This window comes from Dongia sp., assembly GCF_041909655.1.
GTDB lineage: Bacteria > Pseudomonadota > Alphaproteobacteria > Dongiales > Dongiaceae > Dongia.
In genome coordinates this window covers 48,562-163,904 of sequence record NZ_JAYRDA010000005.1, presented here as the reverse complement: position 1 = coordinate 163,904, position 115,343 = coordinate 48,562, and the positions used below count along the sequence as shown (strand labels likewise).

Annotated in this window: 106 protein-coding genes (1 of these 106 running past the window's edge); 33 read left to right on the top strand and 73 right to left on the bottom strand. The window is 60.9% G+C overall.

Annotation, left to right across the window (positions count from 1 at the left end; all coding sequences use genetic code 11):
- Positions 1–1,682, top strand: partial view of an adenosylcobalamin-dependent ribonucleoside-diphosphate reductase gene (locus ACE3PR_RS11910; RefSeq protein ID WP_374372033.1) — the 3' portion only. The gene continues 700 nt to the left of window position 1, outside the view; only the last 1,682 of its 2,382 coding nucleotides appear in the window; its start codon lies off the left edge, out of view; the stop codon is at positions 1,680–1,682.
- An 8-nt stretch (positions 1,683–1,690) separates the two neighbouring features.
- On the opposite strand, the gene ACE3PR_RS11905 is transcribed toward ACE3PR_RS11910, so the two are convergent.
- The gene (locus ACE3PR_RS11905) at positions 1,691–2,698 is read right to left on the bottom strand and encodes a serine hydrolase domain-containing protein (RefSeq protein WP_374372031.1); all 1,008 of its coding nucleotides are present in this window, start codon (positions 2,696–2,698) and stop codon (positions 1,691–1,693) included.
- A gap of 9 nt (positions 2,699–2,707) precedes the next feature.
- The gene (locus tag ACE3PR_RS11900) at positions 2,708–3,541 is read right to left on the bottom strand and encodes a GyrI-like domain-containing protein (RefSeq protein WP_374372028.1); all 834 of its coding nucleotides are present in this window, start codon (positions 3,539–3,541) and stop codon (positions 2,708–2,710) included.
- Between the two features lie 149 nt (positions 3,542–3,690).
- Between ACE3PR_RS11900 and ACE3PR_RS11895 the strand changes: the two genes are divergently transcribed.
- A complete protein-coding gene (locus ACE3PR_RS11895) occupies positions 3,691–4,167 on the top strand; it encodes a DUF1203 domain-containing protein (protein WP_374372026.1) in 477 nt (158 codons plus the stop codon).
- Positions 4,168–4,171: 4 nt separating this feature from the next.
- Here ACE3PR_RS11895 and ACE3PR_RS11890 read toward each other — a convergent pair whose 3' ends face one another.
- Complete coding sequence (locus tag ACE3PR_RS11890) at positions 4,172–5,062, bottom strand: C13 family peptidase (RefSeq protein WP_374372023.1); 891 nt, start codon at positions 5,060–5,062, stop codon at positions 4,172–4,174.
- Between the two features lie 7 nt (positions 5,063–5,069).
- Complete coding sequence (locus ACE3PR_RS11885) at positions 5,070–6,572, bottom strand: PLP-dependent aminotransferase family protein (protein ID WP_374372020.1); 1,503 nt, start codon at positions 6,570–6,572, stop codon at positions 5,070–5,072.
- Between the two features lie 109 nt (positions 6,573–6,681).
- On the opposite strand from ACE3PR_RS11885, the gene ACE3PR_RS11880 reads away from it, so the two are divergent.
- Positions 6,682–7,395 carry a pyridoxamine 5'-phosphate oxidase family protein gene (locus ACE3PR_RS11880; RefSeq protein WP_374372018.1) on the top strand — a complete coding sequence of 238 codons (714 nt, stop codon included), beginning with the start codon at positions 6,682–6,684 and terminating at the stop codon, positions 7,393–7,395.
- Here ACE3PR_RS11880 and ACE3PR_RS11875 read toward each other — a convergent pair whose 3' ends face one another.
- Genes ACE3PR_RS11875 through xseA form a run of 4 tightly spaced genes read right to left on the bottom strand, consistent with a single transcriptional unit; the run spans position 7,396 to position 11,329 of the window.
- Complete coding sequence (locus tag ACE3PR_RS11875) at positions 7,396–8,592, bottom strand: hypothetical protein (protein ID WP_374372015.1); 1,197 nt, start codon at positions 8,590–8,592, stop codon at positions 7,396–7,398.
- Positions 8,593–8,647: 55 nt separating this feature from the next.
- Positions 8,648–9,472, bottom strand: a complete 825-nt coding sequence (locus tag ACE3PR_RS11870) for a M23 family metallopeptidase (RefSeq protein WP_374372013.1) — start codon at positions 9,470–9,472, stop codon at positions 8,648–8,650.
- Positions 9,469–9,819 carry a hypothetical protein gene (locus ACE3PR_RS11865; protein WP_374372011.1) on the bottom strand — a complete coding sequence of 117 codons (351 nt, stop codon included), beginning with the start codon at positions 9,817–9,819 and terminating at the stop codon, positions 9,469–9,471. The genes ACE3PR_RS11870 and ACE3PR_RS11865 overlap by 4 nt, the downstream gene beginning before the upstream one ends.
- Before the next feature lies 1 nt (position 9,820).
- Positions 9,821–11,329, bottom strand: coding sequence for an exodeoxyribonuclease VII large subunit (gene xseA / locus ACE3PR_RS11860; protein WP_374372009.1), 1,509 nt, complete (start codon positions 11,327–11,329; stop codon positions 9,821–9,823).
- Between the two features lie 58 nt (positions 11,330–11,387).
- Between xseA and purD the strand changes: the two genes are divergently transcribed.
- Together purD and ACE3PR_RS11850 are read left to right on the top strand one after the other, a co-directional pair.
- Positions 11,388–12,668, top strand: coding sequence for a phosphoribosylamine--glycine ligase (purD, locus tag ACE3PR_RS11855; RefSeq protein ID WP_374372006.1), 1,281 nt, complete (start codon positions 11,388–11,390; stop codon positions 12,666–12,668).
- A gap of 18 nt (positions 12,669–12,686) precedes the next feature.
- On the top strand, positions 12,687–13,295 hold the full coding sequence (locus tag ACE3PR_RS11850; protein WP_374372004.1) for a glutathione S-transferase N-terminal domain-containing protein: 609 nt from the start codon (positions 12,687–12,689) through the stop codon (positions 13,293–13,295).
- A 7-nt stretch (positions 13,296–13,302) separates the two neighbouring features.
- On the opposite strand, the gene ACE3PR_RS11845 is transcribed toward ACE3PR_RS11850, so the two are convergent.
- The 4 genes from ACE3PR_RS11845 to ACE3PR_RS11830 all read right to left on the bottom strand — a co-directional run bounded on the left by ACE3PR_RS11845 (position 13,303) and on the right by ACE3PR_RS11830 (position 16,880).
- Positions 13,303–14,223, bottom strand: coding sequence for a DMT family transporter (locus ACE3PR_RS11845; protein WP_374372002.1), 921 nt, complete (start codon positions 14,221–14,223; stop codon positions 13,303–13,305).
- A 52-nt stretch (positions 14,224–14,275) separates the two neighbouring features.
- On the bottom strand, positions 14,276–14,764 hold the full coding sequence (locus ACE3PR_RS11840) for a hypothetical protein (protein WP_374372000.1): 489 nt from the start codon (positions 14,762–14,764) through the stop codon (positions 14,276–14,278).
- 133 nt (positions 14,765–14,897) lie between these two features.
- Positions 14,898–15,620: an acetoacetyl-CoA reductase gene (gene phbB, locus ACE3PR_RS11835; RefSeq protein ID WP_374371997.1), complete on the bottom strand. Its 723-nt coding sequence runs from the start codon at positions 15,618–15,620 to the stop codon at positions 14,898–14,900.
- 72 nt (positions 15,621–15,692) lie between these two features.
- Positions 15,693–16,880, bottom strand: coding sequence for an acetyl-CoA C-acetyltransferase (locus ACE3PR_RS11830; protein WP_374371995.1), 1,188 nt, complete (start codon positions 16,878–16,880; stop codon positions 15,693–15,695).
- A gap of 178 nt (positions 16,881–17,058) precedes the next feature.
- On the opposite strand from ACE3PR_RS11830, the gene ACE3PR_RS11825 reads away from it, so the two are divergent.
- The 3 genes from ACE3PR_RS11825 to ACE3PR_RS11815 are packed head-to-tail and all read left to right on the top strand — an operon-like array spanning position 17,059 to position 18,708.
- Positions 17,059–17,436 carry an ArsR/SmtB family transcription factor gene (locus tag ACE3PR_RS11825; protein ID WP_374371992.1) on the top strand — a complete coding sequence of 126 codons (378 nt, stop codon included), beginning with the start codon at positions 17,059–17,061 and terminating at the stop codon, positions 17,434–17,436.
- Positions 17,399–17,902, top strand: a complete 504-nt coding sequence (locus ACE3PR_RS11820) for an SRPBCC domain-containing protein (protein WP_374371990.1) — start codon at positions 17,399–17,401, stop codon at positions 17,900–17,902. The genes ACE3PR_RS11825 and ACE3PR_RS11820 overlap by 38 nt, the downstream gene beginning before the upstream one ends.
- Positions 17,903–17,916: 14 nt before the next feature.
- Complete coding sequence (locus ACE3PR_RS11815) at positions 17,917–18,708, top strand: DUF899 domain-containing protein (protein WP_374371988.1); 792 nt, start codon at positions 17,917–17,919, stop codon at positions 18,706–18,708.
- 14 nt (positions 18,709–18,722) lie between these two features.
- Here the strand turns inward: ACE3PR_RS11815 and ACE3PR_RS11810 are convergent, their stop codons facing one another.
- From ACE3PR_RS11810 to ACE3PR_RS11800, 3 genes are all read right to left on the bottom strand, one after another.
- Positions 18,723–19,478: a hypothetical protein gene (locus tag ACE3PR_RS11810; RefSeq protein ID WP_374371986.1), complete on the bottom strand. Its 756-nt coding sequence runs from the start codon at positions 19,476–19,478 to the stop codon at positions 18,723–18,725.
- Positions 19,479–19,676: 198 nt separating this feature from the next.
- Positions 19,677–20,345 carry a hypothetical protein gene (locus ACE3PR_RS11805; protein ID WP_374371983.1) on the bottom strand — a complete coding sequence of 223 codons (669 nt, stop codon included), beginning with the start codon at positions 20,343–20,345 and terminating at the stop codon, positions 19,677–19,679.
- A gap of 258 nt (positions 20,346–20,603) precedes the next feature.
- Positions 20,604–21,629 (bottom strand): aldo/keto reductase, encoded by a 1,026-nt coding sequence (locus tag ACE3PR_RS11800; RefSeq protein ID WP_374371981.1) that lies wholly within the window; start codon positions 21,627–21,629, stop codon positions 20,604–20,606.
- A gap of 215 nt (positions 21,630–21,844) precedes the next feature.
- Between ACE3PR_RS11800 and ACE3PR_RS11795 the strand changes: the two genes are divergently transcribed.
- The gene (locus ACE3PR_RS11795; protein ID WP_374371979.1) at positions 21,845–22,081 is read left to right on the top strand and encodes a hypothetical protein; all 237 of its coding nucleotides are present in this window, start codon (positions 21,845–21,847) and stop codon (positions 22,079–22,081) included.
- An 84-nt stretch (positions 22,082–22,165) separates the two neighbouring features.
- Here ACE3PR_RS11795 and ACE3PR_RS11790 read toward each other — a convergent pair whose 3' ends face one another.
- Both ACE3PR_RS11790 and ACE3PR_RS11785 read right to left on the bottom strand, forming a co-directional pair.
- On the bottom strand, positions 22,166–22,966 hold the full coding sequence (locus ACE3PR_RS11790; RefSeq protein ID WP_374371976.1) for an undecaprenyl-diphosphate phosphatase: 801 nt from the start codon (positions 22,964–22,966) through the stop codon (positions 22,166–22,168).
- A 120-nt stretch (positions 22,967–23,086) separates the two neighbouring features.
- A complete protein-coding gene (locus tag ACE3PR_RS11785; protein WP_374371974.1) occupies positions 23,087–24,403 on the bottom strand; it encodes an alpha/beta fold hydrolase in 1,317 nt (438 codons plus the stop codon).
- Positions 24,404–24,917: 514 nt separating this feature from the next.
- Between ACE3PR_RS11785 and phaR the strand changes: the two genes are divergently transcribed.
- From phaR to ACE3PR_RS11755, 6 genes are all read left to right on the top strand, one after another.
- Complete coding sequence (gene phaR, locus ACE3PR_RS11780) at positions 24,918–25,550, top strand: polyhydroxyalkanoate synthesis repressor PhaR (protein WP_374371971.1); 633 nt, start codon at positions 24,918–24,920, stop codon at positions 25,548–25,550.
- 4 nt (positions 25,551–25,554) lie between these two features.
- A complete protein-coding gene (locus tag ACE3PR_RS11775; RefSeq protein WP_374371969.1) occupies positions 25,555–26,358 on the top strand; it encodes an alpha/beta fold hydrolase in 804 nt (267 codons plus the stop codon).
- A complete protein-coding gene (locus ACE3PR_RS11770; protein WP_374371967.1) occupies positions 26,351–27,262 on the top strand; it encodes a DMT family transporter in 912 nt (303 codons plus the stop codon). Before ACE3PR_RS11775 ends, ACE3PR_RS11770 begins: the two co-directional genes overlap by 8 nt.
- The gene (locus tag ACE3PR_RS11765; RefSeq protein WP_374371965.1) at positions 27,259–27,831 is read left to right on the top strand and encodes a gamma-glutamylcyclotransferase; all 573 of its coding nucleotides are present in this window, start codon (positions 27,259–27,261) and stop codon (positions 27,829–27,831) included. The genes ACE3PR_RS11770 and ACE3PR_RS11765 overlap by 4 nt, the downstream gene beginning before the upstream one ends.
- A gap of 72 nt (positions 27,832–27,903) precedes the next feature.
- Positions 27,904–29,184 (top strand): NAD(P)/FAD-dependent oxidoreductase, encoded by a 1,281-nt coding sequence (locus ACE3PR_RS11760; RefSeq protein ID WP_374371962.1) that lies wholly within the window; start codon positions 27,904–27,906, stop codon positions 29,182–29,184.
- 20 nt (positions 29,185–29,204) lie between these two features.
- Positions 29,205–30,152 (top strand): ketopantoate reductase family protein, encoded by a 948-nt coding sequence (locus tag ACE3PR_RS11755; RefSeq protein ID WP_374371960.1) that lies wholly within the window; start codon positions 29,205–29,207, stop codon positions 30,150–30,152.
- A gap of 6 nt (positions 30,153–30,158) precedes the next feature.
- On the opposite strand, the gene topA is transcribed toward ACE3PR_RS11755, so the two are convergent.
- The 6 genes from topA to ACE3PR_RS11725 all read right to left on the bottom strand — a co-directional run bounded on the left by topA (position 30,159) and on the right by ACE3PR_RS11725 (position 38,077).
- Entirely contained in the window at positions 30,159–32,885 is a 2,727-nt protein-coding gene (gene topA / locus ACE3PR_RS11750; protein WP_374371957.1) for a type I DNA topoisomerase, read from the bottom strand.
- 57 nt (positions 32,886–32,942) lie between these two features.
- Complete coding sequence (gene dprA / locus ACE3PR_RS11745) at positions 32,943–34,088, bottom strand: DNA-processing protein DprA (RefSeq protein ID WP_374371955.1); 1,146 nt, start codon at positions 34,086–34,088, stop codon at positions 32,943–32,945.
- A 372-nt stretch (positions 34,089–34,460) separates the two neighbouring features.
- Complete coding sequence (locus tag ACE3PR_RS11740) at positions 34,461–35,120, bottom strand: hypothetical protein (protein ID WP_374371952.1); 660 nt, start codon at positions 35,118–35,120, stop codon at positions 34,461–34,463.
- A 37-nt stretch (positions 35,121–35,157) separates the two neighbouring features.
- Positions 35,158–35,784 (bottom strand): glycerol-3-phosphate 1-O-acyltransferase PlsY, encoded by a 627-nt coding sequence (gene plsY, locus ACE3PR_RS11735; RefSeq protein ID WP_374372644.1) that lies wholly within the window; start codon positions 35,782–35,784, stop codon positions 35,158–35,160.
- Positions 35,784–37,115 (bottom strand): dihydroorotase family protein, encoded by a 1,332-nt coding sequence (locus ACE3PR_RS11730; RefSeq protein ID WP_374371949.1) that lies wholly within the window; start codon positions 37,113–37,115, stop codon positions 35,784–35,786. The genes plsY and ACE3PR_RS11730 overlap by 1 nt, the downstream gene beginning before the upstream one ends.
- Positions 37,112–38,077, bottom strand: a complete 966-nt coding sequence (locus tag ACE3PR_RS11725) for an aspartate carbamoyltransferase catalytic subunit (RefSeq protein WP_374371947.1) — start codon at positions 38,075–38,077, stop codon at positions 37,112–37,114. The genes ACE3PR_RS11730 and ACE3PR_RS11725 overlap by 4 nt, the downstream gene beginning before the upstream one ends.
- A gap of 361 nt (positions 38,078–38,438) precedes the next feature.
- Here ACE3PR_RS11725 and ACE3PR_RS11720 point away from each other — a divergent pair, with 361 nt between their 5' ends.
- Entirely contained in the window at positions 38,439–40,196 is a 1,758-nt protein-coding gene (locus ACE3PR_RS11720; protein ID WP_374371945.1) for a hypothetical protein, read from the top strand.
- 14 nt (positions 40,197–40,210) lie between these two features.
- Here ACE3PR_RS11720 and ACE3PR_RS11715 read toward each other — a convergent pair whose 3' ends face one another.
- The 4 genes from ACE3PR_RS11715 to ACE3PR_RS11700 form a co-directional block, all read right to left on the bottom strand.
- A complete protein-coding gene (locus ACE3PR_RS11715) occupies positions 40,211–41,428 on the bottom strand; it encodes a CaiB/BaiF CoA transferase family protein (RefSeq protein WP_374371942.1) in 1,218 nt (405 codons plus the stop codon).
- Between the two features lie 72 nt (positions 41,429–41,500).
- Entirely contained in the window at positions 41,501–41,971 is a 471-nt protein-coding gene (gene ruvX / locus ACE3PR_RS11710) for a Holliday junction resolvase RuvX (RefSeq protein ID WP_374371939.1), read from the bottom strand.
- Between the two features lie 28 nt (positions 41,972–41,999).
- The gene (locus tag ACE3PR_RS11705; protein ID WP_374371937.1) at positions 42,000–42,548 is read right to left on the bottom strand and encodes a flavin reductase family protein; all 549 of its coding nucleotides are present in this window, start codon (positions 42,546–42,548) and stop codon (positions 42,000–42,002) included.
- Between the two features lie 112 nt (positions 42,549–42,660).
- Positions 42,661–44,103 (bottom strand): MFS transporter, encoded by a 1,443-nt coding sequence (locus ACE3PR_RS11700; protein WP_374371935.1) that lies wholly within the window; start codon positions 44,101–44,103, stop codon positions 42,661–42,663.
- A 69-nt stretch (positions 44,104–44,172) separates the two neighbouring features.
- Here ACE3PR_RS11700 and ACE3PR_RS11695 point away from each other — a divergent pair, with 69 nt between their 5' ends.
- Complete coding sequence (locus tag ACE3PR_RS11695) at positions 44,173–44,826, top strand: helix-turn-helix transcriptional regulator (protein ID WP_374371933.1); 654 nt, start codon at positions 44,173–44,175, stop codon at positions 44,824–44,826.
- Positions 44,827–44,860: 34 nt separating this feature from the next.
- Here the strand turns inward: ACE3PR_RS11695 and ACE3PR_RS11690 are convergent, their stop codons facing one another.
- From ACE3PR_RS11690 to ACE3PR_RS11675, 4 genes are all read right to left on the bottom strand, one after another.
- Positions 44,861–46,234: an aspartate aminotransferase family protein gene (locus ACE3PR_RS11690; protein ID WP_374371931.1), complete on the bottom strand. Its 1,374-nt coding sequence runs from the start codon at positions 46,232–46,234 to the stop codon at positions 44,861–44,863.
- 183 nt (positions 46,235–46,417) lie between these two features.
- A complete protein-coding gene (locus tag ACE3PR_RS11685) occupies positions 46,418–47,767 on the bottom strand; it encodes a glutamine synthetase family protein (protein WP_374371929.1) in 1,350 nt (449 codons plus the stop codon).
- 240 nt (positions 47,768–48,007) lie between these two features.
- Entirely contained in the window at positions 48,008–49,126 is a 1,119-nt protein-coding gene (gene ald / locus ACE3PR_RS11680; RefSeq protein WP_374371927.1) for an alanine dehydrogenase, read from the bottom strand.
- 67 nt (positions 49,127–49,193) lie between these two features.
- Positions 49,194–50,552: an aspartate aminotransferase family protein gene (locus ACE3PR_RS11675; RefSeq protein WP_374371924.1), complete on the bottom strand. Its 1,359-nt coding sequence runs from the start codon at positions 50,550–50,552 to the stop codon at positions 49,194–49,196.
- Between the two features lie 178 nt (positions 50,553–50,730).
- Between ACE3PR_RS11675 and ACE3PR_RS11670 the strand changes: the two genes are divergently transcribed.
- The 7 genes from ACE3PR_RS11670 to xsc all read left to right on the top strand — a co-directional run bounded on the left by ACE3PR_RS11670 (position 50,731) and on the right by xsc (position 59,449).
- The gene (locus ACE3PR_RS11670) at positions 50,731–51,294 is read left to right on the top strand and encodes a cupin domain-containing protein (RefSeq protein WP_374371922.1); all 564 of its coding nucleotides are present in this window, start codon (positions 50,731–50,733) and stop codon (positions 51,292–51,294) included.
- A 486-nt stretch (positions 51,295–51,780) separates the two neighbouring features.
- Positions 51,781–52,896: an extracellular solute-binding protein gene (locus ACE3PR_RS11665; RefSeq protein WP_374371920.1), complete on the top strand. Its 1,116-nt coding sequence runs from the start codon at positions 51,781–51,783 to the stop codon at positions 52,894–52,896.
- 144 nt (positions 52,897–53,040) lie between these two features.
- A complete protein-coding gene (locus tag ACE3PR_RS11660; protein ID WP_374371918.1) occupies positions 53,041–54,126 on the top strand; it encodes an ABC transporter ATP-binding protein in 1,086 nt (361 codons plus the stop codon).
- A complete protein-coding gene (locus ACE3PR_RS11655; protein WP_374371916.1) occupies positions 54,119–55,123 on the top strand; it encodes an ABC transporter permease in 1,005 nt (334 codons plus the stop codon). Before ACE3PR_RS11660 ends, ACE3PR_RS11655 begins: the two co-directional genes overlap by 8 nt.
- A complete protein-coding gene (locus ACE3PR_RS11650) occupies positions 55,120–55,998 on the top strand; it encodes an ABC transporter permease (protein ID WP_374371914.1) in 879 nt (292 codons plus the stop codon). Before ACE3PR_RS11655 ends, ACE3PR_RS11650 begins: the two co-directional genes overlap by 4 nt.
- A gap of 57 nt (positions 55,999–56,055) precedes the next feature.
- A complete protein-coding gene (locus tag ACE3PR_RS11645; RefSeq protein ID WP_374371912.1) occupies positions 56,056–57,531 on the top strand; it encodes a PLP-dependent aminotransferase family protein in 1,476 nt (491 codons plus the stop codon).
- Positions 57,532–57,673: 142 nt separating this feature from the next.
- Complete coding sequence (gene xsc / locus ACE3PR_RS11640) at positions 57,674–59,449, top strand: sulfoacetaldehyde acetyltransferase (protein WP_374371910.1); 1,776 nt, start codon at positions 57,674–57,676, stop codon at positions 59,447–59,449.
- A 53-nt stretch (positions 59,450–59,502) separates the two neighbouring features.
- Here the strand turns inward: xsc and ACE3PR_RS11635 are convergent, their stop codons facing one another.
- The 4 genes from ACE3PR_RS11635 to ACE3PR_RS11620 all read right to left on the bottom strand — a co-directional run bounded on the left by ACE3PR_RS11635 (position 59,503) and on the right by ACE3PR_RS11620 (position 63,001).
- Complete coding sequence (locus ACE3PR_RS11635; RefSeq protein ID WP_374371908.1) at positions 59,503–60,279, bottom strand: sulfite exporter TauE/SafE family protein; 777 nt, start codon at positions 60,277–60,279, stop codon at positions 59,503–59,505.
- 63 nt (positions 60,280–60,342) lie between these two features.
- Positions 60,343–61,689 (bottom strand): S8 family serine peptidase, encoded by a 1,347-nt coding sequence (locus tag ACE3PR_RS11630; protein ID WP_374371906.1) that lies wholly within the window; start codon positions 61,687–61,689, stop codon positions 60,343–60,345.
- A 5-nt stretch (positions 61,690–61,694) separates the two neighbouring features.
- On the bottom strand, positions 61,695–62,390 hold the full coding sequence (locus tag ACE3PR_RS11625) for a hypothetical protein (protein ID WP_374371904.1): 696 nt from the start codon (positions 62,388–62,390) through the stop codon (positions 61,695–61,697).
- Positions 62,387–63,001 carry a sigma-70 family RNA polymerase sigma factor gene (locus ACE3PR_RS11620; protein WP_374371902.1) on the bottom strand — a complete coding sequence of 205 codons (615 nt, stop codon included), beginning with the start codon at positions 62,999–63,001 and terminating at the stop codon, positions 62,387–62,389. Before ACE3PR_RS11620 ends, ACE3PR_RS11625 begins: the two co-directional genes overlap by 4 nt.
- 246 nt (positions 63,002–63,247) lie before the next feature.
- Between ACE3PR_RS11620 and corA the strand changes: the two genes are divergently transcribed.
- On the top strand, positions 63,248–64,219 hold the full coding sequence (gene corA / locus ACE3PR_RS11615; RefSeq protein WP_374371900.1) for a magnesium/cobalt transporter CorA: 972 nt from the start codon (positions 63,248–63,250) through the stop codon (positions 64,217–64,219).
- Here the strand turns inward: corA and ACE3PR_RS11610 are convergent.
- The 10 genes from ACE3PR_RS11610 to ACE3PR_RS11565 all read right to left on the bottom strand — a co-directional run bounded on the left by ACE3PR_RS11610 (position 64,216) and on the right by ACE3PR_RS11565 (position 73,168).
- Entirely contained in the window at positions 64,216–64,551 is a 336-nt protein-coding gene (locus ACE3PR_RS11610) for a DUF1491 family protein (protein WP_374371898.1), read from the bottom strand. The two genes, corA and ACE3PR_RS11610, sit on opposite strands and share 4 nt — an antisense overlap.
- Positions 64,548–66,236, bottom strand: a complete 1,689-nt coding sequence (locus tag ACE3PR_RS11605) for a thiamine pyrophosphate-binding protein (RefSeq protein WP_374371896.1) — start codon at positions 66,234–66,236, stop codon at positions 64,548–64,550. Before ACE3PR_RS11605 ends, ACE3PR_RS11610 begins: the two co-directional genes overlap by 4 nt.
- 76 nt (positions 66,237–66,312) lie before the next feature.
- The gene (locus ACE3PR_RS11600; RefSeq protein WP_374371894.1) at positions 66,313–67,725 is read right to left on the bottom strand and encodes an amidase; all 1,413 of its coding nucleotides are present in this window, start codon (positions 67,723–67,725) and stop codon (positions 66,313–66,315) included.
- 15 nt (positions 67,726–67,740) lie between these two features.
- Positions 67,741–68,541 carry a hypothetical protein gene (locus ACE3PR_RS11595; RefSeq protein ID WP_374371892.1) on the bottom strand — a complete coding sequence of 267 codons (801 nt, stop codon included), beginning with the start codon at positions 68,539–68,541 and terminating at the stop codon, positions 67,741–67,743.
- Positions 68,538–69,365: an ABC transporter permease subunit gene (locus ACE3PR_RS11590; protein ID WP_374371890.1), complete on the bottom strand. Its 828-nt coding sequence runs from the start codon at positions 69,363–69,365 to the stop codon at positions 68,538–68,540. The genes ACE3PR_RS11595 and ACE3PR_RS11590 overlap by 4 nt, the downstream gene beginning before the upstream one ends.
- Positions 69,365–70,468: an ABC transporter ATP-binding protein gene (locus ACE3PR_RS11585; protein ID WP_374371888.1), complete on the bottom strand. Its 1,104-nt coding sequence runs from the start codon at positions 70,466–70,468 to the stop codon at positions 69,365–69,367. Before ACE3PR_RS11585 ends, ACE3PR_RS11590 begins: the two co-directional genes overlap by 1 nt.
- 6 nt (positions 70,469–70,474) lie before the next feature.
- Positions 70,475–70,891, bottom strand: a complete 417-nt coding sequence (locus ACE3PR_RS11580) for a hypothetical protein (protein WP_374371886.1) — start codon at positions 70,889–70,891, stop codon at positions 70,475–70,477.
- Positions 70,842–71,300, bottom strand: a complete 459-nt coding sequence (locus ACE3PR_RS11575; RefSeq protein ID WP_374371884.1) for a GNAT family N-acetyltransferase — start codon at positions 71,298–71,300, stop codon at positions 70,842–70,844. Before ACE3PR_RS11575 ends, ACE3PR_RS11580 begins: the two co-directional genes overlap by 50 nt.
- 8 nt (positions 71,301–71,308) lie before the next feature.
- Entirely contained in the window at positions 71,309–71,794 is a 486-nt protein-coding gene (locus ACE3PR_RS11570) for a YajQ family cyclic di-GMP-binding protein (protein WP_374371882.1), read from the bottom strand.
- A gap of 42 nt (positions 71,795–71,836) precedes the next feature.
- Positions 71,837–73,168 (bottom strand): MATE family efflux transporter, encoded by a 1,332-nt coding sequence (locus tag ACE3PR_RS11565; protein ID WP_374371880.1) that lies wholly within the window; start codon positions 73,166–73,168, stop codon positions 71,837–71,839.
- A gap of 249 nt (positions 73,169–73,417) precedes the next feature.
- On the opposite strand from ACE3PR_RS11565, the gene ACE3PR_RS11560 reads away from it, so the two are divergent.
- Complete coding sequence (locus tag ACE3PR_RS11560) at positions 73,418–75,484, top strand: putative bifunctional diguanylate cyclase/phosphodiesterase (RefSeq protein ID WP_374371878.1); 2,067 nt, start codon at positions 73,418–73,420, stop codon at positions 75,482–75,484.
- Between the two features lie 26 nt (positions 75,485–75,510).
- Here ACE3PR_RS11560 and ACE3PR_RS11555 read toward each other — a convergent pair whose 3' ends face one another.
- The 6 genes from ACE3PR_RS11555 to aguB all read right to left on the bottom strand — a co-directional run bounded on the left by ACE3PR_RS11555 (position 75,511) and on the right by aguB (position 82,194).
- Positions 75,511–76,353, bottom strand: coding sequence for an ABC transporter permease subunit (locus tag ACE3PR_RS11555; RefSeq protein ID WP_374371876.1), 843 nt, complete (start codon positions 76,351–76,353; stop codon positions 75,511–75,513).
- Complete coding sequence (locus ACE3PR_RS11550; protein ID WP_374371874.1) at positions 76,350–77,297, bottom strand: ABC transporter permease subunit; 948 nt, start codon at positions 77,295–77,297, stop codon at positions 76,350–76,352. Before ACE3PR_RS11550 ends, ACE3PR_RS11555 begins: the two co-directional genes overlap by 4 nt.
- Positions 77,298–77,306: 9 nt before the next feature.
- A complete protein-coding gene (locus tag ACE3PR_RS11545; protein WP_374371872.1) occupies positions 77,307–78,452 on the bottom strand; it encodes an ABC transporter ATP-binding protein in 1,146 nt (381 codons plus the stop codon).
- 141 nt (positions 78,453–78,593) lie between these two features.
- Positions 78,594–79,715, bottom strand: a complete 1,122-nt coding sequence (locus ACE3PR_RS11540) for a polyamine ABC transporter substrate-binding protein (RefSeq protein WP_374371870.1) — start codon at positions 79,713–79,715, stop codon at positions 78,594–78,596.
- 237 nt (positions 79,716–79,952) lie between these two features.
- Entirely contained in the window at positions 79,953–81,185 is a 1,233-nt protein-coding gene (locus ACE3PR_RS11535) for a polyamine ABC transporter substrate-binding protein (RefSeq protein ID WP_374371868.1), read from the bottom strand.
- Positions 81,186–81,318: 133 nt separating this feature from the next.
- The gene (gene aguB, locus ACE3PR_RS11530) at positions 81,319–82,194 is read right to left on the bottom strand and encodes an N-carbamoylputrescine amidase (RefSeq protein WP_374371866.1); all 876 of its coding nucleotides are present in this window, start codon (positions 82,192–82,194) and stop codon (positions 81,319–81,321) included.
- 306 nt (positions 82,195–82,500) lie between these two features.
- Between aguB and ACE3PR_RS11525 the strand changes: the two genes are divergently transcribed.
- Positions 82,501–83,595: a TRAP transporter substrate-binding protein gene (locus tag ACE3PR_RS11525; protein WP_374371864.1), complete on the top strand. Its 1,095-nt coding sequence runs from the start codon at positions 82,501–82,503 to the stop codon at positions 83,593–83,595.
- Between the two features lie 68 nt (positions 83,596–83,663).
- Here ACE3PR_RS11525 and ACE3PR_RS11520 read toward each other — a convergent pair whose 3' ends face one another.
- The 11 genes from ACE3PR_RS11520 to ACE3PR_RS11470 form a co-directional block, all read right to left on the bottom strand.
- Positions 83,664–85,352, bottom strand: a complete 1,689-nt coding sequence (locus ACE3PR_RS11520) for a TRAP transporter large permease subunit (protein WP_374371862.1) — start codon at positions 85,350–85,352, stop codon at positions 83,664–83,666.
- Positions 85,349–85,948 (bottom strand): TRAP transporter small permease subunit, encoded by a 600-nt coding sequence (locus ACE3PR_RS11515; protein ID WP_374371860.1) that lies wholly within the window; start codon positions 85,946–85,948, stop codon positions 85,349–85,351. Before ACE3PR_RS11515 ends, ACE3PR_RS11520 begins: the two co-directional genes overlap by 4 nt.
- 118 nt (positions 85,949–86,066) lie before the next feature.
- A complete protein-coding gene (locus tag ACE3PR_RS11510) occupies positions 86,067–86,693 on the bottom strand; it encodes a LysE family translocator (protein WP_374371858.1) in 627 nt (208 codons plus the stop codon).
- 112 nt (positions 86,694–86,805) lie between these two features.
- Entirely contained in the window at positions 86,806–87,933 is a 1,128-nt protein-coding gene (locus ACE3PR_RS11505) for a TRAP transporter substrate-binding protein (RefSeq protein ID WP_374371856.1), read from the bottom strand.
- A gap of 130 nt (positions 87,934–88,063) precedes the next feature.
- Positions 88,064–88,816: an arginyltransferase gene (locus ACE3PR_RS11500; protein WP_374371854.1), complete on the bottom strand. Its 753-nt coding sequence runs from the start codon at positions 88,814–88,816 to the stop codon at positions 88,064–88,066.
- Positions 88,817–88,861: 45 nt separating this feature from the next.
- Positions 88,862–89,392 (bottom strand): RDD family protein, encoded by a 531-nt coding sequence (locus ACE3PR_RS11495; RefSeq protein ID WP_374371852.1) that lies wholly within the window; start codon positions 89,390–89,392, stop codon positions 88,862–88,864.
- 104 nt (positions 89,393–89,496) lie between these two features.
- Positions 89,497–90,480 carry a flagellar motor protein MotB gene (gene motB / locus ACE3PR_RS11490; RefSeq protein ID WP_374371850.1) on the bottom strand — a complete coding sequence of 328 codons (984 nt, stop codon included), beginning with the start codon at positions 90,478–90,480 and terminating at the stop codon, positions 89,497–89,499.
- Positions 90,481–90,501: 21 nt separating this feature from the next.
- Positions 90,502–91,362 (bottom strand): flagellar motor stator protein MotA, encoded by an 861-nt coding sequence (gene motA, locus ACE3PR_RS11485; RefSeq protein ID WP_374371848.1) that lies wholly within the window; start codon positions 91,360–91,362, stop codon positions 90,502–90,504.
- 126 nt (positions 91,363–91,488) lie between these two features.
- Positions 91,489–92,739, bottom strand: a complete 1,251-nt coding sequence (locus ACE3PR_RS11480) for a threonine ammonia-lyase (protein ID WP_374371846.1) — start codon at positions 92,737–92,739, stop codon at positions 91,489–91,491.
- Entirely contained in the window at positions 92,736–95,054 is a 2,319-nt protein-coding gene (locus tag ACE3PR_RS11475) for a penicillin acylase family protein (protein WP_374371844.1), read from the bottom strand. The genes ACE3PR_RS11480 and ACE3PR_RS11475 overlap by 4 nt, the downstream gene beginning before the upstream one ends.
- A 47-nt stretch (positions 95,055–95,101) precedes the next feature.
- Positions 95,102–96,271, bottom strand: a complete 1,170-nt coding sequence (locus ACE3PR_RS11470; protein WP_374371842.1) for a CaiB/BaiF CoA transferase family protein — start codon at positions 96,269–96,271, stop codon at positions 95,102–95,104.
- Positions 96,272–96,395: 124 nt separating this feature from the next.
- On the opposite strand from ACE3PR_RS11470, the gene ACE3PR_RS11465 reads away from it, so the two are divergent.
- From ACE3PR_RS11465 to blaOXA, 4 genes are all read left to right on the top strand, one after another.
- The gene (locus tag ACE3PR_RS11465) at positions 96,396–97,547 is read left to right on the top strand and encodes a type III PLP-dependent enzyme (protein ID WP_374371840.1); all 1,152 of its coding nucleotides are present in this window, start codon (positions 96,396–96,398) and stop codon (positions 97,545–97,547) included.
- 3 nt (positions 97,548–97,550) lie between these two features.
- Entirely contained in the window at positions 97,551–98,393 is an 843-nt protein-coding gene (locus ACE3PR_RS11460) for an alpha/beta fold hydrolase (RefSeq protein WP_374371837.1), read from the top strand.
- Positions 98,375–99,346: a YheT family hydrolase gene (locus ACE3PR_RS11455; RefSeq protein ID WP_374371835.1), complete on the top strand. Its 972-nt coding sequence runs from the start codon at positions 98,375–98,377 to the stop codon at positions 99,344–99,346. The genes ACE3PR_RS11460 and ACE3PR_RS11455 overlap by 19 nt, the downstream gene beginning before the upstream one ends.
- 97 nt (positions 99,347–99,443) lie before the next feature.
- The gene (gene blaOXA, locus ACE3PR_RS11450) at positions 99,444–100,253 is read left to right on the top strand and encodes a class D beta-lactamase (RefSeq protein WP_374371833.1); all 810 of its coding nucleotides are present in this window, start codon (positions 99,444–99,446) and stop codon (positions 100,251–100,253) included.
- Here the strand turns inward: blaOXA and hemB are convergent.
- From hemB to ACE3PR_RS11425, 5 genes are all read right to left on the bottom strand, one after another.
- Complete coding sequence (gene hemB, locus ACE3PR_RS11445; protein WP_374371831.1) at positions 100,250–101,290, bottom strand: porphobilinogen synthase; 1,041 nt, start codon at positions 101,288–101,290, stop codon at positions 100,250–100,252. The two genes, blaOXA and hemB, sit on opposite strands and share 4 nt — an antisense overlap.
- Before the next feature lie 82 nt (positions 101,291–101,372).
- Complete coding sequence (locus ACE3PR_RS11440; RefSeq protein ID WP_374371829.1) at positions 101,373–101,591, bottom strand: hypothetical protein; 219 nt, start codon at positions 101,589–101,591, stop codon at positions 101,373–101,375.
- Between the two features lie 19 nt (positions 101,592–101,610).
- Entirely contained in the window at positions 101,611–101,829 is a 219-nt protein-coding gene (locus ACE3PR_RS11435) for a hypothetical protein (protein WP_374371827.1), read from the bottom strand.
- Positions 101,830–101,959: 130 nt separating this feature from the next.
- The gene (locus ACE3PR_RS11430) at positions 101,960–103,273 is read right to left on the bottom strand and encodes an O-acetylhomoserine aminocarboxypropyltransferase/cysteine synthase family protein (protein WP_374371825.1); all 1,314 of its coding nucleotides are present in this window, start codon (positions 103,271–103,273) and stop codon (positions 101,960–101,962) included.
- A 22-nt stretch (positions 103,274–103,295) separates the two neighbouring features.
- On the bottom strand, positions 103,296–103,745 hold the full coding sequence (locus tag ACE3PR_RS11425; RefSeq protein ID WP_374371822.1) for an OsmC family protein: 450 nt from the start codon (positions 103,743–103,745) through the stop codon (positions 103,296–103,298).
- Between the two features lie 374 nt (positions 103,746–104,119).
- Here ACE3PR_RS11425 and ACE3PR_RS11420 point away from each other — a divergent pair, with 374 nt between their 5' ends.
- Together ACE3PR_RS11420 and ACE3PR_RS11415 are read left to right on the top strand one after the other, a co-directional pair.
- Positions 104,120–105,145 carry an enoyl-CoA hydratase/isomerase family protein gene (locus tag ACE3PR_RS11420; protein WP_374371820.1) on the top strand — a complete coding sequence of 342 codons (1,026 nt, stop codon included), beginning with the start codon at positions 104,120–104,122 and terminating at the stop codon, positions 105,143–105,145.
- 163 nt (positions 105,146–105,308) lie between these two features.
- Positions 105,309–105,764 carry a MarR family winged helix-turn-helix transcriptional regulator gene (locus ACE3PR_RS11415; protein ID WP_374371818.1) on the top strand — a complete coding sequence of 152 codons (456 nt, stop codon included), beginning with the start codon at positions 105,309–105,311 and terminating at the stop codon, positions 105,762–105,764.
- Between the two features lie 4 nt (positions 105,765–105,768).
- On the opposite strand, the gene ACE3PR_RS11410 is transcribed toward ACE3PR_RS11415, so the two are convergent.
- The 6 genes from ACE3PR_RS11410 to ACE3PR_RS11385 form a co-directional block, all read right to left on the bottom strand.
- Positions 105,769–108,432, bottom strand: a complete 2,664-nt coding sequence (locus ACE3PR_RS11410; RefSeq protein ID WP_374371816.1) for a GNAT family N-acetyltransferase — start codon at positions 108,430–108,432, stop codon at positions 105,769–105,771.
- 87 nt (positions 108,433–108,519) lie between these two features.
- The gene (glyA, locus tag ACE3PR_RS11405) at positions 108,520–109,848 is read right to left on the bottom strand and encodes a serine hydroxymethyltransferase (RefSeq protein WP_374371814.1); all 1,329 of its coding nucleotides are present in this window, start codon (positions 109,846–109,848) and stop codon (positions 108,520–108,522) included.
- A gap of 9 nt (positions 109,849–109,857) precedes the next feature.
- Complete coding sequence (gene pseI, locus ACE3PR_RS11400; protein ID WP_374371812.1) at positions 109,858–110,913, bottom strand: pseudaminic acid synthase; 1,056 nt, start codon at positions 110,911–110,913, stop codon at positions 109,858–109,860.
- A complete protein-coding gene (gene pseG, locus ACE3PR_RS11395; RefSeq protein WP_374371810.1) occupies positions 110,913–113,171 on the bottom strand; it encodes a UDP-2,4-diacetamido-2,4,6-trideoxy-beta-L-altropyranose hydrolase in 2,259 nt (752 codons plus the stop codon). The genes pseI and pseG overlap by 1 nt, the downstream gene beginning before the upstream one ends.
- 31 nt (positions 113,172–113,202) lie before the next feature.
- Positions 113,203–114,597, bottom strand: coding sequence for a surface carbohydrate biosynthesis protein (locus ACE3PR_RS11390; protein ID WP_374371808.1), 1,395 nt, complete (start codon positions 114,595–114,597; stop codon positions 113,203–113,205).
- A gap of 159 nt (positions 114,598–114,756) precedes the next feature.
- Positions 114,757–115,343, bottom strand: a 587-nt coding sequence (locus ACE3PR_RS11385; RefSeq protein WP_374371806.1) for an acyl-CoA dehydrogenase family protein, incomplete at its 5' end; no start/stop codon positions are given.

Genomic DNA, 115,343 nt, shown 5'->3' with positions numbered 1-115,343 from the left:
TGCGGGCGACCTATGCCTATGCCGAGCCCGGCGTGATCTTCATCGATCGCATCAATAAGAAAAACAATCTCCATTACTGCGAGACGATCAGTGCGACCAATCCCTGCGGCGAGCAGCCGCTGCCACCTTATGGCGCCTGCTTGCTGGGATCGATCAATCTCACCACGCTGATTGCCGACCCCTTCACCGCTCAGGCGAAGATGGATATCGCGGCACTTGACCGGTTGGTCAGAATGGCTGTGCGGATGATGGACAATACCATCGACGTCTCCAACTTCCCGCTGGAGGCGCAGCAGGCCGAGGCGAAGGCCAAGCGTCGGATCGGCCTCGGGGTGACCGGCCTGGCTGACGCCCTCATCATGTGCGAGGCGCGCTATGGCGGGCCGAAGGCTATCAAGCTGACCGAGGAATGGCTGGCGGCGATCGCCCGGGCGGCCTATCTGGCCTCGACCGATCTCGCCGCCGAGAAGGGTGCCTTCCCGCTCTTCGACCGAGACGCCTTTCTCGCCTCCGAGACGGTGAAGACCCTGGATGCCGACGTCCAGGCGGCGATTGCCAAGCATGGTATCCGCAATGCCCTGCTGACCTCGATTGCGCCCACCGGCACCATTTCGCTCTTTGCGGACAATGTCTCCTCGGGGCTGGAGCCGGTCTTCAGCTTCAAATACACCCGTCACGTCCTGATGCCGGACGGCACCCGCCAGGCCGAGGAGGTAACCGATTTTGCCTATCGGCTGTTCCACCGTCTCCACGGCGAGAACGCGCCCCTGCCGGATTACTTCGTCGACGCCCAGTCGCTTTCGCCCCACGACCATGTGGTGATGCAGGCGACGGTCCAGAAATACATCGACAGCTCGATCTCCAAGACGATCAACTGTCCGGTCGATCTTAACTTCGAGGAGTTCAAGAACGTCTATCTCGAGGCCTATGAACTGGGCTGCAAGGGCTGCACCACCTACCGGCCGAACGACGTTACCGGCTCGGTCCTCGAGGTGAAGCCCAAAGAGGCGCCAAAGCCACAGGTGGAATTGCCGCTCCTGGCCACCCGTAACAGTCAGCAATCGGATGCCGTGCGCCTAGATGGTCCCAAGCCCCAGGACGTCTATGAGGCGGGTGGCGTCGTCTACATGACTCAGCCGCTCGACCGGCCGGAAGCCCTGCCAGGTGCCACCTACAAGGTGCGCTGGCCGGAAAGCGACCACGCCATCTACATCACCATCAACGACGTGATTCAGGACGGCCGGCGCCGTCCCTTCGAAGTCTTCATCAATTCGAAGAACATGGAGCATTACGCCTGGACGGTCGGCCTCACCCGCATGATCTCGGCCGTGTTCCGCCGCGGTGGTGACATCTCCTTCGTGGTCGAGGAATTGAAGGCCGTGTTCGATCCCCGCGGCGGTTCCTGGGTGGGGGGGCGCTATGTGCCCTCGCTCCTGGCGGCCATCGGCGAAGTGATCGAGCGGCACCTGATCGCCATCGGCTTCATGCCGGATCCGGCCCAGGAACGCGCCGATGTCGAACGCATGGTTGCCCGCAAGGTTGCCAACCTTGCCGACGGGCAGGGCAATGGCGATGCCGGCGGTCGCAAGCTGCCGCATTGCCCCAAATGCAACTCGCCCTCGCTCATTCGCCAGGAAGGCTGCGATCTCTGCACCTCCTGCGGCTACAGCAAGTGCGGGTGAGATAAGGACTATCTTCTTACAGCCAATCCCGGGAGCACATGTTCCAACATGATCGCTGCGGGGGTTTTCCACTGGTCGGGCTGGTTGTAGCCGCCGCAGAGGATGGCGATTGAGAGCCCGCGCTCGGGTATCAGGATCAGACGCTGGCCGCCATTGCCCATGGCAAAGCGGCGCGGCCCGTGCCCGTCGGTGGCGGCGCGCAGATACCATTGATAGCCATACTCGACATCGTCGAAACAGGAGATGCGCGGCGTGAAGGCCTCATTGAGCCAGGCTGCCGGAACGACCTTCCGGCTCAGCCATGTGCCGCCTCGCAAGACCATCTCCCCGATCGTCGCGAGATCGCGGGGGCGCAAGCGCAGGCCCGACGCGGCGGAATAGGTGCCGTCGCTGCCGGCGAACCACTCCGCCGCCTCGATACCGAGCGGCGCCAGGAGATGCATGCGCGCAAAATCGAGCAGTGAAGCGCCACTTCCTCTTTCGATGAGGTGTCCAAGCAGAGCAGTGGCGCCGCCGCTATAGATCCATTTGCTGCCGGGCGCCGCGATCGCGGGCTGTTCCAGGATGAAGCGATAGCGATCCGGCGCCCGTTCCATCGCGATCTCGCTGTTGGCGGGATCGCTGTAGGGCAAATCCTCGTTCCAGGCTTGGCCCAAGGTCATGGTGAGGGCATGAGAGATCTTTTGGGTCGCGAGATGTGGGGCTCTTGCGAGGTCCGCATAATCCGGGAACTGCGCCATGAGGTATGCATCCGGTGGCGGCACCTCGCCCCGATCGAGGGCGATGCCGTAGAGCAGTCCCACGAGCGATTTGCTGACCGAGCGAAGATCATGCAGCGTCTCGGCTGAAAAACGCACCTCGCCGAGCGGCCGGCCCCAGCCCTCATCGGCGCCTGTCAGGTACCGCTCAAGCACCAGCCCGTTGTCGTCGCGGATGACGAGGCCGTGCAGGCCCGGCAGTGCGCCGGCATCGATCGCCGCGTCCAGTTTCTCGGTAAAGCCCTCAATTAACGGCATCGCTCGGCCTCAGTTTCGAATCGGCAGCCAGATTTCAAACCCACCCAGCCCTGTTTCCGGATCGAAGCGGGCATGGTAGCGCTCCTGTACCGGCGTGTCGGCAGCTTTGAAGCCCGAATCGGGCAGCCACTTGTTCCACACCGTATGCACGACGCTCCGGATGTCGGAAATGTGGCCGGCATGGCTGAACACGGCGTAACGCTGCGCTGGAACGCGCAGGCGGAAAAACTCTGGGGGCAGGTCATTGAATTCCGTTACCTCGACCCCGGCGAGGTAATCAAAATTGCCGGTATCGTCATAGGTATGACAGATGCCATAGCCGGCTCCCGCCACCATATGCGGGATGCTGTCCCAGTATGCATTGAAGCGCTGCCACAAGGCGGGAATGCCGGCGACGTTATTGGTGCTGAACTTCTCATTGAGGCCGGCAAAGAGTCGTGGCGGCTTCTCATCGAAGCGCGGCTGGGCGAGGGAGATCGTCTTTAAGGCATCCATTCTGATGGGCTCCAGGCAAGTGAGTGCATCAAGGGAGCGGCGACCGCGCACGTCTTCCGGCGTTGTTCCGAAGAAGTCGCGAAACGCACGCGTGAAGGCCTCATGCGAGCCATATCCAGCTTCGAGTGCCACCTCCAGTATATCGGGTGCACCTTGCGCCAGGCGTCGTGCGGCCTCCGTCAGGCGGCGGCCACGCAGGTAGCCGATGACGGAATGGTTCGTCGCCGCAGTGAAGGCGCGCGACAAATGGGAGCGCGATACCCCGCCATTCCGCGCGATATCATCGAGATCGATGCTTTCGGCAAAATGGCTTTCGATATACCAGAGGGCTTTTTCCACGGGCTTCATTTGACTTCTCGCATTGACCGGAAGTTCTTATGCCAAAGCCGGCGCCTGGCGATTTGATCGATCTTGCTCTTTTCTGCGCAAGCCTCGGATAGCCTCCCAATACCTCCTTGGCCCATGTTCAATTACGCCCATGAACCTGGAGTTTTCCGGTGGCTGCAAGCATCAAATTCGTTTCCATGTCGACCGCGCTCGCCCGTGGTTATCAAACCGGCAGCGTCGACGCCAATGGGCAGAAGCCGGAACGGCATGTCTCGGATGGGGACGGCGTCCCCTGCCGCCACTGCCAGGAGGACGTGGCTGCGGGCGAGCCCTATCTTGTCCTGAATTACCGGCCGTTTCCGGCACCGCAGCCCTATGCCGAGACCGGACCGATTTTCCTTCACGCCGATCCTTGTCCGCGCTTTCCGGAGGTTGCAGAATTGCCGCCGGTCTTCGCCGTGCGGAAGCTGTTTCTGTTGAAGGGCTATAACGCGCAGGATCGCATCGTCTATGGGACCGGCCAATTGGTGCCGCCGGCCGAGATCAATGCGAGCGCCGCCGCCATTCTCGCGCGGTCGGACGTTGCCTATGTGCACGCGCGCTCGGCCTACAACAATTGTTTCCAATGCCGGATCGAGCGCGTGTAAGGCTTCACGGCATCGGCAACTCGGTGACGCCAGATCCGAAAAAGGCCTGTGGCTCGGAGGGCGTTGCGCCCATCGCCGTCTCGCGCTCGGCGACACAGGCGCTGGTCTTTTCGTGCAGCTCTCGCCACGTATAGGACCAAAGCCAGGAATCGAGCAGGCATTTGTCATAGTAGGTATAGATTTCGTCGGCGCCACAGCCGAAGGACGGGCGGTCGCGCCGCGCCGCCGTCAGAATGATGCGGTTGGGCTGCTCCATCCCTTCTTCAAGAAAGATCCCGCTGTAGCAGGCCGAGACGATCGCCACGGTCGGCTTGGAGCCGCAATGGCGGTCAAGCAGCCAATCCAACGTGCGCGGTGGCAGCAGCGCCCCGGCGCCATCATGCTGCGACAAGTAGAAACCGCCCTCGGTGCCGTGCGAGGTGAGGAAGACCAGGCAATTCTCGGCCGCATTGTTATTGATGTATCCCAGCGCCTCATCGACTGTTCCCAAGGTGGCGATCTCACCGGGCGAGGGCGCGATGCTGGGGTCCGATGTGAGGCGCGCCAGTTTCATGCGCGGCTTGCCCTGAACGATGTTGTAGAATCGCCGTGTTGCATTGTCGAAGGCCGTGATCGAATGGTCGCCGGCGACGAACAGCGCCCCCCAACGGGATGGGGCATTGGCCTGCGTGCCGGTCGATGCCTCGGTGGTGATGGGCGCGGGTACTGCCGCGATGGGTTCCGCTGCCGCGGGTGCCGCTGCCGGCTGGGGCGTCACAGCACTTGCCGCCGGTGCCGTATCGCCTGAACTGGTGCTGCCACAGCCGCCGATGGCCAGGAGCAGCGGGATAACAAGAAGGCGCGCCGTCAACATCATCTGCCTCGTCTCGAATTTCATCATCATCCATCGTCGCATATCGGCCTCATAAACCCAATGTTCGGGCGATCGCCTTGATTCCTGAGGCAATCTTGTCATCGGGTACCGCGGCATAGCCGAACATCAGGCCCTGCCGTTTGGACGGTCCGACATCATAGGCGGAAAGAGGGGGAACCGTCAGCCCGGCTTCAGCAAGTTGCGCCGAGATCGCGGTGTCGCTGCGCGCCCGCAGTATCCCAGCCCCATAATCGGCGACCAGATGCAGGCCAGCGACATCCGGCCGCAGGGCGATCCGATCGCCGAAATGATCTCGGGCAGCGTCGAGCAGCAATCGTTGTCGATGCGCGTAACGCTTTCGCATGCGCCGGACATGTGCGGCGAGGTGCCCGTCTTCGAAGAAGGCGGCGAGCGCCGGCTGCGTCGCCATGGCCGGCTGATCGTCGACAATCGCACGGGCACGCCGAAATGCGTCGGAGAGGGCCGGAGGCACGACGAGATAGCCGACCCGGAGCGAAGGGAACAGCAATTTGGAGAGCGTGCCCACGTAAATGACCCGGCCGTCACGATCGAGGCTGCGCAAGGCGGCAAGCGGTCGCCCGGCATAGCGGAACTCGCTGTCGTAATCGTCCTCGAGGATCCAGGCTTTTGCATCGCGCGCCCAGGCCAGCAAAGCCAGCCGCCGCTGCAGCGACATGACGACACCCAGCGGATATTGATGCGAGGGCGCCACGCAGGCTAGCCGCGCCTTCGGCGCCTGGCGCAAGCCATCGGCAATATCCAGGCCTTCCTCGTCGACCGTCACATGCACCAGCCGGCCGCCGCCGGCAGCGATCGCGGCACCCAAACCGGGAAATCCCGGCCGTTCGATCCAGGCTGCGTCGCCGGTCTCCAGCAGCAGCCGGCAGGTCAGGTCGACCGCCTGCCGTATGCCACTGACGATCAGGATATCTTCCGGCGCGCAGTCAATGCCGCGCGCCTGGCGCAGATATTGTGCGATGGCGGCTCGAAGTGGCGGATAGCCGCCGGGATCGCCGCCGATCACCAATTCCTGCTTCGGATTGCGCCAGGCGCGCCCCAGGAGCCGGCCCCAGAGAGCAAAAGGAAAGTCAGTGTGGTCGGAAAAACCCGGCGCGAAGCAGGGCCACCATTTACCGCCGGGTGTCTCGGGCCGTGCCCTGACAGCATCGAGAAGGATCGCGCTGCGCTGGGCGATCTCTGGGGCGGGGGAGGTGGTGGATAGCTCTCTCTTCAATCGGTCTCGGCTCCGCGGCGCGAGATCGGGAAGATTGTCGGCGACGAAGGTGCCCGATCCTTCGCGCGTCACCAGATAGCCTTCGCTCGCGAGTTGCTCGAAAGCGGCGAGGGCGGTATTGCGGGAAATGCCGAGTTCATCCGCCAGGGCGCGGCTGGCCGGCATGCGGTCGCCCGAGCGCAGGCGGCCAACCAGAATCGCCTGGCGCAATTCGGTATAAAGCTGCCGGAACAAAGGTTCCGGCTGGCTGGAATCCAGGCTGATCGCAATCAGGCTGCCTTTGCCATGCTGCCGCAATTTCTACTCCGAGTGGTACCTAAAGAAAATAGATACCGGATCTTATCATGGAACCACTTCGGATTTAAACCAAGGCTTTACACACATTTTCCAGCCTGGAGCCAGAACCATGAATGCCTATACGCCCACCGAACGCAGCCGCGTGAAACGCCTGCACGAGCGGGGCAAATATGATGAAGCGACGATCTTTCCGATCCTGGATTCCGCTTTTATCGCGCATATCGCCTATGTCATCGACGGCCAGCCTTTCGTAACGCCGACCGCCTTCTGGCGGGAAGGGCGCACGCTCTATTGGCACGGATCGGCCGCGAGCCGGATGCTGCGCTTCCAGGAAGGGGGCGTCCCCGCTTGTGTCGCGGTGACACATCTCGACGGGCTGGTGCTGGCGCGGTCCGGTTTCCACCACTCGATCAATTACCGCTCGGTGATGGCCTTCGGCACCGCGCATTTGGTGAGTGATCCCAGGGAAGAATCGCGCCAGCTCGATCTCTTTGTCGATCGGCTCTATCCCGGTCGCCGTGACGACATCCGCCCGAACGAAATCCAAGAGCTCAAGGGGACGACGGTCATTGCGATGGAGATCGAGGAGGCCTCGGCCAAGACCCGATCGGGCCCACCCAAGGATGACGAGCCCGATTACGCTCTCGATTGCTGGGCGGGCGTCATTCCGATCTCGCAGATTGTGGGAGAGCCGATTGCCGATCCGAAACTGAAGCCCGGCGTAGCCTTTCCGAAGCGGCTCGCCGGTTACGCCGCCAGTAACCGCCTGGATTCACTCCTGCTCGAAAATGCCGAAGCGCTGGTGAGCCCGGCGCTCGCCTGATCAGCCGACACCCCGGTATTCCGACAAGGGTACCGGGGCAGGGGTGCTCAGCAGCTTGTCGATGTGGAAGCCCTGGAACATGCCGAAACCGAGTTCCTGGCCGGTGACGAAGCCATCTTCGTCATCGACCCGGGCCATCGCCAATACGACGCCGGATTGCCGCAGGCGATCGAAATGACCGCGGCGGCGCAGCAATTCCGGCCCGATGCCGGGCTGCCAGAACACCTTGATCATGTTCGGGTTTAGCTGGGCCAGATCGATCACATTGATCAGTGGCGGCAGCAGCCCGTCGATGGCGACGGTGCCGCCGCGTCCCTGGATGAGATCACGCGCGGCCAGGAACTCGTTGAAATTCTGCATGATGTCGCCGATGCGGAACTCAAAGTTGAAGCGCCGCAGGGAATTCAGTGATTTGCGCTCGAAGGTTTCGAAATCGCTCGAGAACACGCTTTCGATATTGATGTTGAGTGAGGCGCGTTGCTCCGGTCGCTTGATTGCATCGATCGCCTTCAGGATGATGCGGTCCAAAGTCACCGTCATCTGGTTGAAGACGTTCTTGTTGTGGCGCATGTCGACGCCGACCAGGAGATGTTGGCGCAAAGCAGCCATGCTGGCGAAAAACTCGCTCATCACCGGGTGCAGTGGTTTTCCCTCTTCATAAAGGGCGATCTGCTGGCTGCGCAGGAACAGGTCGGCAAAGCGCGCATCGCCCCATTGCTTGTGCGCAGCCTCGATGCGGACGATATGCTCCAGCAGCAGCATATCCATCATGTTGGAAACCTGGTCGACATTGGCCGCCTGTTCGGCGAGGCGCCGCACGGTTTCCATCGCCCGCGGGCGTTCCCGCCGCAGGTCGATGATCTGGGTGATGCGGTTGACGTCGACCGCGCCGAAATAATCGGGCAATTGCCGGCCGATCATGCGCAGCAATTGCATCTTGGTGTCCGACAGGATGCCGGAGACCAGGACTTCCTGGTCCGAAACCGTCATGACCAGGCTGGCCAGGCTCAGGCGATAGAGTCGGCAGCCACGACCCGCGAACAATTCGTCCAGTCGGTCGGCGAAGGCCTTCAGAAACTCCATGCCTTCCTTGCTGCGGGTGAATTCCTCCAGATTGAGGATCAGCACATAGGGCACGGTACCGCGGTTGATCGGCGGATTGGCGATCCAGTCGGTAAGTTCGTCAATCTCGCTCATCTTTGCATCCATTGTTACGTTGTTGCCGGCAAGTATGGTGGCCGCCCTGGAATCGTCAAGGTGCTGCCGCCTGCATCGGGGGGACCAGCAAAGCCGGATCCAGCCGCGTTTCGTTCCAGTTGAGACCCCAGTGAAGATGCGGCCCGGTCGCGCGGCCGGTCGCCCCCACGGCACCGATCCGCTGGGCCTGCTTCACCGCCTCACCGATCACCACGTCTATTGCCGAGAGGTGCAGGTAACTGGTGTAGATGCCGTGGCCATGGTCCAGGATGATGGTACCGCCCGTGAGATAGAGATTGCTCTCGGCAAGGCGCACGACGCCATCGGCCGGTGCCACAACCGGACTACCCTCAGGTGCTGCGATGTCGGTGCCGAAATGGGGTGCCTTCGGCGTCCCATTGAGGATGCGCTGGCTGCCATAGACGCCGCTGATCGGACCAATCGTCGGCCAGATGAAATTCATCAGGAAATAGCGCCGGTCGCTGGGCTCGGCCCGCGCGGCCTTCACCCTCTCCTGATCCGCCTTGATCCGCGCCTCGGTCGCGGGGTCAGGCGTCACCATGTTCTGGTCGAGCTGTTCAATGCGCTGGATTTCGTAGGCACGGGGCGTCAACCTCAATATCTGCTGCTCGGCCCGGCCATCGGCTTGGATGACGGTAAGCTGCAGATGGGGCCCTTGGTCCCGTCCGAAGCCAAGGACGAAGACGCCGTCTGCGCCAACCATGACAGGAACCTCGCCAAGAAGCACCTTGGCACCGGGATCAGTCCGGCCGATCGCCATGCCGCCGGGAACGAGATCGCCTTCGATGTCGATCGCGGCGGCGGGCCGGATTAAAATTAGCGCCAGTATCGCGCATGCCAGGCTCACCATTCTGCTCATTGTTGCGCTCCTGCCAGTGCGGGGTGCGGAAACATCGCCAACAGGAAATGGAAGGCCACAACCGATAGCGTAACAATCAGGAGAAAGGCGCCAAAACTAAACACATCCTGTGCAAAAGGGTTAAGGCGCCATCGCTCGACAGCCCCGTCGATAAAACGCCGGGCGACCCAGAAATACACGCAGACGCCGGCGAAAACCGCGGTAAATACGCCACTCTCGTGGAGCATCATAAGAATGCCCGGAATGCCCAAAACAAAGAGCTTGTATACGATATTCACGAGCGTTAGGCCGAGCCAAACAAAGACGAGGTAGTATAAAAGCCTGCGTATCCTGATGTTCGCTAGCATGTCACAGCAACGATCCCTGCGGTCCCGGTCCGGCGGTTGGCGATTTGCGCAATTTCGGTTTTGCAGCACTGTCGCCATCGGCAGTCGCATCGACGATGCCATCGCGGAACTGGATCTTGAGGGCCTGTCCTGCTGCGACGGCAGCCGCTGCCAGGACCGGCGCGCCCTGGTCGTCGCGCACCAAAGCAAAGCCCCGCTCCAGCACCTTCTCGTAGGAATAGCTCTCGAGCAATTGTCCGAGATGGTCGAGCGCCAGGCGCTTGCGGGCGGCGAGATCGTGGAGCAAGCGGGGGCTGAGTCCAGCGCTGCTCCGTTCCAGATTGCGGTGCTGCCGTTCCAGCGCGAGGCCGAAGGCGGCACCCAGGCGATTGGCACTGATGTCGACGGCATTGCGCGCTTCCGACAATTGCTGGTGCGGCGACTTCAACTCCGCCTTCAATTGCGCCAAGCGATCATTGCGGCGCTGGAAGAAGGGCAGGCGTGCATTCACCCAGCGCTCCAGCCACTGATCGAGTTGCTGCGATTTTTCCAGAATGAGGCGCATCGGTTCTGGGAGGCCGCGCGCGAGGCCCTCGATGGCGAGCTTGGCCTCGGTCAACCGCCGGCTGGTACCTGCGGCAAGGCGGTGACCAATTTCCGACAGCATCGAAATGAGTTCCGACCGGACCGGCACCGCCATCTCGGCGGCGGCGGTCGGTGTCGGCGCACGGCGGTCCGAGGCGAAATCGATGAGCGTCGTATCGGTCTCGTGGCCGACGGCGGAAATGAGCGGGATGTCGCTCTCCGCCGCGGCGCGGACAACCGCTTCCTCGTTGAAGGCCATCAGATCTTCGATACTGCCGCCACCGCGTGCGACGATGAGGAGGTCGGGGCGCGGTACCGGGCCACCGGGCTCCAGTGCATTGAAGCCGCGGATCGCGGCGGCGATCTGGGCGGCGGCACCTTCGCCTTGGACGAGAACGGGCCAGACGAGGACGTGGCGCGGAAAGCGGTCTTCGAGCCGGTGGAGGATGTCGCGGATGACGGCGCCAGTGGGTGAGGTGACGATGCCGATGACATTGGGCAGGGTCGGGATCTTGCGCTTGCGTGCCGGGTCGAACAGGCCTTCCGCCGCCAGCTTCTTCTTGCGCTCCTCAATCATCTTGAGGAGGGCGCCGATTCCCGCTAGTTCGATACGCTCGATCACCAATTGGTATTCCGACCGGTCGCCATAGGTTGTGATGCGCCCGGTGGCGATCACTTCCATGCCGTCTTCGGGGTTGATCCCCAGGCGCGCGGCATTTCCCTTCCAGCAGACCGATTTCAGGGCCGCGTTCTCGTCCTTCAGCATCATGTAGAGATGGCCGGAGGCGGCACGCTTGAAACCGGAAATCTCGCCTTTCACGCGGACGCGGTCGAAGCGGCCTTCCAGCGTGCGCTTGATGGCCTGGGAAAGCTCGCTGACGGTGAGTTCGCCGGCGTTATGGCCGGGCGCTGGCGAGGGTGATTGGGGCGAATCGGCATCTGTCATGGCGACCTATTCTATGGTATCGCAGGCGTCCTGAGGTACGGGAAATCGGATCGAAAACATGCGGATTTTGGTGGTCGGATCGGGTGGGCGAGAGCACGCTTTGTGCTGGAAAATCGCCGCTTCGCCGCTCTGTGACAAACTCTATTGTGCGCCTGGCAATGCCGGTATCGCGGCGGAAGCCGAATGCGTGCCGATCGGCGTCGACGACATTGCCGGCCTGGTGGCTTTTGCCCGGGAAAAAGCCATCGATTTTGCGGTGGTTGGGCCAGAGGCGCCCCTGGTTGCGGGGCTTGCCGATGCGTTCGAGGCCGCCGGGATCGCCACGTTTGGCCCTTCCGCCAAGGCGGCGGAGCTTGAGGGCTCCAAGGGCTTCATGAAGGATATCGCCGCGAAATACCAGGTGCCGACGGCGGCCTATCGGCGGTTCCGCGATCCGGCCGCCGCCAAGGCTTTTGCCGCGACCTTGGGTTTGCCGGTCGTGATCAAGGCGGACGGGCTGGCAGCTGGCAAGGGCGTCGTGATCGCGCAGACGCGCGAGGAGGCCGATAGTGCCATCGATGCCATGATGCTGGACCGGCAGTTCGGTGATGCCGGCGCCGAACTCGTGGTCGAGGAATTTCTGGTGGGCGAGGAGCTTTCCTTCTTCGCACTCTGTGACGGTACGCAAGCGATCCCGCTGGCTTCCGCCCAAGACCACAAGCAGGTGGGTGATGGCGATACCGGACCCAATACCGGCGGCATGGGGGCCTATTCGCCAGCCCCGGTGGCGACCCCCGAAATCGAGCGCCGCATCATGGACGAGATCGTCCTGCCGACCGTGGCCGGTATGGCGGCCGAGGGACGGCCGTTCAAGGGTGTGCTTTTTGCCGGCATTATGGTCACCAAGGACGGGCCGAAGCTGATCGAGTTCAATGTGCGCTTCGGTGATCCGGAATGCGAGGTGCTGATGCTGCGCCTCAAATCCGATCTCGTCCCGGCCCTGATGGCGGCGCGCGACGGTGCCTTGAAGAATTTCGATTTGCGCTGGTTCGAGGATGCGGCCTTGTGCGTGGTCATGGCGGCGAAGGGTTATCCGGGAAAGCCGGAATCCGGCACCGTCATCGGCAGGCTTGATGAAGCCGCCAAGCTGAAGGATGTGGCCGTCTTCCACGCAGGTACCAAGCTGAATGAGGCCGGCGCGGTCATTGCCGCGGGTGGCCGTGTTCTCGCGGTCGCTGCCACCGGGAAGGATGTGGCGATGGCCCAGGCGCAAGCCTACCGAGCTGTGGATGCAATCGACTGGCCGGGCGGATTTTGCCGGCGCGACATCGGCTGGCGCGCTATCGCCCGTCAAAGGTAGAAATCAGGGGAAACGATCATGTTCAAGCTGCGTTCATCCACCACTTCGCCCTTTGTGCGCAAGGTCATCGTGGCGGCGATCGAGACCGGCCAGGAAAAGGACATTGAACTCATTCCGACCGCGACCGCCGATCCAAACTCCGGTTTGAGCGTCCATAACCCGCTCGGCAAGGTGCCGGCTTTGGTGATGGAAGACGGTTCGACCCTTTATGACTCGCGTGTGATTTGCGAGTTCCTCGATTCGCGTCGCCAGGGGGCGAAGCTGTTTCCGGCGGCGGGGGCGGCGCGCTGGAATGCGCTCCGGCGCCAGGCCCTGGCCGATGGCATGATCGACGCCGCCGTCCTCCGCGTGATGGAGGGGCGCCGCAGTGATCCCACACAACGTTCGCCGGAATGGCTGGCGAAGCAGAAGCTGAAAATGGAACTGGGTCTCGATCAATTGGAAAAGGAAGCTGGCAGCTTCGGGGCCGGTTTCGATATCGGCCTGATGACCATTGCCATCACGCTCGATTACTTCGACTTCCGCTTTCAGCCGGAACCCTGGCGAAACGGACGACCCATGCTTGCCAAATGGCACGAGCAGGTGAGCACGCGGCCGAGCCTCAAGAACACCCAGCCGCACGACTGAGTAGTGCTTACTTCTTCATATAAAGATCGCGCGCGGCCAGAACGGCACCGCCGACGATGGCAAGGCAACCGAGCAGCACGGCCAAGGTGGCGCTCGCCTTACCGGTGGCGATGAGGAGCAGGGTGGAGATCAAGGGCGAGGCGTAGGAGAAGGCGCCCAATGCCTTGATGTCGCCGCGTTTGACACCGTAATCCCAGACGAAAAAGGCCGCACCCACGGGGCCGAGGCCGAGGGCGAGGATCGCCAGCCATTGCCAGGAATCTTCCGGCCACACCGTCGTCTCGACGGCAAGGTGGCTGAGAAAGCCGAGGAGCGCCGTGACACCGCAGAAGGCGCCCACGAGATCCGTAGGTGCCGAGCCGAAGCGGCGTGACAGCACGGAATAAATCGACCAGGTGAAGGCGCAGGCGACAGCCGCACCATAGCCGAGAATATTGCCGGCGGCTGCCGCGCCGCTTTCGCCATCGCGGGCGAGAATCAGCAGGCCGGCGCCGCACATGCCGATAACGGCGCCAGCGACATGCTGCCAGTAGAGCTTCTCGCCCGGCAGCAAGGCCGAAAACAGCACGATCAGCAGCGGCCATAGATAGGCGATCAGGCTGGCTTCGACCGCCGGCGCATTGTCGAGTGCCACGAAATAGAACAGGTGATAGAGAAAGAGCCCGCCGATCCCGAGTGCCCAGACCGGCCAGGGCTGCTTCAAAAAAGCGAACGCGCTGCGCCCCCTGGTTGCCGCATCATAGAGCCATTTCAGACCGGCAAAGCCGAAAGCGATGGCGAAGGTCATGGCCATCAATTGGAAGGGCGGCACCGCGCCGGTCGAGGCGGTGAAGAGGGCGAGGGTGGCCCAGAGCAATACCGCGATCGACCCCACGAAAGTGGCGCGGCGGCGGGTGGTGGTCGAGGCGGGGAGGGCGAGATCGGTCATGGCCCCGCCGATATCGCAGGCGGGCGCCGGACCCGTCAAGGTGGTGATTGGCTCAAAGCTTGGGGGCGAGATAGGCGATCAGCAGCCAGTTCCCCAGGCCGATCGAGGCCAGCATGAAGAACAGCAGCACATAGCGATGCACATTGCGCTCGCGCTCCGTCACCTGTTCGCGGACGCTGCGGGCAAGGTTCGAGAGATAGCTGGAGATGAAGGACAACTTCTCGCGCTCGGCATTCTGCCAGAACTGGTAGATGATCAGCGAGTAGATGGCGCCGGCCGACAGCACCAGGCTGATAATGACCACCAGCTTGAACAGGAAGGTGCCCTTATAGGCGTGATCGCCGATGACACCCAGCAGCACGAAGAGAATGAGCGTGCCGAGCAGGGTGCCCCATTGCTGGTGCTTGGCAAAGCGGGTGGCCTCGCTGGAGGCGCGATAGAGCTCCAGCATTTCCGCATGAGTAAGTTCATCGAGCTCGCTCGGCGTTACCGGCTCGCGCTCGGCGTTCTCGTTTTCGGTTTCTGTCTTGGCTTGCGCCATGGTCGTTTCTCCATCGATTGGTCAAGTTTAGACCGGCAATGGTTAACAACCTGTGGATAACTCCCCAACCAACGAATGTCGGCAGAATTATTGCGCCAATTCAAATAGTTGAATGCAGGAAAACGATCCTGCCTCAATACATGTGTTGGCCGCCATTGATGGACAGAGTCGAGCCGGTGACAAAACCACCTTCATCCGCCACCAGAAACAAGACACCGCGGGCGATTTCCGAGGCCTGGCCGAGGCGACCGACCGGGATCTTGGCCACAATCTTTTCCAGCACCTGCGGCGGCACCGCGCGGACCATGTCGGTGTCGATATAGCCGGGGGCGATCGCGTTCACTGTGATTCCCTTGGCGGCACCCTCCTGAGCCAGGGCCTTGGTGAATCCGTGGATGCCGGATTTCGCGGCGGCGTAATTCACCTGGCCGTATTGGCCGGCCTGGCCGTTGATCGAGCCGATATTGACGATGCGGCCGAAATTGCGCTCGCGCATGGAATCGATGACGCAGCGGCACATGTTGAAGCAGGAGGAGAGGTTGGTGTGAATGACCGCTTCCCATTGTTCCGGTGTCATGCGGTGCATGGTGCCGTCGCGGGTGATGCCGGCATTGTTGACGAGCACGTCGATCGGGCCGAGATCCGCGGTGATCTTGGCGACACCCGTCTCGCATTGCTTGAAATCGGAGACGTCGATCTTGTAGGCGGGAATCCCGGTCGCCTTGGTGAAGGCGGCTGCTTTCGCCTCGTCGCCGCCATAGACCGCCGCCACCTTGTAGCCGGCGTTCTTGAGCGCAAGGCAGATCGCTTCGCCGATACCGCGCGTCCCGCCGGTTACCACTGCAACTCGTCCCATGTATTCCTCCCAGTTTCGTTTTTTTGCTTCTAATTCTTCTCCCTCCCCCCAAAGGGTGAGGGCTACAGGTTGTTATCTCTCCACGCACATGGCAATGCCCATGCCGCCACCGATGCACAACGTGGCGAGGCCCATCTTGGCATCGCGCTTCTGCATTTCGTGGAGGAGGGTGACGAGCACGCGGGCACCCGAGGCGCCGATGGGATGGCCGAGCGCGATGGCACCGCCATTGACGTTTACGCGTGCCGGATCCCAGCCCATATCCTTGTTGACCGCGCAGGCCTGGGCGGCGAAAGCCTCGTTGGCCTCGATGAGATCAAGGTCCTCCGCTTTCCACCCGGCCTTCTTGAGGGCAGCGCGGCTGGCGGGGATGGGGCCGGAGCCCATGATCGCGGGATCGACCCCGACCGTGGCCCAGGAGACGATGCGCGCGAGCGGGCTCAAGCCACGCTTCGAGGCTTCCGCACCCGACATCAGGACGACACCGGCGGCGCCGTCATTGATGCCCGACGCATTCCCCGCCGTTACCGTACCGTTATCGCCGCGCACGAAAGCGGGGCGCAGTTTGGCCAGCGATTCCGCCGTGGTGCCGTGCTTGGGGTATTCGTCATCGGCCACCACCACGTCGCCCTTGCGGCCCTTGATGGTGATGGGGACGATTTCGTCCTTGAACTTGCCGGCCTTCATCGCGGCCTCGGCCTTTTGCTGCGAGGCGGCGGCGAACTGGTCCTGCTGGTCGCGGGTGATCTGCCATTTCTGCGCCACGTTCTCGGCCGTGTTGCCCATGTGATAGCCGTTGAAGGCGTCCCACAGGCCGTCCTTGATCATGGTGTCGACCAGATCGGTGTTGCCCATCTTGGTGCCGTTCCTGAGATGCACGCAATGCGGCGCCTGGCTCATGCTCTCCTGGCCGCCGGCCAGCACGATGGTGGAATCGCCGTTGCGGATCGCCTGGTAACCCAGCGCCACGGCGCGGAGGCCCGAACCGCACAGCTGGTTGATGCCATAGGCGGTCTTTTCATTCGGGATGCCGGCATTGATGGCCGCGATCCGCGCCGGATTCTGGCCGGCACCGGCCGCCAGGACCTGGCCCAGGATGACCTCATCCACCTCGCCGGCGGCAACCTTGCTGCGCTTCATCAGCTCCAGCAGAACATCGCGGCCGAGATCGTGCGCCGGCACCGAGGAAAGGGCGCCGCTGAAGGCGCCGATGGCGGTACGGGTGGCGGCGGTGATGACGACATCTTGCGGATCGGCCATGGGTTCATCCTCCAAAGGCGGTTTCTTATGCGTTGCTGCATTGCAAGAACCGTAGGGGAAAGCAGGCGGCCACTGCAAGCGACGAATGGGCGCAGGTTTGGTGACATCGCCCCTTGACGCCGGCCTTGATCCGCATTAAATAACCAAACAGTTAAATAACTGAATGGCTAAATAACGGATGACACCCGCCCGCGATCCTTTGAGCGACACCTTCCAGGCTTTGGCCGACCCCACTCGCCGGGCCATCCTGGCGCGCCTTGCCGAGGGCAAGGCATCGGTCACGGAACTGGCTGAGCCTTTCGACATGAGCGGCCCGGCCATCTCGAAGCATCTGAAGGTGCTGGAACGCGCCGGCCTCATCGAACGCGGGCGCGAGGCGCAATGGCGCCCGTGCAGCCTGGCACCCGCACCGCTCAAGGACGTGGCCGATTGGCTGGATCACTACCGCCGCTTCTGGGAGGCGAGCTTCGACCGCCTGGAAACCTATCTCGAGGATCTGCAGAAGAAGGAGAGCAAACATGTCCGCAAGCCAAAACCGCGCGGCCGGAAAGGCTGAGCCGATGCCGTCCCTCATGGATGCCAAGGACGACCGGATCCTTGTTATCACGCGCATCTTCGACGCACCGCGCGATCTGGTGTTCGAGGTCTTCACGGACCCGAAACACGCACTCCACTGGATGGGGCCGCGCCATTTCCCGATGACCCAGATGGAATCCGACCGCCGGCCCGGCGGCAAATGGCGCGCCTGCCTCACCTCGCCCGAGGATGGGCGCCAGTTGTGGCAGAGCGGCGTCAATCACGAGATCGTCCCGCCCGAGCGCCTCTCCTTCACCTTCGGCTGGGAGGATGACGGCGCGCTGGGGCCGGAAACCGTCGTCACAATCACCTTTGAGGATCTGGGCGGCAAGACCCTGATGACCTTCCGCCAGGAAGTCTTCGACACGGTGGACAATCGCGATGGTCATCGCGGTGGCTGGAGCAGCGCCTTCGACCGCCTCGACGATTATCTCGCCGCCATCTGAAAGGGAGACCGACCATGCAGCATCAAATTGCCAGCCGCGCCACCTGGCAGCGGGCGCGTATCGATTTGCTCGCCCGCGAGAAGGCCTTCACGAAAATGCAGGACGAACTCAACGCCGCGCGCCGCGCCTTGCCCTGGGTCCGGATCGAAAAGGAATATGTCTTCGACGGCCCGAACGGCAAGGTGACCCTCGCCGATCTCTTCCGCGGCCGCTCGCAGCTCTTCGTAAAGCATTTCATGATGGGGCCGGGCCAGCAGCATCAATGCGTCGGCTGTTCGTTCGAGGTCGATCACCTGACCGGCATCCTCGACCATATCGAGAACCACGACATCGCCTATGCCGTCGTGGCCCGCGCGCGGATCAACGAGATCGAGGCCTATCGCCGCCGCATGGGCTGGCGCGTCAATTGGGTCTCGTCTTATGCCAACGATTTCAATTTCGACTTCCACGTCTCCTTCACCGAGGAGGAAATGGCGGCGGGCAAGGCCTGGTTCAATTACCGGGAAATCTCACCGCCCTTGCAGGACCTCTCCGGCAACAGCGTCTTCTTCAAGGATGAAACGGGCCAGATATTCCACACCTATTCCTCCTATACCCGCGGCTCGGAAATGTTCCTCGGCGCCTATGCCTTTCTCGACGTGACGCCGAAAGGCCGCGCCGAAAATGGCCCCACGGGCACGCTCGCCGATTGGGTGCGCCCCCATGACATGTACGGCAAAGGCGGCATGGTCGAACCCACCGGCCGCTATCACGCGGCGGAGTGCGGATGTGGGGCGCATAAACCCAAGATAGTAGCCACGCAATAACCAATTAAGAACTACTATGTTGCTCCAGTGCGCCTATGTGCCGGCATCTGAGCTATGACAATTTGCTGTGTCAGCATGTCCCAAAAATAATAGATTCTGAGGCAGCGTTTGGGATCGCGTGTGTTTCCCCCATTCTTTATGTGCCAATCGGCAGTATGGCGTTGACCTTGCCAGTCCAAATCAAATTGATCAGCGCCGCAATGAGCATTGCGAATACCATCCATTACGACTTCGTCTCGCAACGTGCCCTCGCCGCCTTCAATGCGGCGGCTTCGGCATTCGTTTGCTAACCACAATAGGCACTTTGCTGCTACTTCGACTTCCTCAAATTCTGCGGACTTTATGCTACGTCGCGCAAGGGGACTCAAGGTTACGCGGCCGGCGAGCTGAACATCACACCAACTGATTAACGATTCCCACGAAATAGGCAGTTCGACGTCGGCGTCTGAGTAGCCATTCTCATTTCTGATTCGATCTAGAAGTTGCTGTACGCGATATGCTGAGGCTCTTACTTGTTCCTCAGCGGTCTCAGCTCGAATTTCTGCTTGTTTATGTTCCGTATCAAAGTATTCAAGGCTCTCGTGTAGATCCGAAACCTGTTGTTCAAGAAGACTAATGCGTGCCTTTGCGGTTTCTAACTGGTCACTTTCACTTGCTCCTTCGTTTTCTAAGCGTTGTTGTTTTAGTATCAGGCCAGCGTTCCGAATTGATGCAAATGTGAGCACGTCTCTGCCGAGAACGGCGCGTCGCACACTTTCGGTGGCGGCCAAGGATCGCATCCATCGTAGACACTGAGCAGCTCCATCGGTTGACGACAGCTGGTCAGCCAACACTAACCTATGAGCGTACGGATCAGAATCTTCAGAGAAGCTAGGGAGGTAAGCGCGGACACTTCCTCCAAATACAGAGCGTTGCTTTCCAAGGCTATGCGTTAGGCCCCAAGTGTAAGACGCGGGCAATATGACTACTTAAGCAATGCCTAGCGTTGCGCGTGCTAGCATAGAGGCGTCAATCAGAGGTGCGCTTGTTGTGCTTGTTTCAGGAACGGTTAGTACGAAAACTGGTACACGGCGTCCAGGATCTAACAGCAGTGCAATTAGATCATCGGCTTCGCTTTCCGAGTCAATCAACCAAGGAACTGCTTCAATGTGCGTGTTTCCGCTAGTTAAGCCGCACTTCTCGGCAACTTGCTGGACGAAGCCGGGTGTATGCGGCTCTACGTTTAGTGCTTCTTCTGCCGTACTAGCTAAGAGTCTCGCGCTAAAGCGGGGAGATTGATCGCCCATAAGACCAACCACTACCTCGGTGGTCCAGATGCGGCCCGCGACAGTTTTATCCGGATCATCGGCGCGGATTGCCCAGATATCCGAAGCTTCATTTTCGATACGAACGCCAACGCTGTTACGGCCACCCGAGAAATACTCAAATTCTTGGAGTTCCCAAGCCTCTGCCGGAAGTTTCCCGCCGCATCGTTTTTGGGCCCACTTCAATACTTCTTGGCGAGCAAGATTTGCTCCTTGAATAGGGTCTTTACCCTCAATGCTGAGCGCAATTCTCAGAACCTCATGTTCTTTAACTAGTTTCGGCATCCGAGATGCGAGCGGGTGTAACGCATCCCATAATTTTGATTTGATCAAGCGAGCCTCCCGACAGTCTTTGCAGGCATCAAGATTCGCAAAACCGATACCCTGAGGCATTTTGGGAAGTGCCTGTTGCGAGCCCCATATCGCTACATTCAAATTAGAGTAATGGGCGCTATATTTACACGCTATGTTAGAAACTTCAAACGCACGTAGTGACGGTCTATTTTGCCGTGTTGGAAAGCAATGAAATTGGTTCGCTTATGGCACTAAGTCTTAGGGAGAGAAGTAAGCTGCCGCTAAACTGGCAACAAATTACCCCACCACCCGCGGATTCCGCTCCTGGAAGTCCCGTTGGTGCCAATAGGGATAGGTCGGTGTTTTTTCCGTCACCGCGTCCAGGCGCTTCATCTGATCCGCTGTGAGGCTCCAGCCCAGGGCGCCGAGGTTCTGTTTCAGTTGCGCCTCATCGCGGGCGCCGATGACGAGGTTGCATACGGTCGGGCGGGCGAGGAGCCAGTTGAGGGCGATCTGGGCGATGCTCTTGCCGGTTTCCTTCGCGATCTCGTCCATGACGTCGATCACCTGGTAGAGGAACTCGTTCTCGACCGGCGGGCCGCCCTCGGCGCCGCCGCTCTTGATGCGGCTCGATTGGTCCTGCCCGCGGCGGATCTTGCCGGTGAGGCGGCCCCAGCCCAGGGGGCTCCAGACCATGGTGCCGACACCCTGGTCGAGGCAGAGCGGCATCAGCTCCTCCTCGTAATCGCGACCGATCAGCGAATAGTAACCCTGATAGACGGCGTAGCGGGCGAGGCCATACTTCTCGGATGTGGCCAGCGACTTCATCACGTGCCAGCCGCTGAAATTGGAACAGCCGATATAGCGGATCTTGCCGGCGGTGATGAGGTCGTCGAGGGCGCGCAGGGTTTCCTCGACAGGGGTGAGCGCATCGAAGCCATGCATGAAATAGAGATCGATGTGATCGGTGCCGAGGCGCTTCAGGCTGGCCTCGCAGGCCTCTATGAGATGAAAGCGCGAGGAGCCGACATTGTTGGGGGCGTCGCTCATGGCAAAGGTGGCCTTGGTCGAGATGAGCGCCTGGTTGCGCCGGCCCTTCAAGGCCTCGCCCAGGATCGATTCAGAGGCACCGTTGGAATAGACGTCAGCGGTGTCGAAGAAATTGAGTCCGGCTTCGAGACAGATATCGACCTGGCGCGCGGCGGCCTTCACATCTACCGCACCCCATTTGTCGAAGAACTCATTGCCGCCGCCGAAGGTCGCGGTGCCGAAGCTCAAGGCCGGCACCTTGAGGCCGGATTTGCCCAATTGACGATGTTCCATTATGTCGCCCGCCTGCTCGCTGGTTGCGTTGCAATGAGTCATATCGCGGCGCAGCACATCTTTTCTACCACGCTGGCAGCATGGGATTGCGCCGCGACACATCGCCCATTTGAACAATATGTCACAGGGACTTAGCGGAACAGGGGCGGCGCGAGGCTGTTGGAATGAGTGCAGCAAGCATGCTGCGCCCAAGGACAAATGAAAGGACGTTCGTGATGGCCAACCAACCGAACCAGCCGAATCGTGATCCGAAGCAGAACCAGCAAAACCAGCAGGGGCAAACGCCCCGCCAGCCGGGTCAGCCGGAACGCGGTGAACCGCAGCGCCAGCAGAACCAGCAGCCCGGCGAGCGGCAGCGCCAGCAGGGCGAGCAGGATCCCAATCGGCAGGATCCCAATCGGCAAGATAAGGAGCGTCAGCGCGGCGAGGACAATGCTCAGCGCCGCAGCTGATTGCTGATTTATCCGAGAGTTGGGACAGGGCACGCGCCCTGTCCCTTTTCTTTGCCTGAACTTTTTTATTGCCCGAGTTTCCGATCAGCTCAGAAGTAACATCAGCATGATTGCCCCGAGGACAATGCGGTAGATTGCAAACGGCGCAAAGCCGTGCCGCCCGACGAAGCCGATCGCTAGTTTTACGACGGCAAGGGCTACCAGAAAGGCCGTGGCGAAACCGATCGCGATAATCAGGACGCCGCTGGAATCGAGCGCTCCCCAATGTTTGTAGAGATCGTAGACCGTCGCCGCCAACATGGTCGGGATGGCAAGAAAGAACGAGAATTCGGTCGCACTCCTGCGATCGACACCCATCAGCATTCCACCCATGATCGTGGCGGCGGCACGCGAGACGCCGGGGATCATGGCGGTGCATTGGAAGAGGCCGATCGCAAGTGCCCGCGGCAATGAAATCTCTTCGATCGCATGCACCCGTGGCTGCGGGCGGAATTTTTCGATCAGCAACATGGCGATGCCGCCGACGATCAGCATGACGGAGACGATGAGGGGCGAGAACAGCACCTCCTTGATGATCCGGTAGGCGAGCACACCCACCACCATCGACGGCAGGAAAGCGACGAGGATCACCGCCGCGAAATGCCGTGCCGGTGGCCGATCATGAAGATGAAAGGCGACGCCCAAGAGCTTTGCGCGATAGACCCAGCAAACGGCCAGGATGGCACCCAGCTGGATGACGATCTCGAAAAACTTGCCGCTTGGCCCCTGAAAGCCGAGCAGGTCGATCACCAGAATGAGATGCCCGGTGGAGGAGACCGGCAGGAACTCGGTCAGTCCTTCGATGGCGCCGAGCAGCACGGCCTGAAGCAGGGTCGTCGTGTCCATTCCGTCTTTCCGTCTCGCTCTTATTATTTTTCTGTATGAAAGTTTCGGAACGAACCGTCGCGCAAGTCGATCCAAAGTAGCGCGGGCTTTATGTCTGCCGCGAGGCGGCGGCGCAAATGCCTAATGTGCGGCGCGGGGTGACATGTCGATGACACGCCGAATCCAGCCAGCCACCGGCTCCCACACATCGCGGGCGGCGCTGCGGCCCACCATCATGCCGATATGGCCGGCATGAGGGACCATCTCCTCGACGATATTGAAACGGCGGGTGAGGGCGCGCGAGCTTTCCGGCGGCACAATGCGATCGGCATTGGGGATCACATTGAGCACGGGAATATCCAGCTCGGCCGGATCCACCACCTTGCCGCCCACCCGCCATTCCAGATTGGCGGTGGTGTTGGCGCCGTACCAGCCGGTGAGGCATTCGCGCGTCACCGGTGCCGACAGGCTGATCCCGTCATTGAGCCAGTCTTCCAGCGCCACGAAGCGCCGGGCGGAATCGCTGTCGCTGGCGAGGGTGCCGAAGAACTGGAATTTCTTGAGCACCTGGAAGGGATCGAGGCCGGAGAAGAAGGATTGCAGCATGTCGACCGGAAGCTCACCCAGAATCTGCAGGACCGGCTCCAGGTAATGGCCGATCTCGCCCACCATGCGCGCATGGGGCGCATTCTCGGCATGGAAATCCCAGGGTGTGGCGAGGCAGATGAGGGCGGCAATATCCTTCTGCCGTCGGAGGGCCAGCGACAGGGCGAGATTGCCGCCCATGCAATAGCCGATGACGATGATCGGGCCACCCGGTTCCTGGCGCACCGCCTGCAAGGCCGTCTGCAATCGCCCGACGATGTAATCCGAGAGCGAGAAACCACGCTCGAGATAGCCGGGCCCATCCCAATCCACCACGAAGGGATCGAAGCCGTTGCCGTCGAGCCAGCGCAGGAAACTGGCCTGCGACTCCAGGTCAAGGACATAGAAGCGGTTGACCAGCGACGGCACTACCAGCACGCGCGGTCGGGTCTTGTCATCCCGATGGGTGCGGTAGTCCCGCAATTTGGTGGTGCCTTCGTCCCACAGCACCGGCATGTCGGGGAGGCCCCGGCGGTAGGGATGGCGGCGATAGGCCTCGATCCCGTTCAGCAATTCTCCAAAGCGACGGCGGCCCTCATCCTGCAGCGCCGTCATCAGGGCCAGCGGGTCCGCCTTTTGGATTTCCGGCTCCAGCGCGCGCATCGCTTCCGCGAGCTGATCTAGGTTTGCGTTTGGCGGGCTGCCGTTTGGCTGGCTTTGCTGGCTTGCCCAATTCGCCAAGGCGCTTCTCAAGGCCGGCAAGGCGAGCGCGGAGTTCGTCCAACTCGACGCCGCGAGGCTCAGATGCTGCGGCAGGGGTCGGGGTCCCAGCCGACGCTGTGCCGGTGGCTGTTCCTGGCTCTCGGCTGCCATCGGTTTGGCCTCCCATATTTGCAGGGCGCATCCAATTCCGGGCGAGATCTGCCCAGGCCTTGGCCATGTCGGCGCCGGCCCCCGGCATCGGAGCACCGGATTGCAGGCCCATCTGGCCCATCTGACCCAGCCACATGCCGGGAAGGGGCATCGCGGCCATCAACCGGGCGGCCTGGCTCGCGAGATCCGGGTTGGCCGCGGCCGCGGCAAGCTGGTTCTGCCACAGGTCCAGGAGGCGGCGCGCCAGCTCTTCCAGGCTGGGGGCCGCGGCACTTTGCTTGTTTCCCGGCGTTTCAGTCATTTAGGGACTATAGCCAAGCCGGTTCGCCAGGGAAACCCACGCTTTGCTGCCCCTGCGAAGACCCCATCGGATCAGGGGTTTGCAGCGCAGCGACCGCATTGCCACATGGCCCCCCGGTAGTGCTATGCTGGTCTTAGCGCCCGAATATGTTCCCGTTAAGCCAGCATGTTTTGCATCGCATAAATCAACGGGCGCGGATGGGGAGAGTGAAGAATGGCCGTGTCAGGTGACCAGACGAAAACCGGCGAAAAGCCGGCGCCGGTCCGTATTAAGAAATATGCCAACCGCCGTCTCTACAACACGGCGACGAGTTCCTATGTGACGCTCGACTACCTCGCCCAGATGGTGCGCGAGGGGCTCGATTTCACGGTCGAGGACGCCAAGACCGGCGAGGACATCACCCGCTCGGTCCTCACCCAGATCATCGTCGAGGAGGAATCGAAGGGGCAGAACATGCTGCCGATCAACTTCCTCCGGCAGCTGATCAGCCTTTACGGCGATAACCTCCAGTTCCTGGTGCCCGGCTATCTGGAAAAGAGCATGGAAAGCTTCGGCGCCAATCAGGACCAGATCCGGCAATACATGAAGGACAATTTCGGCGCCGTCTTTCCGCTCGACCGGATGGAAGAGATGTCGAAGCAGAACATGGCCTTCTTCCAGCAGGCGATGAGCATGTGGAACCCGTTCAAGCTGGCGGGCGGCACAGGGCCGAACGGTCCACTGCCGCCGGACCCGAAGGGCGAGGGGGCCAAAGGGGGCGACGAGCTTTCCGACCTCAAATCCCAAATGCAGGCCTTGCAGCGCCAATTGGAGCAATTGACCAAGGCCGGCCAGAAGACCGACTGATTTCATGCGCGCCAAGATCAACGGAACTGAACTACATGTGACGCTGGCCGGGGAGGAAACCCGGCCAGCGCTTTTTCTCGCTCACTCGCTCGCCACCAGCCATGAAATGTGGGGATTGCAGTTGCCGGTCCTGGCGCGGCATTTCCGCGTGGTTGCCTTCGACATGCGGGGCCATGGCGCGAGTGCTGCCCCGGCGGGCGCCTACAGCCTCGATCAACTTGCCGATGACGTGGTGGCGCTTGCCGATCATCTCGGCATCAAGCGGTTTCATTTCTGCGGCCTGTCCATCGGCGGCCTCATCGGCCAGTCGCTGGGACTGCGCCATGGTCAGCGCCTCGATCGACTGATCCTGTCCTCTACTTTCACCGGACCGGTCGGACCGGATGCACAGAAGGGCTGGGATGATCGTATCGCAACCGCCACGTCGCTCGGCATGGACAGCCAGATCGATGGCACCATGGCCCGCTGGCTTTCCGCCGAGTTCCAGCAGGCGGCGCCGCGTTCGGCACAATGGATTCGCGATCTCATCGCCACGACGCCCGTCGCCGGATTCAATGGCTGCTCGGCGGCGATCCGGGACATGACACTGGAACCTGACCAACTGAAATCGATCAAAGCGCCGACCCTGGTAATGGCCGGCGAGAAGGATCCGGGCGCGACACCGGCCGCGGGCGAGCGGATTGCCCAGGCCATCCCCGGCGCGAAGTTTCATGTCGTACCTGGTGGCTTCCATCTCTGCAATGTCGAGTTCCCGCATCATTTCAGCGAGACCATGCTGGCCTTCCTGCTGGGCGGAGAAAATGGCTGAGGGGGCAACGCCCCCTTCCCGGAAGATCGAGGCCGCGCCGGATACCAACCTCCTGATGCGTGGCGTGCCGGTCTTGTTCGTGTTGCTCTGGGCGACCGGCTTTCTGGTGGCGAAATTCGCCATTCCTTACGCGCAGCCCTTCACCATCCTCACCATCCGCTTCGCCATCGCCGCGGTCATGATGCTGGTTCTCGGTCTTGTGTTCGGCGCGCGCTGGCCGCGGACAAAATCCGAAATCGGCCATATCGCCGTCACGGGCGTGCTGCTGCAGGCGGTCTATCTCGGCGGCTGCTACGCGGCGATTTATGCCGGGCTCTCGGCCGGCATCGTCGCTCTTATCGCCGGCCTGCAGCCGATCGCGACGGCGGCTCTCAGCGGGCCTTTGCTCGGCGAGCATCTGAAACCGATGCAATGGCTGGGCGCGGTCCTCGGCTTCATCGGCCTGACCATGGTGATCTGGCACAAGCTCAGCTTCGATCCAGAGCACGTCTGGGCGCTGGTCTTTGCCTTCATCCAGCTCTTCGGGATTACCGCTGCGACCTTCTATCAGAAGCGCTTCTGTCCCAACGCGGATTTGAAAGCGGGTGCTGCCATCCAATATGCGGCAGCGACGATTGCGTTGCTGCCGGTTGTCGCCATCCTCGGCGTTGGCGAGATCGACTGGCAGCCGGAATTCATCTTCGCCATGGGCTGGATCGTGGTCGTCCTTTCCGGCATCTCGATCGCGCTTCTTACCTGGATGATCCAGCGCGGTGCCGCCTCGAAAGTCGCGAGCCTCTTCTATCTGACGCCACCGGTGGCGGCTCTGGGTGGATATTTCATGTTCGATGAAAGGTTGGATGCGCTGGCTCTCTGCGGTATCGGCGTGGTGGCCTTGGGCGTTGCCTTGGTGAACCGGAAATGACCGAAGCGGAGATGATCGAGAATCGCCGTTACCGTCCGAAGCCGGGCGAGGAATTGCGCGTCTTCGCCTATGGTTCGCTGATGTGGCGGCCGGATTTTCCGTTTATCGATCTGCAACCGGCCGTTCTCTATGGCTATCACCGCGCCTTCTGCATCACCTCGACGCATTACCGCGGCTCGGTGGAGCATCCGGGCCTGGTCCTTGGTCTCGACCGCGGCGGCCAATGCCAGGGTCGCGTCTATCGCGTGGCGCCGGAGGATGCCGAGACAGCGGCCGATTACCTGCATCGCCGTGAAATGATCACTGGTGTCTATATTCCGCGCCTCCTCAAGGTACGCCTGCCGGATGGTGTGGACGTGACTGCGCTGTCATTTATCGCCGACCGCCAGCACCCTCAATATGCCGGCAAGCTCTCGCCCGAAGATGTGGTCGCCCGTATCCGCGATGCTGTCGGCATTGCGGGCCGGAATATCGACTATTTGCGCAACACCGTGCAGCACCTTGACCAGATGGGAATCGGCGATTGTTCACTGCACCGCATCCTGCGTCTGCTTGAGGCGCAATCCTGACCTGCTGCCACCCGGCTTGGCGCCCGTGCGCTGAGTTTCTATAACATGAGCCTGCCAGCGACCGGGGGGATCATGGGCCCATTTGAACATCCACAGAGTTCCTATTATGCAGCGACTGCGAATGCTTCGCCGCAGCGGCCGACATTGTCGGGCGCCGTCACGGCGGACGTCTGTGTCATCGGCGGCGGATTTACGGGACTTTCCGCAGCCCTGCATCTTGCCGAACGCGGCTTTAACGTTGTTCTCCTTGAGCAGGCCCGGATCGGGTGGGGCGCTTCCGGCCGCAATGGCGGGCAGATCAATCTGGGCCTGCGCAAGGGGCCGGAAGAACTGATCGCGGCCTTTGGCGAAGATCGCGCCCGAACCCTCTTCGGCATGGCCGAAGAGGCGCGCCAGATGATCTTTGATCGCGTGGCACAGCACGGCATCAAGTGCGACCTTAAGCCGGGGACCCTCCATGCCGCCAGCAAGGCGCGCGACCAGCACTGGATGCAGGATGAGATCACCTGCCTTGAAAACAAGTACGGCTATCGCAACGCACGCTATTTGGACCGGGCGGGAATACGTAGCGAGTTGGGCTCGGAAATCTTCCATGCCGGCGTGCTCGACAGTGGCGGCGGCCATCTGCACCCGCTCAATTACGCCTTGGGTCTTGCCGAAGCGGCGGCTTCTGCCGGCGCCGAACTCTTCGAGCAGACTCGTGTGCTCAAGATCGAACAGGGCGCCGTGAATCGTGTCGTCACTTCGGCTGGCGAGGTGCAGGCAAAGCATGTGGTCCTGGCCTGCAATGCCTATCTCGGCGATCTGGAACCACGTATCGCGGGCAAGATCATGCCGATCGCCAATTTCATCATCGGCACAGAACCGCTTTCCGAGGCAGAAGCCCGGGACGTGATCGCCCGCGACGTCTGCGTCGCCGATACAAAATTCGTGGTGAGCTATTGGCGCCTGTCGGCGGATCGCCGGCTGCTCTTCGGGGGTGGGGAGCGCTACAGCACAAAACCACCGACCGACATTCCGGCCTTTGTGCGACCCTATATGCTGCGCGTCTATCCGCAATTAGCGGGGAAACGGATCGAGTATGGCTGGGGCGGCATGCTGGCCATCACCGTCTCGCGCTTGCCGCATGTCGGGCGGATGGGGAACATATTCTTCGCCCATGGCTATTCCGGGCAAGGTGTTGCTGTGACGGGCATCATCGGCAAGCTGATCGCCGAGGCGGTTGCCGGGACCGCCGAGCGTTTCGATGTCTTCTCCGCCATCCGGCATCAGACTTTCCCCGGGGGGACGTTGTTGCGCCATCCACTGCTCGTGGCGGCGATGTTGTGGTATGCCTTGAGAGATCGGCTCTAGGTGCGGCGAGGGGAAAAGGCATGAAGATCCTGATTTTGGGCGCAGGTGCTGTTGGCGGCTATTTTGGCGGCCGACTGGTTCAGGCCGGTGGCGACGTTACCTTCCAGGTTCGCTCAGCCCGCGCTCAGCAGCTCGCGACCCGCGGCCTCGTCATTCAGAGCGCCCTGGGGGATGCCACCATCAAGGTCAAGACAATCGAGCAGGCAGCAGGTACCGGCCCCTTCGATCTCGTGATCGTGAGTTGCAAGGCCTATGACCTTACTCAGGCGATTGCTGCGATTGCGCCGCATGTTGCCGCCGGTGCCATCGTGCTACCGCTCCTCAACGGCATGCGGCACAACGAAGATCTCCGGCATCGCTTCGGCAGCGATGCGATGATCGGCGGCATGTGCCAGATCGAGGCGACCTTGTCGCAGGACGGCGACATCATCCACAAGAGCCAGTTCGCCCGCATGGTCTTCGGGCCGTTCGAGGACTTTCCCGCGCATGCGCGCATGCAGCGTGTCCTCAGCGAATTCGCGGCCATTTGCGGCAAGGCAAATTTCACGTCGAATCTCACCGATCCGATCGATCAATCCCTATGGGACAAATGGGTGATGATCAGCACTTTGGGTGGCGTCACGACCCTGATGCGGGGCGCTGTCGGTGATGTCATGGCCGCCCGCGAAGGCCGCGAACTGATTGAAGAGATGTTGCAGGAAGCGATCGCCGTCGCTACCGAGAACGGCTACCCGCCGCATGCCGACTACCTGTCGAGTATCCGCAAGCTGTTGCTGGCACCTGGCTCGACCTTCATGGCATCGATGCTGCGCGACATCGAGCGAGGTAATCCCGTCGAGGCCGACCATATCATCGGCGACATGTACCGCCGCGCGCATGACCATGGCCATGACGCCAATGTCCTGCGCATGGTTTATTGCCATTTGCAGACATACGAAGCGCGCCGCGCCCGCAACGGACTGAAGTAAGGAAGCTCAGGCCTTCTTCTTGACGATTTTTTTCGTCGCCTTCTTCACGGCTTTCTTGGCAGCCTTGGGCGCAGCTTCTTTCGGCTTTGCCTCTTTGGGCGTGGTCTTTTTTGCGGCCTTCTTGGCTGCCTTCGGTGCGGCTTTGGTCTTCTTGCCCTTGACGCCCCCCTTCTCGGCACGCGCTGCGATTAGAATGAGCGCTTCCGATAGAGAAACCGCAGATGGATCGACCGATTTCGGCAAGGTCGCGTTGACGTTGCCCATCTTCACATAGTGGCCGTATTTGCCATCATGCAATGTCACGGTTTCGCCCGTTTCGGGATGCTTGCCGATCTCCTTGCCCGGCGCCGCGGCGCCGCGACCGCGGCCCTTGCTTTCCTGAGAGAGAAGTTCGACAGCGCGGTTCATGCCGATCGAGAGGACGTCGTCATCCTTCGGGATCGATTTGAATTTGCCGTCGTGGTTGAGATAGGGACCGAAACGGCCGATCCCGGCCATAATCGGTTTGCCGGTTTCCGGATGATGGCCGACGATCCGCGGCAGGCTCAGGAGCTTCTGCGCGATCTCGAGATTGACGGCATTGGGATCCAGGTCACGGGTCAGCGAGACGCGTTTGGGCTTCTCGCCATCCTCGCCTTCGCCGAGCTGTACATAGAAGCCGTATGGGCCCTTGCGGAGCGTGATGCTGCGCCCTTGTTCATCCTTGCCGAATTCGACCGGCCCGGCGGAGCCGGCGGCGATTTCCTCTTCCGTCTGCACGGCCAGAGGCTTGGTATATTTGCATTCGGGGTAATTGTTGCAGCCGATGAAGGCGCCGTTCTTGGCAAGCTTGATGCCAAGTTCGCCGCCCGCACAGGCCGGGCAGGCGCGCGGTGCCTTGCCATTGCCGAGATCCGGGAAGAAATGCGGCGCCAGGGCTTCATTGAGCACGTCGATCACCACCGAGCGGGTGCCGATCCCTTTATCGAGATAGGCAACGGCCTCCTGCATCGAGGGCAGCTTGCCTTCGCCGGCGACTTCTTCCTGGTGCAGATGCGCAAAATCGTTCCAGAACTCGGACAGCACATCCTTCCAGCGGGCACGGCCGCCGGAAATGTCGTCGAGCTTGGTTTCAAGATCGGCGGTAAAGCCGTATTGCACATAGCGGTCGAAGAAATTGGTCAGGAACGCCGTGACCAGGCGGCCGCGATCCTCTGGCACCAGGCGCTTCTTGTCGATGCGCACATAGGCGCGATCTTCCAGCGTCTGCAGGATCGAGGTGTAGGTCGACGGGCGGCCGATGCCGAGTTCTTCCAGGCGCTTGATCAGCGAGGCCTCGGAAAAACGCGGCGGCGGCTGGGTGAAATGCTGCTCCGGCTTGATTTCCTTGGCCGAGACGTCATCGCCCTGCTTCAGCTTGGGCAGGCGCTTGCCGCTGTCGTCGTCCTCCACTGGATCGTCGCGGTCTTCCTGATAGAGCGTCAGGAAACCGTCAAAGGTGATGATCGAGCCGGTCGTGCGCATGACCTGCTTACCATCAGCAGAGGCAATGTCGATTGCGACCTGATCGAGCTCGGCGCTTTCCATCTGGCTTGCGAGCGTCCGCTTCCAGATCAAATCGTAGAGACGGAATTCATCGTCGCGCAGATAGTGGCGCACATGTTCCGGACGGCGGAACAGATCAGTGGGGCGGATGGCCTCGTGGGCCTCCTGGGCATTCTTGGCAGCACTCTTGTAAATACGCGGTGCTGCCGGCAGGTATTTTTGGCCGTATTGTTCGCCGATCAGCTTGCGCCCGGCGGTGATCGCGTCCTGGCTCAGCGTGACGCCGTCGGTACGCATATAGGTGATGAGGCCGACCGTCTCGCCGTCGAGATCGATGCCCTCATACAAGCGCTGGGCGATCTTCATCGTCTGCGCGGCGCCGAAGCCGAGCTTGCGCGAGGCTTCCTGCTGCAGCGTCGACGTAATGAAGGGTGGGAATGGGTTGCGTCGGACCGATTTGCGTTCGACCTGCGACACCTTGAATGGCGCGCCGGCCTTGACCTTGGCGACCGCGGCTTCTGCCGACGCCTGGTCCTTGAGATCGAATTTGTCGAGCTTCTTCCCGTCGAGATGCGTCAGGCGCGCGCTGAAGACCTGGCCGTCGGGTGCCGTCAGGCTGGCTTCGATGGTCCAATATTCCTGCGCGCGGAAGGCTTCGATCTCGGCTTCGCGTTCGCAGATGATGCGCAAGGCGACCGACTGAACGCGGCCCGCCGAGCGGCTGCCCGGCATCTTGCGCCACAGAATGGGCGACAGAGTGAAACCCACGAGATAATCGAGGGCGCGGCGCGCGAGATAGGCATCGACCAGCTCCTGATCGATCTGGCGCGGATTGGCGATCGCCTCCAGAACGGCGCGCTTGGTGATTTCATTGAATGCCACGCGGGCCATCGGCAGCTTGGCGAGGTTCTTCTTGCCCTTGAGTTCCTGCTGCAGATGCCAGGAGATTGCCTCGCCTTCGCGATCAGGGTCGGTAGCGAGAAGCAGTATCTCGGCGCCCGCGGCGGCGGTCGCGATCTCTTTGATCTGCTTGGCGCCGCGGCCCTCGGCATCCCAGGTCATGGCGAAATCTTCGTCCGGGCGGACGGATCCGTCTTTGGGCGGCAGGTCACGGACATGGCCGAACGAGGCCAGGACCTTGTAATCGCTACCCAGATATTTGTTGATGGTCTTGGCCTTGGCGGGAGATTCGACGACGACGACCTTCATGGACCCGCTTTCGGGTTAATGTGCAACAAACCGCGGGATGGGGCTGAAAAAGGGCGGTCAGGCGACCTGCGCCAGCAAAGAAACCCGGTTGCCGGGGTGGCGTTCCAAGCGGCCCGCCAAGTCCAATTCCAGCAGCACCATACCCATAACGGGAGCGGAGCAATGACACTGCCGAAGCAATTCGTCAACCTCCACCGGACTGGGGCCGAGCAGTGACAGGATGCTGTCGCGGGCGTCGTCCGTCGAGGTTTCCAGTTCATTATCAATGGGTTGGGGTTGAAACTGGAGGTCACGTTTCGGCATGGAATCTAAGAATATAGTCTCATTTAATGCCTCCAGGACCTGTGCGGCATCTTCGACCAAAAGTGCTCCCTGCCGGATCAAGTGATTGCTGCCGCGGCAACGGGGATCAAGGGGTGAGCCTGGCACCGACATGACCTCGCGGCCCTGTTCATTGGCCAGGCGGGCGGTGATGAGAGATCCGGACTTCACGGCCGCCTCGATGACGACGACTGCGCGCGACAGCCCGGCAATGATGCGGTTGCGCCGCGGAAAGTAGGGCGCCCTGGGTTCGGTGCCCGGAGGCATTTCCGCCAGGACGAGCCCCTCGCGGCCAAGCCGATCAAAGAGCGCCGCATTCTCCGGGGGGTAGAGCACGTCGATTCCGCCGGCGATGACGGCGATGGTGCCGCCCGAGGGCGCGAGCAGGGCACCCTGATGCGCGGCGGTGTCGATGCCCCGGGCCATCCCCGAGACGATCACGGCCCCGGCCGCCGCGAGATCGCGTGCCATGTCTGTTGCCAGCCGCCTGCCATTGGCCGAGGCGTTGCGCGCGCCGACCAGGGCGATCTTGCCCGGCTGCGCAAGAAGATCGAATCGTCCGCGCGCGGTGAAGATGGGCGGTGCCGTGTCGATCGCCCGCAGATCTTCAGGATAATCAGGCTCGCTCCAGGCGATCGCCCGGGCGCCGAGCTCGGCCAGACGAGCCAGTTCGGCAAGTGCCGCGCTCTCCGGATAGGCCCGATAGATCAACTTGCGACCACCGCGCCGCGCCAGATCCGGCAAGCGCTCCAGCGCCTTGCCGGCCGAGCCGAATCGCTCCAGCAACCGGCGGAAGGTGCTGGTTCCGACATTGTCGCTCCGCGCGAGGCGCAGCCAGTCCAGGCGTTCTTTATCGGTAAGGGGGCGGAAGGGCATGAGCATGCCGCAGCCTAATTTACCCGCAAAACGGAATCAATCGTGAACAGCCACGCGTAACGCGATAATCGATGCCGATTTGCCAAGGCATTTTGAGCAGGTGAATCTCCCCTAATTTGGTCATCTACGAACACAGATCCCCCTCGGACACGGGCGGAAATTGGATCCCCTAGCAAAGTGGGCACGTCGTATCCGTGGGGCAGTCGGTGGTCAACCGTCAAGGCCGCCCTTCGACCTCGCTTATCATCCTCGCGAAAGCAGGGGAAGACAATGCGAGCCATGCACTTCTGCCAAAACTGAAATGCTCTAGGGAACGGTCGTGAGAAAAATTGTTACAAACTCCTTGCCGCCGAGATTCAGCCTGCGCGCGAGTGCCAACTAGAGATAAAGATCCCCACCATTCATGAGCCAGTACCGTTTGTATTCCGTTATCAGCTCGTCAATTGCCTGCTCATAGGCTGCATCCGAGTAGCCGGGCGCTTTTTCAGACAATGTCCGCTGTAAATCCGGGTTGGGTGCAAATCCTGCTGCGCAGTGATTTGTGCGGGACTGAAACGATAAACGAGCTGCAAGCTTTGTATCTGTTATCACGGCCTTTCCAAAAGGTATGGTCACAGCCGCTTGTAGCAGCTTTGATCCGGCCTGCATCGCGTCGCAAATATCGGCAACAGTGCGATCGGGATGATGGACGCGCAGAACGGCAAAGATGTCGATGTCATTCAGGACGTAGCGTTGAGCGTTTACGGCATTGGCAATCAGGTCTGGGCCCAATTTTCCGCCTGGCAACAATGCATCAAGTGTGCATCGCTCAATATCAAGGAGATGACTAACTATGCCACCCCAATTCATATTGGTTGGCGGGCTAAATGCTGGTCTCGAAAAATCTCGGCGCGGCGTATACGCGGCAGAAATCTGCGTTTCAGACCCGTTTCTCGCTTTTAGCAGCCTCCGTATTAGCCAGTTCAAGAGGCGGCAGACAGCGAACGCACAAATGACCATAAAGATCAGAGCAGCGAAAACGAGAATCAAATTCTGCATTACGATGTTGCGTTAGTTGGAAAGAGCAACGTCTCAATCAAATATTGTCTGCTTTCTTCTTCCCGATCCTGGGCTCGGTGCCCTTGAACAGGCGCACGATATTCTCGTGGTGGCGGATCCAGACCAGGATTGCAGCGAAGATCGCGAAGGCAACTTGGGCCGCGGTTCCCAGGAAATAGGCATAGACCGGTGCCAGGGCGACGGCGACCAGTGCCGACAGAGACGACATGCGGAAGAGGAAGGCGATCACCAGCCAAGTGAGGCAGGCGCCGATGCCGACCATCCAGTTGACGGCTATAAGGGTACCCAAGGTCGTTGCAACGCCCTTGCCGCCCTTGAAGCCCAGCCAGACCGGGAAAAGGTGCCCCAGCAAGGCAGCCCCGCCGGCGATGACCGCAAGTGGTGGGGCGACCTGAGCGGCGATGAGGGCGGCCACAGCGCCTTTGCCGCCGTCGAGCAGCAGGGTGGCAAGGGCCAGGCCCTTATTGCCGGTCCGCAGAACGTTGGTCGCACCGATATTGCCGGACCCGATCTGGCGGATATCGCCCAGGCCGGCGATGCGCGTCAGCACCAGGCCGAAAGGCACCGAACCCAGGAGATAGCCCAGAACCACAGCCCCGGCGATGTACCAGGTGGGCAGCCCGTCGAGGCCGAAATCCGGCATCATGCCATTCCTTCCAGCGCGAAGACCTGCCGGCCATCGACGAAAGTGCGCAGCACCAGACCCTGGACCGGACGGCCATCATAGGGCGAGTTCTTCGACTTGCTCTTGAAGGAGGCCACGTCGATGCGGTGTGGCCGCTCGAGATCGAGCAGAACCAGATCCGCCGGCGCACCCTTGGCAAGGCGGCCCTGCGGCAGACCCAGAATCTCGGCGGGGCGGCTGGTCAGGCATTTAAGAAGATCGAGCAGCGAAACGAGGCCCTTGTGATAAAGCTCCAGGCTCACCGGCAACAGCGTCTCAAGGCCGATGATACCGGCCGCGGCCTGCACGAATGGGACGCGCTTGCTCTCGACGTCATGGGGAGAATGATCGCTGGCGATGCAGTCGATGACGCCTTCGGCCAGGGCCGCGGCAATCGCCCGCCGGTCGCTTTCCCCGCGCAAAGGCGGCGACAATTTGGCGAAGGTGCGGTAATCGCCGATCTCGTTCTCGTTCAACGAGAAATAGGGCGGCGCCGTATCGCAGGTGACCCGCAGGCCTTCCTGCTTGGCATGCCGGATCGCTTCCACCGAGGCCGCCGTCGAGACATGGGCCACGTGATAGCGGGCGCCGGACATGCGCACGAGATGGAGATCGCGTTCGATCATCATCACTTCGGCGCAGGCCGGAATGCCGGGCAGTCCGATACGGGTCGCAAGCTCGCCATTGTTCATGGCGCCGCCAGCCGCCAGACGCGGCTCTTCCGGATGCTGCACGACGAGAAGGTCGAACGTACGCGCATAAGTGAGGGCGCGCCGCATGACCTGGGTGTCGGCAACGGCGTGTAGGGCGTCGGTGAAGCCGAGCGCGCCGAATTCCGACAGCATACCCATCTCGACCAGATCTTTGCCTTCCAGGCCCTGGGTGAGGGCGCCGTAGCAATAGATCTTGGCGCGCTTGGTCTCGCGGGCACGCCGGGCGATGTATTCGACACCCGAGACATCGTCGATGATGGGATTGGTATTGGGGAGGCAGACCATGCTGGTAACGCCGCCCGCGGCGGCGGCAAGGCTGCCCGTATCGATGGTTTCCTGATGCTCGTCGCCGGGCTCGCGCAACTGCACCCGCATGTCGACCAGGCCGGGGGCCAGCACATGACCACCGCAATCGATGATCTCGGCCTCGGCCGGCGCCTGATCACGCCCGAGATGAGCGCCGATATCGACGATCACTTCGTCCTTGACCAGAAGGCCGCCGCGTTCGTCGTGATTGCTGGCAGGATCGACGATGCGCGCATTGAGCAGCAGCAGCGGCCGAGCCGGCTTCTTTCCATTCTTGGAAACGGCATTCATCGGTTCGACCCAACGAGGTTGCGGGTGAGGGCGTCGAGACAGGCCATGCGAACCGCGACACCCATTTCCACCTGTTCGCGGATGACCGAGCGATTGATGTCGTCCGCCACCTCGGAATCGATCTCGACGCCACGATTCATCGGTCCGGGATGCATGATGAGGGCGTTCGGCTTGGCGACCGAGAGTTTCTCGTAATCCAGGCCGAAGAAATGGAAGTACTCGCGGATCGACGGCACATAGGCGCCCTGCATGCGCTCCAGCTGCAGGCGCAGCATCATGACGATGTCCACGTCCTTCAGGCCCTTGCGCATATCGGTGAAGACCTCGACCCCCATCCGGTCGATGCCGGAGGGCAGGAGAGTGGTGGGTGCTATCACGCGGACGCGGACACCCATCTTGGTGAGCAGATGGATGTTCGATCGGGCTACCCGGCTATGAAGCACATCGCCGCAGATGGCGACGATGAGGCCCTGCAAATGGCCGAGGCGGCGGCGGATCGTGAGTGCATCGAGCAGCGCCTGGGTCGGGTGTTCGTGGCGGCCGTCGCCGGCATTGATGACGGCGCCATCCACCTTCTGTGAAAGGAGATTGATTGCCCCGGATTCGCCGTGGCGGACAACCATCACGTCCGGGCGCATGGCATTGAGGGTCATGGCCGTATCAAGCAGGGTTTCGCCCTTTTTGATCGAGGAGGTGCTGACCGACATGTTGATGACATCGGCCCCTAAGCGCTTGGCGGCCAGTTCGAAACTGGTCTGGGTCCGGGTCGAATTCTCGAAAAAGACGTTCATCACCGTCCGACCACGCAAAAGCGCACGGGCACTGGTATCGTCCCTGGCCAGATCGGCATAATGGTTGGAGAGGTCCAGCAGCCGCTCAATTTCGTCGGCGGAAAGCCCCTCAATGCCCAGCAAATGCCGGTGCGGAAAGAAGGGATGGGGCGTGCGGATTTCGGCGCTCATTTGAGCCGGCATCATACTGCCGATCCGCCGCCGGTCAACGATTCGACCATCCCCCAACCACAGAGAAAAATGGCGCAAACCGGCGATTCCTCCCGCATGCGACGCTATCGGCAGCGGTGCCGTCAGCTCTTGCCAAGGAGGTCAACGAGGCCAGCGCTCCAGTTACTGTACTAGGCGGACATCTTCGGGTCTGTTAGCGATATCGAGGTTGGACATTTGCTAACGCTCTGCACGAAGAGCAGTTTTCCGCCTTTGTTTCCTCATCGTGTGCAGTGGTCGGGACGGCCGCCTCGCGCGGCTGACTATGCGACCGTACCTGGCAATTGGACGGGTGCGAACATGTGCCAGGATGAGGTCGCCCATGCTGCGCTTGCATTTTATCTGCATCATTCTTGCCGGCCTGACTTGGGCCGAGCCTGCGGCCGCCAAGGGCCTGAAGCCGGATCCCGTGCCAGATGCTTGGCTCCGCGCCCATGCTGACGGCTCCAATAGCGGCTTTGCCGATGTCGTCACCGCTCCCGCGATTAAAATTGCGAGATCAAGTGCCGGGCTGGAGACGATTGCATTTGGCGCCGGCCCGGTGATTGGACAGGACGGCACCGTCTATGTCGGCAACCGGCAAGGAACCCTGTTCGCCTTCCACGCAGATGGGAACCCGGCCTGGAGCCGCCAATTGCCGCCTGGTCAGGAAATTCTCGCCGCGCCGGCAATAGGCGCGGACGGATCCATCTATGTCATAGGCGTGGCGGCATTCACGGATGATCGGGTGACGCCGCCCTTCACGCGGCCGGATTCCACGCTGCACAAATTCCTTCCCGGTGGCGGTTACGCGTGGAACGTGCCGTTTCCGGAGCCAAGCGCGGCGCTGCCAATCTCAAACGGGCGTGGTGGCACGACGGCGCCACCCGCCATCTGGAGCTTTGGCGGTTTGGAAGTGGTGATGGTGCCAACCGTCTATGTGAACCGCGTCGGCCTTTCGCGCGAGGTGCGCCTGGTCGCCTTTTCCACGGAAGGCCCAGGAGTTCTCGACGATATCCTGGTGACAAATTTCCACCAAGGCGATGTCACCGGCTCCTGCGGCGACGACGTGTTGTTCTGTTTCATTCCGTTGCCAGGCTTTCAGGGGCAGGGCGTGACAACCACCATCAATCCCGAGGATCGGTTGCCGGAAGGAGCAACGTTACCTTTGCCCGGTGCGGCCATCTATCGCTTTCCCGGTGGCGGCACGCCCTGGATCATCGTCGCGGATCAGCGCCACGACATCGTCGGATTCACCTTCTCTCCCCAGGGCGGGTTGGTCGAAAGAATGCGATCGCATGACCCGAACTGGACGCTGACTGCGCCGCCACTGATTCTGCCTGACACCCGGACACTCGTCGGTGGTCATCCCAGGGTGGTTGGATTTCGCGGTCAGGACATCAAGCGCCGCGTGTTCATTGAGGGTGTCGGTGGCGCCAATCTGGCGCGCCTGCCGGACGGCCAGACGGTTGTTGCCGTCGGCTGGAGGGGATTCAATATTCTGCAGGGTGAGGCCGTCGGCGCCGGCGACGAGTTTCCGGGTGCCTCGATAGTCCCTCCTGCCGTCTCGCGCTCGCACTTTTTCATCTCCACCGCCAGCGCGCTCTATACCTATGATGCGGCGACCATGGTCAGGCTGGCCAAGCTCGCCTGGCGCGGTGGTGGCGTTTCCCCGCCCGCGATCGGGCCACGTGGCGACGTCTACGCCATTGCTGGAAACAAGCTGCATGTCTTTCCGCGACCTTGCGAGACATGCGCCGTCGAGCCGCTTTCCGCCACCATGCCCACGGATGATGGCGCGGCGGCGGTTGCGCCCGAACCGGGTGCGCCAATGGTGCCGGCGGCGGAGCCAACGAGCCAAGGTTCGAGCCGTTTCAAGAAACCGATGGGGCCGAATGGCCTGCGGCTCCATGCCTGTACGACGTTGGACGGCAACGAATGCGGGCGTCCGGCCGCGGACGCATTCTGCCGCAGCCAGGGTTGGGCGGAGGCAGATAAGTACGATGTCGATTCAAAGAAGGAAGTTGCCGAAACTTTGTCTGGCGAACAATGCACGAAGAACAAGTGCAAGCTGTTCGACTACATCGAGTGCGAGAATTGACGTGGGATATTCTGCTAGATGACCTTTTTTTCTCTGAGCGTCCGGATCTCATCATCCCCCATCGATAGCAATTCCCGCAAGACCTCGTCGGTGTGCTGGCCGCAGATTGGCGGGGCGAGGCGGTAATCGACCGGTGTTTCCGAGAGCTTGATCGGGCTGCCGATGAGATCCACGTGGCCCGATCCTGCCGCCGGATGCGGCATCGAGATTTTCATTTCGCGCGCGAGAACCTGAGGATCCTTGAACACCTGGTCGATATTGTTGACGGGGCCTACCGGCACGCCGAGTGCTCCTAGGCCATCGATCCAGTATTGCTGCGGCTTCTGGCCGGTGAGGTCGTTGATCATCTGGTAGATGAGCTGGCGGTTGCGGACGCGCGCCGGATTGGTGATGAAGCGTTCGTCCTTGGCCCAGTCGGGCACGCCGGCGAATTGGCAGAACTTCTCAAACTGGCTGTCATTGCCGACGGCCAGAATGAAAAAACCGTCCGAGCAGCGCACCACGGAATAGGGGACGATGTTGGGATGCTCGTTACCGAGCCGCTTCGGCACCTCGCCCGAGGTCAGATAATGAAGGCCGATATTGGCGAGATAGCCCACCTGGGAATCCAGGAGGCTCATGTCGCAGAACTGCCCGCGGCCCGATATCTGGCGATGATGCAGCGCCGCGAGGATGGCAACCGTCGAATAGATGCCGCAGACGATGTCGGTAATGGCCACGCCGACCTTGGTCGGTTGCCCATCGGGATCGCCGGTGACACTCATAATCCCACCCATACCTTGCGCGAGGAAGTCGTAGCCTGCGAGTTTGGCATAGGGGCCGGTTTGGCCGAAGCCGGTGATCGAGCAATAGATCAGGCGCGGGTAGTCGGATTTGATCTGCTCGTAGGCGAGACCATAGCGGGCCATGTCGCCGACTTTGAAATTCTCGACGAAGATGTCGCAACGCGCGATCAACCTCTTGGCGATCTCCTGCCCTTCCGGTGTCGCAACATCCAGCGTCACCGAGCGCTTGTTGCGATTGATTGAGAGGTAATAACCGCTCTCGCTGGTATCCTTCCCGCTGGCATCCTTGACGAAGGGCGGGCCCCATTTCCGCGTGTCATCGCCGGCACCAGGCCGCTCGATCTTGATGATGTCGGCGCCGAGATCGCCCAGCAATTGCGTGGCGGTAGGGCCAGCCAGAATGCGGCTGAGATCGAAAACGCGGATGCCCGCGAGCGGTCCTGACATGGTGTTCCTCGGTACTGGTGTTAGGGCCAATGTCGAGGGATGGCCAGGCAAAAGCAAGCCGGATTCGGTGGGCTAAGGCTGGCCGCGATTGAGCCGGTCGAAAGCGCCCTGCAGGATGAAGGCCGCAGCCGATTGGTCGACGACTTTGGCGCGTTTGGCGCGGCTGAGATCCGCCGTCAGCATGTCGCGCGTAACGGCGACGGTCGAGAGGCGCTCGTCCCAGAAGGTCATGGGCAGGTCGCGCAGTTTGGCCAGGTTGTTGGCGAATTGCCGCACCGATTGGCACCGTGGTCCCTCGCTGCCGTCCATATTGAGCGGCAGGCCGATCACGAGGCCGCCGACCTGGCGCTCATCGATCAATGTCAGGAGTTTTTTTGCATCTTCGCCGAATTTGCTGCGGCGGATCGTCGTTACCGGCGTTGCGATGCGGTGTCCCGGATCGCCCACCGCGATGCCGATGGTCTTTTCGCCGAGATCCAGTCCGAACAGGCGGTGATTGGTCGGCAAGGCTGCCCTGAGATCCGTGATCGAGGCGACGATCATGGCAGGATTGCATTGAGGAATTTGGGTGTCACTCGATCAGCGGGCCTGGGGCCCCATAGGTGCGGTCGCAATAGACCAGCGGCTTCACATCGCGATGGAGTGCACCGACGACACGACCGATGAAGATCGTGTGGGAGCCGGCCTCGACGATTTCATGAATGACGCAATCGAGATTGGCGACCGCATCGACGAGGACCGGGGACCCTGTTCCCAGCGTGGTCCAGCCGGCCGCACTGAAGTCGAACGGAACACCATTGGCCGGCCGACCGGCAAAGGTGTCGGCAAGGTGGCTCTGTTCCACGGAGAGGGCATTGATGCAAAAAACGCCATTGTCCCGGATGGTGGTGACGCAGGGGCTGCGGCGATTGACGCAGGCCAGGATCAGTGGCGGCTCGGCGGAAACCGACGACATGGCGCTGACCGTAACGCCGACTTTGCCGGCGAGGCCGTCCGAGGTCACGACATTGACCGCCGTCGCCTGCACGCGCATGGCGCCCACGAAGGCTTCGGCACTGACACTGGCCGCTTCCTTTCCGGGATGGGGTTTTTTGGCGCTACCGGCCAAAACGTCGGTCATTAAATATGTTCCTTCCATGGCGATTCCCTCATGAAATCATCATGCGAGACAGATTGCCCGGGCGAAAGGTATTTAGAAAGTCGAATTAATAAAACATCGGGATCGACAAAAACTATTCCGCCGGCGCCACTCGAGCTGCTCGGCTCGCCCGCAGAAACCCAGCGGCCATAAGCGTGGCGGCGAGGGCGATCAGGGCCCCGACGCCGAAAACCAGGAGCGCGCCCCGGGCGACGATTGCGCCATCCAGAGGTCCGGCGAAGCCGGCGGCATTGCCGGCAATTCCCGCAAGGGCCGCGCCGATCGCAGCCCCCAGGCATTCCAGGGTTGGAATGGCGGTCGCCGTGGCATCTTCTTCGCCGGCCGGTGCCGCCGCCATCAGGCGCTGGTTGATGAAGGAATGGGAGATCCCGAACCCGATGCCGACCAAGGCAAGGCCGATCGCCACATAGATGAGGGACTGCCCCGACATGGTGACGGCCTGGATCGCCAACCCGACGGCAAGCAGCGCTGGTCCGGCGAGGATAAATCGGCTGTGCCATTGGGGTCCGGATTGTGCGACGGCCAGCGCCGAGAGCGACCAGGTCAGCGCATGGATGGCGCCGAAATACCCCGCCCAAGTCGGGGAAAGGCCGCGGTCAAGCTGCAGAATATAGGGTGTGTAGACGAAGACACCGGCCTCGCCCATTGGCATCAGGACCAGAATCCACAGGCCGCGCGATACGCGATGCGTCAAACTGGGGAAGACGGTCGTGATCAAGTGGTTGACTGAACGGCGGTCGATTTTGAAAGCGATGGCTACGGCGGCAATGCCGCAAACGACCGCCACGATACCCAGGATAACGCTGCCGAAGCGGTCCGCCGCAGCGATACCGACAACGCCCAGCGCCAGCAGCAAAACGCGCAGCAAGGGTGGCTTGCCGGTAAACGTGCGCTCCGGCTTCTCGCGCAGAATGGCCCAGGCGAGCGCCATCATCGGCAGGGGCAGCAGAGCCGAGCCGAGGAAAGCTGCGCGCCAGGAGAATGCTTCCGTCAGCACCCCGCCGATAAGTGGGCCAAGGAACACCGCGCCGCCCCAGGTCGCCGCCAATGTGCCAAAGACCCTTGGTACCAGGCGATTGTCGAACAGCTCGCGCGTCAGAACATAAGAGAGTGCAATGAGAACGCCTTCGCCCAGACCCTGGATGGCCCGGCCAAGAAGGATGAGGGCGATGCCGGGTGCCGCAGCTTGGACGAAACCGCCCACCACCACAATGATTCCGGCGCCCAGCATCGCATCGCGGGCGCCGAAGCGGCCTTTCAGCATCGCCGTGACGGCACCGCCGAGGATCGTAGTCACCAGATAGAGGCTGCCGGTCCAACTGAGATATTCGGCGCCACCGACATCGCCGATTGCCGTCGGCATGGCGGTCGAGGCCAGATACCAGATGACAGCATGAAGACCGACACCCAGATTGACCAAGGCGAGCGGCGCGATATTGGCGCGCTGAAGCAGGCGAGGAGCGGAATCGTTGCTGACGCTGGCGACCGCATCCGAAGGCGTATCGGTGGCTGACATGGGACGAGACTAGGTAGCGATATAAAAAAAGTAAATGCTTTCTAAAATTGTTTCCGCCATAATTCGCAGATGACAGATTTCGGCCCGACCCGCGTTCTGGAAGTGCTCAAATCCGATGGCCCGCTGACGGCGGCGCGGATCGGCCAGCATTTGGGCATGACGGCGGTGGGTGCCCGGCAGCATCTCAACCGCCTCTGTGCCGCTGGCCTGGTCACCTTCGAGGATCACCGACAAGGGGTCGGACGGCCGCAGCGCCTGTGGTCCTTGAGCGAGCAGGGACAGGCTCATTTTGACGACCGTCACCGTGATCTTGCCAGCGAATTGCTGAATGCGATCGTCGTGGCGCAAGGCGATGCCGGCCTCACCGCCATTCTGGCGGCACGCGAGGCGCAGCAATTGAAGCGTTACCGCGAGACGTTGGGCGGGGCACGCTCCATTGCCGAGCGCGTCAAGCGCCTCACGGATCTCCGGCGCATCGACGGCTACATGGCCGAATGCCGGAATGATGCCGACGGTGCCTGGCTGATGATCGAAAACCATTGCCCGATCGCCCAGGCCGCCAAAGCCTGTTCCGGCCTCTGCGGTACCGAATTGCGACTCTTCCAGCAGGTGATGGGCGACGACGTTTCCGTCACGCGCACGCAGCACATGCTGGGGGGCGACCGGTGCTGCGCCTATCGCATCGCCGAGGCGGTGAAGTCCAAACGAAAAGGGACGGCATAAAGCCGTCCCTCAACGCATCCATTTTCGCTCTCGATTACTTCACGCCGACATCCTTGGCGGTCGCATCCAGCGCAACCTTGGCGAGCTTCATGAATTCGTCGATATGCGCGTTGGTCCACATCAGCGGGGGCGACATCAGCATGGTATCGCGCGTCGCCCGCATGATCAGCCCGTTTTTGACGCAATGATCGCGGCAGATTGTGCCGGTCTGGCCGATCGGCTCGAAAGTCTTGCGTGCCTTCTTGTCCTTGACCAGCTCGATGGCGCCGACGAAGCCCAGCGATCGTACTTCACCCACAAGCGGATGGTCGCGGAACTCTTCCAGCCGCTTGGCGAGATAGGGGCCGGTTTCGCTATGCACGCGCTCGACCAGCTTCTCCTCGCGGATGATGCGGATGTTCTCGATCGCGACGGCGCAGGAAACCGGATGGCCGGAATAGGTGAAGCCGTGGTTGAAATCGCCGCAGGAATTCAGCACTTCGGCGACGCGGTCGGCGACCATGATCGCCGAAAGCGGCATGTAGCCGGAGGTGAGGCCCTTGGCCAAGGTCATGAAATCGGCTTCGATGTTGAAATATTCCGAGGCGAACATGTAGCCGGTGCGGCCGAAACCACAGATGACTTCGTCCGCGATCAGCAGCAGATCGTATTTCTTGCAGATCTTCTGGATCTCCGGCCAATAGGTCGCTGGCGGAATAATGACACCGCCGGCACCCTGGATCGGTTCGCCGATGAAGGCAGCCACGTTTTCGGCGCCGAGTTCCAGGATCTTGTCCTCAAGGGCCTTCGCCGCGACCTTGCCGAATTCGTCGGGGCTCATGTCGCCGCCATCGCCATACCAATAGGGCTGGCGGATATGGGCATGTCCCGGCAAGGGCAGATCCGCCAGCGCATGCATGTAATTCATGCCGCCCAGCGAGGCTGCGACCATGGTCGAGCCGTGATAGCCGTTCCAGCGGCTGATGATGGTCTTCTTGGTCGGCTGCTTCTTGAGGTTCCAATAGGTCCGCACCATGCGCACGATGGTGTCGTTGGCATCCGACCCGGAGAGACCATAGAAGACGTGATTGAACTGCTTCGGCGTCATGTCGACCAGCAGCTTGGTGAGCTCGGCCACAGGCGGATGCGTGGTCTTGAAGAAGGTGTTGTAATAGGGCAGTTCCAGCAGCTGGTCATAGCCGACCTGGGCCATGGATTTGCGGCCGTAACCGATATTGACGCACCACAGGCCGGCGAAAGCGTCGAGCATCTTGTTGCCGTCTGAATCGAACAGATAGGTGCCTTCGGCCTTGGCGATGACGCGCGAGCCGATTTTGGCAAGCTCGGCATTGTCGGTGAAGGGATGCAGATGCTGCCGGTCGAGGGCCTGCAATTCGGCGGTGCTGTTGCGTTTGATAGCTGCGGTCATAACTTGAATCCTTGTGCTGAGAGTCTGAGATCGTTGCGAAAGCCGATGCTCAGCTTCGTCAGGGATTGAAATTGACGCGCGCGGTCAGAATCAATATCTCCATCCGGCGCGATCGCTGGCTTTCCGCCGCCTCGGGTGAGGCGGCGGTGTCAGCCGGCAGGTTGGAAGGCCGCCGCATCGTCATCAGACGTTGAGCAGCAGATGCTCGCGTTCCCACGAGCTGATCACGTTCTGGTAGGCCTCGAGTTCGGCCATCTTCACGATCCAGAGCGCCTTGATGAACTTCTCGCCCAAAAGCGGCCGGATCGGTTTGCAGCCCATGAAGCGGTGCAGCGCCTCATGCGCTGTCTTTGGCAGCGTGTGTGCCATGCGATAGGCACTGCCCTCGATCTGGTTCGTGGGCTTTAAACGTTCCGTCATGCCGAGATAGCCTGCCACCAGCGAAGCCGCCATGGCGAGATAAGGATTGGCATCGGCACCGGCCAGGCGATTCTCGATGCGGCGGCCGGGACCACTGGAGACCGGCACGCGCAGGCCGCAGGAGCGGTTGTCGACCCCCCATTGCACGTTGATCGGTGCGTCGAATTGCGGGCGCAGACGGCGATAGGAATTGACGTTCGGCGCCAGCATCGGAATGACGTAAGGCAGATAACGCTGCAAGCCCGCGACATGGGCGCGGAAGAGGGCGGTATCGCGACCCTTCGAATCCGCGAACAGGTTCTTGCCGCTCCGCTTTTCCACCACCGATTGGTGGATGTGCATCGAACTGCCGGGCTGGTTGGCGAGCGGCTTCGACATGAAGGTCGCATAGACCCCGTGCTTCATTGCCGCGTGGCGCACGGTGCGCTTGAACAAGAACGCCTGGTCGGCGAGTTCCAGGGGATTGCCGTGATTGAAGTTGATCTCCATCTGCGCCGATCCGGATTCATGGACCAGTGTATCGACGTCGATCTCCGAGCGTTCGCAGTAATCGTAGACGTCTTCGAAGATATGATCGAAGTCATTGACCGCATCGATGCCATAGGCCTGGCTGCCGGTTTCGGCACGGCCTGACTTGCCAATGGGCGGCAGCAGAGGCAGATCCGGATCGGTATTCACCTGAACCAGATAGAATTCCAGCTCCGGTGCCACGACCGGTTTCCAGCCCTTGTCGTCATAAAGTTCGAGCACACGCTTCAGCACATAGCGCGCGGCATGCTCGACCGGCTTGTCCTCGAAATCGAAGCAATCGTGAATCACCTGCGCCGTCGGGTCGGCATACCAGGGCACGATGCGGATGGTGTTGGGATCCGGACGCAGATAGACGTCCGGATCCTGGTAGGATCCGACATCGTCTTCGTCCATATCCGGGTATTCGCCGGTGACGGTCTGCAGGAAGACGCTGCTCGGCAGCCGCAGGCCGTCATCGCGCACGGCCTTCACATACTTCGTCGCCGGCAGGATCTTGCCGCGAGGAATGCCGTTCATGTCAGGGATGAGGCATTCAACCTCATCGACCTTTCGTTCCGTGATCCAATCGTCCAAATACTTCATGATGAAGAACCATATATGTCAAATGTGATGGTCGGATATGACCTTGGTCGCCAACCACAAAAGGTCGGCAATGCCCGCAAAAGCTAGCCGAAAGCCGGCATTTTGTCCAAGCGGGGCCGCTATGCGCGGCAAGCACGGCAAAAGCGTCTCATCATACGAATTAACGAATGCAATCGGCGCACAAAGAAAAACGGCGGGACCGTATGGCCCCGCCGTCTCGCAATCCTATCTCGGCGTGACTTAGAGGCCGAGCGCTTCCGCAGCGGGGACGTACTTCTTCTTGAGGTCATCCGCGACCGCTTTATAGGTGATCTTGCCCTCATGAACGTTGAGGCCGTTCATGAGATGCGGATCGTCGGCCAATGCCTTTTTGGCGCCTTTGTCGGCCAGAGCCAGGGCAAAGGGCAGGGTGGCGTTGTTGAGGGCGAAGGTGGAGGTGCGGCTGAGGCCGCCCGGCATGTTGGCAACGCAATAATGGATGATGCCGTCCACCACATAAACCGGATCGGCATGCGTGGTCGCCTTCGAGGTTTCGAAGCAGCCGCCTTGATCGATCGCGATATCGACCAGCACCGAGCCGGGGCGCATTTGCTTGATCATCTTGCGGGTGACCAGCTTCGGCGCGGCAGCACCCGGCACCAGCACGGCACCGATGACGAGATCGGCACCGATCACATGCTCTTCGATCGCATCCAGGGTCGAGTAGCAGGTATAAACCTTGCTGCCGAACATCTCGTCGATCTGGCGCAGGCGATCGACCGACCGGTCGATCACGGTGACATTGGCTTCCATGCCCATCGCCATGCGCACCGCATTGGTGCCGGAGACACCACCGCCGATAACGACGACCTTCGCCGGAGCTACCCCGGGGACGCCGCCCAGCAGAATGCCGGCACCGCCCTGGGCCTTCTCGAGATAATGCGCGCCGACCTGGACCGACATGCGGCCGGCAACTTCCGACATCGGCGCCAGCAAGGGCAGGCCGCCGCGCGGGGATGTGATGGTTTCATAGGCGATGGCGGTACAGCCCGATTTGATCAGACCCTCGGTCTGTACGGGATCCGGTGCCAGATGCAGGTAGGTGTAAAGGATCTGGCCCTTGCGGAGCATCTTGGTCTCCTTGGGCTGCGGTTCCTTCACCTTGATGACCATTTCGGCCTTGGCAAAGACATCTTCGGCGCTCTTGGCGATGACGGCGCCGGCGGCCTTGTAGGCACGGTCATCCAGGCCGATACCTTCGCCGGCACCGGTCTGCACCATCACCTTGTGGCCATGATGAACGAGTTCGCGCACGCTGGCCGGTACCAGGCCGACGCGGTACTCGTGGTTTTTGATTTCCTTAGGAACGCCGATAAGCATAGCTCTTCTCCAATGATCAACGAACCGGCGGGCTGTCCTGGCGCCCGCCGGTTCGCATTTGCGGCAGTTAATCGATCGACTTCAGAACGTCGGCAAGAATCGAGACGGCCTGGTCGATGTGGCTTTTTTCAACGATGAACGGTGGCGACATGGCGATGATGTCTCCGGTGACACGGATCAGCATGCCCTTTTCATAGGCCTTGAGGAACGCGTCCATGGCGCGGGCACCCGGCTTGCCGGGACGGGATTCGAGTTCCACCGCACCGATGAGACCGATATTGCGCAGATCGATCACATGGCGCGTGCCCTTCAGGCTATGGATCGCGTTTTCCCAATAGGGGGTGAGTTCTTTCACGCGATCGAACAGACCTTCATTCTTATAGACATCGAGCACGGCAAGGCCGGCGGCACAGGCAACCGGGTGGGCGGAATAGGTGTAACCGTGGAAGAGCTCAATCGCGTTCTCGGCCGAGGTCGACATGAAGGTGTCGTAGATGTCCTTCGAGACGATGACGCCGCCCATCGGGATGGCGCCGTTTGTCAGGCCCTTGGCGCAGGTGATCATGTCCGGCGTGACGCCGAAATAGTCGGCGCCGAAATTGGTGCCGAGGCGGCCAAATCCGGTGATGACTTCGTCGAAAATGAGAACGATGCCATGCTTGGTGCAGATCTCGCGCAGCTTTTCGAGATAGCCCTTGGGCGGAATGAGGACGCCGGTGGAGCCAGCGACCGGCTCGACGATGACGGCAGCGATCGAGCTGGCATCATGCAATGCCACGATACGCTCGAGATCGTCAGCGAGATGTGCACCCCAGCCCGGCTGGCCCTTGCTGTAGGCCATTTCCTTTGGGTTGTAGGTATGCGGCAGATGATCGACGCCGCCCAGAGCGGTGCCGAACCACTTGCGGTTATTGACCATGCCGCCCACGGAAATGCCGCCGAAGCCGACACCGTGATAGCCACGCTCGCGGCCGATCAGGCGCGTGCGTGTGCCCTGGCCCTTGGCGCGCTGGTAGGCGAGCGCGATCTTGAGGGCCGTATCAACCGATTCAGAACCGGAATTGGTGAAAAAGACGTGATCGAGACCAGTCGGCGCCAAGGCTGCGACGCGCGAGGCGAGTTCGAAGGCTGCCGGATGCGCCATCTGGAAGGGCGGCGAATAATCCATCTCTTCGATCTGTCGCGCGACGGCTTCCGAGATTTCCTTGCGGCCGTGGCCGGCATTGACGCACCACAAGCCGGCGGTCGCATCGAGGACCTGCTTGCCCTCGATATTGGTGAAATGCATGCCCTGCGCCTTCACGAAGAGGCGCGGGTTCGCCTTGAAATGCCGGTTCGACGTGAACGGCATGAAAAAGGCCTCGAGATTGTTCGGAGTCGGCTTGAACTGAGTCGCCTCGAAGGATTTGGCGGCGATGCTGGACATGGGAAAACCCTCAAGCGTGGTTGGATGCCGCGACATTATCACGCTTAAGAAAATAAACAAGCGGCAGACAATGCAATTAGATTGGTACAAAGATACCGGGCAAAACGGTTGATATTCAACATAAAGTGATTAATATACTGATCACTGACAGTGAGGTGTTAAGCAGAAAGCGATGCCGATGAGCGAGACTTCCGAGGGATTTGATCTAGGCGCCCGGCTGAAAGCCCTGCGGGATTCTCACGGCATGTCGCAACGCGAATTGGCCAAGCGCGCCGGCGTCTCGAATGCCATCATTTCGATGATCGAGCAGAATCGGTCTTCGCCCTCGGTCGGCATGCTCAAAAAGCTGCTGGACGGTTTTCCCATGAGCTTGGCTGAATTCTTTGCCGATGATCTGAAGCCGCGGCCGCAGATTTTCTTCGCCAATTCCGAACTGGTCGAACTGGCCGGTGGGCCGGTTTCTTATCGCCAAGTCGGCAAGGACATGACCGGCAAGGCGATCCAGTTGATGCATGAACGGTATCAGCCGGGTGCGGATACCGGCGCCCAGATGCTCAGCCATGAGGCTGAGGAAGGGGGGGTGATCATCCGCGGCCGGCTGGAAGTGACGGTCGGCGATCAGATCCGAGTGCTCGGATCGGGTGATGCCTATTACTTCGACAGCCGCATCCCGCATCGCTTTCGCAATGTCGGCAGCGACGAATGCGAAGTCGTGACCGCCAATTCTCCGCCCAGTTTCTGATTCTCTCTGGCGCAGCCTGGCCCCATCTTCCCAATCTGACTGGCTGACGCGCTTGGCGTCTCAAGGCGGGTGTCACATTTGCGTCATGGGACTGGCGCATGATTAGACGCCATCTGCCCGTTATGCGGGCGCAACTATGCGAAGCTCCGGATTGCATTGGAAAATTCCATCAAGTAAATCAAGGGTAATGCATCGGTAGAATGCCGTGGCTCGACGAAAATGTTGTGTTCGATGAAAGATAATTTCGTAATAGTTTATTCCCTGGTCACGCCTATGGACTTCGGAGACAAGAAACATTTGCTTTCCGAAATCGAAATGCAGAAATAGAATCAACCATGTCAAATTAAGGGCAATAGCCCCATAGAGGGTCATGCCAACAGGGAACTAACGTCGCGGTCGGCATACCGCCCACCGCTATAAGGGAGAGTCTCAATCATGACTAAGAAGGCTTTGACATCTGCAGAACAGACGATGCGAGCTGCGGGCTTGAATCGTCGTTTGCTGCTGAAATCGGCGGCTGCCGTTGGCGCCGTGGGCCTCGCGGCTCCGATGTTTTCCAAGAATGCGTTCTCGTCGTCGGGCGAGTTGAATCTGCTGATGTGGTCGGATGAATTTCCGGATCCGGTGATCCCGAATTTCGAAGCAAAGACCGGCATCAAGGTCAACCAGACCCCGTTCTCGCAAAACGAAGAGCAAATCAACAAGCTGCAGGCGACGGGCGGCGAAGGTTTCGATCTTTGCCAACCGACTCGCAACCGCGCACCGCAATATCAGGATCTGCAGGTGTTGGCGCCGTTCGATACCAACAAGCTGACGAACACCGGTGCCCTTATTCCGTCGATGCTGGAAAGTGCGACCAGCCTGTGGACCTGGGAAGATGGCCTCTATTACGTGCCGCATTGCTGGGGCACCGAGGCGCTCTCCTACCGGACCGATCTCTATAAGGGTGACGTGGCCAATCTCAGCTTCGGCTCGCTGTGGGATGAGGACGTGAAAGGCCATACCCAGGGGCGTGGCCATTCCTTCCTGCTCGGTATTGGCTTGTGGTGGGATGGTTCCGGCAAGATGCCGACCAACCGCATGCTCGACGGTTACAAGGACGAAGAAAACTTCAAGAAGGTCTGGGATCCGATCCTCGCCTTTGCGATCGAGAACAAATCCTTCGTGAAGCAGTTCTGGGATTCAGCCGATAACACCAAATCCGGTCTGATGGAGAACGACGTGTGGATCGGCCAGACCTGGGATGGTCCGGCGCTTTCGCTCAAGAAGGAAGGCAAGCCGGTCAACTACACCGCGCCGAAGGAAGGCGCGATTGCCTGGCTCGACGGCCTTTCCATGCTGAAGGCCGCGAAGAACACCGACCAGATCTACGAGTTCATCAATTATCTGATGACCCCGGAAGTCTCTGGCCAGGTTGCCGAAGGCTCGGGCTACAACCCGGTGGTCACCGGCGCCGACGGGTTCACGTCGGACGTCTACAAGAAGAACTTCCAGGAAGCCTTCCCGGGCGACGCGCTCAGCAAGGTCTGGCATTGGCCGGCCGAACCGGGCTGGTACGCGGAAATCCGCAGCCAGTACGTGCAGCAGTTCCAGGCTGCCTAAGCCCAATCGGGTTGGATATGGTCAGCCCCGGTTCGCCGGGGCTGACTCATTTCGGCCGGGTTCAATCCTGCTTGATCTCATTTGATCCTGGGATGAAACTCGGCCCAACTGCAAAAGAACAAAAAACAGAGACAGGGCAGGCATATGAGTGCGGGCGTCGAGCTTGACCGTGTAACGGTCCGCTTCGGTGAATTTACGGCTGTCGATAATGCGACACTCGACATCAAGGGCGGGGAATTCTTTTCCTTTCTTGGTCCCTCCGGTTGCGGCAAGACCACGATCTTGCGAACCGTTTCGGGCTTCCTGGAGCCTTCCGAAGGGAATGTGAGGATCGGCGGACAGGACATGTCCGGCATCGGCCCCAACAAGCGGCCGACGGCGTTGATTTTCCAGAATCTGGCCCTCTTTCCGCTGATGAGCGTGGCAGAGAACATCACCTACGGCTTGCGGGTCCGTGGCATCGACAAGTCGGCGCGCAAGAAGAAGGCCGACGAGTTATTGGAACTCATCGCGTTGCCTGGGCAGGGCGACAAATTGGTGAGCGAGCTTTCCGGCGGTCAGAAACAGCGCGTCGCGATCGCCCGAGCATTGGCCGTGCAGCCAAAAGTGCTCCTGCTTGATGAACCGCTTTCGGCGCTCGATCTCAAGCTTCGCCAGCATATGCGTGCGGAATTGCGCAGCATCCAGCAGAAGGTCGGCATTACCTTCATCTACATCACTCATGACCAGGGCGAGGCGCTGACCATGTCGGATCGCATCGCCGTCATGAGCGATGGAATCATTCAACAAGTTGGCGACGGCAAGGCGGTCTATGACGAGCCGGCAACGGCTTTCGTTGCATCCTTCGTCGGCGAGAACAATCCTTTCGTCGGTAAGGTGACGCGGGCCGATAGCGGCTATGCGCTGCTGGACACAGAAGTCGGGCAGTTGCGAGGCCGGAACCCAAAAGGACTTAAGGTTGGCGATAGCGCCATTTTGTTTGTGCGGCCGGAATCGGCACGATTGGGCCAGGGGGCGGCGGATACCACCTTCACGTCGACGGTGAACAACGTCGCTTTCGAAGGCAACATGACTCACGTCTATCTTGAGGGTGTTGGCAAGAAAGACATCGCCGTGTCGGTAGGCCGCGGCGCGAACGTATCCATTCCCTCACCGCATGAAACGGCGCAGGTGAGTTACGACGCCGATCTTGGCTTGGTTCTGCCGGAAGGGATGCTTGCCCGTGAGTAGCCGCGCATTCGTCTTCCTTATCCCGGTCGTCGTCATAGCCATCTTCTGGCTGATGGCGCGGCGCGAGGCAAAGCGGCGACCGGATCCGACCCGCAAGGGTTTCCTGGAGCGCAATGGTCTCGTACTCGGGATCGTTTTCGTGGCGCTGGTTGCGTTCTGGACCTTGTTCCTGGTTGCTTTGCCTTATCTCTACATGGTGGTCGAGAGTTTCCATCCGGCTCTGCCGCCGATGAAGCGTGGCGGTCCCGAAGACGTCCTGACGATTGCCCAGTACGGCTCCTTCTTTATCAACCCGATCGCCGACAAGGTGAACTGGTTGCATATGGGGGCGCTGCTCTTTTCGATCATCGCCTCGATTGCCGTCACAGCGCTCAATTTTGCCATCTGCTATCCGCTGGCCTATTACATGGCGCAAGCGGGAACGCCGCAGAAGGTCCGCTTGTTGATGCTGGGCCTGATCGTGCCTTATTGGGTCAACGAAATTCTGCGCGCCTTTTCGCTGCGCCTCCTGCTGGCCTCCAAGGGCCTGATCAACCAGGCGCTGATGGGGTTGGGCATTACCGACATGCCGATCGATTTTCTCGGCAACAATACCGGCCTCTATGTCGGCCTCTCCTATGCCTACCTGCTGGTCATGATGTTTCCGCTTTATAACGCGATCGAAAGTCTGGACAAGAACCAGATCGAGGCAGCGCGGGATCTTGGTGCGCCCTGGTGGCGTATCCATTTCGACGTCGTTATCCCCTATGCCAAACCCGGTATCGCCTCCGGCTGCACGATGGTGTTCATGCTGTCGGTGGGGTCGCTGGCGGCGCCGCAATTCCTGGGCGGACCGCGCACGCTCTGGTTCACGGCAATCATCTATGATTTCTTCTTCCAGAGCTTCAACTGGCCACGCGGTGCGGCCTATGCCTTCATCATGCTGGTGGTCTGCATCGCACTGGTCATGGGTATGCTGCGGCTCTTCAAGGTGTCCCTTGGGGAGGCCATAAAATGAGTTCGAGAATGATCATGCGGGGGATGATCGGCTTCTACATCCTCCTCTTCTTCGGGTATCTGTTCGGGCCATTGGCCGTGATGGGTGTAACCGCGTTCAATACGCCGAATTACCCGCAGGCCTATCCATTCGAAGCCTTCACGCTCGATTGGTTCGTGAAGCTTTGGAATCACCGCAACATGATGGACGGGTTGAAGAACTCGATCATCATCGGCCTCGGTGTCGTGGCGATCTCGGTGCCGGTCGGCCTAGCCGCGTCGATCATCATGAGCCAGATCTATCATCGTGCCCGCAGCCTCTATTACCTGATCACCATATCGCCGTTGCTCACGCCGGGTGTCATCATCGGTATTTCAACCGTGATCTTCTGGCGCGATGCCATGAGCGTCACCGAAGTGACACGGGGGCTATTCTACAAGGGCATCATCCTGACGATCCTCGGCCAGGCCAGTTTCGTCTCGGCCTATTGCCTGTTGATTTTCATGGCGCGCCTGACCCGTTTCGACCGGTCGCAAGAGGAGGCCGCCCTTGATCTCGGCGCTTCCTATCCGCAGGTTTTCTGGCACATCCTGTTGCCGTTCCTCAAGCCCGCGGTGGTGTCGGCGATCGTGATCGGGTTCCTGACTTCGTTCGAAAACTACAACACGACGACTTTCGCCATCCTGGCCGACAAGACACTGGTCACGGTTCTCGCTGGTGAGGTGCGTCAGGGCACGACACCAGCACTTTCGGCTTTGGCGGTCATCATCATCGGTGTCTCGATCATCGGTGCGATCTGCTACGAGATCGTCAAACGGCGAGAGCAATATCGTGCCGAAAATGCCCAGCGCCAGGCCATTCTTGCAGAGCGCAACGAGGCAACGGCCGTAGCCTAGAACTGACAACGGCGTCGAGAAGGGACCTCCGGATTGGGCCACGACAGCAAGTCCATATTGTTCCATCTGGAACCGGACCGGACGACGACGCTGCAGGCGCAATTGCGGCGCATGCTGGTATCGGCCATTCTGGACGGGCAGATACCACCGGGCAGCCCTTTGCCTTCCTGCCGGGCGCTGGCGCAATCGCTTAAGATCGCGCGCAATACGGTGGTGCTGGCCTATCAGGACTTGACCGAGGAAGGCTTTCTGATCGCGCGCGAACGTAGCGGTTTCTTCGTCAATCCGGACGTCGTCACCGCACGACCGAAAGACGGGGGGGCTGGTCAGGCGACAGCTGAACCGGATCTGGCAGAGCCGGATTGGGTGACGCGGTTCAAAAGCCGGCCCACGCAGCAGCGCAACATTGTCAAACCGACGAATTGGCAGGATTACCCTTATCCCTTCATCTACGGCCAGATCGATCAGAGTCTGTTTCCGCTGGCGGCCTGGCGGGAATGTTCGCGCCAGGCGCTCAGCGTCAATGCGGTCAAGGAATGGGCCAAGGATCGTTTCGCTGATGACGATCCCCTGTTGATCGAGCAGATCCGGACGCGGTTATTGCCCCGGCGCGGTGTGCGCGTATCGGCCGATGAAATACTAGTGACGGTCGGCGCGCAGCAGGCGATCTATCTGCTCTCAACCCTGTTGTTCGACAACAAGACGACTTTCGGTATCGAGGATCCCGGTTATACCGACGCGCGCAACATCGCCGCTTTGAGTGCCGGACATCTCAGTGCACTCCCGGTCGACGATCATGGCCTGATCCTGGGGCCTGAGCTCAATGCCTGCGACTATGTCTACGTGACGCCCAGCCATCAATTTCCGACCACGGTGACGATGTCGCTGGAGCGGCGGCAGGCCTTGCTGGAGCGCGCGGTCGAGCGCGATTTCGTGTTGATCGAGGATGATTACGAAAGCGAACTCACCCATCAGGGCAGTCCGCAACCGGCGCTTAAATCACTCGACCGGCATGGGCGGGTGATCTTCGTTTCCAGCCTGTCGAAGACCTTGGCACCGGGCCTGCGCATGGGCTTCCTGGTGGCCCCCCGTCCGCTGATTGCGGAACTCCGTGCGCTGCGTCGCCTGATGATCCGGCATCCCGCTGCCAACAACCAGCGGACCATCGCGCTTTTCCTGGCCGACGGGCATCACGATACACTGCTGCGGCGCCTGTGCAGTGTCTATCGAGAGAGGCTGGCGGCGGCGGTGACGGCATTGGCCCGGCACTTGCCCGAATTTGCCGTCAATCTCACCGCTGGCGGGACGGCCCTCTGGATCCGCGGGCCGAGCGATCTCGATATGACAGCCATCGCCAAAGTGGCGGAGAAGCGAGGTGTTGTGATCGAGCCGGGCGCGGTCCATTTCCTTAACCAGCCAGGCCCCGCCAATTTCTGCCGCCTCGGCGTTTCCTCCATCCCTACCGAGCGGATCGAGCCAGGCATCCGATTGCTGGCCGAGGCGGTGCGCGAGCACCGCAAGCATTCCGCCTGATTGCCGACGGAATGCTGGCCCAAAGCGGTCTTGGCGGCTGGACCTATGAAGGAGCCAGTTGCCTCCCTATCGTGATGGAATAGTCTGCGCCCAGGGCCGGAGATAAAGCCGGACAGCGCCCAACAGAAGTGGAACTGCCAAGATGAAAATGACGACGGAAGAGGCCTTCGTAAAGGTCATGCAGATGCACGGCATCGAGCATGTCTTTGGCATCATCGGCTCGGCCTTCATGCCGATTTCGGATCTCTTCCCGAAGGCGGGAATGACCTTCTGGGACGTGGCGCATGAATGCAACGGCGGCTACATCGCTGACGGCTATACCCGCGCCAGCGGCAAGATGGCGATGTGCATCGCCCAGAACGGTCCCGGCATCACCAATTTCGTGACCTGCGTCAAGACGGCCTATTGGAACCATACGCCGATGCTGCTGGTGACCCCGCAGGCTGCCAACAAGACCATCGGGCAGGGCGGTTTCCAGGAAGTCGAACAGATGGCGCTGTTCAAGGATATGGTCTGCTATCAGGAGGAAGTGCGGGACGCCAGCCGCATGGCCGAGGTCCTCAACCGCGTCATCGCCAAGGCGAAGCGCAATTCGGCGCCTGCCCAGATCAACGTGCCGCGCGATCTCTTCTGCCAGATCGTCGATATCGAGTTGCCGCAGATCGTCGAGTTCGAGCGCCCGGCTGGTGGTGCCGAGGCGATCGCCAAGGCGGCCAAAGTCCTGTCTGAAGCAAAGTTCCCCGTTATCCTCTCTGGTGCCGGTGTGGTCATCGGTGGCGCCATTCCGGAATGCCAGGCGCTGGCCGAACGGCTCGATGCGCCTGTCTGCTCGTCCTACCAGCACAATGACAGCTTCCCGGGATCGCATCCGCTTCATGCCGGTCCCCTGGGCTATAACGGCTCCAAAGCGGGGATGGAGCTTATCTCGAAAGCGGACGTAGTGCTGGCTCTCGGCACGCGTCTCAATCCGTTCTCGACGCTGCCGGGCTATGGCATCGATTACTGGCCGAAGAACGCGACCATCATCCAGGTCGACATCAATCCCGATCGTATCGGCCTTACCAAGAAGGTCACTGTCGGCATTGTCGGGGATGCCAAGCAGGTGGCGCAGCAGATCCTGACGCAATTGTCGCCGGAGGCCGGCAATCATGGCCGGGCCGAGCGCAAGGCCCTCATTCACCAGACCAAATCTGCCTGGCTGCAAACTTTGTCCAGCATGGATCACGAAGATGATGATCCCGGAACAAGCTGGAACAAGGACGCCCGCACCCGCGATGCCGACCGTATGTCGCCGCGCATGGCTTGGCGCGCGATCCAGGCCGGCTTGCCGAAGGATGCCATCATCTCGTCCGACATCGGCAACAATTGCGCCATCGGCAATGCCTATCCAACCTTCGAGAAGGGCCGCAAATATCTGGCGCCCGGTCTGTTCGGGCCTTGCGGTTATGGCTTTCCGTCGATCGTCGGCGCCAAGATCGGCTGTCCGGATGTGCCAGTTGTCGGCTTTGCGGGAGACGGTGCCTTCGGCATCAGCATGAACGAAATGACATCCGTGGGCCGCAAGGAATGGCCGGGTGTCACCATGGTCATCTTCCGCAATTACCAGTGGGGTGCGGAAAAGCGCAACACGACGCTCTGGTACGATAATAATTTCGTCGGCACCGAGCTTGACCCGGAATTGAGCTATGCCCGCATTGCCGAGGCGTGCGGCCTCAAGGGTGTGCAGGCGCGAACCCAGGCCGAGCTGACGGCAGCGTTGCAGGAATCCTGCAAGGCACAAGCCAAGGGCGTCACCACCTTCATTGAAGTGATCCTCAATCAGGAGCTGGGGGAGCCCTTCCGCCGCGATGCCATGAAGAAACCGGTCGTGGTGGCCGGCATCGACAAGAAGGACATGCGCCCGCAGAAAGGCGCCTAACCGGCCGGGATATAGATAAGTGAAGGGCGGGTCTTCGGAGCCGCCCTTTTTCTTTATGCCTGCGAGAGGTCGAAGAGGGCCTTGCCCAAGGTCAGCACGGCTAGAGCCATGAGGAGGACAAGGACCGCGCGCCGAAACGTCGCCTGGTTCATCCGATGGAAGCCATGGGCGCCGGCCCAGACGCCGACCAGCAAGGCCGGTAGCCAGACGATGAACTGCGCGAAGCTTTGCGAGGTTACGAGGCCCTCATAGCTCAGCATGCCGAGGCCGAGGATATCGGTCGACAGGAAGAAGGCGATGACCGAGGCCCTGCTGACAGCGGCCACCGCGGGCGTCGAGAAATAGAACAGGACCACCGGCGGTCCTCCGATGCCGAAGGCGCCATTCAACACGCCCGAGGCAGCGCCGGTCGCCGTCGTGGCAGCGGCACCTGGTGTCGATTGCAGGCGGAATCCGCGCAGCATCAGCAAGGCCGTAGCCAGCACGAAGAGCGACATCGCAAGCTGCATCGGCGGTTCCGGAAAGCGTGCCAGGGCGTAGACGCCGAACGGTAGGGCAACGATATATCCCAGCAGCAGCCAGCGGATCGAACGCCAGTCGATCTCGCGCCAGATACTGGGGATGAGATTGATCGAGGCCGCGACCTCGAGCAGAAAGATCGAGGGCACGATCTCCCGGGGTGGCAGGATCAGGGAAATCGCGGTGATGCTCAGCAGCGAAAAGCCGAAGCCCGAAAAACCGCGGACGATCGCCGCCAGGAAAATGGCGGCGCTGGATAGGGCAAGGATCTGCCAGTTGTCAGTCGCGTAGGTGATGAGCGAGTCGAGCATGCAACGTTCAATCTAGCCGAGGGTAGCGATGCTTCCTAGGCCAGTGCGGAGCTAAATTCCGGTTCAGGGCAGAGCTTCCAGAGCCGAGGCGGCATCAATCCGTCCGGCGCCGAATTGGGGGTCCCGCTGCGGCGGCCCCAGGTCGACCGACGAAACCTCCATGGTCTGGCGCAATTTGACGACGTTGAGATCGCTCCGGGCTGACAGCAACAGAGCGGCAAGGCCGCTGGCATATCCGGTCGCCATCGACGTGCCACTGAAGAAATCGTAAGTACCACCCGGCCGCGCGCCCAGAATATCGACGCCGGGTGCTGCAACCGAAATGTAGTCGCCACGATTGGCCTGGTCATAGATCCGGTCCTGCATATCGGTCGCCGTGACGGCAATGACGCCATCCTGGGCGGCGGGATAGGCGGCGGGGCTTTTGGGGCCGCCATTTCCGGCGGCAGCCACCACATTGGCGCGGCTCATCAAGGCCGCATTCACCAGCTGCGCCACCAGACGATCCTGTGGTCCGGTCAAGCTCAAGTTGATGACGCGGGCCTGCTGCCGGATAGCCGTTTCAATGGCGAGCGACAGCAGGAAGGATGTGCTCTCCGCGCCGCCAGTCTTCTTGTCGACTTCGCGAAAGGCCCGAATGGCAATTAGATGCGCCTTTGGCGCTATTCCGAAGAGGGGGCCCTGGCCAACCAGAATACTCGCGAGCACGGTTCCGTGAGTTTCCGGATCCAGCTGGCTATCCTCCTCGACCACATCAATCCCTTCGATGGATGCGCCCGCCAGCGCTTCGTGGCCGAGATCGACGCCACTATCGATCAGGGCTATACGAATGCCCGCGCCGCCGCTTGTCTTTGACATAGCGATGTCGGCCCGCATCTGGTGCAAGGCATATTGTTGGCTGTTCTGCGCTGAAGCACCATCTTCGCTGGTTCGGTAGACATAGTTCGGCTGCACCCAAAGCGGGCGCTGGTCGGTGGCCGCTTCCTCGAATACCTGATCGGGCTCTGCGCCATCTCCCAGGCGCATCAGATAGACCCGTAGGCCCAGGCCTTGCATGGTGAAGTCGCGGGCAACTTCCAGATCGAGATCCTGGGCGAAGGCTTGCGCTAAGCCGGGTGTCGATGACGGAGGAAAGATGACGCATATTTCGTTGGGAATTGCAGGGGCGCCATCACTCTGAGGGCCTGGCCGGTCAAATCCTTTCCCCGGCTCGCCGAAAAGATCCGGCACTGAGGGGCTGGGGCCGAGATCGCCCGGGCGGCCACCTGGAACCGTGGGTGTTGATGAGCCGCCGCCGGATGGGTTTGACGGAGCCAATGGACCGCTCGTCGACTGGGCAAAGGCCTCCGGTGCGAATGCCAGCGCCATGAGGATGGTGCCGACAGCATAGAGAAGCGTGGCCCGTGCCATGACTTCTAGCGCCGCTGCGCGGTCGCAACCAGATCAGGACGGGATTGGAGCCGGGTGATGGCTTCGTCGGCGCTCTGCGCGGCTTGCAGGCGCAAGACGAATGTGAAACCCGGTTTGGGTCCGTCCACCACGACGGCATTCAACTCGTTCAGGATCTGCGTCAATTGGGCCGTGGTGACTTCCGGGCGGAAAGCGACCAGGAGTTCCGGCCCCAGAGCCTCTGCTATGGGAGCTGTCTCGCTGCTCGCCGTTGCATAGGTGGGCGAGCCATCGGGTTGCGGCAGGAATGGCAAGATTCCAGCCTGATAGAGAAGGGTGCCTTGAACCACGACGACAACACAGGCCGCGGCCAAGGCAAATTGCAGCACCGGCCGCGAGAGCCATGACCCTAACCAGCGTCCGAGCGTACCTGGCTCGTCGCTGGTCACGAGCTTGCGTTGCTTGGTGGTTTCGATCTGCTGCAACAAACGTGTGAGATTGCCCGCTGACGGCCCGCCCACCTCTTGCGTTCCATCGACGATGGCCTGACGCTGCAACCGGACCGAATCCAGTTGAGTGCGCAATTCTGCGGATTCCTTCAGCAGATTGTCGATGGCTTCGGTTTCTGCGCGGCTGGTCCGCCCGGTCAGATACCAGGGCAGGATCTCTTCCGCCTCGTCCAGGCTGATCGGGCGCTTGTCATGTTGTTGCTGCGCGCTCATGCGATCGCTCCCTTTACCCCCGACGCTTCCAGCATGCTTTTCAGCTTCTGCCGGGCGTAAAACATGCGGGTCTTTACGGTGTTCTCCGGCAAATCCAGAACCTCGGCGATTTCATGCACCGAGAATTCTTGAAAATAGGCCAGTTGCAGGATCTCGCGATGATCGAGCGACAGCCGTTCCATTAATCCCTGCAGCAATCGGGACATGTCCTGGTCCGCGGCGAGGGCATCGGGCATCGGTGAACCGTCTTCGATGTTCGCCGCCACCTCGTCGTCCAGGGCCACTTCGCGCTTCTTGCGAAGCCGGCTGACGGCTTTGTGATGGCCGATCGAAAACAGCCAGGTCGTAACCGATGACTTGCCCTCGAAACGGCCCGCCTGGCGCCAGATCTCCAGCATCGTCTCGCTCAGCACTTCTTCGGCCAGTTCGCGCTCGCGCACCAGTTTGACCAGAAACGCGAACAAGGCCCGGTTATGGCGCTGATAGAACTCGGTAAACGCCGTTTTGTCGCCCCGTGCAATGCCGCTCAGCAGCTTGCCGTCCGGGGTATTCCCGGCCGCGTCCACTCTCATGCTGCGTCTGCCATCGTTATCAATCCGTCGCCCGATCACACTGTCTGGTTCAAAGGAACTGCACGATAATCCGCAAGACCGTCCAGATTCCGGCGGTGCGGCCTGATCCGGGCGCCGCAGGGTAAACTGGTCCTATATCTCTTGTATATGGCGGCCTGCAGGGGTTGCCAGCGGCTGGTGCATCTTGCCATGGGGACAGGGGTGGGATAAGCGAGGCAGAGGCCGGTTGTCCAGTCCCTATCCACATGTACAATTGGCGAACATCTGAGAACAGGGACCTCCCGCATGGGAAAAGTGGTCGATTGTGCGGTTTATGAGGCTGGGCGCCGGGTCAGCAGCCTGGACATCAACGATGCCAGCCAGATGAAGACCAGCCCCGGCAGGGTTATCTGGATCGGCCTTTACGAGCCGACCCAGGACGAACTGGCGCGCCTGCAATCCTATTTCGGCCTGCACGATCTCGCCATCGAGGATGCCTATCGGGCGCATCAGCGGCCCAAGCTCGAACTCTATGGCGAGACGCTCTTCGTTGTCATGAAGACGGCGTTGCTGGAAGGCGATCAGGTCGCCATGGGCGAGACCAGTTTCTTCATCGGGCGGGGTTATGTGATCACCGTGCGGCACGGTCCATCGCAGAGCTATGCCGATGTGCGGGCACGCTGCGAGAACACGCCGGAGAGCTTCAAGAAGGGCGAGGACTTCATCCTCTATGCGCTGATGGACGTCATCGTCGACCGCTATTTTCCGATCGTCGATTCACTTGAAGATTCGATTGAGAAACTCGAAGAAAGAGTTCTCGGAGGATCTGGCACCCTGGAAGTGCTGGAAGAGATCGCGACATTGCGGCACGACCTACTCGCCATGCGCCATGCTGTGGCGCCCCTGCCGGAGATCTGCCAGCGCCTGATGCGTTACGACATGCCAATGATCGATCGCAACACGCACCCCTATTTCCGGGACGTGTTCGATCATTCCACGATTTTGCTGGATCGTATCGAGACGCTGCGCGAAATGCTCAAGGCCGTGGTGGATTCGAAGATGTTGATGAGTGCCATGAAGCAGAACATGGTCATGCGCCAATTGGCGGCCTGGGCCGCGATGTTGGCTGTGCCGACGGCGGTTGCCGGCATTTACGGCATGAACTTTGCCCATATGCCCGAATTGGGATGGCGTTACGGCTATTTTGGCGTTCTGGGATTTATCGCCGTCATTTGCGCGTTGCTGTTCTGGCGCTTCAAGAAATCAGGGTGGCTCTAGAGCAGTTTCCCAGGGAACGGGTTGACACCCGCCCGATCCTCGATTTCGACGACCCACAGATCGGGGTCACGCTGCACCTGACGCTGGATGTAGGAATCAGCATCCGCTTCGCTCAGGGTTGCACCGCCTTGCACCTGCAGCCAGGCGATCTCGCCCTCGGGGTCGCGTGTCTGGGTCAGCAGCTTGCAACCCGGCCCCAGCAAGTTGAGCTTCACGATGACCGCGCCACCCCAGGCATCGCCCTTATGCACAACGATCGCGGTGAGGCCCCGGGCAAAGCATTGCCGCATATGAGCCTGAACGAACAGCTCGGTCGAAAGTCGATCGGTCACGAGCGTTGGGCTTTGAGAGCCGCCTCGCGCAGATCGGTCAGTGACGCTTTCGGCGTGATGGCTTCCGGATCCAACCGCAACTCCAGCAGCGCCGGCCGGCCGGCAGCTAGCGCACGCTCGAAAGCCGGCGCGAATTCTTCGGTCTTCTCGACCAATTCGGCATGAGCACCATAGGCTTTGCCGAGAGCGACGAAGTCGGGATTATGCAATTCGGTCCCGCTGACACGGCCGGGATAGGTCTTCTCCTGATGCATCCGGATGGTACCGTACATGCCGTTATTGATCACCAGGAAGACCACATTGGCACCGTATTGCACAGCCGTGGCCAATTCCTGCCCGTTCATCATGAAACAGCCATCGCCATTGAACGAGACGACCACGCGATCCGGCGCCGCGAGCTTGGCCGCCACCGCCGCCGGCACGCCATAGCCCATCGACCCGTTGGTCGGTCCCAATTGCGTGCGGAAACGCCGGTACTGATAGAAGCGATGGCTCCAGGTTGCATAATTTCCGGCGCCATTGGTGAGTATGGCATCTGCGGGCAGGCGTTGCCTGAGCCATGCCATGATGTCGCCCATCTGCAGTGGGCCGGGAATAGGTGCATGCTGGATGTTCGCGAGATAATCGGCGCGGGCCGCCGCTGTCCACGCATCCCATGCCTGATGCTCAATCTTGCCGAGCTTGCGCAGAGCCTGCGCGAAGGCCGCCATGCCGCTGTTGATCGGCAGCGTTGCCTGATAGACGCGGCCGAGTTCTTCAGCGCTGGCATGCACATGGACGAGATTCTGTGCCGGAACCGGAATATCGATGAGTGTATAGCCGGACGTCGTCATCTCGCCGAGACGGGCGCCGATGGCAATCAGCAGATCGCTTTCCTTGACGCGCTGTGCAAGCTTCGGGTTGATGCCGATGCCGACGTCACCGACATAATTGTCGCTGGTATTGTCGAAGAGGTCCTGGCAGCGAAAGGCACAGCCGACGGGTAGATTGGCTGCCTCCGCAAAAGCTTTGAAATCCGCGACTGCGCCGGAATTCCAGCCACCGCCACCCAGGATGACCAGCGGGCGTTTCGCCTTGGCCAGCATATCGCGGAACGCCGCCATGTCGCTGTCGCCGGGATGCGGCCGGCTCACCTTGTAATGGCCGGCATCGCCCACCTCGGCCATATCCGTCAGCATGTCTTCCGGCAGAGCCAGAACCACCGGCCCCGGACGACCGTTCATGGCACGGTGGAAAGCCTGACTCACCAATTCTGGAATGCGCCGCGCATCGTCGATCTCGGCGACCCATTTCACCATCGGTCCGAACATGCGCCGGAAATCAATCTCCTGGAACGCTTCGCGCTCAACCTGGTCGCGGGCGACCTGGCCGATAAAGAGGATCATCGGTGTCGAATCCTGGAAGGCGGTATGAACGCCGATCGAGGCATTGGTGGCACCGGGGCCACGGGTAACGAAACAGATACCTGGCTTCCCGGTGAGCTTGCCATAGGCCTCGGCCATATAAGCGGCCCCACCTTCTTGACGGCACACGATCAGGCGAATCTTGTCTTGGGAATCATGCAACGCATCGAGGGCGGCCAGATAGCTTTCGCCAGGCACGCAGAAGGCCAGTTCCACGCCGTTCTGGATCAAGGCATCGATCAGGATTCGCCCGCCATTGCGCGGCGTCACATTCTTAGTCATTTGGGTACCTGGAAAGCAGTCAACTTCGTTGGTCTAGGGCCTAGCGCCTTTCGGCATTCCTTGGCAAGAGCTGCGGTCAAATCGGGGGGCGCAGCGGGGCCCATGGCTGGAGCTTCTCGATCGCCGCACCCAGGCCCAGAACGCCCCGATCGTCATGCCGCTGGCCGATAATTTGCAGGCCGATGGGAAGCCCGTCCGCGGTAAAGCCGGCCGGAACCGAAAGAGCCGGGCAGGGGCTCACGAAGTTCCATACCGAAGTAAAGTCGAGAGCCCGGTAGCGGCCATCCGGACCTACCTGCCAGTAATCATGATCCGCCCGGCCGATGGTGGCGGCGGGTTGGCACATCGTCCCGGTGATGACCGCATCGCAGCGACTGAGAATGGCATGCAATTGGCCCCACATACGCGTGCGTTCGATCTCGATCCGTTTGAATTCCACCGCGTTCATGGCGAGCCCGGCATCCATCAAGGCGACGACATTCGGGTCCATCTTCGCACGGTAGTCTTTGAGAACATGGCCGAAGAAGGTGGCGAGGTAGACGCCCCAATGTTTGACCCAGAGCTCGTCTTCGACCTTGCCCCAGCCGAGGGAGACTTCTTCGATGATGGCACCGGCATCGCCGAGCTTCTTCGCCATGGAGCGGATCGCAGCTTCCACTTCAGTATCCCAGACCCGAACATCGCTGTCGATCAGCAAGGCCAGCTTCCGTCCCTTGAGGTTGGTTGCGAGCGGCGCCAGAAAGTCGAGCGCCGGGGAAAGAGACTGGATGTCGCGGTCGTCGGGACCTTGCGTCACCTGCATGAAGAGGCAGGCATCGCCGATCGTGCGGGCGAGCGGGCCGAAATGGGAAAGCTGGTCGAACTGGCTGGGCAGAATCGTGAAAGGGATGCGGCCAAAGCTGGGCTTCAATCCAACGATACCGCAGAAGCTTGCGGGGATCCGCACCGAGCCGCCCATATCGGATCCCTCCGCCAAGGGTACGCAGCCGCTGGCGACGGCGGCGCCGGATCCGCCCGATGAACCGCCGGGCGTGCGATCCGTCTTCCAGGGATTGCGGGTGATGCCCCAGAGGGGACTTTCGGTAAAGCTTGAATACGCGAATTCTGGCGTCGTCGTCTTGCCGATCAGAATGCCGCCGGCCGCTGCCAGTGCCTCGGCGATGGGTGCATCTTCGTCCGGTACCCAATGCTCGTAGGCGAAGGAGCCGAGTGTCGTGCGTTTACCTTTGGTCGGCGTCAGATCCTTCAAGGCATAGGGAACACCATGCAAAGGGCCGCGGAACTTGCCAGCCCTCGCTTCCTCCGCCAATTGCTTCGCCAGGGCCAAAGCCTCGTCCGGATAGACGAAGCAGAAGCAGTTTAGCTTGGGGTTGATTTCGGCGATCCGAGCAAGGGCATTCTCGACCAAGGTCACCGGCGACAACGTGCCGGACCGGATGCGTTTGGCAAGCTCAGTCGCCGGCGTGAAGCAAAGATCAAGATCGGTCACGGCTGTGCATCTCTTTCAAAGCGGCATGATGGGGCGAAGCCGACGGTAGATAACCGTCACGAAGCAGAAATCGAGCAGCAGCATCGCCGCGGCCAAAGCATGGTAGAGCGGCGAGGCATTGCGCGCGACACCGGAGAACAGCACGCCTGGCATAAGCGGTGAATCGCCAGCCAAGGCGTTGCCGAGGTAGAAATCTCCCAGCGACAGGATAAAGGACAGTCCCGCGCCGAGGATGAGATAGGGGCGAAGAACCGGCCAATCCAATCGACGGAAGATGGTGATCTCGTCGGCGCCGGCTTCAATCGCGGCCATGCGCCAGGACGGTTGGCTCCGTCGCCAGCCGAGGCAGGCGATCGCCGCCACCAGAGGTGTTGCGATCGCGGCCTGCGTGACTGCTACCAGGCCAAGTCCCAGCGCGTCGCCTCCCCATTGTGCCAATTGCAGACCAGCCAGCAGGAACAAGGCACCCAGGCCAAAACGCGGGAGGATAAGAGGCAGCGCGGTCAGGAGTATTGGTAGCTTGCGCCCGTCGTTGAGCCATTGGCGCCACAGCAGGGAAAGGCCCAGCCCCCAGAGCGATGCCAGCAAGGCGACACCGATCGCGACCAACGGCGTCTGCGTCAAGGATGGAGCGATGTCGGCCTCGCGCCCGAGGGCGGCCGTCACCTGCGAGAGGTCGGCGACCAGGATGATGCCGAGGCTGTAGTAAAGGCCGAGCCCCAGTATCGCAGCGACCGGCAAGAGCAGAAAGGCAATCGCCACTATTGCCAGGAGAGCGATAACGCCAGAATGCCAAAAATTAGGCGCGCGGCTCATGCCCTTCGCCTCCCGCCGAGCATCAGAAGGGGAGGCACAATAGCAACGACGAGCAGCGCAAGCAGCATCGTGCTCGCATAGGGCCATCCGACCTCCCGCTCCATCGCGCGTTGCAGCCATTCGGTGGCCTGCTCGAACAGGCTGCTGCCCAGCAGCCTCGGTTCCAGGAAACCGCCGACGGCGCCGCAAAAGATGAGGCTGGCGGAAAATGCAAACCAGCGGCGGCTACGTGGCCACAGAATGCGGTTGAAGATGGTCAGTGGAGAAGCGCCGCATTCCCGCGCCGTTGTCAAAAGGGTCGATGGGACACGTGCAAAGGAAAAAGCCTGCAGGATGGCGGCCATCGGCAGCCAGGCATGAATGCCCGCGGCGAGTTCGGCGATGTAGCTTCCCTGCACATAATCCGGCAGGAGTCCGAGAAGCGTGCCGGACTTCATGATTTGCATCCATCCCAGAATTCGCATGCCTGGATCCAGCAGCCACAGGATCATTAGCAGAGCAAGGATAACCCGCGCGACGATCCCGCCGCGTACGCCGATCTGATAGGCAAGTGGTAGACTGCAGACCGAACTGACCAGAGCGATGGCGGCGCCCATCGCAATGCTGTAGCTCAGAGCCAGAGTTGCCTCGCTTGATGTAGCCAGCGTTACCCAAGCCAGGCCGCTCACCCCCTGGCCCGCGGGGTCGCGCAGGCTGAGCCACGCGACCAGGGCGAGCGGCGCACCAATCAGTGCTGCAAGAAGGACGGTGGCGATCCAGCCTGATACCAGACGTCCTGACATCCCGCTGCCGAAAGCGATTCCTGGCAGTGACCGGACCGGCATCAATTGTTCTCCGGTGCCAGCAAATGCATGTCGCCGCGGTTCCAGCCAACCGTGGCGCGACGGCCGATCTCCAGCGGCATGGGGGCGGGCAGCGGCACATCGGCCAACATGCCCTGCGGGTACTGGTCCAGCGTGACCCGAATCTGGGCACTGCTTCCATGTGGCATGACGTCGGCGATGATGCCGTCGGCCAATACATCGAACCGGCGGATGCCGAGAAAGAGGCGCACGGCTTCGGGACGTACCGCGAGCAGCGCCGGACCGTCTTCGATACCAATCGGTGTCCGATCGCGGGGCAGGAGTGCCGCCCCACCTTGCAGCATCGCACCATGGATCGTCGTTTGCCCAGCCAGCGTGGCGGCTCTGACGGGAAGCAGATTGCAGGCTCCGGCAAGGCGCGCGACGGTGGCATTGGCAGGTCGTTTGAAGATGGCTTCAGCGCTGTCGTTTTGCAGTTCCCGGCCCCCAATAACGACCGAGAGGGAATCGGCCAACACCATGGCTTCCTGCAGATCGTCCGTCACCAGCAATGTCGTTATGCGCGATTGGCGTAGCAGGCGGCGCATTTCGGGGAGGAATCCGAGCCGTCCGGCTATGGTCAGGATATGAAGCGGACGCTCAAGGACCAGTACCTGAGGTTCTCCGGCAAGTGCTCTGGCGAGCGCCACGCGAATGCACATGTCGGGGGCCATGTCGCCGGGTTTTTTCTCCAGATGCTCGCTGCCGATTCCTGCCTCGGCGGCCAAACGCTCAACGCGGCGGCGTATTTCAGCAGCGCCGTGGCGCTGTTGCTCGAGAGGAAAGGCAATGTTGGCAAAGACGCTCATGTCTGGAAAGAGTGCCAAATCGGGACGGATCGTCATGACACCGCGCCTGCCGGGACCGCGCAGCGAGAGATCGCGGCCGCCAATCTCGATTTGACCGTGATGAACTCGTTCGAAACCGGCCACCAGATTGGCGATGAGCTGACAAAGGCGCGTATCCGGCGACACTACCGCCTGCACCATGCCGGCGGATACGCGAACCGAATAGCCATCCAGCAGGATGGTGCCGCGCTCGCTGAAGCGCAGGTCCCGGAGTTCCAGGTGGGCAGTCTCTGTCATCCGAACTCAATGATGCCCTTCATGCAACATCGATTGGCGCAGGCCGGTATCATAGGATTGCCCGGCTGGCGTTAGAATGCAGGCGCGCGGAAACATTGATTGAATCAAGCCTTTGCGCTCCAGCGCATGCCAGACCGCTTGATTGGTGAGGCCTGAGGCATCGCGTGCCGCCAGCACCCACGGGCCGAGATGGAAATGATCGCCATGGGCATGCGGCAGGCGCTGAATGAGGACATGCCCCTCCTGTTCGGCGGGCGCCGCGTAACCCTCCAAACTCGACAACGCCTGAAACAGCGTCAGCGTCTTCAATTGAAGGGCGTTGAGATTGAGTGGGTTCTTCTTTCCGGCCATAATGAAATCCGTTTCGTGGCGGTTAATGAGTAAGAGATTTTTCCATGAAGATGGAGAGCGGGTCCGGGCCATACTTCCCGAATGGTTCGATCTCGCGGAAGCCGGCGGATCTGTAAAGACCGATCGCTTCCGGTTGTTTGATTCCCGTTTCCAGCCGTAACAAGGCGATGCCTAGATTGCGGGCGTGACGCTCCAGCGTTTCCAGCAGCACCTTGCCCAATCGCTGCCCGCGTGCGCGAGGATCGACAAACATGCGCTTGATCTCGGCATAGCCATCCTGGAGCAGGAGCGCGCCGAACCCGGCGACGCTGCCATCGAGGCGGGCGACGAAGAAGGCCGATGCATCGGCGGCAAGCGTCGCAGGATCTACCAGATGATTGCTCTCGGCTGGATAGAGTTCGGCATAATAAGCGTCGCTGGCGGTCAACAATGCCAAGACCTCAGGATCGGTCGGGCCTTCAAGGCGGATGATGGCTGGCATGGGAGCGGTCAGTCCCGGAAGTTCAGGAACTGGAGGGGTTGCTCGATTTTCATGGCCTTGACGAAGGCGATGGCATCCTGAAGGTCATCGCGTTTCTTTCCCGACACGCGCAATTCATCGCCTTGAATCGAGACCTGTACCTTCAGTTTGCTGTCTTTGATCTCTTTGACGATACGCTTCGCCAGGGTCTGTTCGATACCCTGTTTGACCACCACCTCCTGCCGCCGCGAATTGCCGCTGGCCTTCTGCTCATCCTTGAACTCGAGGCAATTGGCGTCCAGCTTGCGCCGCGTGATGTAGACCTTGAGCAGTTCCTGGACCTGCTTCAGTTTCTGATCGTCGTCGGCATTGATGGTAATGACTGCTTCCTTGCGCTCGACGGTGCAATGCGAGCCTTTGAAATCAAACCGGGTAGCTATCTCGCGCACCACGCCCTGGATCGCGTTCTCAACTTCGGCCAGTTCGGTTTTGGAAACGATGTCGAACGATGGCATGCCAACCTCCCATGGAAATGTCGTCAAATATGATCCAGAGTTCTATTCGCGCAACGCCCGGGCAATTCTCGGATACCAGCAATAGAGCGTGATCCCGCGCAGGGCGAAAAAGAACAGCAAGGCGGCCCACAGGCCGTGATTGCCGAAATAGGGAATAAGCGCATACTGCGCAATGATGGCACCGAGGGCAGCCAGCATCATGCTGTTGCGCATTTCATGGCTGCGGGTCGCACCGACGAACACGCCGTCCAGAATATAGCACCAGACCGCGATCAATGGGCTGGCGATAAGCCAGGGAAGATAGGGGGCTGCCGCATCGAGCACGACATCATCGTTGGAGAACAGGGCTAGCAGGCTGGGGCCGGCGGCGTAGACCAAAATGGCGAGCAAGGCAGCCATGACCACCCCCCAGAGAAGGGAACCGCCAACGGCACGTTTGAGGATCATGCGGTTGCGGGCGCCGACGGCTTGGCCGGTGAGCGTCTCGGCGGATTGGGCGAAGCCGTCCAACGTCTGCGCCATCGTGGCCAGCAAGGCAAAGAGGACATGATTGGCGGCCAGGGTCGCATCACCCATGCGGGCGCCGAGGCCGACAAAATAGGCCATGATGAACATTACGCACAGAGTGCGGATGAAGATGTCGAAATTGACCGTGATGAGCTCGAAGAGCTTGTCGAGGTCGACAAGGGTGCTGGGTGTCTCCGGCGCCGGCAATTGGCGCGACAGCCGGCGGACCAAATAGAGTCCGGCAATCGCAGTCACCACCTGGGCGATTGCTGTTGCTATGGCCGCGCCATCGACACCGAGACGATAGTGAAAGATCAGGACATAGCTGAGCAAGGCGTTGAGGCCGTTCAGCAATACCTGGAGCGCCAGCGCCCAGCCGACGCGCTGCAGTCCCAGGAGCCACCCGAATACGACGTAATTGGTAAGCTCGAACGGTGCCCCGAACAGGCGGTAATGGAAATAGCGCGCAGCCAGATCGGCGACGATGTCGCTGGCGCTGAACAGGGGGATGGCCAGGATCGCCAGCGGGACCATAATCAACAGCAGAACGAAGCCGAACACCCAAGCCAGGGCCAGCGCCCGCCCCAAGGTCGCCCTGATCTCGGCGACGTCCTGGGCGCCATAAGCCTGGGCGGTAAAGCCGGCGGTGCCCAGGCGCAGAAAGGCAAAGGCCCAAAGCACGAATCCCGCCAAGGATGCGCCGATGGAGACTCCCCCCAGGGAGGCCGCTTCGCCGCTATGACCTATGAGGGCGGTATCAACCAAGCTTGGCAGAACCGCCGAAAAATTGGCAAGCATGGCCGGCACTGCCAAAGCGAGCACGCGATGCGGGAGGGCCGGTGAGAGGGGAACTGTGATGTCGGTCATAGCCAGAACTGCCTGAAGGTGGCGCAATATAGGCGGCAGTATCAGGCTGGTGCAAGGCGCCGTGGTGCCGGGTTGATGCGCTGGGGCGAGAATTGTTGTTTTATTTCAGCAAGATAAACAACGACTAACATTTCCTTAACGATTCTCTCTTAGTTAACAGAAGGTTTGATTGGTTGCTGCACCCGCGGGCGCAACAACTTAAACTTCGCGGCGGATCAGGAATTTCCCGCGATCACCTTGGATGGCAGGATGAGTGAAGGCCACATTCTATGCCTGCTCGATGAGGACGGCGAGAAAGCCGTCGTTGATCACGCGCTCGCAGCACGCAATTATCATTTGGAATTTGCAGAGAAGTCGGATGAAGCCGTGGCGTCCGGCCTGGTTCATCCGGCCGATCTCCTGCTCATGCGCGTGCGCCAGCGGAAAACCGACGGCAAGCTGATCAAAACTATTCGACGCCATCATCCCAGCGACGATCTGCCGATAGTCGTCGTGGTCGATGAGGGGGACGAATCGCTTATCGAGTACTGCCTGGAATGCGGCGCCGACGATTTCATCACGGCGCCGCTACACGGCTTTCAGTTACTGCCGCGCCTCCGCAGTCAATTGGCCCGCGCCCGAGCCGTGGCCGCGGGCCGTGTCGAGCGCGAGCGTTTCGCTTTGGCGGTTGCTGGCTCCAGCGACGGTATCTGGGACCTGCGCCTGGATGATGATGCGCTGTTCATGTCGGCGCGGTGCTACGATCTGCTCGGTCGCGGCAACGAGGATGGCCTGAAAAGTCTCGACGATTGGCTGGCGATCATTCATCCAGACGATGTCGACCAGTTTCATGTTGAACTCCGGAACCATCTGGAAGGCGTCACCTTGTCGCTACAGATGGAATGCCGCATGTTGCACAAGAACCAGACCTATCGCTGGTTCCTGGTGCGTGGCATCGGTCAGCGCAGCAATGCCGGCAAGGCATTTCGGGTCGCCGGATCTCTCACCGACATCAGCGAACGCAAGCTGACCGATGCCATGACCGGCTTGCCGAACCGGATCGTGCTGTACGATCGGCTCAATCAAACCATTGTGAAAAATCGGCGCAAGGCGTCGGCCAATTTCGGCATCATCCTGTTGCAGATCGACCGCTTCGAGACGATGCGAGAGGCCTATGGTCAGGTTTTTTGCGATGCCGTTCAGAAAGTGGTCGCACAGCGCCTGGTCGGGACCCTCCGCACCACCGACACGCTCACCATCATGGGCGAGAACACCTTGTGCGTTTTGCTCGACGTTATGCGTGACGATACGGATCTGGTACGCGTTTCGAACCGCGTCCGCGCCGCCGCTGAAGAACCGATCACGTTGGGCGACGAGAGTGTGATGCTCAGCCTGTCGATCGGCATGGCTCAGGCGCAGGCACATCATCAGAGTGCCGAGGACATCATTCGCGATGCGACCGCAGCTCTCAACAAGGCACGCGCCGAGGGTGGCGGTCAGGAGGTCGTGTTTGATCCCGACATGCAGCGTCGCGCGCGTGACCGCTTGCGGATCGAGGCTGAATTGCACCTCGCCCTGAGGCGACAGGAATTGCTTCTGCTCTATCAGCCGATCGTTGATCTGAAGACCGGCCAGATTGCTGGGTTCGAGGGTCTTGTCCGATGGCAGCATCCCCAGCGGGGCATGATCTCGCCGATGGATTTCATCCCGATTGCCGAGGAAACCGGCCTTATCATTCCGATGGGAACCTGGGTGGTGCAGGAAGCCTGCCGACAGGCGCGCGTCTGGCTCGATCAAGGAGTTAACCCGAACCTTTTCATCAGCGTGAACGTGTCGTCACGGCAGCTTGATGGGCCGGCCCTCCCGGAAATCGTGCGACAATCACTCCGCGAGAACCGCATCGGCCCATCGCATCTGAAACTTGAGATCACCGAGAGTGCCGTCATGCGCGACTTCGAAGTGACATTGAAGCTGCTCGGGCGTCTCAAGGAAATCGGCGTCGGCTTGTCGCTGGATGATTTTGGCACGGGGTATTCGTCGCTCAGCCTCCTGAGGCGTCTGCCGATCGATACACTCAAAGTCGATAAATCTTTCGTCTCGGCCATGCGCGGCGATGAAAGCGGCGTCAAAATGGTCGAGGCCATTCTCCAACTGGCCCGTCTATTCGGGCTCAAAGTGGTGGCAGAAGGTATCGAGCAGGCGGAGGAGGAGGGGCTCCTCAAGGAACGTGCCTGCGATTTCGGTCAGGGCTGGCATTACGGCAAGCCGCTGCCGCAGGAAACGTGCCTTCAGTTGATGCGAGATCAGCAAGCGGCACAGATGCGGGCAGCTCGCTAAAGCTACCCGCATCGCGAATCATCAACTCACTTGTTGGATTGCAGTGCCAGCTGAATATCCCGTTGGCGTCGCCGGTCCGCGCGCGTCATCAACACATGTGACGTTATGACACCGGTCGCGACCACGGCGATGATAATCGTTGCCAGCGCATTGATGGTCGGATCGACCCCGCGCCGCACCTTTGAGAAGATTAGCTGCGGCAAGGTGCCTGAGCCAGGTCCGTTGGTGAACAACGTAATCACAAGATCATCAAGCGAAATGGTAAATGCCAGCAGCCAGCCGGAAACGACCGCCGGCGCCACGATCGGCAATGTCACCACCATGAATGTCTTGAATGGCCTTGCGCCGAGATCCAGTGCGGCCTCCTCCAGCGAAACATCGAAGGACGAGAAGCGCGACTGCATGACCACCGTCACGTATGACATGCAGAATGTGATATGCGCCAGGATGACCGTGGTAAACCCCATGCTCCGCGGCCAGCCGAACCAGGAATCGAACTGCTTGAAGAGCAGCAGCAACGACAACCCGGTGATCACCTCGGGCATCACCAACGGAGCGGTGACCATGCCGCTGAAAGCGACACGGCCGCTGAACTTGCGGTAGCGCGCCAGCACATAGCCAGCCATGGTGCCGAGCACGGTGGCAAAGGTGGCACTCACGGCCGCGACGATGAAGCTGTTCTTGGCGGCGGTCAGCACCTGGGCGTCCGACAGCAATTCGGGATACCATCGGGTCGAGAATCCACCCCACAACGTCATCAGCTTGTTGCCGTTGAAGGAATAGAAAATCAGCACCAGGATCGGGCCGTAGAGAAATACGAAACCTGCGGCCAGCATCAGCAGAATAAACCAGGAAAGCCGATTGTTCATTTCGGCGCCTCCTGGGCCTTACTTTGGAAGTACTGGAACAGCATGATCGGGATGACCAGCAAAAGCAGGATCGCGACGGCGACGGCCGCCGACATGGGCCAATCGCGGTTCTGTGCGAATTCGTTATAGACGACGCGCCCGATCATGAGCGCGTCCGGACCGCCCAGCAATTCCGGAATGACGTATTCACCGACGGCCGGAATGAAGACCAGGAGCGAGCCTGCGATGATGCCGGGGAACGACAGGGGCACCGTGATGACAAAGAAGGCCTTCATCGGCCGACAGCCCAGATCCTGCGCCGCCTCGAGCAGCGAGAGATCCATCTTCTCCAGATTGGCATAGAGCGGCAGGATCATGAACGGCAGGTAGGTGTAGACGATGCCGATATACATCGCGAGCGGCGTGTAGAGAAGTTGCAGCGGTGCGTCGATGATGCCGAGCGTCAACAGGGCGTCGTTGAGCACACCTTCCTTGCCGAGGATGCCCATCCAGGCATAGACGCGGATGAGGAACGATGTCCAAAAGGGCAGGATGATTGCCAGCAGCAGCAGGCTGCGAGTGGATGGCGAGCAGCGTGCGATGCCATAGGCCATCGGATAGCCGATCAGCAGGCAGGCGATGGTAGAGATTGCGGCAAGCTTCAGGGAGTTGCCATAGGCGATCGCATAGAGCCAGTCACTGAAGAGCCGGTCATAGTTCAGCAGCAATTCATGGTTCGGCACAGAAGCCGGACCGAACATCGGCGTGTAAGGCGGCTGAGCGATGATCGTCTGAGCGAACGAAATCTTGAGGACGATCACAAAGGGAACGACGAAGAAAACGGCAAGCCATACATACGGCACCATGATCACTGCCGTGCGCTGCTTGAATCCGAGCAGCATCATAAAGCGTTGTATCGGCCCGCCGAGTGGCAATGTGCCGTGATAGGTGGAGTCGGTCGCCATGATTGCTCCTCAGCTCAACAAGGCGACAGGGCTGTTCGCGTGCCAGGTGACGAACACGCGGTCTTCCCAATCGATCGCATGTTCCGCGGCGCGGCGCTGATTGGACATGGTGACTTTGACTTCCTTGCCGCTATCGAGGCGGATCAAGTAGACGCTGAGATTGCCCATATAGGCGATGCCCTTGACGATCCCCGGGCTGCAATTGCTCGCCGCACCTGGATCGACCTTGGTCAGTTCCATCTTTTCAGGACGGATTGCGACCCAGACATAGGCGCCCGGCGCTGCCGAAATGCCGTGGTCGATATAGATCGGCCGGACGGCTTCTTCGGATTCGATCACGACATGACCCGGCTCGTCCTCGATGATTTGACCTTCAAACAGATTCACCGAGCCGATGAAATCGGCGACGAACTTCGTGTTGGGATATTCGTATATTTCCTTCGGCGTGCCCACCTGCACGATCTGACCGTGATTCATGACGCCGATGCGGGTAGCCAACGTCATCGCCTCTTCCTGGTCATGCGTGACGACCATGAAAGTGATGCCGAGACGGTCCTGAATATTCATGATCTCGAACTGGGTCGCCTCCCGCAGCTTCTTGTCGAGGGCGCCCAAGGGTTCATCGAGCAGGAGCAGCTTCGGTTCCTTGACCAGGGAGCGGGCGAGGGCGACGCGCTGGCGCTGGCCGCCGGAAAGCTGGTGCGGTTTCCGGTGCGCAAATTGGCGCATCTGCACCATGTCTAGGATATTGCCGACGCGGGTCTTGATCTGGTCGGCGGGGACCTTGTCCTGTTTGAGGCCAAAGGCGACGTTCTGCTCGACGCTCATATGCGGGAACAAAGCGTAGGACTGGAACATCATGTTGGTCGGCCGCTCATAAGGCGGGATCTCGGCCATGTCGACGCCGTCGATATAAATTTTGCCGCTGGTCGGTTGTTCGAAGCCGGCCAGCATGCGCAGCAAGGTTGTCTTGCCGCAGCCGGATCCGCCGAGCAGGGCGAACAATTCGCCGCGATAGACATCCAGCGATACGTTATTGACGGCGACGAAATCGCCGAATTTTTTTGTCACGTTCTCGATTCGGATATAAGGCACTGCATCCGGGTCGTTCCAGATGGGAGTGCTGGCCTCTGCCTTTGCGCGTTCCGCCGCCATGATGTTCCCTGTTTGCGTCTGCCGCTTGCCGCCCTCAGGCGGAGTTCATTTTCAGTTTATGTGCTTGGTGACCGAAGTCTACGGGGCAAATGTGACATGAAATGCAAACGGCGCGACATTTCTGCCGCGCCGCTTTTGATCTTATTGTCCAGTCTTGATCCGTGTCCATTCGCGCGTAACGACACGGTTGAGTTCCTGGGACCGGATGACCGAAGGGAAGCCCCGCTTCAAAGTTTCTTCATCCGGATAGATCGCGGGATCTTCCAGGATTTCCGGCGAAACGAACTCTTTGGCCGGTACATTGGCGTTGGCGTAATAGGTATAGTTCGTGGCGGCGGCAATAACTTCCGGCCGCATCATGTAATCGAGAAAGAGATGCGCGTTGCCGGGATGCGGCGCGTCGGCGGGAATCAGCATGCCGTCGAACCAGATATTGGTGCCTTCCTTCGGGATCGTATAGGCAAGTTCGATGTCGATGCCGGCTTCGGCGGCGCGGGTGCTGGCGGTCGCATAATCGCCTGACCAGCTCATCGAGATGCAGTTCTCGCCGTTGGGCAGCGAGTTGAGATATTGCTGCGAATCGAACTGGCGGATGAAGGGGCGCACCTTCATGACCATGTCGGCGGCGGCGATGATGTCTTCTTCTTTCTGCGAGGTCGGATCCTTGCCCATATAGGCGAGGGCCAAGGGCAGCACATCCTCGGGCGAATCGAGGAAGGTGATGCCGCAATCCTGGAATTTGGCGGCGATCGCGGGATCGAAGATCATCGCCAGGCTGTCGACTGGCGCATCCGGCATCCGTTCCTGAATCATCTTCACATTATAGGTGAAGCCGTTGGTGCCCCACATATAGGGGATGGCGTATTGATTGCCGGCATCGGCCTCACGGTCCAGAATCCCCATGATCTGGGGATCCATGTTTTTCAGATTGGGCAGCTTGGATTTGTCGAGCTTCTGATAGAGGCCGATCGTGATCTGGCGTGCAAAGAAAGAAGAGGAGGGGAAGACGACGTCGTAGCCGGTTCCGCCGATGACGAGCTTGGCTTCCAGATCTTCATTGCCCGTGTAATTGTCGTACTGAACCTTGATGCCGGTTTCTTTCTCGAAATCTGCGATCGTCGTCTCGCCGATATAATCGGACCAGTTATAGACGTTGAGTTGCTTGGGCTCTTCCTTCTCCTGCAGCAGGAAGAATGCTGCCGCGGCCCCCACGACGACGACAATGCCGCCGCCGATGATCAGATTTCTTTTAGTGTCGGACATCGTGACTCCCTGTATTAGCCAACAACAAATCGCCAAGCGTTGCTCGCCTGGACATTCAAATGTTGAATCCCTGTTCAAAAGCTTTCTTAATGATTAGAGAGATTTGACCCCTTCCCGGTGGGTGCTGTCAACCCTCGCGCATAAATCCTTTCCTGGTCGACGCTTAGGCCTGGATAGCAAAAGGCCCCGTGGTTTTCGCCACGGGGCCCTGCTCTATCGCATCAGATCGCGGCCGGGTTACTGGCCGGTCTTGATCTTTGTCCAGGTGCGCGTGCGCAGGCGTTCGACCTCTGCGCCCGCCACTTTGTCCGGGAACAGCTTCGCCTTCACATCCTCCGGCGGATAGGTGTTCGGATCGTCCAGCAATGCCTTGTCGATCAGCGGCAGGGCCGCGGCGACAGGGCTGCCATAGGCGACATAATTCGCATTGGTCGCCGCGACATTCGCATCGAGGTTGAAATCGATCCAGGCCAGTGCCTGGTCGACATTCGCCGCATCGGCCGGGATCGCCATGGTGTCGACCCAGATGATGGTGCCTTCTTTCGGGATCGAATAGGCGATCTCGATTCCGTTCTTGGCTTCTTCCGCGCGCGCGCCGGCGATGCTGAAATCGCCGGACCAGCCGATGGCAAGGCAGATGCTGCCATTGGCGATGTCATTGATATAGCTGGAGCTGTGGAAGTATTTCACATAGGGGCGAACCGCGAGCAGCAATTTTTCTGCCTCGGCGTAATCCTCGGGGCTGGCGGTATCCGGCTTCTTGCCCAGGTAATTGAGCGCGATCTGCAGGATTTCACTCGGCGCATCCAGCATGCTGATGCCGCAATCGGCGAATTTCTGCGCCAGTTCCGGCTTGAAGACGATGTCGAGGCTGTTGACCGGCGCGTCCGGCATGCGCTTGTTGACCTCGGCGACATTATAGCCGATGCCGGTCGTCCCCCAGAACCATGGCACGGCGAATTTGTGCCCCGGATCGTAGGCCTCCAGAACCTCCATGATTTTCGGATCGAGGTTCTTGTAGTTCTTGAGCTTGCTGGTATCGAGCGGCTGATAGATGCCGGCCATGATCTGCCGACCGAGGAAGGCAGCCGAGGGATGCACTAGGTCATAGCCGGTACCGCCGGCCATCAGCTTGGCTTCCAGCATTTCGTTGGAATCGTAGACGTCATACTGGACGGTAATCCCGGTCGCCGCCTCGAAAGCGGGAATCGTGCTCTCGTCGATATAGTCCGACCAGTTGTAAATGTTGACCTTGCCGCCGGAGCCGGCCGCCGCGGCTGGGGTGCTGGCGGTCTCCGTCGTTGTGGCTGGTGCCGTGGCGGGTTCCGCGGCAGGCACTGCCGGTTCGGCAGCAGCCTGTTCCGTCGTTGCCGGCGCTTGTTCGCTCTCCGCCGCCTTCTGCTCTTCGCCGCAGGCTGCAAGCAGCAACGCGGAAATGAATGCAACGGCAGCAATTTTGGGTGTTGGCACGCTTGCCTCCTTAAAAATTGGGCGATTTGGTTAGAATCGCAAATGCGGCCACCAGTTTTCCCATGCGGCCAACTCGGGTAATTCTCACACCTTGAACGATACTCTTGTCAACCAGCCTCGACAAATTCGCGAACTATTCCGTCCAGTTTTGGCCGTCCAGGGTCATCATCACGGTGTAAAGCTCTGGGCGGCGGTCGCGGAACAGGCCCCAGCCAGCCCGCTGCCGGCGCAAGGCCTGCAGATCGAACTCAGCCGTCACGATGGCCTCGTCGGCGCCGGCACTTGCCATAATCTCGCCCCGCGGTCCCGCGATGAAGGAGCGCCCATAAAAGGTGAGTGTGCAGGACTTTCCTTCTTCGCGCCCGATGCGATTGGAAGCCATTACCGGCACCATGTTGCAGGCGGCATGACCTTGCATGGCCCGCTGCCAGTGATCGGCGCTGCTGTATTCCGGATCATTTGGCTCGCTGCCGATGGCGGTAGGGTAGAGCAGGATTTCAGCCCCCATCAGAGCCATGGCGCGGGCGCATTCGGGAAACCACTGATCCCAGCAGATGCCGCAGCCGATCCGGCCATAGGCTGTGTCCCACACTTTGAAACCGGTATCGCCGGGATTGAAATAGAACTTCTCCTGATAGCCGGCACCGTCCGGGATATGCGATTTGCGATAAAGGCCTAAGACCTCACCATCCGCATCGATCATGGCCAGCGAATTATAATAGGCGTTGTTTGCAGATTCGAAGAACGAGACCGGCAGGACGACTTGCAGTTCGCGCGCCAGTTCCTGCATGTGGGCGATGGTCGGGTGGTCATCGGCCGGTTGCGCAAGATCAAACAATTCAACGGACTGGTCCTTGCAGAAATAGGGCGTTTCGAACAGCTCCTGCAGCAAGATGATCTGTGCGCCGCGCGCCGCTGCCTCCCGCACGATCGATTCCGCTCGGGTGATATTCTCGTTCACGATGGGCGAGCAGGCAAATTGTGTTGCTGCTACTGTTACAATTGCCATGAAGTTGTCCCCGCGAAAATCTGGTCGGTGGCTCGCCATCGGCGATCCTCGCCCCGATTCATAGCCTTTGGCTCGGCATCTTCAAGTCCTTCCTACCCCTCCTTTCGGAGCACTTGCGCCCCGTTCTGGAATCGGCACACTGTCCGGCAGGTGTTGCCTTCCGTGTTCGCCATGATTTCACATGCTTAGCGGCAAGACGGTAGCGCCCCCGACCGTACGAACCGAAACCGATGGGCCATGATTGGCACAGCGTAAACCGGGCCTGAAGACCCATCTCAACAATACCCAATTGGGAGGATTCATTTGATGCTTCGTCGTAAATTTCTGAAAGGTGCGGGAATCGGTGTCGCCGCCAGTGCCATCGCCGCGCCGGCCATTGCGCAGAGCGCTCCCGACATCAATTGGCGCCTCACGTCGAGCTTCCCGAAAAGTCTCGACACGATCTATGGCGCGGCCGAAACGTTCTCCAAATATGTATCGGATGCAACCGACGGCAAGTTCAAGATCCAGGTCTTTCCGGCTGGCGAACTCGCTCCCGGCCTTGAGGCAGCCAACGAAGTTTCCAAGGGAACCGTCGAAGTCTGCCATACCTGCAGCTACTACTACTGGGGCAAGGATCCCGCTTTTGCTTTCGGCACGGCGGTCCCCTTCGGCCTTAACAGCCGGATGCAAAATGCCTGGATGTATCATGGCGGCGGCATCGATCTGATGAACGAGTTCTATGCCGGCCACAATCTCTATGGCCTGCCTTGCGGCAATACCGGTGCCCAGATGGGTGGCTGGTTCCGCAACGAGATCAAATCCGTTGCCGACCTTCAGGGCGTCAAGATGCGCATCGCCGGCTTCGCGGGCAAGGTCATGTCGGGTGTCGGCGTGGTGCCGCAGCAGATCGCCGGTGGCGAGATCTATCCGGCGCTCGAGAAGGGCACGATCGACGCGGCTGAATGGGTCGGCCCCTATGACGACGAGAAGCTCGGCTTCTACAAGGTGGCGCCGTTCTACTACTACCCCGGCTGGTGGGAAGGTGGTGCGTTCCTCCATCTCATGTTCAACACCGAGAAGTGGAACTCGCTGCCCAAGAACTACCAGGCTATCGTCTGGGCGGCTGCGCAGGCGGCGAACAGTGATACGCAGGCGAAATACGACTTCCTCAACCCGACGGCTTTGAAGAAGCTGGCGGCGGCCGGAACGAAATTGCGTCCCTATCCGCAAGACGTCCTGGAGGCCTGCTTCAATTCGGCCAAGGCCGCTTACGAGGAAATCAGCGCAACCAATGCGCCGTTCAAGAAGATGTATGAGGCGATGTCGGCCATCCGCGCCGATCAATATCTGTGGTTCCAGGTGTCGGAACATACCTTTGACACCTTCATGATGAATCAGCAGCGCAAGAAAGCGCTCTGAGGGATCTGCCTCATTTCAATGTAAAAACCCGGAGCCAGCCAGGCTCCGGGTTTTTTCTTTTCGTGCCCTTAGTTGAATTCGGGCGGTTGGGACAGATCGATTTCCGGCGCACCTTCAATCGCGGGTAGATCGCCCAACCCCTCGCTTGGTGGCAAAGTGATCTCGACGTCGTTGGGATCGATTGTCGGCGCGTCGCCTTTGTAATGCGTGACCATCTCGGGATAGAGCATCGCGGCGCCGACCATGATCAGCTGCAGGAAGATAAAGATAACGGCGCCACGATAGATTTCGCCGGTCTTGACCCCGGCCATGACTTTTCCGGTCACTTTATCAACCCACGATCCCGTGGGCGCTACCGAGCGCATGTAGAACAGGGCAAAGCCGAAGGGTGGCGTCAGGAAGCTCGTCTGCATGTTGATGCCCAGGATGACGCCGAACCAGATCAGATCGATACCAAGCTTGTCTGCCACCGGCGCCAGCAGCGGAATCACGATAAAGGCGATCTCGAAGAAATCGATAAAGCAGCCCAGGATGAAGACCAGGATGTTGACGGCAATCAGAAAACCCCAGACGCCGCCTGGCAGGCCCGACATCAATTCTTCGACCCAGACATGGCCGTTGACGCCGTAGAAGGTCAGCGAGAAGACGCGGGCGCCGATCAGGATGAAGATCACGAAACAGGAGAGGCGCGTCGTCGATTCCAGCGCCTGCTTGAGCAGGCCGAATGAGAGGCGGCGCTTGGCCAAGGCCATAATGAGGGCGCCGGCAGCACCCATGGCACCACCCTCGGTCGGCGTCGCAATGCCGAGGAAGATCGTGCCGAGCACCAGGAAGATCAGCGCCAGCGGCGGGATCAGCGTGATGACGACTTGCTGGGCCAGCAGAGAAAGCAGGTTCAGCTTCAAGCCGCGATTGACCAGCGCAATGCCGTAGATCGCAGCGACGGCGATCGTGGCCGCCCAGATATCCGTGCCGGCCCCGCCTGTTTGCGCCATCAGGACATGAGCGCCAAAGCCAATGCCGATGCCAAGCGCGATCATGGCAAGGAGCGAGGTCGTGCCGCTGCCAAGTGTGCGCGCTTCGACCGGTAAAGCCGGCGCCGCTGCGGGCTTGAAGATGGTAACCAGCAAGACATATCCGCAATAGAGTGCTGTGAGCAGAAGGCCCGGGATAATCGCGCCGGCATACATGTCGCCGACCGAGCGGCCCAATTGATCGGCCAGCACGATCAGTACCAGCGATGGCGGAATGATCTGCGCCAGCGTGCCCGAGGCGGTGATGACGCCGGTCGCCAGTGAGCGGTCATAGCCATAGCGCAGCATGATAGGGAGCGAGATGAGACCCATCGCCATGACCGAGGCCGCGACCACACCTGTCGTCGCGGCGAGCACCGCGCCGACCAGAATGGCGGCATAAGCAAGACCGCCTCGGACCGGACCGAACAACTGGCCGACCGTATCGAGCAGATCCTCGGCCATGTTCGATTTCTCGAGGATGATGCCCATGAAGGTGAAGAAAGGAATGGCCAACAATGTCTCGTTGTTCATGACACCGAGAAGGCGACCTGGCGATGCCTGCAATAGCGGCCAGGAGAGCGTGATTTCGCCGCCGGAAAGCGGCGCCAGTTCAACCCCGATAAAGAAGAAGAACAGGCCATTGGCGGCGAGGGCAAAGGCAACCGGATAGCCCAGGATCAGGAACAGGACCAGCGACGCGAACATGATTGGGGCGAGGTTATGGGCGATGAACTCGATCATCGGCGCGACTCCCCGTCATTGTCATGTGGTCTGGCGCCACCCATCGTTTCCTCGATCAAGGGCGATAATTCATGCTGCACGCTGGGCTCATCGATGATTCCGGCAAGAACGGCGATACGCTTGACGATCTCGGAATAGGCTTGTGCCAATAGCAGAATGAAACCGACCAGGATCAGGGCCTTCGCCGGCCAGATGATGAGGCCGCCGGAATTCATCGACATTTCCTGGCTGGTATAGGAATCGACGAAGAACGGGATGCAGAGCCACACCATCATCAGAGTGAAGGGCAGCAGGAAGACGATGTGGCAGATGAGGTCGATCCAGTCGCGGGTGCGCTTCTGAAGGCGGCTGGAGAGCACGTCGATGCGAATATGCTCGTTCATCTGCAGCGTATAGGCGGCGGCCAGCATGAACACGGCGCCAAACAGATACCATTGTAATTCGAGCCAGGCGTTTGAACTGCTGTCGAAGACTTTCCGGATAATGGCATTGCCGGCGCTGACCAACACCGCGACCAGAATGAGCCACTTCACGGAACGACCAATGAAAGCCGTGACGGCATCGATGCCGCGGCTGACCGCCAGCAATGCCAGCATGCAGTGTTCTCCCAGATGTGACGCCTCTTCCGGCGCTGTTTAAAGCCTCGGCCCGACCCTAACTAATGCCTTGAATCGGCGCAATCATTTAGGCCATCGAGCAAACACGACTTTAGTCTCAGCCCGGATTTCCCCGCAGGCTGGCCGTGAGCACGCCGGCGCCGATCAGCAGGCTGCCACCCACCCGGTTGACCGTGCTGACGACCCGCTGGCTCCGGATCGCCGCTCTTGCTCGCGACGCCACGATGGCAAAGCCCAGGGCATTCGCAAAGGCCAAAACCAGGAAAGTCGCTTCGAAAATCGCCATCTGACCCAGGAAGGGACCATGTGGATCAAGGAATTGAGGAAGAAAGGCGACAAAGAATGTGATGCTCTTCGGATTGAGGGCCGTGACGATCCAGGCGTGCCCCAGCATCTTCACCGCCGAAGTGCGGTCAGTCCGAGGCGCCGCGTTGATCGCGCCACCAGCCCGCCACAGTTTGATCCCGAGCCAGATCAGATAGGCTGCGCCTATCCATTTCAGGATGGTGAAAATGGTGGCTGAGGTGGCGAGCAGAGCACCCAGGCCGAGCATCGAAACGGTCATCGCGGTAAAATCGCCCAGCGCCACGCCGATCGCCATGGGGAGTGCACTGCGCCAGCCCTGGCCGAGGGCGTAGGAAATGACGAGCAGAATAGTTGGCCCCGGGATCACCAGCAAAATTGTCGTAGCTGCGGTAAACGCCAGCCATGTCTCCCAGGTCATGATCCCCTCCGAGATGTGATGCTGAAGGGATCAAGCCACAGTGAATAGCTTCGGTCCAGCGCCGCAACCATGCCAGCCCTTAGGACGGGTACCTAATTGATTATACTGAATTTTACGAAGTGGACCCGTCCGGGAAAGCAAAGCCCAGGTCGCGCGCTGCCAGAAACCCGCCATCCGCGACCCGACTCCAAGGCAGAGCTGCCTTGCGGTGCCGGAGGTAGGAGGTGACGATACGCTTGGTCAGGTCGTCGCCATTCTCCAACACTTCGGCTACGACTTCGCTGGAGGCGCGGCCAAACGCCATGAGCATGTCGCGCGGGAATTTCTTGAGCTGGACGCCATATTCGTTGACCAGCGTCGCCAGGGCGCCCGGGCTGCGGCCGCTATATTCCGCCGAAGTAAGGTCGTTTTCCGCGAGGCAGGAGGCGGCCACGATCTGGCGCAAATCATCCGGCAGGGCGGCGAACTTGCCCTTGTTCACCATGCACTCCAGCCCGGTGCCAGGTTCCTGGAAGCCGGGCCAGTAGTAAAGCTTGGTAATCTTGTAGAGGCCGAGCGACAGATCATTATAGGGCCCGATCCATTCGGCGCCGTCGATGCTGCCATCCTGCAGATTGCCGAACAGCTCGCCACTCGACAGCGTCACCGTCTCAACACCGAGTTTCTTGAGTGCTTCGCCACCATAGCCGGGAATACTGAACTTCCGGCCTTTGAGATCGCCGACCGATTTAACTTCTTCCAGGAACCAGCCGCCCATCTGGACGCCGGTATTGCCGGCCAGGAAAGGCTTCACGCCGGCGGTGTCATAAAGTTCGTCCCACAACTCCTGACCGCCGGCGAAGTTCATCCAGCCGTTGAACTCCTGGGGCGTCAGGCCGAATGGCACGGCGCTGAAAAAAGCCGCCGCCGGCATCTGGCCGATGTGATAGAGCGAAAAGTCATGGGCCATCTCCGCCATGCCTTGCGAGACGGCGGCAAAGCCTTGCAGGGGGGAAACCAGTTCCCCGCCGGCAAAGACCTTGACCGTCAGGCGTCCGGCGGAAAGCTGGGTGATCCGCTCGGCCAGCCGCTCGGCGCTGGAGCCCAGGCCCGGCAGCCCCTTGGGCCAAGCCGTGACCATGCGCCATTCGATACGTTCCTGCGCGAGGGCGGGCTTGGGGAAAGTACTTGCCAAGGAAACCGCGCCGGCACCAGCGGCGCCAGCGGTCAGGGCCCCGGTCAAAAATCGGCGACGTCGCATAACCAGATCCTCAAAACTTGAACCGATCGTGCCTGTCTTGCGCGCCGGTGTTCACGTAACTATGGCATTCGGGCCGGAACCTATCAGGTCCTGCGCGGCAAGAAAAGCGACCCGAAGATGGTTCGATGACCTATTCTTCGCCGGTTTCGCCCGCGATCTCGTCCTCGGTCATTCTTCGCCAGCCGTCGGCCCCATAGCGTTCCAGGGGCTGGAACCGCCGTTTGTAATCCATCTTCTGGCTACCTTTGACCCAATAGCCGAGATAGAGGTAGGGAAGCCCCGCCTGCCGCGCCAGTTCCAACAAGCGCAGCACCACGAATGTACCTAGGCTGGCGCTGACGGGTTCTGGTGTGAAAAAGCTGTAAACGGCCGATATGCCATCGCCGCTCCAATCGGTGAGGCAGGCCGCGACCAGCTTCCGGCTGGGGTCGCGGAACTCGATCATGCGCGAATCGATCGGGCTGTCGGCAACCATGCTGGCGTAATCCTGTGGCCCCATGCCGACCATCTCGCCATCGTTGTGGCGGGCCTCCAGATAGCGGCTGAAAAGCTGGTACTGTTCCTGGGTCGGATGCGCGGGCCGGATTTCACTCGACAGATCGGCATTGCGCGCCAGCACCCGGCGCATCGACCGCGAGGTGACGAAGCCGGCGACATCGATCCGCACCGGGACGCAGGCCTGACAAGCGGCGCAGGCGGGCCGGTAGGCAATCGAATGGCTGCGTCGAAAGCCGGCGCGCGACAGCAACTCGAACATGTCGTTCGCCTGGGAGCCGGCCAGCTCGGTGATGATTTTGCGCTCCATCCGATCAGGCAGATAGGGGCAGGGGACCTCGGTGGTCACCATGAAGCTGATCGGAAAGCTGCGGCTCTGGACGCTCATGCTAATATCCTACGCCAGCCCCGGCGCAAGAACCAGAGGGGGCTGTCAATCCGGATTGCTCCGGATGACGACGGTGCCCGAGACGAGGTCGTGCAGCAACCGGCCGCGTTCCATGAAGAGGCCCATCAGCAATACTGGGAAAAAGATCGTCACGCTGGCGAAGTACATCGCCACCATCAGGAATGCCTGCACATGATCCAGCCGCTGGCCATTCAGGGCGGCGACGCGCACACCGAAGGCCCGCATGCCCCAGGTTGCTGCCGATGGGCCGGCGATCATAAAACCGGCCATCAACGCATGAATGACGACCGGTGCCACCAATATGGCCGGGATCGACAACAGGCCCAAAGTGAAGACGGAGGCCGTGCAGGTGGCCAGCGTCAGGATCAGGGAAAGCACGAAGGCGATGGTAAAATCCAGGATGGCGGCGCAGGACCGGCGCAGCAGGACACCCTCATAGAGTTCGGGCGCGGCCAGATTCTGACGCGCCGTGCGGTCACCGTCGCGACGGAATTGTTCTCCGCCCGCGCCGCTGAGCGGGGCTAGGTCGATCGAAGGTGGTTTCCGGTCGGTCACGCTGGGCTACCTTGCGCAATATTCAGGTATCGGCTGGATATGGCGCTGGATGGTGAGCGCTGCAAGAGCTGTCCTTCTTGCCCGATCTCATCCTCACGGATTCGTTAGCCGCCGGACTGACTGGGTGGCACGATCTCGCTGGGCGGCGGGGCCGGTTCCGGGGCCGAGAGTGGTGCGGCCGCCGGTGGGGCGGCCGGCGGCACGTCGGTCAGCAGAACAATCGAGATGCGGCGATTCTGCGGGTCGGCCGGGTTCTCTTTGAGGAAGGGCTCGGTCTCGGCACGGCCGACCACGGTCTGCACCTTGGCAGGATCGACGCCGCCCTGGACCAAAACGCGCCGTGCAGCGTTTGCGCGGTCGCTCGACAATTCCCAATTGCTGCGGCCATCGGTGCCAACATAGGGGGTAGCATCGGTATGTCCCGAAATGGCCAGCTTGTTTGGCATATCTTTCACGGCCTGGGCGACAAGCCCCAGCAATTGCTGGCTCCGCTGCACCATTGTGGCGCTGCCGGACGCAAACATCGATTCCTTGTCCTTGTCGAGGAGCTGGATGCGCAGGCCTTCCGGCGTCTGGTCCACCAGCAGATTATCTTCCAGGCCGGACAGGTCTGGTGTTTGCGCAATCACCTGTTTGATCTGTTCCTTCACTTTCTCGAAGCGCGCTGCTTCTTCGGCGCGCAAAGCCTCTGCCGCCTTCGCGGCATCGATCGCTTGCGAGCCGTCCTCGGTCGTTTCCGGCGCTGTGCCATCAGCTTCGCCACCTGCACCAGCCGCGGCTTCTTCGTCCTCGCCTTCGATTTCGGCCTGCGCCGCCGCGGCGCCACTCATCGTTTCCATCACCTGCGGCTGCCCGTCCATAACAGTGACGGAACTCGATTGTTCGGAAATCGCGATGGTCGGGGTGAAATAGTCGGAGAGGCCTTTCTTCTGCTCTTCCGTGGTCGAACTCAGCAGCCACAGCAGCAGGAAGAAGGCCATCATCGCGGTCACGAAATCGGCATAGGCCACTTTCCAGGCGCCGCCATGATGGCCGCCGCCCGATTTCTTGATCCGCTTGATGATGATCGGTCTTTCATCGGCCGCCATGGCCACGACCCTTCACAATCTTTACGGTGCCGGCAAGGCGCTGACCGCCTGTTCGACTTCGTAGAAGCTTGGACGCTCGGTCGAAAACAGAACCTTGCGCGCGAATTCCACCGAGACTGCCGGCGGATAGCCCTGCATATGGGCAAGCAAACCAGCCTTCATGCACTGGTAGTATTTGGCATCGGCATTGTCGACGCCCGCGATGGCGGTCGCTAGCGGCGCCACGAAACCATAGGCGACCAGCACGCCGAAGAACGTACCGACGAGTGCTGCGCCGATCAGGCCGCCGAGGATGATCGGCGGCTGGTCGATCGATCCCATGGTGTGAATGACGCCGAGCACGGCGGCGACGATGCCGAGGGCGGGCAGGGCGTCGGCCATGCTCTGCACCGAATGGCTGGCGACGTGCAGTTCGGCATGATGCGTTTCCAGTTCGGAATCGATCAGTGTTTCGACTTCGTTCGGGTTTTCCGTGCCGAGCGTCATCATGCGGAGATAATCGCACAGAAATTCGACCGCATGATGGTCGTGCTGGAACTTCGGAAATTGGCCGAACAGGGTACTTTCGTCAGGCTTTTCCACATGCTGTTCCAGGGCCAGCATGCCTTTGGTTTTGGCAAGCCTAAACAACTGATAGAGCACGGAAAGAAGCTCGATATAATTGTCTTTTTTGTAGGTCGGCCCCTTGAGAGCTCGCTTCAGGCCCTTCCCGACGGCCTTGAGGCCGGTCTTGGTGCTGCTGATGACCAGCGAGCCCAGCGCCGCGCCCAGAATGATAACGAATTCAGATGGTTGCCACAGCACACCAAGATGCCCGCCATGCACCGCATAGGGCACCAGCACGCAGACAATGACAATGATGGCGCCGACAATGACCAGCATGGAAAGCTTGAACCCGCCCCTGGAATAACTCCGCCCCAAAATGGCCGGTTTTAGTTAATACTTGGTTTAGGATTCGGGACAAGGGGCTTGAATTACTACCTATTTCGTATTTTTGGCCCCTCAGTTTCAGCTCGGCACGTCATCCGAGCGGCTGGAGAGGCGCCGGGTATCGAATCCCGCTTGCTCAAGGGCGGCAATGATCTCGTGAACGTGCTGGGCATTCCGGGTCTCGATCACGACGTCGATTTCGGCCCGTTTGGCTGGCAGATCGAAGAACATCCGCTGATGGTGGACCTCGATGATGTTGCCCCCTGTGCCGCCGATCAGCTTGGCAACCAATGCCAGGACCCCCGGTTGGTCGGAGATCTCGATCCGCAGCGTCACCACGCGGCCATCCCGGAACAGGCCGCGCATCAGGACCTGGGCCAATAGGCGCGCATCGATATTGCCGCCCGAAACGATGGCGGCGACATGCTTGCCGCGGAATTTCTCCGGATAGGCCAGGATGGCCGCCAGGGATGTGGCGCCGGCCCCTTCCGTTACCAGGCGCTGCACTTCGACCAGCATGTTGATCGCGGCCTCGATTGCTTCTTCCTCGACCAGGACGATTTCTTTGACATGCTTCTCGACGATGGCGCGGGTGAGGGCGCCCGGCGATTTCACGGCGATGCCGTCGGCCAGGGTCTGCCCCCCATTCTGCGCCGGCAGGTTGTTCACGGCATGATGCATCGAGGGGTAAAGGCGGCATTCTGCGCCAACGATCTCGACCTCGGGGCGCTTTGTCTTGAGCGCCGTCGCGATGCCGCCAATGAGGCCACCCCCGCCGATGGGTGCCACCAGCATGTCGATCTCGGGGGCCTGTTCGAGGAGTTCCAGGCCAATGGTGCCTTGCCCGGCAACGATCAAGGCATCGTCATAGGGATGCACGAAGACGAGGTTATGTTCCTTGGCGATTTCGCGCGCATGCAGAGCCGCGGCGTCGATGGTGTCGCCCATCAGCACGACCTTGGCACCCAAGGCTGATGTCCGTTCGGCCTTGGTGAAGGGCGTTCCTTCCGGCATCACGATGGTCGCCGGAATGCCGAGACGCTGCGCGTGATAGGCGACGCCTTGCGCGTGATTGCCGGCGGACATGGCAATGACGCCACGCCTCGCTTCATCGGGCGTCAGGCACTTCAGTTTGTTGAGTGCACCGCGATCCTTGAACGATCCGGTAAATTGCTGGCTTTCCAGCTTCAGCCACAAGCCGGCGAGATCAAGCTGTGCCGCAAGGCGCGGCGCCGCCACGGCGGGGGTGCGGATCACCTCGCCGGCGATGCGCGTGGCGGCGGCCTCGATGTCTGCGAGGGTGGGAAGGGATGTCTGGCTGGTGCTCATGGTGCACTCTGCTGAGGTTTGAGGACGAGTTCTTCGCCGGCTGCGCCGGTGATGGCGCGATAGGCTCCGTCGCGCCAGTCATTAAGCCAATCGGCGTAATGGGGCGAAAGCGGGTGGCCGGATTGGCCGCCGGCGAGGCTGAAATGCGGTCCCGTCGCATCGCCGAAATCATGGACGAAGCGCAGGCCCGGTCCATGGACATGAGAAAGCATCACGCCCTCTCGGGGCGGTGTCGCGGTGCCGCGATTGACGGAAAAGAAATCGCCATCGCTCGGCAGATCCGCGTCCAGCCATTCGGCGACGATAGGTATGTTGCGGAAGACGGGGTGGCGGAAATGCGCGCGGTGACTGGCACCCCATTGCCATGCGGTGGGGTCGGCACCGAAGGCCGCCGTGAGATCTGCGATCGTCTGCTTGAGCGCGGCTGAGACGATTTCGTCACAGGTTTCCGTCGTTTCCGTTGCCACGTCGTCGCAGGCGCGGCCATCGGCCAGCGCCTTTTCAATTCGGTCGACCTGCCAGAACCACCATTCCTCAAAATCTGTCTTCATCTCGTCAGCCAGCAGATTGCGTGCCGTACGATCGAGCCAGATCGTGGCAATGAGGGGAGCTGCGAGGTCGCGCTCCACGCGCCCGTCCCAGGCAGCTAACATCCCGCCAATTTCCGGCGCAATCCGTTTGGCGAGATCCAGCCATTTTTGGGCAAAAGCGAGCATCGGCGCCGTATGATTGTCCATCTGCATGGCCTGGAAGTGTTTCAGGTCCATAGGCTTATTCTGGTCCAGCAGCGCCTTGATCTGCCGTGCCCGCGTATCGTCGGGCCAATCCGCCGTGATGAAGGCACGATACCCGGGGAGCCGAATGTCATTGTTGGCCGTGACGATGCGATCGGTGGGGCCGCCGCGCATCTGCGGCAATTCGGCAAAGGGCAGCAGGCCGTCCCAATCATAGGCACCGCTCCAGCCCGGTGCTGGCACGCGGCTGCTCTCATATATCTGCTTGCGCAAGGGCACGCGGCCCGCGGCGACAAAACCCGATATGCCTTCGCTGTCGGCATAGACGATGTTTTGCTGTGGGGCATGAAAGTCGAGCAAGGCCACTTCCAGTGCGGCTGCATCGCGCGCTTCGTTCATGGCGAGCAGGGCTTCGGGTGTACGATCCTTAGGCAACAGGGCGGTCCAGGTCAGGGCCAGCACGCTGCTCTTGCCGGTATCGTCGACGTCCAGGTCGGAAACAACGGGGCCATGCCGTGTGCTGCGCAGGACCAGGGTAACGTCCTCCTGTCCTTTGATCCTGAAGACCTCCTGCCGCAGTTCGAAAGGCATCGGTCCCGTGGGCGCGTCATAATGATCGGGCCGGTCGGCGACAATGCGTTCTTCGAAAAGATCCTGCGTGTCGCTATGTGTCGTCGTGAAGGTCCATGCAACGTGGCCATTGGTGCCGATGAGGATGAAGGGCAGGCCCGGCGCGGTCGCGCCAGTCCAGATCATCTCCGGCGTTTCCAATCGTGCGAGATACCAGGTGGCCGGCAGACCGAGACCGAGATGCGGGTCGTTGGCGATCACTGGCGAAGCGCTGGCACTGAGTGCGCCGCCAATGACCCAGCTATTGGAGGCTTCGTTGATCGGTTGCCGCCATGCAGCACCGCCACCGTCGTTCTGTGCCGCCTGCACGGCAGGACTGGTCACCAGCAAGTCGAAGAGGAAAGGCGGCAGATTTTCGCGCAACCGCTTGTGGGTCACTTCTGATTGCCAGTTGCCGGATAGATCGAGTGCCATCAGCCGCCCCCAGACCAGCGAATCCGCCGGCTGCCACAGCTCTGGTTCATAGCCGAGGACATAGAATTCCGGCGGCCAAGCACCATCATGGTTTCCGAGAAAGGCATTCACGCCGGCGCTATAGGCCTCAAGCGCCTGCTTCAGGGCGGGGCTCGCCGCGGCCACCTGCGCCTCGGCGGATGCGTAGAGGCCGAGGGTGCGCATCAGCCGGTCGGTCTGCAACACATTGGGCCCAATCACTTCGGCAAGACGTCCGGCACCCAACCGTCGCATGGCATCCATCTGGAACAACCGATCCTGGGCATGCAGGAAACCCAGGGCGAAATAGGCATCGCTGCTGGTTTGTGCCCGTATCGTGGGGACGCCACGATCGTCGCGCTGGATCGTGACGGTTGCCGCGATATCGGGGACGATGATCTCGCCCTCAATCCGTGGCAACCCCGTCCGCAGCCAAAGCCAGCCGCCAAGGCCGGCCAAACCCGCGAGGACGATTAGCCCAATGAGAGCAAAAAGAAAGCGGCGCAGCCATTTCGCCATGCGTGGCCTGTTCCTGTCATGATGCTTAGGCGCCAAACTTATCCGCTTTAGGGAAAATCGGCCAGGATGCGAGCGCGATCTTCATCGAGGTCAGGGGCACGCGGGCGGGTCTCCGGTGTTACGAAACCCGAGAACTTTATCGGCGAGCCCGCAACACATAACGGCGCCACGCTGGGGTCGTCGACCGGCAGAACGACCCGACGGTGCTGAACCTGCGGGTCGTTGATCGCCTGTTCGACATTGTTGATGGGCGCCGAAGGAATACCGGCTTTCCCGAGGAAGTCGAGCCAATGCCTGATGGTCTGGGTGGTGAGAAACGCCTCCATCGCCTCTTTCAGCGCCAGCACATGCTCGGATCTCTTGGCGTTGGTGGCGAAACGAGGATCGTCCGCGAGATGTTCATGACCGACGGCGCGGCAGAACTGGCGGAACAGCGGATCGTTGCCGCAGGCGATGACGATATGGCCGTCTTTGACGCGATAGGCTTCGAAGGGTGCGATGGAGGGATGCCGGGCACCCATCGGCTTGGGCGAGGTGCCGGTCGAGTAATAGCGCGCGATGGCATTTTCCAGCAGTGCCAATTGGCTGTCCAGCATGGCGACGTCGACGGCCATGCCTTCGCCGCTGCGGTTGCGGTGATGCAGGGCCGAGACGATGCCAAGCGCGGTGAAGAGGCCGGCGCCAAGATCGCCGATCGAGGCGCCAACGCGCGTCGGTGGCGAATCCTCATGGCCGGTCAGGCTCATGATGCCACCCATCGCCTGGGCGATGATGTCGTAGGCCGGTCTGTCGGCATAAGGACCTGTCTGTCCGAAGCCCGAGGTCGAGGCGTAGATGAGTTGCGGGTAGAGAGCTTTCAGGGCATCCTGACCAAAGCCGAGCCGGGCCATGGTGCCAGGGCGAAAATTCTCGATAAGAACATCGGCGCGGCGCAGCAGCCGGTGCAAAATAGCCTGGTCCTCGGGATTCTTGAGGTCGAGGGCGATCGATTCCTTGCCGCGATTCTGGGCGATGAAATAGCCCGACTTGCCATTGATGAAGGGGCCATAGGCGCGGGAATCGTCTCCGGATTTGGGATTTTCCACCTTGATCACGCGTGCGCCCAGATCCGCGAGCAGCATGGTGCAGAACGGTCCGGCGAGGACACGCGTCAGGTCGACGACGACAATCCCCGACAGCGGCCCGCTCCCCGACTTGGCGCCTGTTTGCGCTATCATCTATTCCCCCAATTTACTTTCTTGTCATTAATCTGACTTGATAGCGGAATTGACCGGCGGGTGACAACAGCGGGTCGATCCGCTAGAAGCCAACCATGTAACATAAGTGCCACGGGAGCCGGGTATGATGAAGGAATTCGACAGCGTGCGCACGATGATCGACACGCTGAAGCCAAGCTACCCGGTTTATTGCCTGCGGCCGGAACTGATCGACCGGGCCGCCAAAAAATTCCTGGAGCAGTTCCCTGGCCGCGTCCTCTATGCCGTGAAGTGCAACCCGCATCCCGAAGTTGTCCGCGCCCTGCACCGGGCCGGCATCCGCCATTTCGACACCGCCTCCCTGCCGGAGATCGCTCAGGTGCGTGAGAGCTTCCCGGACGCTGCCTGCTATTTCATGCATCCCGTCAAGGGCCGCGCCGTGATCGGCACAGCGGCCAAGGTCTATGAAATCGATACCTATGTCGTCGATCACCCGAGTGAACTGGACAAGATCCTGGCGGAAACGGGGGGTGCCGAGGGCCTCACGATCTATGTGCGCCTGAAGACACCGCCGGTCGACGGCGCCTTCTATCATCTGGCCGCCAAGTTCGGTGCCGACGTTGATGAGGCGGCGAAAATGCTGCGCGATGCATCCTCGCGCGGCTGCCGCGTCGGTCTCGCCTTTCATGTCGGCTCGCAATGCCTGGTTCCCGGCGCCTATTCCCAGGCACTCGGCATCGTCGGCGAGGTCCTGGAGAAAGCCAAGGTCGATATCGTCGGTCTTGATGTGGGTGGTGGCTTTCCGGCGGAATATCTCGGCACCAACATGCCGCCCTTTGAGGATTTCATCGCCGAGATCGAAGCCGGCCTGAAGGCACTGAAGCTGCGCCGCGATTGCGTGATCATGTGCGAACCCGGCCGTGCCCTGGTGGCAACCGCGATCTCGGTCGTGACGCAGGTGCAATTGCGCAAGGATGATCAGCTTTACATCAATGACGGCATCTACGGCTCGCTCTCCGAAACGGTCGATGCCGGGTTGAAGCTGCCGGCGCGCGCGCATCGCCTCAACGGCAGCTTTAGCGGTGCGCCTCATGATTTCATTCTCAACGGACCGACCTGCGATTCTCTCGATGTCTTGCCGTCGACCTTTTCGCTGCCGGCCGATATCGCCGAAGGTGATTGGATCGAGATCGATCGGGTGGGTGCCTATTCGAATGCGCTGGCGACACGCTTCAACGGCTTTACGCCGGAAACTCTGGTCGTGGTGCATGATCAGCCGGTCGGCGGGGTACGCTGAAGGATGCGCGAAGGACATTTCCTCGGCCTCAGTCCTGCCGGATTCCACCGTGTCGCCTACACGGAATGGGGTGATCCCAAGGCGTCGCGCGTCGTCATTTGCTGCCATGGCCTGACGCGCAATAGCCGGGATTTCGATGCCCTGGCCGAAGACCTGTCGCGTGATTGCCGGGTGATTTGTCCGGATATTGTCGGCCGGGGCAAGAGCGATTGGCTGCGTGATCCGCTGCATTACGGTTATCCGCAATACTGCGCCGACATGAACGCGCTCATTGCGCGGCTCGGCGTTGACGAGGTCCTTTGGGTCGGCACCTCGATGGGTGGGCTCATTGGCATGACCTTGGCCGCTTCTGCGGGCTCGCCGATCCGCCGCCTCGTTGTCAACGATGTCGGACCCTTCGTACCCAAGGCCGCTTTGCAGCGGATTGCCGAATATGTCGGCCTCGATAACCGCTTCTCGTCCCTGGCGGCGATCGAGACCCATCTGCGCAAGGTTCTGGCTCCCTTCGGCCCGCTCACGGACGTCGAATGGCAGCACTTGGTTGCTCACGGCCATCGCCGGCATGCAGACGGCACGTTCGGTCTCGCTTACGATCCAGCCATCGTCAACAATGTGAGATTGGCGATCCAGGATTGGGATCTATGGGCGCTCTGGGACCGTATCGCCTGTCCGATCCTTGTCATCCGGGGCGCGCAATCGGATCTTCTGCTACCGGAAACAGCGGCAGAGATGACCCGGCGCGGTCCTCGCGCTGAGTTGGTCACGTGGGACGGGATGGGCCACGCGCCAGCCCTGATGGCGCCAGAGCAGATTGCAGCCGTTCGCGCATGGCTGATACCCGGATAAGCCGCTTCGAGCAGCTAGACCTGCCGCCCTTCCGCCCGCTGCCGCTGTGGCGCGGCGGTGATCTACAGACTTTGCGCAATTGGCTGAAACCGCCTAAGGACACGATCGACGATTGGGCGGCCGAGACGCGGGTGTTTGCCTGTATCGATGGCAGTGGCGACCGGCTGATTGCCAAGCTGCATCGGCCGGACGACGTCGAGCACAAGCCACTCATTCTTCTGATCCATGGCCTCAATGGTTCCGAAGACAGCTTCTACATACGCGTGAGCGCCGGTCATCTCTTGAAAGCTGGTTATCCCGTCATGCGGCTCAATCTGCGCGGTGCTGGACCGGGGCGGTCTTTCTCGCGCAGCAATTACCACGCTGGTCGCAGCGAAGACATTGCTGCCTGCCTCAAGGGTCTGGATCCCGAACTGACGCGCAATGGCATTGTCGCTGTCGGCTATTCGCTCGGCGGCAATGTTCTGCTGAAATATCTTGGCGAAACCGGTGCCAATGCTGACCTGATGGCTGCGGTCAGCGTCTCTGCGCCGATTGACCTTTCCGCCGCACAGCATCGTCTGGCGACTCATCGCAACCGGCTTTATCACGCGCATCTTCTCGCCAATCTGCGTGACGAGACGGGGCCGGCGGCGCGCGGGATCCGGTCGATCCGGGAATACGATGCTCGGATCGTGGCGCCGGCGCATGGGTTCCAATCGGCCGAGCAATATTATGCGGAATGTTCAGCCAACCGGCGCCTGCTGGCGATCCGCCGGCCGACCCTGGTCATTCACGCCGGCGATGATCCCTGGATCCCGGCGATGAGCTATGCCGAAGTGAAATGGGGCGACAATCCCTATCTCCATCTGAAACTGCCCGTCTCCGGCGGTCATGTGGGTTTCCACGGCGTGGGACTCGACCGCCCCTGGTATGATCTGGCGCTGCTGCGATTCCTCGAACTCCTCGCCTGATTCAATCCGCGCGTGCGCCACATTTTTGACACCTCCCATCACTAAACGCTGACCCATCCGCCGCGGCGGTGCCTTTCCATTTCAAGGGGACAGTTTCGTGATCAAATCGGTTCTGCCATTTCTTTCGACCATCGCTATCCTGGCAATGGCATCGCCTAGCGAGGCAAAGACGCAATGCTCGCTTCTGACCGATGCGGCCACGGGCGGCGTTCTATCGCGCAGCGGCGATTGCGATACGCCGATGACGCCGGCCTCGACCTTCAAGATACCGCTCGCGGTGATGGGGTTCGATTCCGGCATTCTCATGGATGCCGAGCATCCCGCCTGGGAATTCCAGGAGGGCTTTGCCGATTGGATGGAGAACTGGAAGACAACCGTGACGCCGCGCTACTGGCTCGAGAAATCGGTCGTCTGGTACAGCCAGGAACTGACCAAGAGGCTCGGGAGCGAGAAGTTCCAGGCGTATATCGATGCCTTCGATTACGGCAACAAGGATCTCGGCGGCGATCCCGGCAAGGACAACGGACTCACACATGCCTGGCTGGGTTCATCACTGAAGATCTCGCCGCTCGAACAGGCGCAGTTCCTGGACAGACTGATCAACCGCAAGCTGGGTGTTGCCGACAGCGCTTACGATGCCACCCATGATGCCATGCCAAAGACGGCGCTGGATAATGGATGGGTCGTCTCCGGCAAGACCGGGACCAGCCGGCTGGTCAATGCCGACGGCACGCCTGACCCCGATAAACGCCAGCTCGGCTGGTATGTCGGGTGGGCCGAGAAGGATGCGCGGAAGATCATCTTCGTGCATCTCATCATCGACGAGAAGAAGCAGGAGACCTTCGCCGGTCCGCGCGCCAAGGAAGAAGTGCTGAAGTTCCTACCCGCCGAACTCGACAAGCTCTAGGCTTGGCGGGCTTTCACCAGTCTCTCGGCCACCTCAATGGCGGAATAGGTGAGGATGCCGTCGGCGCCGGCACGTTTGAAGCAGAGCAGGCTCTCCATCACGACCCGGTCGTTGTCGAGCCAGCCATTGCCGGCGGCAGCCTTGATCATCGCGTATTCGCCCGAGACCTGATAGGCAAAGGTCGGCATCTTGAATGCCTCCTTCACCCGCCAGATGATGTCGAGATAGGGCAGGCCGGGTTTTACCATCAGCATGTCGGCACCCTCGGCCACGTCGAGCGCACATTCGCGCAAGGCCTCGTCGCCATTAGCACTGTCCATCTGGTAGGTCCGCTTGTCGCCCTTGCCGAGCGAAGATTTCGAGCCGACCGCGTCACGGAACGGGCCGTAGAATCCGCTGGCATATTTGGCAGCATAGGAGAGCAGCTTCACGCGCTCAAAGCCGTTGGCGTCGAGCGCGTCGCGCAGGCGGCCGATGCGCCCATCCATCATGTCGGAGGGGGCAACCACATCGACGCCGGCCTCGGCCTGGGCCAGGGCCTGCTTGATCAGAATCTCGATCGTCTCGTCATTGAGGATGATCCCATTCTTCATCAGCCCGTCATGGCCGTGATCGGTATAGGGATCGAGTGCCACGTCGCAAATGATGCCGATCTCGGGCACTGCTTTCTTGATCGCCGCCACGGCCCGGTTGCAGAGGTTGTCCTTGCGCCAGGCTTCCTCGGCCAAAGGTGTCTTGCCTTTGGCGGGTACCACCGGGAACAGGGCCATGGCCGGGATGCCGAGCTTGGCGGCCTTCTCGGCGGCCTTGACCAGCGCCGGAATGGTGTGGCGATGGACCCCCGGCATCGATGGGACCGGCTCCCGCGCCGCCCCGCCTTCCTTCACGAAGACGGGCCAGATCAGGTCGTGGACGGTCAGAACCTGTTCGGCGACCAGGCGCCGCGACCAGTCTTCCTGGCGGTTGCGGCGCATGCGAATGCGCGGAAACTGGCCGAAAGGCTGTCGCTTATGGCCGTCTCGGGAATGGTCGGTCATGGCTGTCACTCAGAATAGATAGCTGTGACATCCCGATTACAACGCCGCTTGATCCAGCGCAATGGACGACACGCCGCAGGTCTTATGGCCGCCCCAACCGATCCCGGATTTGCGACAAGCCGGTCTTGGCGATATCGGCCTGTATCTGCGTGATCGGCTTGCCCAGTGAGACGATGAGCCGTTCCGGGGCGCCCCGTTGCTGGAGCTTCCACTTGTCCGCCTTCGGGTCAAAGCCGGCGGGTGGGGTCTGGCTGGGAAATACCAGGTACTCGGCATTTCGCTTATAGATGTCATAAAGCATGTTGGGTCCTTGCCTGGTATCAACGGCGCTGGTTGGTGTTCTTGATCTGATAGGTCGTCATGCCGTTTTGCGTGATTTCCTTGTCGATCTGGGCCACGGGTTTGGACCCGTCCGAGAGCGCCAGCGCGGTGACGCCCATGTGAACGCGCTTCCAGCCACTCAAATTCATGTCATTGGGTGGCCTGCCGGATTCGAACACCAGCATCAGGTTGTCGCGGCGATAGATATCGTAACGCATGATCTCACCTCAAAGGGTTGATCGCGCATATACGCCGCAACGGCGCAAGTAGCGACTCTATTCGCGCATTCAGCTCCGTTGAGCCTGTTGCCCGGACCGGCATGAAAACCGGTCCGGGCTGGCTGATCGGTTACTCCGCCGCCTTTGCCTTGCCGGTCGCTGCGTCAAGGGCCTGGGTGAGGTCGGCGAGGATGTCGTCAATATGCTCAAGCCCGATCGAAAGGCGCACATAGCTGTCGTTGACGCCGGTCGCCAATTGGTCCTCTGGCGACAGTTGCGAATGCGTGGTCGAGGCCGGGTGGATGGCGAGGCTCCGCGCATCGCCGATATTGGCGACGTGATAGAATAGTTTCAGGGCATCAATGAAGCGCCGGCCAGTGTCTAGGCCGCCCTTGATCTCGAAGCCGAGCAGGCCGCCATAGCCGCCCTTCAGATAAGTATCGGCGCGCCGCTTTTCTTCGCCGCTGGCAAGGCTCGGATAGATCACCTTGGTGACGGCCGGGTGCTGATTGAGATAATCAGCAACACATTGTGCGTTGCGGACATGCTCGCGCATGCGCAGCGGCAGGGTCTCAAGGCCCTGGATGAACATGAAGGCATTGAATGGGCTCATAGCCGAGCCGAGATCGCGCAGCAACGTCACTCGTGCCTTGAGGATATAGGCGATCGGGCCCAGCGGCTTTACGGCCTGGGTCCAGACTGCGCCGTGATAGCTGGGGTCCGGCTGGTTAAGCCCTGGGAAGCGCGCGGCGTTGGCCTCCCAATCGAAATTGCCCCCATCGACGATGGCGCCGCCGATCGACGTTCCGTGGCCGCCGATATATTTCGTGGTCGAATAGACCACGATGGCCGCGCCGTGATCGAAGGGCCGGCACAGGATGGGTGCTGCCGTGTTGTCCATAATCAATGGCACGCCGAGCTTGCGGCCAATATCCGCGACTTCCTTGATCGGGAAAACGCGCAGCTTCGGGTTGGGCAGGGTCTCGGCATAATAGGCGCGGGTCTTGTCGTCGGTCGCCTTGGCGAAACTCTCAGGATCCTTTGGGTCGACAAACCGGACCTCGATGCCCTGATCCTTCAGCGTATTGGCAAAGAGGTTCCACGTGCCGCCATAGAGGTCGGTGGAACTGACGATATTGTCGCCTGCTTTGGCGATGTTCTGGATGGCAAGGGCCGAAGCCGCCTGGCCTGACGAAACGGCGAGGGCGGCGACACCGCCTTCGAGTGCCGCAAGGCGCTCTTCCAGCACCGCGTTGGTCGGATTCATGATGCGGGTATAGATGTTGCCAAGGCGCTTCAGTCCGAAAAGATCGGCCGCATGCGCCGTGTCGTCGAACTGATAGGACGTGGTCTGATAGATCGGCACGGCCACCGAATTCGTGGCGCTGTCGCGGCGATGGCCGGCGTGGAGGACGATCGTCTCCGGATGTTTGCTGGCTGACATGGCGTTTCTCCCAAGTATGTTTTTATTCTGCGGCGATGGGGCGAGTGTCCCGTAAGTCGATGGCAATCTCAAGCCGGGTCGGTATGGCCTGCCGCAGCAGCGCGAGGACAGGATCGTGCTGTTCGGCGATGAGGCGCAAGCGCTCCAAAGCGTTAACGCCCGCGCGGCTGCGCAGTCTGACCTCGATCCGCAAATGACCCGGATGGGTTGACGATTTCTCGCCCGCGGCCAGATCAAGCCCAGCTTCGACCCTGACTTCCACATCGTCGAGTGAGATTTTCTCGGCGGCCGCGATTTGCCGATAGGTTGCTGCCAGGCTGTCGGCGAGGGCGGCAAGAACCCGGCGCAGGGGATCGAGTTCAGGCCGGGCAGGGAACCCATCCAGCCGGGTCTGGGCCTTCAGGGTTACGCAGCTCCGCAGCCGATTGACCGCCGGACGGTGGAGAATGGCTGCTTCTGTATCGCTCGACATGATTCTGGCCCCTTCTTGGGTCGCATCACAAAGCCTCGGGGCGCAGGCGGGATAGCGCTTTAGCTTTTGGTGACGCGGTGCAAGCTGCCCCTCAAATCCCGCGGGTCCCGGAAACGGCCGGGACCAGGCCAGAACGACAAAACCCGCCGCGTCCTGGGACGGGCGGGCAGCTAAAACACCGGTTTCATGCCGAAACCACGCTTTAGCTGCATTTATAACGCGCCCGCAAGCTGAGGCTCAAATCGGCGCGAGCGGAGAATGGTCTAGGCTGCAGGTCATTGTCAAGCCAGCCGGACATGGATTTGCCCGGGCTTGACGCCAAGCCGCCCATGCCGGAAGAGTGGCCGCCGGAATCCGCAACCTGCGACCATGTTATGACCGAATTTACCGACGTCCTGTTTTCGATCGCCAATGGCCACGGCCACATCACCCTCAACCGGCCGCAGGCCCTCAATGCCCTGACCCTGCCGATGATCGATGCGATCGCCGCACAATTGTCGGCGTGGGAGCGGCGCGTCGACATCAAGGCCGTGATCGTCACCGGATCTGGCGACAAGGCCTTCTGCGCCGGTGGCGACATCAAGGCGCTCCATGCCGCAAAGGCGCGGGGCGATCTCCAATATCTCGAGGATTTCTATCGCCGAGAATACACGCTGAACTACCGTCTGGCGACCTACCCGAAACCGGTCATCGCGGTGATGGACGGCATCACCATGGGCGGTGGCGCGGGTATCGCCTTTAACTGTTCGCACCCGATCGTCACGCACAAGACCGTGTTCGCTATGCCGGAATGCCGCATCGGCCTCTTTCCCGACGTGGGTGCTGCCTACTTCCTCAATAAATGCTCGCGTGCCGTCGCAATCGCTATCGGCCTGACCGGCCTCAGTCTCCGTGGTCCCGGAATCATCAAGGTTGGGCTGGCCAAGACATTTGTCGGCAGCGGGCGGGTGAAGGAGATCGCCCTCGACAATCTCGATGCTCTCGCTCTTCCGGTTGAGAATGCCGGTATCGAACAGATGCTGCCCCAGATCGAGGCCGTCTTCGGCCTCGCGAGCTTTGACGAAATCATGACGGTGCTGTCGGCGCGCCCTGGCCCCTGGGCCGAGGAGACGCGGAAGATCCTGGCCGGCTTCTCGCCTACCAGTCTCAAGGTGACGTTTGCCCATTTGTCGCAGGCGCGCGGCCGCGGCCTGGCCGAGGTGCTGGCGACCGATTTCCGCCTGTCGCAGCATTTCATGGCCGGACATGACTTCTTTGAGGGTGTCCGGGCCCATCTTGTCGACAAGGACGGGGCACCGAAATGGCAGCCGGCTGACCTTGCCGCTGTCACACCGGCGCGAGTCGCTGCTTGTTTCGAGGCGGTTCCGGGGGTGAAGGACTGGGCCCCGCCGCAGGTTTGAAGGCCCATTTTTATGCCGGAAGGGGGCGCCAACGGCTGGAAATCATTGATTTCCATGTTTACCGGGCTGGCGCAGCCTTAACCATTGCTTTACGATGGGGAACTAGCTTGAGTCCGAATCGCGGCCGTTCCGGGCCGGATTCTGCGCTACTTGGGGATTAGCGGTGAAAAAGGCCTATCTGGAGACAATCGCGCTGGTCGAGCGCTTGCATCGCGAGTGCCTTGAAGTCATCAAGGCTGACCTGGACCGTCAGGGCATTCGGGACCTGAACAACGTCCAGGCGATGATCCTGTTCAATATCGGCAGTGACGTCCTGTCCGTGGGCGAACTGACGAACCGGGGCTATTACCTGGGGTCGAACGTGTCCTATAATGTGAAGAAGATGGTCGAAAACGGCTATCTCATTCAGGAACGCTCCCCCCACGATCGTCGCGCGGTCCATGTAAAACTTTCGGACAAGGCGCTGGCCGTCGTGCAGAAGATGCACGAAATGTACGACCGTCATCTGCAGGCTCTCAACACCGAGACCTTCAAGGATGAAGAGCTAGATAACGTCAATCTGACCTTGCGGCGCCTGGAGCGTTTCTGGGCCGCTTCGATGGATTACACGCCCCGCTAAAGTCTCAACCAAGCTGCAGGCTTACCCGGTAGGAATCGAAATCGTCCGGCTGTGCCGCGACGCTGAAGCCCAGGGCTTCGCAGACGCCCAGCATGTTGGCGTTCTCTTTCATGACATAGCCGAAGACTTCGTGGATGCCGCGTGACTTTGCGTAATCCAGAATCCGGTGCATCAACGCGGTGCCGACACCGCGCCCGGTCAGCCGGTCTTCAACCACAATCGAGTATTCCGCCGTTTCATTGTCCGGATCCGACATCAACCGGACAACGGCATAGACCGGCGTCTTGCCCGCATCGCCGGTCTCGGTGAGGACCAGTGCCATCTCGCGGTCGTAATCGATCTGGGTAAATCTGGCGGCGTCCCGATGCGACAATTCCCGGATGGTCGAAAAGTAGCGGAAGCGGATCGCTTCCGGCGACAGGCGTGTGATGAGGGCCTGAACCTGCGGCTCGTCTTCAGGGACAATGGGCCGCAGCAGATAATTGGTGCCGTCCGTGGTCAGCAGGCTGGTTTCCAACTCGCGCGGATAGGGTGAAATGGCCAGACGGGCCGATCCAGGCAAATCGTTCGGCTTCAATCGGATGCGCGCATCGACGGCGATGGCGCTTTCTGCATCGACCAGCAGGGGATTGATGTCGAGCTCTGCCACCTGCGGAATGTCGACGATCAATTGCGAGACCTTGGTGAGCGTCAGCGCGATGGCGTCGAGATTCGCCGGTGGCTGGTCACGATAGCCGGACAGGCGTTTCCAGACACGCGTGGATGCCATCAGGTCGCGTGCCAGTTTGAGATTGAGCGGCGGCAAGGCGAGCGCGCGATCGCCGATGAGTTCGACCGCCGTGCCACCTTCCCCGAACAGGATGATCGGTCCGAACTGGGCGTCTTCGGTAACGCCGATGATCAGTTCAACCCCACCCGACCGCCGAATCATGGGCTCCACGGTGACGCCGAGGATGCGCGCATCCGGCCGTTTGCTTCTGGCGCGGGCCAGGATTTCCAGCGTTGCCCGCGCGACCTTGCCGGGACCGCGTAGATCCAGGGCCACGCCGCCGACATCGGATTTGTGGCTGATGTCCGGCGACAGAATCTTGACCGCCACCGGACCGCCCAGGCGCTCGGCTATGGCGGCCGCCGCCGCAGCATCCGATGCGATCTCGGTGCCGCTGGTGGGAATGTCATAGGCAGCCAGCACCGCCTGCGCTTCCGGCGAGGTCAGCATCGCGCGGCCCTCGGCCAGGGCCGGCGCGATGATCCGCTCCACCGCCTTTGCATTGAAGGCGAAAGATGTCGGCATCGACGGCGGCGTTTCCATCAGCAGCTCCTGGCTGCGGCGATAGCGCACCACATGCGAGAAACCGCGCACGGCGGCCTCCGGTGTCTCGAAGCTCGGGATATGGAAATGCGAGAACATATTGCGCGCTTCCGCCGCCGTCGCCTGGCCGATCCAGGCGGTAAAAAGCGGCTTGGGCGATTTCGCATAGGCTTCGATCACCGCTGCGGCCGAGGCGCTGGCATCTGCGGTGGCGGTGGGGCAGTTGAGGGCAATGATGCCGTCATTGTCCGGGTCTGCCAGCAGGGCCGTAAGAGCCGCGGCGTAACGCTCAGGCGACGCATCGCCGATGACGTCGATCGGGTTGCCTTTCGACCAGGTGGCCGGCAGCACGGCATCCAGTTTCGCCATCGTTTCGGGGCCAAGCTCCGACAACGTGATGCCGGCATCGATCGCTGCATCGGTTGCCAGAATGCCGATGCCGCCGCCATTGGTCAGGATGGCCGCCCGGTCGCCCTTTGGCATCATTTTGAGCTGGGCCAGTGTCTCGAAGGCGGTGAACAATTGTGGCAGGCCGTAGACGCGCAGCATGCCGGCACGGCGAAAGGCGGCATCGTAGACATCGTCCGAGCCCGCCATGGCTCCGGTATGCGAGGCCACCGCTTTCGCCGCCTGCGGGTGCCGCCCGGCCTTGATGACGATGACGGGTTTCACGCGCGCCGCGCGCCGCGCCGCCGACATGAACTTCCGGGCATTGGTGATGGCTTCGACATACATCAGGATCGCGGTGACATTGGGGTCGATCGCGAGATAATCGAGGAGGTCGCCGAAATCGACATCGGCCATTTCGCCCAGCGAGACGAGATGTGAAAAACCGATGCCGCGTGGGCCTGCCCAATCAATCACCGAGGTCAGAATGGCGCCCGATTGCGACAGGAAAGCGATACCGCCGCTATCCGGCATCAATTGGGCGAAACTGCCGTTGAAGCCAAGCGGCGGCACGATGAGGCCGAGGCAGTTCGGTCCCTGCAGTCGCATCAGATAGGGCTTTGCTGCATCCAGCGCCTGCTGGCGTTGTTCGGCGGTGAAGCCGGCACTGATGATGACTGCGGCGCGCGTTCCGGCAGCGCCTGCCTGTGCGACGAGTTCCGGCACCAGCGGCGGCGGCGTCACGATCACGGCGAGGTCTGGCGCTTCCGGCAGGACCGAGACATCCTTGTAGGCCACGATTCCACCGACCGACTTCCGGCGTGGATTGACCGGGTAGAGCATGCCCTTGAAGCCCGCCCGGGTGAGGTTCCGCCAGACCAGCGAACCCAGCGAACCTTCGCGGTCGCTGGCCCCGACCAGGGCGACCGAGCGCGGATTCATCAGGGCGTCGAGATTGCGAACCGACATGGCGGCGAAGCCTCCAATCGTGGGACTGTGACTGGTAATCTGACATCATGTCGCCCGGATGTCAGTCAAAAGCCCTGTGCGTGACGATCAGCCGCGAATGAAGTGGATCGTCTGAAACCCGCGCCGGAAGGCAATAACGTCTTCTCTTACCTGCGCCGCGGCTTCCTGGCGCACCAGAACGCGGGCGGTGAGTTCGGCGATCGTCGTCATGTCTGCAGGCAAGAGGCCCCAACGGGTGATTTCCTGCGTTCCGATGCGGATGCCATTGGCATCGCCCGCGACTGCCGGCAGCGGCAGGCCGATGCTGGTGAAAAGGATATTGGCGGGCTCAATGCGTGCGCTGGCGGCGTTGCCGCCACCATAAGGCCGGGCATCGAGGGCGACATGTTGCGATTGCGTGAAAGTTTCGCGTGCTTCGGGTCGGAAAACCGCTATGCCGGCGGCATCCATTGCCTGGGCTAGCGCTTGCGCGTTCTTGATGCAGGTTTCCGCATAGGCCGGGCCATGCTCCAGCAGATCGAGCACCGCGATGATCATCGCGGCGGTGCGGCCTAGATCGAAATTCGCGGTGAGACCCGGAAAGGCAATGCGGTCCAGCCGTGCCGCGAGCTCTGGCGAGTTGGTCAGCACCATGCCCGATGGTGGCCCGCCGAAGGATTTGTAGGTCGATCCGGTCATGAGATCGGCGCCTTCGGCGAGCGGCTGCTGGAAGGCACCGCCGGCGATCAGCCCACCCATATGCGCGGCGTCATAAAGAACATAGGCGCCGATTTCGTCGGCGATCTCGCGCACCGCGCGAAGATTGTAGGGGAAGAGGCACATGCTGCCTGCGACGATGATCAGGCGCGGATGGATGCGTTTTGCGGCATCGCGCAACGCATCGGCATCAATGTCCATGCGCGCAATGTCGAACGGCACGTCATGCACCTTGAGGCCATAGAGCCCCGCGGCGCCGATCTCGTGATGCGTGGGGTGGCCGGCAGCAGCGTCCGAAAAGGCCATGATGGCATCGCCCGGACGACAGGTCGCCATATAGGCATAGAGATTGGCGAGCGATCCACTACCCACCCGATGCTCGACGAAACGCGCCTTGAACAATCGTTTCAGGAGCGTCGAGAGCATAACCTCAAGCTGATCGGCATGGGCCATGCCCTTGTTGTACTTGGCGCCGGGATGGCCCAGATTCGGGCGGCTGCCGATACTGGAGGCGAGCAGGGCGCTGCCGCGCGGATTGGGGATGTTGGTGCCCGCATAAAGGTTGATGCAGTCGTGATCCACCAGCCGCTCATGGGCGGCGATCAGGCGGTGCGCTTCAAGATCCAGCGCGTCCAGCGACAATGCGTCGAAGCGCGCTTCCTGCGCCGCGATGAAGGTGGCGGCCTCGGCCGGGATCCAGTCTGCGAATGAATCCGGCATGAAATACCCTCAGTTGTTGGAAGCCAGCATGGTCCAGTCGACGGCGGTGCCGCGCTTGAGGTCGCGTGCGGCGACGCGGCCGATCACCTCGGGCAGATGTTTGGGAGCGAGGCCCTTACCGGGACGGATCGAGCGCACATGCTCGGGGCCGATGCGTTCTCCCGCCTTCACATCCTTGACCACATAAAGTGAGCGGCGTAGCGGGCGGATGCCGGCTTCGGATGCACTTGGTCCGTAATGCACCGAACCGATTGCTTCCCAGGCGACATTGATCGCATCGATCATCTGGGTGAGTTCCGCCGGCTCCAGGCTGAACGCGGAATCAACGCCGCCATCGGCACGGGCAAGGGTGAAGTGCTTCTCGACCAAAGCCGAACCCAGGGCGGTCGCTGCCACCGGCACTGCTGTGCCCATGGTGTGGTCGGAAAGGCCGACCACACAATCGAACATCTGGGCCAGATGGTCGATGGTCTTCAAATTACTTTCGGCGGGCGGCGTCGGATAGCCGCTGGTACATTTGAGGAGGATCAGTTCCTTGCACCCGGCCTTGCGTGCGGCGGCAACGGCGTCGGCGATCTCGCCCAGTTCCGACGCACCCGTCGACATGATCATCGGCTTGCCGGTTCGCGCCACATATTCGATCAGCGGGATGTCGCAGAGTTCGAGCGAGGCGATCTTGTAGGCGGGTGCCCCCAACTGTTCCAGCATGTCGACGGCGCTGTGATCAAAGGGCGAGCTGAACACGGCAATGCCGATCTCGCGACCGAGCTCGAAGAGCGGCTGGTGCCATTCCCAGGGCATCGCCGCTTCCTTGTAGAGGTCATAGAGACGTGCCCCGTCCCAGAGGCCGCCTTTAACGCGAAAGTCGGGGCCGTCATGGTCGATGGTGATGGTGTCCGCGCGGTAGCTCTGCAGCTTCAGGGCATCGGCGCCGGCCTTCTTTGCCTCGCGCAGGATGTCCTTGGCGCGCTCCAGGCTGCCATTGTGATTGGCCGACAATTCGGCGATGACATAGGGCCGGCGGTCGCGACCGATCTCCCGTCCGGCAATGGTAACGCGCTGCATCAGGCCTCCTTGGCACGCGGCGGCAGGGAATGGAAATATCCATCCGCTGCCAAGCTATATCCCGCCTGGGTGAACAATGCCACCGAGGCCGTGTTTTCTGCCAGCACCCTGGCATAAAAATGGGCACCCGGGGCAAGGCTCCGGGCGCCCTTGAGCAGGGCAGCGCCAACGCCCAATTGATACCAACCGGGAGCCGTCGCGATTGAGATCAAATATTGCGGCCGGCCCTTATCCTCGCCCATCCAGTCGAGGCGCACATAGCCGGCAGCGTTCTCCGCGACCGCTCCAAACAATAGCCAGTCCTGGTCCGACGCCAGTTTGGCGGCATACCAGGCATGATGCTCGGTCGCATCCGGAACTTTGGGGTTGAGGGCGAAGCGGCGGGTCTCGGGTGCGGATTGCCAGACCAAAAGCATCCCTTCATCAGAGATCTCGGCGAGGCGAAGGGAGAGGGCGCGACCGTCCTTCAGCTTCTGCGCGGGGAGCAGGGCGGTGACAGTGCGCTGGCAACCGCGCCCGTCACATAATGCACCTGCGGCCAGCGCCATCTGCCGGCAGCGATCAGGCTGCGCGAGCAGCAGATTCAAATCATGGGCTAGGTTTCTCTGCACGTCGTCGCGCGATTGCGTGGTGAGGAAGCCGCTGACCAAACCAGCGCCGGCCTCGCTCACGATGGCGGCGTTGGCGCGCTGGTTTTCGGCGATGCCGACGAGCAGGCTCGGTAAGCCGAGGCAGCCACGTTCCCAGGTCGACATGCCGGGGGCGCCAATCACGAGATCGGCTTGCGCCATTATGCCGGACATGTCCGCGACGTCGGTCAGCAATCGTGCGCGGGGTCCCAATTTGGCGATCAGTGCCACCACTTCGGGTAGATGCGGCGCATTGCTGCCCAGAACCACGTCTATGGCGAGCGCTTTATGGCTGGCCAATACATTGAGCGCCAGCGCCGTCCCGTTTAGCGGATCAACGCCGCCAAATGCGACCAGGATGCGGCTGATGTCGGCCGCTTCACGGGCCGCAGGTAGCCGCTCACGGCGCCGCGCGGCGAATTGCTGCCGCAGGAGGGCGTAAGACGGACCGAGCAACAGCTGGGCGTCTTGCTTGTTGCGGGCTGCATATTTCGCCCTCGAAAACCCCGGTGTCGGGTTGACGACAATATCGGCATCCAACTCGCGATCGGCCAGATCGTCGAAATAGACAATCCTTTCCGCAAAGGCCCGCGCAGCCTGCACAAACGCGATCGGCACGTCGTAATTGTCGATCACCAAAACGTCGCACCGGCCGATCGTGGCGCCGATCTCGGCAGCTTGAGCAGTGGGATCGACGGATGTCAGGGGCAGAAGCGCGCCGGGTGGGATCGTGTTGTCCAGGAACGCGGCGGTCTCGCCGTCAATCGCCCAGTAGCAGCGCCAGCCCAGCGCCTCCAGGCGGGATTGCAGCGTGTTGCAGCGCATGGCGTGCCCGGTGCCGATCCGCGCATTTGCCGCGAAGCGAAAAACCGCGACAGGCGCTTGCAGATCGTTTGCCATGGCGGAGGCGACGCGATGCCGGGTATTGGCCGTTGCCCGCGCCGGTTGATGGCCGATCAGCGACAGAACTTCCTGCCACGATGGAATCCGGTCCGTCGGCAGCATGGCGAAGATCTCCCGAAAAAAGGTAAGATCTTCGGGAAAATCGAGTGTCCACCGCTGCTGGTTGGCGGGCCAGCCAGGCCCAGTCACATTGGCGCGCCGGAGGCCTGGCATGCGCCGCAGCCACGGCGTCACATGCTCGCGGTCATAGGGATCGGTTGCTTCCTGTGCGGCGCGCTCGAGCGCTATCCGCGTGAAGGCCTCGCAATCCAGGCCATGCGGAAACAAGCGCGGCATGTTGTTGGCGGCATAATCCGCGTCGTGCTTGGCCCGCAGCTTCAGCACGGCATCACAGATTTCGGGATCGATCAGCGGACAATCGCTCGTCACGCGCATGATGACATCGGCATCGACGGCGCGTGCCGCACCCAGATAGCGCGCCAGCACGTCCTGCTCGTCGCCGCGGAAAACCGTGGCGCCATAAGAGGTGGCGGCCGCAGCAACGGAATCGTCACTCGCCTTGTCGGTGGTCGCGATAACCACGAGATCGGCCCCGGCAACCTTGCGCAGGCGCGCGACGCAATGTTCGAGGACGGTATGATCGCCCAGCCGCTGCAGAATTTTGCCAGGCAGGCGCGTTGATCCAAGGCGCGCCTGGACGATGATGGCGGTTCTGCCGGACGTCATGATATGGGCAGCGGCATGCCGTGGCGCCCGATCAGGCCGGGACCGATATGCCGAAATAGCGCCGCAGCCTCACGTCCAAAGGCAGACGATGCGGGCTCAGCAGAAGAACCTTGCTGCCGCATTCATGCGCGAAAGGTGTTTGAGCCTGTCCGATCAACTGCGAAATGCCGCGAATACGCTTGCTGACATCCTCGGCATCCAGGCCGGGGAAAAGTGCGCCGCGGACATTTTTGTCCTCGATCCGCCAAACATAACCGCTGCCGGGCGACCACTGGGTGCACCGGCCTGGCGCCGACATCTGATAGCCGTTCTCGGCGATGGTATCGTCCAGCGTGTCGAGAATGCGTTCGGCGCCCATTTGGTTGTCGTCATAGGACATGGCGTCGCGGAATTTTGCCCGCATCTCTGCGGAATAGAAGCCCGCATCGCTATTTGGATGCTCCGCGGCATCGATCAGGGCCAAGGCCTCTTCAACATTCCGGGCGACCGGGTTGACGCGGTTCGACAGATAGCGGTCGTTGATGCTGGTCTCGGTTGGCAGCACGCAGATCGCGGGTGTGTCCAATGCGGCCGCCTCGACCCCGGTCGTGCAATTCGTATGGACCAGCACGTCGGCGGCGAGGATCCACGGAATCGCCGGGCCGTCACGGATCACATCAACAACGGCATGTCCGTCGACGTAGTTGCGCCAGGTATCGAGCCTCTCGCTGGGATGCGGGCGCAGGACGATGCGGCGGTCCGGAAACTTCTTCGGCAACTCATCAATAAGCTGGAGGATGATCGAGCGATTGGCCGATTCCATGGCCAGTACGCTGTTGACGAAGGCGACGTGCTTGGGATCGGACATGGTCAATTTGCCGAGCCGTTCCTGCTCGTTGATTAGTTCCTCCGCCGACCCTTTTTCCGAATTGGTGAAACCGAGATTGGTGTTGATCAGGATGAAGGGGCCATAATGGGCCCGGATCTCGGCGGCTTCGCGTTCATAGAAGTCTCGCATGCCCGGGCGCAGCAGATCCCAGCGCGGATTGATCGCCGTAACGACCCGATCCCGTGCCTGGGGAAAGCGGCGCTTCACCGAATCGCTGTTATGCGAGCCGCTGATGAAGATGCGGTCGGTCGCCTCGACCGCCTCGTCCGACATCCAGCGCAACTCTTCGGGTGCCGTGATGAGGCCGGGCATCTCTTCGTCGATGGCCGCTACCAGATAGCCCCGCTCCTTGGCACGGGAGAGGGCCTTGGCGTCGCGCTGGGTCAGGGTTTTGGAGAGATAGATGCCGGGCGGCATGGCCTCGACATTGCGCTCGATCAGCCATTTCTGGCCAATGACCACCTCAAATCCGCGGGCCAAAGCGAGGGAGGCGATAAGGAGGCGCGAATCGAGCTCGCGCGAGGCGATTTCCATCGGCAGGTAAAGCAGCCGCCGCAATTTTCGGCTCGCCGCTTTTGATCCCATGCGAATGCCATTAAACAACTGAAATTCCTCGATAATCTCCAGAATTTACAAGCCGGCGGCAATGCCGCCGGCCAGTTTCAAACTTCATCCTACACGATCCCTTGCGGCAAACGAGCGATTGATTGTGCGGCTTTACGCCCCGGTGAAGGCCTGCAGCCCGGTCTGGGCGCGGCCCAGGATCAGGGCATGGATGTCGTGTGTTCCTTCGTAGGTGTTCACAGCCTCGAGGTTCATCACGTGGCGAATGACGTGGAATTCGTCGGAAACACCGTTACCGCCGTGCATGTCACGCGCCATGCGGGCGATGTCGAGGGACTTGCCGCAGGAATTGCGCTTGATCAAGGAAATAGCTTCCGGCGGGCAATTGCCGGCATCCTTCATGCGCCCGACTTGCAGGCAGGCTTGCAGGCCCAAGGTGATCTCGGTCTGCATGTCGGCGAGCTTCTTCTGGATGAGCTGGTTCGCGGCCAGGGGCCGGCCGAATTGTTTGCGGTCCAGGGTGTATTGCCGTGCCGCGTGCCAGCAGAATTCCGCCGCACCCAGGGCTCCCCAGGCGATGCCGTAGCGGGCATTGTTGAGACAGCCGAACGGACCGCCCAGGCCCCCGGCATTGGGCAGCAGGTTCTCTTCCGGCACGAAGACATTATCCATGACGATCTCGCCGGTGACCGAGGCGCGCAAGCTGAACTTGCCTTCGATCTTGGGAGTAGAAAAGCCTT

Coding starts and splice junctions, on each gene's coding strand:
- ACE3PR_RS11905 (WP_374372031.1), bottom strand. CDS start 2,698: ATGCCGTTAATTGAGGGCTTTACCGAGAAACTGGACGCGGCGATCGAT.
- ACE3PR_RS11900 (WP_374372028.1), bottom strand. CDS start 3,541: ATGAAGCCCGTGGAAAAAGCCCTCTGGTATATCGAAAGCCATTTTGCC.
- ACE3PR_RS11890 (WP_374372023.1), bottom strand. CDS start 5,062: ATGCGACGATGGATGATGATGAAATTCGAGACGAGGCAGATGATGTTG.
- ACE3PR_RS11880 (WP_374372018.1), top strand. CDS start 6,682: ATGAATGCCTATACGCCCACCGAACGCAGCCGCGTGAAACGCCTGCAC.
- ACE3PR_RS11875 (WP_374372015.1), bottom strand. CDS start 8,592: ATGAGCGAGATTGACGAACTTACCGACTGGATCGCCAATCCGCCGATC.
- ACE3PR_RS11870 (WP_374372013.1), bottom strand. CDS start 9,472: ATGAGCAGAATGGTGAGCCTGGCATGCGCGATACTGGCGCTAATTTTA.
- ACE3PR_RS11865 (WP_374372011.1), bottom strand. CDS start 9,819: ATGCTAGCGAACATCAGGATACGCAGGCTTTTATACTACCTCGTCTTT.
- xseA (WP_374372009.1), bottom strand. CDS start 11,329: ATGACAGATGCCGATTCGCCCCAATCACCCTCGCCAGCGCCCGGCCAT.
- purD (WP_374372006.1), top strand. CDS start 11,388: ATGCGGATTTTGGTGGTCGGATCGGGTGGGCGAGAGCACGCTTTGTGC.
- ACE3PR_RS11850 (WP_374372004.1), top strand. CDS start 12,687: ATGTTCAAGCTGCGTTCATCCACCACTTCGCCCTTTGTGCGCAAGGTC.
- ACE3PR_RS11845 (WP_374372002.1), bottom strand. CDS start 14,223: ATGACCGATCTCGCCCTCCCCGCCTCGACCACCACCCGCCGCCGCGCC.
- ACE3PR_RS11840 (WP_374372000.1), bottom strand. CDS start 14,764: ATGGCGCAAGCCAAGACAGAAACCGAAAACGAGAACGCCGAGCGCGAG.
- phbB (WP_374371997.1), bottom strand. CDS start 15,620: ATGGGACGAGTTGCAGTGGTAACCGGCGGGACGCGCGGTATCGGCGAA.
- ACE3PR_RS11830 (WP_374371995.1), bottom strand. CDS start 16,880: ATGGCCGATCCGCAAGATGTCGTCATCACCGCCGCCACCCGTACCGCC.
- ACE3PR_RS11825 (WP_374371992.1), top strand. CDS start 17,059: ATGACACCCGCCCGCGATCCTTTGAGCGACACCTTCCAGGCTTTGGCC.
- ACE3PR_RS11820 (WP_374371990.1), top strand. CDS start 17,399: ATGTCCGCAAGCCAAAACCGCGCGGCCGGAAAGGCTGAGCCGATGCCG.
- ACE3PR_RS11815 (WP_374371988.1), top strand. CDS start 17,917: ATGCAGCATCAAATTGCCAGCCGCGCCACCTGGCAGCGGGCGCGTATC.
- ACE3PR_RS11800 (WP_374371981.1), bottom strand. CDS start 21,629: ATGGAACATCGTCAATTGGGCAAATCCGGCCTCAAGGTGCCGGCCTTG.
- ACE3PR_RS11795 (WP_374371979.1), top strand. CDS start 21,845: ATGGCCAACCAACCGAACCAGCCGAATCGTGATCCGAAGCAGAACCAG.
- ACE3PR_RS11790 (WP_374371976.1), bottom strand. CDS start 22,966: ATGGACACGACGACCCTGCTTCAGGCCGTGCTGCTCGGCGCCATCGAA.
- ACE3PR_RS11785 (WP_374371974.1), bottom strand. CDS start 24,403: ATGGCAGCCGAGAGCCAGGAACAGCCACCGGCACAGCGTCGGCTGGGA.
- phaR (WP_374371971.1), top strand. CDS start 24,918: ATGGCCGTGTCAGGTGACCAGACGAAAACCGGCGAAAAGCCGGCGCCG.
- ACE3PR_RS11775 (WP_374371969.1), top strand. CDS start 25,555: ATGCGCGCCAAGATCAACGGAACTGAACTACATGTGACGCTGGCCGGG.
- ACE3PR_RS11770 (WP_374371967.1), top strand. CDS start 26,351: ATGGCTGAGGGGGCAACGCCCCCTTCCCGGAAGATCGAGGCCGCGCCG.
- ACE3PR_RS11765 (WP_374371965.1), top strand. CDS start 27,259: ATGACCGAAGCGGAGATGATCGAGAATCGCCGTTACCGTCCGAAGCCG.
- ACE3PR_RS11760 (WP_374371962.1), top strand. CDS start 27,904: ATGGGCCCATTTGAACATCCACAGAGTTCCTATTATGCAGCGACTGCG.
- ACE3PR_RS11755 (WP_374371960.1), top strand. CDS start 29,205: ATGAAGATCCTGATTTTGGGCGCAGGTGCTGTTGGCGGCTATTTTGGC.
- topA (WP_374371957.1), bottom strand. CDS start 32,885: ATGAAGGTCGTCGTCGTCGAATCTCCCGCCAAGGCCAAGACCATCAAC.
- dprA (WP_374371955.1), bottom strand. CDS start 34,088: ATGCTCATGCCCTTCCGCCCCCTTACCGATAAAGAACGCCTGGACTGG.
- ACE3PR_RS11740 (WP_374371952.1), bottom strand. CDS start 35,120: ATGCAGAATTTGATTCTCGTTTTCGCTGCTCTGATCTTTATGGTCATT.
- plsY (WP_374372644.1), bottom strand. CDS start 35,784: ATGCCGGATTTCGGCCTCGACGGGCTGCCCACCTGGTACATCGCCGGG.
- ACE3PR_RS11730 (WP_374371949.1), bottom strand. CDS start 37,115: ATGAATGCCGTTTCCAAGAATGGAAAGAAGCCGGCTCGGCCGCTGCTG.
- ACE3PR_RS11725 (WP_374371947.1), bottom strand. CDS start 38,077: ATGAGCGCCGAAATCCGCACGCCCCATCCCTTCTTTCCGCACCGGCAT.
- ACE3PR_RS11720 (WP_374371945.1), top strand. CDS start 38,439: ATGCTGCGCTTGCATTTTATCTGCATCATTCTTGCCGGCCTGACTTGG.
- ACE3PR_RS11715 (WP_374371942.1), bottom strand. CDS start 41,428: ATGTCAGGACCGCTCGCGGGCATCCGCGTTTTCGATCTCAGCCGCATT.
- ruvX (WP_374371939.1), bottom strand. CDS start 41,971: ATGATCGTCGCCTCGATCACGGATCTCAGGGCAGCCTTGCCGACCAAT.
- ACE3PR_RS11705 (WP_374371937.1), bottom strand. CDS start 42,548: ATGACCGACGTTTTGGCCGGTAGCGCCAAAAAACCCCATCCCGGAAAG.
- ACE3PR_RS11700 (WP_374371935.1), bottom strand. CDS start 44,103: ATGTCAGCCACCGATACGCCTTCGGATGCGGTCGCCAGCGTCAGCAAC.
- ACE3PR_RS11695 (WP_374371933.1), top strand. CDS start 44,173: ATGACAGATTTCGGCCCGACCCGCGTTCTGGAAGTGCTCAAATCCGAT.
- ACE3PR_RS11690 (WP_374371931.1), bottom strand. CDS start 46,234: ATGACCGCAGCTATCAAACGCAACAGCACCGCCGAATTGCAGGCCCTC.
- ACE3PR_RS11685 (WP_374371929.1), bottom strand. CDS start 47,767: ATGAAGTATTTGGACGATTGGATCACGGAACGAAAGGTCGATGAGGTT.
- ald (WP_374371927.1), bottom strand. CDS start 49,126: ATGCTTATCGGCGTTCCTAAGGAAATCAAAAACCACGAGTACCGCGTC.
- ACE3PR_RS11675 (WP_374371924.1), bottom strand. CDS start 50,552: ATGTCCAGCATCGCCGCCAAATCCTTCGAGGCGACTCAGTTCAAGCCG.
- ACE3PR_RS11670 (WP_374371922.1), top strand. CDS start 50,731: ATGAGCGAGACTTCCGAGGGATTTGATCTAGGCGCCCGGCTGAAAGCC.
- ACE3PR_RS11660 (WP_374371918.1), top strand. CDS start 53,041: ATGAGTGCGGGCGTCGAGCTTGACCGTGTAACGGTCCGCTTCGGTGAA.
- ACE3PR_RS11650 (WP_374371914.1), top strand. CDS start 55,120: ATGAGTTCGAGAATGATCATGCGGGGGATGATCGGCTTCTACATCCTC.
- xsc (WP_374371910.1), top strand. CDS start 57,674: ATGAAAATGACGACGGAAGAGGCCTTCGTAAAGGTCATGCAGATGCAC.
- ACE3PR_RS11635 (WP_374371908.1), bottom strand. CDS start 60,279: ATGCTCGACTCGCTCATCACCTACGCGACTGACAACTGGCAGATCCTT.
- ACE3PR_RS11630 (WP_374371906.1), bottom strand. CDS start 61,689: ATGGCACGGGCCACGCTTCTCTATGCTGTCGGCACCATCCTCATGGCG.
- ACE3PR_RS11625 (WP_374371904.1), bottom strand. CDS start 62,390: ATGAGCGCGCAGCAACAACATGACAAGCGCCCGATCAGCCTGGACGAG.
- corA (WP_374371900.1), top strand. CDS start 63,248: ATGGGAAAAGTGGTCGATTGTGCGGTTTATGAGGCTGGGCGCCGGGTC.
- ACE3PR_RS11605 (WP_374371896.1), bottom strand. CDS start 66,236: ATGACTAAGAATGTGACGCCGCGCAATGGCGGGCGAATCCTGATCGAT.
- ACE3PR_RS11595 (WP_374371892.1), bottom strand. CDS start 68,541: ATGAGCCGCGCGCCTAATTTTTGGCATTCTGGCGTTATCGCTCTCCTG.
- ACE3PR_RS11590 (WP_374371890.1), bottom strand. CDS start 69,365: ATGCCGGTCCGGTCACTGCCAGGAATCGCTTTCGGCAGCGGGATGTCA.
- ACE3PR_RS11585 (WP_374371888.1), bottom strand. CDS start 70,468: ATGACAGAGACTGCCCACCTGGAACTCCGGGACCTGCGCTTCAGCGAG.
- ACE3PR_RS11580 (WP_374371886.1), bottom strand. CDS start 70,891: ATGGCCCGGACCCGCTCTCCATCTTCATGGAAAAATCTCTTACTCATT.
- ACE3PR_RS11575 (WP_374371884.1), bottom strand. CDS start 71,300: ATGCCAGCCATCATCCGCCTTGAAGGCCCGACCGATCCTGAGGTCTTG.
- ACE3PR_RS11570 (WP_374371882.1), bottom strand. CDS start 71,794: ATGCCATCGTTCGACATCGTTTCCAAAACCGAACTGGCCGAAGTTGAG.
- ACE3PR_RS11565 (WP_374371880.1), bottom strand. CDS start 73,168: ATGACCGACATCACAGTTCCCCTCTCACCGGCCCTCCCGCATCGCGTG.
- ACE3PR_RS11560 (WP_374371878.1), top strand. CDS start 73,418: ATGAGTGAAGGCCACATTCTATGCCTGCTCGATGAGGACGGCGAGAAA.
- ACE3PR_RS11555 (WP_374371876.1), bottom strand. CDS start 76,353: ATGAACAATCGGCTTTCCTGGTTTATTCTGCTGATGCTGGCCGCAGGT.
- ACE3PR_RS11550 (WP_374371874.1), bottom strand. CDS start 77,297: ATGGCGACCGACTCCACCTATCACGGCACATTGCCACTCGGCGGGCCG.
- ACE3PR_RS11545 (WP_374371872.1), bottom strand. CDS start 78,452: ATGGCGGCGGAACGCGCAAAGGCAGAGGCCAGCACTCCCATCTGGAAC.
- ACE3PR_RS11540 (WP_374371870.1), bottom strand. CDS start 79,715: ATGTCCGACACTAAAAGAAATCTGATCATCGGCGGCGGCATTGTCGTC.
- aguB (WP_374371866.1), bottom strand. CDS start 82,194: ATGGCAATTGTAACAGTAGCAGCAACACAATTTGCCTGCTCGCCCATC.
- ACE3PR_RS11525 (WP_374371864.1), top strand. CDS start 82,501: ATGCTTCGTCGTAAATTTCTGAAAGGTGCGGGAATCGGTGTCGCCGCC.
- ACE3PR_RS11520 (WP_374371862.1), bottom strand. CDS start 85,352: ATGATCGAGTTCATCGCCCATAACCTCGCCCCAATCATGTTCGCGTCG.
- ACE3PR_RS11515 (WP_374371860.1), bottom strand. CDS start 85,948: ATGCTGGCATTGCTGGCGGTCAGCCGCGGCATCGATGCCGTCACGGCT.
- ACE3PR_RS11510 (WP_374371858.1), bottom strand. CDS start 86,693: ATGACCTGGGAGACATGGCTGGCGTTTACCGCAGCTACGACAATTTTG.
- ACE3PR_RS11505 (WP_374371856.1), bottom strand. CDS start 87,933: ATGCGACGTCGCCGATTTTTGACCGGGGCCCTGACCGCTGGCGCCGCT.
- ACE3PR_RS11500 (WP_374371854.1), bottom strand. CDS start 88,816: ATGAGCGTCCAGAGCCGCAGCTTTCCGATCAGCTTCATGGTGACCACC.
- motB (WP_374371850.1), bottom strand. CDS start 90,480: ATGGCGGCCGATGAAAGACCGATCATCATCAAGCGGATCAAGAAATCG.
- motA (WP_374371848.1), bottom strand. CDS start 91,362: ATGCTGGTCATTGTCGGCGCCATCATTGTCATTGTCTGCGTGCTGGTG.
- ACE3PR_RS11480 (WP_374371846.1), bottom strand. CDS start 92,739: ATGAGCACCAGCCAGACATCCCTTCCCACCCTCGCAGACATCGAGGCC.
- ACE3PR_RS11475 (WP_374371844.1), bottom strand. CDS start 95,054: ATGGCGAAATGGCTGCGCCGCTTTCTTTTTGCTCTCATTGGGCTAATC.
- ACE3PR_RS11470 (WP_374371842.1), bottom strand. CDS start 96,271: ATGATAGCGCAAACAGGCGCCAAGTCGGGGAGCGGGCCGCTGTCGGGG.
- ACE3PR_RS11465 (WP_374371840.1), top strand. CDS start 96,396: ATGATGAAGGAATTCGACAGCGTGCGCACGATGATCGACACGCTGAAG.
- ACE3PR_RS11460 (WP_374371837.1), top strand. CDS start 97,551: ATGCGCGAAGGACATTTCCTCGGCCTCAGTCCTGCCGGATTCCACCGT.
- ACE3PR_RS11455 (WP_374371835.1), top strand. CDS start 98,375: ATGGCTGATACCCGGATAAGCCGCTTCGAGCAGCTAGACCTGCCGCCC.
- hemB (WP_374371831.1), bottom strand. CDS start 101,290: ATGACCGACCATTCCCGAGACGGCCATAAGCGACAGCCTTTCGGCCAG.
- ACE3PR_RS11440 (WP_374371829.1), bottom strand. CDS start 101,591: ATGCTTTATGACATCTATAAGCGAAATGCCGAGTACCTGGTATTTCCC.
- ACE3PR_RS11435 (WP_374371827.1), bottom strand. CDS start 101,829: ATGCGTTACGATATCTATCGCCGCGACAACCTGATGCTGGTGTTCGAA.
- ACE3PR_RS11430 (WP_374371825.1), bottom strand. CDS start 103,273: ATGTCAGCCAGCAAACATCCGGAGACGATCGTCCTCCACGCCGGCCAT.
- ACE3PR_RS11425 (WP_374371822.1), bottom strand. CDS start 103,745: ATGTCGAGCGATACAGAAGCAGCCATTCTCCACCGTCCGGCGGTCAAT.
- ACE3PR_RS11420 (WP_374371820.1), top strand. CDS start 104,120: ATGACCGAATTTACCGACGTCCTGTTTTCGATCGCCAATGGCCACGGC.
- ACE3PR_RS11410 (WP_374371816.1), bottom strand. CDS start 108,432: ATGTCGGTTCGCAATCTCGACGCCCTGATGAATCCGCGCTCGGTCGCC.
- glyA (WP_374371814.1), bottom strand. CDS start 109,848: ATGCCGGATTCATTCGCAGACTGGATCCCGGCCGAGGCCGCCACCTTC.
- pseI (WP_374371812.1), bottom strand. CDS start 110,913: ATGCAGCGCGTTACCATTGCCGGACGGGAGATCGGTCGCGACCGCCGG.
- pseG (WP_374371810.1), bottom strand. CDS start 113,171: ATGACGTCCGGCAGAACCGCCATCATCGTCCAGGCGCGCCTTGGATCA.